This is a genomic window from Bradyrhizobium jicamae (assembly GCF_001440395.1).
In the GTDB taxonomy this organism is placed as follows: domain Bacteria; phylum Pseudomonadota; class Alphaproteobacteria; order Rhizobiales; family Xanthobacteraceae; genus Bradyrhizobium; species Bradyrhizobium jicamae.
The window spans coordinates 3,495-118,837 of record NZ_LLXZ01000141.1 but is presented as its reverse complement, the minus strand read 5'-3'; the positions used below and the strand labels follow the sequence as shown (position 1 = coordinate 118,837).

Sequence of the window (115,343 nt, the reverse complement as noted above, 5' to 3'; positions counted from 1 at the left end):
CCCTGGCCAGATGGTCGCCTTCGTTCCAGCTGGCGACGCTGCCATCCCACAGCACCCGGCTGATGGCGCGCGTGAACGGCAGCGAGCGCCCGTCGGCTTGCGCGGCAGCGCCGAGCCGGGTCAGGCGATGGATGTAGGGCTGGTGCTCGGCGACATCGAGCGTCGTCATGTCCTGCACGATCGGGTCCGGCCGCGGAAAGCGGAACGGGATGTTTTCGCGTTGGGCGACGCGGCTGCTGTCGAGCACTACATAGCGCGCAAACTGCGGATTGGCGCGCTTGAAGAAGCCGGGAATGCGCACCGCGATCGGATAGACCGGGCGCAGATTGACCGTCACGTCGTAGTCGGCGGCCATCTGCATGGTTTTTGGCAGCGCCAGATAGCTGTAGGGACTGCGAAAGGAAAAGAAGAGATCGACCGATAATGTCATTGAGTGTACCGCGGCTCGCATAGACGATCCGAGCAAATCACTGATATTGCGACACGTCTATCGTGTCGGAAAAGGATATGCCGGCTTTCAGGCCGCAACCTGGCGCAGCAGGGTCGGCACGATCAGCCGATGAAACGGCATGATGATCGCGAGATAGGTCCGGCCGAGCCAGTTGTGCGTCTTGACCAGCGTCGTGGCGGTGACCTGCCTCGTGCCGCCGGGCGCCGTAACGTCCACCACGACGCGGAAATCGAGATGGCGGTCGTTGAAGCCGGCGATCACGCGGTCGGACGTTTCGCTCACGATCGGAAAGATACCGATCATGTCCCGCGGCGCGCTTGGAGTGGCGCCCGACGTTTTCAGCCCGAGCGGCGCCACCAGGAAGTTTCGCAACGACAGCAGTGCCTCGGCCCATCCCGGCTGCCGCGCCATCATCAGCTCGGCCGCGCGGCGGGCGTCGAGATTACGATCGTCGATTTCAATCTGGAACGCGTCGGCGAATTGCGCGCCGGCCAGCAGCGCATCGGTATCGACGGCAGGGGTGACTTCGCGGACAGTCATGGAGGCAGCAGTCTGCTCGCCAGCAGCCGGAATCGCAAGACGAGCAGAACGGCGAAGACGAAGGTACCGATCGACAATCCGACCCAGACGCCACTGGCGCCAAGTGACGTCCAGAACCCGAGCGCGCAGGCGGAAGTAAAGCCGATCAGCCAGTAGCTGAAGATGGCGAACAGGAGTGGCACGCGCGTGTCGTTCATTCCGCGCAGCGCGCCGGCGGCGATGGTCTGGATACCATCAGCGACAAAGAAGGTGGAGCCGATCAGAAGCAGCGTTGCCGTCAACGTCGCGGTCGCGTCGACGGCTTCGCCGAGGAACAGCTCGGCAATCTGGAACCGTCCAAGGATCACGGCGAAAGTCATCGTGGCCATGAACGCAGCGCCGAGCAATATCGCCACATAGCCTGCGCGCCTGACGGCGTCGCGGTCGCGGCGCCCGACCGCATGGCCGACCCGGACGGTCGCTGCCATGCTGATTCCGAACGGCACCATGAACAGGATGGCTGCAATCTGCAGTGCAATCTGGTGCGCCGCGAGCGCCGTGGTGCTGATCAGGCCCATCAGCAGGCCGGCTGCGCCGAACAGTCCGTATTCCAGCAGAAACGCCATCGAAATCGGCGCGCCGACAATCACGAGCTTCGCCATCAACGGCCAGTCGATGCGCCAGATGTTGCCGAGCACGTGATATTTCCGGAACGGTCGACGCAGCGCGGTGAAGCACAGCCCGGCGAGAAACGTGCCGAGATTGACCATGCTGGTCGCAAGGCCCGCGCCGAACAGCCCGAGTTCGGGCAGGCCCCATTTCCCATACAGCAGCAGATAGACCAGCAATGCATTCGCCGGGATCGCGGCCAGCGTGATCCATAGCACCGGCTCGGGCCGGTTCACCGCGCTCATGAAGCCGCGGATCGCGATGAACCACAGCGCCGGCAGGATGCCCCAGGCAAGGCCGAATAGGTATTGCTGCGCGAGCGCGGCGGCCGTCGGCGCCTGGCCGAGTGCGATCAGGATCGCCTCGCCGCGGAATGGCAGCGCCATCAGTGGCAGTGCGATCAACAGCGCCGCCCACAAGCCGACGCGCAGCGCCCGCCGCACCATGCGCGGATCGCGCGCGCCAAAAGCCTGTGCCGCCAGCGGCGCCACGGCCGACACCAGGCCCATGCCGAAAGTGAAGGTGACGAAGAACACTGTGTGGGCGAGGGCTGCCGCAGCCACGGTTTCGCTGCCGAACCGGCCAATGAACGCCAAATCGGTCGTCATCATCGCGATCTGTCCGAGCTGCGTCAGCGCCAGCGGCACCGCGAGCTTCAGCGTCTCGGCGAGTTCGATCGCGAGATGGCGGCCGGGCACGGCCGCAGAGGCAGGCGGCGCAACAGAGGCGCGTTCGATTTTGTCGAGCGAGGTCATTGCAACAGATTAGTACCGGCGAAGGTCGAAAAGGTGACGCCGGCGGCCGCGGCCTAATGGCCGTCGCGTGCCGGCACCCGGGTGATTCTCGCGCCCAGCGCGTTGAGCCGTTCCTCGATGCGCTCATAGCCGCGCTCGATCTGATCGGCGTTGTTGATGGTTGAAGTACCCTCGGCCGCGACGGCCGCCAGCAGCATGGCCATGCCGGCGCGGATATCGGGCGATGTCATCAGCGCGCCGCGCAGCCGGCTCGGGCCGGCGACGATGGCGCGATGCGGATCGCACAGCACGATACGGGCGCCCATCGAGATCAGCTTGTCAACGAAGAACATCCGCGACTCGAACATCTTCTCGAACATCAGGATCACGCCGTCGCACTGCGTGGCGGTCACGATCGCAATCGACATCAGGTCGGCCGGGAAGGCCGGCCAGGGCTGGTCCTCGAGTTTCGGCACATGTCCGCCGAAATCGTCGTGGATCTTCATGGTCTGGCCTGACGGCACCACGAGATCGTCGCCCTCGACGCCGCAGACGATGCCGAGCCGCTCAAAGCCCATCCGGATTGAACGCAGATGCTCGACGCCGGCCTTCGCGATGCGCAGCGGCGAGCGCGTCACTGCAGCAAGCCCGATCAGCGAGCCGACCTCGATATGGTCGGGCTGGATCGAATAGCTGGCGCCGCCGAGCGTTGCCGGCCCGTGCACGATGATGGTGTTGGTGCCGATGCCCTCGATCCTGGCGCCGAGCGCGACCAGGAAATGCGCGAGGTCCTGCACATGCGGTTCGGAGGCCGCGTTGCGCAGATATGTGGTGCCGTGGGCGGCGACGGCTGCGACCAGCGCGTTCTCGGTCGCGGTGACGCTGGGCTCGTCGAGGAAGACGTCGGCGCCCTTCAGCCTGACAGCGCGGAACTCCAGCCGGTGCGTCGCGGTGACGGTGGCGCCCAACTGCTCGAAGGCGAGGAAATGCGTGTCGAGACGGCGGCGGCCGATGACGTCGCCGCCGGGCGGCGGCAGCGCCACCTCGCCGCAGCGCGCCAATAGCGGGCCGGCCAGCAGGATCGAGGCGCGGATGCGCGCGCACAGCTCGGGATCGAGGTCTGCGGCCCGAACCTCCCTGGCGTGGATCGCCAGCGTATTGCGCGACTTCCATTCGGCCGAGGCCCCAACCGAGCGGATCAGTTCGACCAGCGTCTCGGTGTCGCGGATGCGCGGCACGTTATCCAGCATCACCGGATGCTCGGTGAGCAGGGCGGCCGCGATGATCGGCAGCGCCGAATTCTTGTTGCCGGACGGCTCGATCGTGCCCGAAAGCCGGTGGCCGCCTTCAACGATGTACTGGATGGGCGGCACGGGCGCTGTCCCCGACATGATTTCCAGGCTCCATTACGTAAAATTCTGCAGTAAAATCAACGGCTGGTGCAGGCGCTATAGCAGATAACACCGACACAAGTAACGCGTTCATTGACTCTGCGGGGGGATGTTCCAACGAAGAACCCTGACTTACCAGAATTCGCCCGAGCGCGCAGCGGTTGCAGGTGAAATGCCGATCATCCGCATCTTCTCGCGACGGCCGTCAAGCCGCAGGACGCCCAAAAGGCAGGTAGTCCCGGCCGAGTTGTCTGTGGAGCTGCAGCCAGATCGGAAGCTGCCGCGCCATCTGTCGATCGCCCTCGATCGACAATGTTTTTTCACTGACCTCATGCCAATGCACGTGCCCGAGATAAAGCCGGACAAGGATAGCGACATCGCCGCGAACGGTCAGGTCGACGGCATATCCCGGATCCTTGAAGCAGATGTCAGCGCCCGTCCGCTCGAGAACCAGCCAAATCACGCGCAATGCCGTTCGGCTTCTGGGAACGCCGGAGAATTCGAAGCGGATCACCACGCGATGTTCCGGCAACGCACTGACGTCCACGCGCTTGCGCATCCGCCACATCAGCAGGCCAGGATTCAGATCGTCGGCGGTGAGGCGATCGCGGGCGTGCGCCAGGCCCCAGCGCGACAGGTCGCGCAACACATCGTGAAATGCTTCGCCTGACGGCGTCAGCCGGTATTCATAGGTCGAGCCGTCAGGTTGAATTCTTTTTGTGACGATTCCGTCTTGTTCCAGATGCCGCAGGCGCTCGGCCAGAAGCGTCCGCGACATCAGCGGCACGCCGCGATGAATGTCATTGAAGCTGTGCGCGCCCAACATCAATTCGCGCAGCACAAGCGGCGTCCAGCGTGTGGCGAAAATTTCGGACGCCTTTGCTATCGGACAGAACTCGCCGTAGCCACTTTTCATGGCAGGGATTCAAACACGTTCGGGTAGCCCGAACCAGTCCAGATTTTGGACTTGTCGCCATCAGGCATTCGGCAAACGATGCTGTCCTTTCTCGCTCGAAACCCCGCCGCATAGCGGTTACTTGTGGAGAGAGCCATGGGCCAGCGCAGCGATGCAGGTCTTTCGCGCCGGGAAGCCCTGGCCGCGATCGGCGGTGCGGCAATTGCCGCGGTCGCAACCTCAGGCATTTCGAATGCCCAGTCGCAGGAGGGTCGCAAGATGATCTATGTCCTGATCCATCCAGCCTGGTTCGGCGGCTGGTGCTGGAAAAAAGTAACGCCGCTGCTGCGTGCGCGAGGGCACGAGGTGTTCGCTCCGACGCTGACCGGACTAGGCGAACGTGCGCATTTGGCGAGGCCGGAAGTCGGGCTTGAAATGCATGTCCGCGACATCGTCAATGTCATCGAGTACGAGGGCCTGCGCAACGTCATCCTCGTCGGCAACAGTTCGGGCGGCATGGTGATGACAGGCGTCGCCGATCACATGCCCGAACGGATCGCGCATCTGGTCTTTCTCGATGCTTTCGTGCCCTCTGACGGCCAGAGCATGCTGGACGTGATCGCGCCTGATCGCCGGCCGGCTCTGGAAGCACTGGTGCAGAAAGAGGGCGACGGCTGGCTCCTGCCGCGTTTCGCGCCGCCGCCATGGAAGCAACTTGTCACCGAGACGTGGCAAGTGACCGAAGACGCGGATATCGACTGGATGCTACCCCGGCTTCGCCCGACACCGTTCGGCCATTTCAAGGAGCCGGTGAAACGCAGGAATCCCGCCGCCGAGAAATTGCCGCGCACCTATATCCGCACCCAGTGGTCGCATCCGGGCCTCGATCGCTACGCGCGGGCCGCGAGCGAGACGGCGGGATGGCAATCACGCCAAATCGCGAGCTCGCACCTGCCGTACATTACGCATCCAAATGAGCTGGCGAGCCTGCTGCTGGAAGTGGCGGGCTAAGCAGGACAGTCGCCCGCTGCCTCACACGTCGACATTGGCGCTGAGCGAATTGTCCTGGATGAATTCGCGGCGTGGCTCGACCACGTCACCCATCAGCTTGGTGAAGATATCGTCGGCCTCGTCGACCTCCTTGACCTTCACCTGCAGCAGCGAGCGCTCATTGGTGTCGAGCGTGGTTTCCCAGAGCTGGTCGGGATTCATCTCGCCGAGGCCTTTGTAGCGTTGCAGCGCCACGCCCTTGCGGCCGGCGTCGGTCACCGCCTCGAACAGGCTGACCGGCCCGTGAATGGTGGTTTCGGCATCCTTGCGGCGCAGCAGGCCGGGGTTCGGATAGGCTTCCTGCAGTTTCGCGGCGTAGTCGTCGAGCTTGCGTGCATCCGCCGAGCCGAGCAGGGCGTCGTCGATGATGGCGACGTCCTTGACGCCCCGGATGGTGCGCTCGAAGAAGAATCCTTCGCCCTCGGCGAAACGACCGACCCAGCCGCGCTCGACTTCGTCAGCCAGCTTGTCCATACGCTTGGCAATGTATTCGGCCGCGGCATTGGCGGTCGCGATGTCGGCGGTGATCCGCGGGTTGAGAACGCCCGCAATCGCGGCCTGCTCGACCACCTTGCGGTTATAGCGGCTGTGCAGGTTGTTCAGGATGCCGCGGATGACGCGCGCGTCCTCCACCAGCGACAGCAGGTCGCGGCCCGCGCGCTCCGAGCCCGATGCCGGTTTGAAGACGCAGTCGTCAAGCCCGGTCGAGATCAGGTAATCCTCCAGCGCGCGCTCGTCCTTCAGGTACTGCTCGGACTTGCCGCGCGTCACCTTGTAGAGCGGCGGCTGCGCGATATAGAGGTGGCCGCGGTCGATCAGTTCGCGCATCTGCCGGTAGAAGAAGGTCAACAGCAGCGTGCGGATATGGGCGCCGTCGACGTCGGCGTCCGTCATCACGATGATCTTGTGGTAGCGCAGCTTGTCGGCCGAGAAATCGTCGCTGATGCCGGTGCCGAGCGCGGTGATCAGCGTGCCGATCTGCTCGCTGGACAGCATCTTGTCGGTGCGGACGCGCTCGACGTTCAGGATCTTGCCGCGCAGCGGCAGCACCGCCTGGAATTCGCGGTTGCGGCCCTGCTTGGCGCTGCCGCCTGCCGAGTCACCCTCGACGATGAACAGTTCCGACTTGGCCGGGTCTTTCTCCTGGCAATCGGCGAGCTTGCCGGGCAGCGAGGAGACGCTGAGTGGACTCTTGCGCGTCAGTTCGCGCGCCTTGCGGGCGGCTTCGCGCGCGGCGGCGGCCTGGATCACCTTGCCGACGATGACTTTCGCTTCGCTCGGATGTTCCTCGAACCACGCTGCCAGCGCCTCGTTGAGGACGTTCTCGACGACGGGGCGCACTTCCGAGGACACCAGCTTGTCCTTGGTCTGCGACGAAAACTTCGGGTCCGGCACCTTCACCGACAGCACGGCGGTAAGGCCCTCGCGGCAATCATCGCCGGTGAGCGCGATCTTCTCCTTCTTCGCATTGGCCTCGGCATAGCCGTTGACCTGGCGCGTCAGCGCGCCACGGAAGCCGGCGAGATGGGTGCCGCCGTCGCGCTGCGGGATGTTGTTGGTGAAGCACAGCACGTTCTCGTGGTAGCTGTCGTTCCACCACAGCGCCGCCTCGACGCCGATGCCGTTGGCTTCCGACCGCACCATGATCGGAACCGGCACGATCGCCTTCTTGTTGCGGTCGAGATATTTGACGAACTCCTCGACGCCGCCGGCATATTGCATCTCCTCGCGCTTCTCGACGGCGTGACGCATGTCGGAGAGGATGATGTGGACACCGGAATTGAGGAAGGCGAGCTCGCGCAGCCTGTGTTCCAGGGTCGCGAAATCATACTCGATGTTCTTGAAGGTCTCGGTCGAGGCGAGGAAGGTGACCTCGGTGCCGCGCTTGCCCTGCGCTTCGCCGACTACCTTCAGCGGCGCCACCGAGTCGCCATGGGCGAACTCGACGAAATGTTCCTTGTCGTCGCGCCAGACCCTGAGCTTCAGCGAGCTCGACAGCGCGTTGACGACGGAGACGCCGACGCCGTGCAGGCCGCCGGAAACCTTGTAGGAGTTCTGGTCGAACTTACCGCCGGCGTGGAGCTGGGTCATGATGACCTCGGCGGCGGAGATGCCTTCACCCTTGTGGATGTCGACGGGAATGCCGCGGCCGTCATCGCGCACGGTGACCGAATTATCCGCATTGAGAACGACGTCGACGCGCGTGGCGTGGCCCGCAAGCGCCTCGTCGATCGCGTTGTCGACGACCTCGTAGACCATGTGGTGCAGGCCGGAACCGTCATCGGTGTCGCCGATATACATGCCCGGCCGCTTGCGAACGGCGTCGAGGCCCTTCAACACCCGGATCGATTCCGCGCCGTATTCGACCGGAATTGGATGCTCAGTGTCGGCAGGGGTCTGCCGGGCAGGTTCTGTCATGTGAGGCCTTCGAGGGTGTCCCGAATCAGCTGCGCAATATGAGGCGCTGATTGCTCTATTTGTGCCATGAAAGAGGCATTGCGCCTAGCGCAATCTCTCTATCTTCAAGTCTTTGAATAAATGGTGGTTTTTTACACTTTTTCAAGGTCTTCAAGGGCCGATTCTGAGGGCCTCGAAAAGCGCGATTCGAAGGCCGATTTTGCTCCCTCGATCGCCTGTTTTTTGCGGGCCGTCGCGGGGAAAAATGGTAGTCCGTCGCGGACCTGCTAGAGAGGACGGCACGACCGCTTATGGGCGTCGTCCACCGTTGGTCGCGATCTCGGGTTCGTCTGCATTGTCCTTGCCCTCGCCAAAATATCGGCCGGATGTCGATGGCCTACGGGCCGTCGCGGTGATGCTGGTCCTGAATTTCCACGCTTTCCCGGATGCTGCGCCGGGCGGCTTCGTCGGCGTCGATGTGTTTTTCGTGATCTCGGGCTTTCTGATCACCGGCATCATCGCGCGCGAACTGGAACTCGGCCGCTTCAGCCTGATCGAGTTCTACAACCGGCGGATCCGGCGGATATTTCCGGCGCTGATCGTGGTGCTCTGCGCGACATTGGTGCTGGGCTGGCTCTGGATGTTGCCGTCAGCCTTCGCACAGCTCGGCAGCGACACGTTCGCCAGCGCGGCGTTTTTGGCCAATATCGCGCTGCTGCTGCAGTCCGGCTATTTCGACGTCGAATCCGCCAAAAAGCCGCTTCTGCATCTGTGGTCGCTCGGCATCGAGGAACAGTTTTATCTGTTCTGGCCGCTGCTCCTGGTGATCGCCGTGCGGCTGCGAATGAGCATTCTTGCGGGGATTGCGCTGCTCGGCATCGCGTCTTTCGCGCTCAACGTGATGCTGATCGATTCGAATCCGGTTGCGGCTTTCTATTTGCCGTTTACCCGGATGTTCGAATTGCTCGCCGGCGCGGCGCTGGCTTGCGGCTGGAACAAGGTCGGCCACGGCGTCAAAGCGAGCGATTGGCGCGCGTGGACCGGCGTGGCGCTGATCGCGGCGAGCGTCGTCATGCTCGACAGCCACCGCGCCTTTCCCGGCTGGTGGGCGGCACTGCCGGTCGCCGGCAGCGCGCTGCTTCTGTCTGCGCCGGCCGCGTGGGTGAATCGCGCCGTGCTGGCGAGCCGGCCCTTGGTGTGGATCGGGCTGATCAGCTACCCGCTCTATCTCTGGCACTGGCCGCTGTTGGTATTCGGCGGGATCATCAAATTCGCGCCGCTGACGCTGCCGGAGCGCGAATTGATATTGCTCGCGAGCGTGGTGTTGGCCTGGGCGACGTACCGGTTTGTCGAAACGCCGATCCGCTTCGGCGTCCCGAGCCGGCGCAAGATGTTCGGCCTCGGGGCCGGCATGGCCATGATCGCGGTCGCCGGCTTTGCCGTCGTCTGGGGGCGCGGCTTCGACTATCGGCTGCCGCCGGAAATCCGCGCCATGGCCAATGTGACGACGGAGAGCTCCAAGTGGCGGTTCCATGAATGCATGCTCGATCTCAGCCGAGAAACGACGTTTCCCGATAGCTGCGTCGAGCGTGATCGCCGTCCGCTGGTTCTGGTGTGGGGCGATTCGACCGCCGGCGCTCTGCTGCCCGGCCTGCGCAAGGCGCAGGAGGCGCGAAACTTCGGCATTGCGCAGCTTACCTCCAGTTCCTGCATTCCGGCGCTGAACGCCGACATCCCGGGCAACCCCAATTGCCGCGCGATGAACGACAAGGTGTTTTCGCTCGTGCGTCAGATCGAACCCGACATCGTGGTGCTGCACGGGACTTGGGAAAAGCATCTCGACAATGTCGCTGAGACGGTGGTCGCGCTGAAGAAGACGAATGCCCGCGTCATTATTCTCGGCGGAGTGCCGATGTGGCGGCGCGGGCTTCCGTCCGAGGTGCTCAGATATTTCATGCTCCATCGCACGCTGATCCCGGAGCGTTCGCCCAGCGCATCGCCGCCCACCGCCTATGATGCCGTCATGCGCGCCAGGCTCGAGCCGCTCGGCGCGGAATTCATCTCGGCGTCGGACGTCTTCTGCAATGCGCAGGGATGCCTGACGCGCATTGGCGATGCGGCGGGGGACATTACCGTGATCGATCAGGTGCACCTGACCGAAATGGCGTCGGTGTTTTTGATCGAATCGATCATCGACCGTTTGCTCGGCAGCGGAGCGTCCGCAAGCAGGCCGAGATAGCCCGCGCTCAGTACATCTGCAACGGCAGCACGTCGCCGCCGGGGCCGATCATCACGCCCCAGGTATCGCCGGCGCCGATTTCGATCTGGTTGTTGCGCGCCGGCCCGCCCGCGATTTTCAGCGCATACTGGTATTTGCCTGGCGGCAGATCGATCATCGGCGGCCTGGCCGATTGCGGACCGCCGGCGCCGGCCGCGACCTTGATCGTCTGTTTGTTGATCGAAATTGTTGCGTCGCTCTTGCCGATATTGCCGAACATCAGCTTCGACTGACCCGGCTTCGGCACGATGTCGGCTTTCGAGGCGGCGGCCGGATATTTCTGTGCGAGGTTGACGGTGGTTTCGCCGTTCCTGCGGCCGAGCTTCAGCGTTGCCGGCCCGTCGGAAGAGGTGAACGCCAGTTGAGCCCGGTCGGGCTTCACGACGGCGCCTTCCGTCTCCTGCCAGCCGCGCTTGCCGAGTTCGCTGCGGTAGAAAGCGAGCACGGTGTTGAGCTCAGCGGGGATGCTGGCTTCCAGCTCCTTGCGGAACGGCGCATCGCTGCCGGGCATCTTTCCGGTGCCGATCGAGGTCATGGTACGTTGCTTCGGCACCGGCAGCGCCGAATCCGGGTCTGGCTCGAGCGTGTCGACCGTCTTGCTGGACGATTCGCTCGATGCTTTCCCACGTTCGGATACCGCGTTTGCCACCACCAGCGCCGATCCATCGGCGCTGACGCGGACCTTGGGGCCCATCTGCATTGCAGTGAGCGACAGCGCCTTGCGGCCCTTGGAAAATTCCATCACGGCCATATTGGGCTGGTTGATGACCGAGGGCCTCTCCCTCCAGCCCTGCGACTGCAGCGAGCTGCGGTAAAAAGCCGCGACCGCCTTCACGCTGGAAGCGGAATTGAACTCAAGCCTGCCGTCGGCGCCGTCGAATTTTACGTCTTCCGCGTTCTCCGGCAACGGCACCGGGGTCGCATTGTCGGCGAGTGCGCGGAGCGGTGCATCCGAAAGATTGGTAGCTTGGGCAACGCGCCGCGCCGCGTCGGCGGCGATCACCTGCTTGGCCAGGGCGGCCGCGTCGTTCATGAATCTTGCATCCGCTTCCTTCTTCGCCCTGGCGCGCGCGGCCAGCGCCGCTTCCGTCATCTGCGTGACGAGCGTGACAACCGTCAGATCGTATTTGCGCCCGAGCGTCAGCGTTGCGGTCTGTTCGGCAGAGGAGAAGTTCAGCGTGACGTTGTCTGGCGTGACGACCGCGCCCTTGGTCTCTTCGGTCCAGTTGCGGCTGGCGAGTTCGCGGCGATAGAAGGCAAGCGTTGCGGGAAGTTCGGCGATGACCGCGACCTCGACCTGGCGGCGGACCGAATCCGAGCCGCCCAAACTTTTCGCAGTCTTGGTCGGCTTCGGCCGGGGCAAGCCGGCCATTTCTGAGTCGGCTTCCAGCGTCTCAGGCAGCGCGAAGAGCGCGACCCGGATTTCCACGCCGGTCTGGCCATCGCTGCGGCGCTGCAGGGTCAGCATGACCGGCCGCTGCCGGTAGAACCCGTCGCCGTCGGCGTGCGCGTAGTAGGTTCGGACGCCGTTCTCGACTGTTTCGTTGAACCCCGCGTTCGGCCATCGCGCGGCCACGTCAGCGGCGGTGAGTTGTTTCCAGCCGATCGCGGCCATCTCCTTGCGGAAGAAATCCAGCGTCGCATCGAAGGGGGCAGGCGCGATGCAGCCGAGATAGGGCCGGTGCTGATCAAACACGATGCCGGTCGCCTGAGGTGGGAACGGCACGTTCGAGGTGATCCGGTCGGAATTGTAGTTCACTACCGATTGATCGGGACGGCCAAGCCCCTGGGTGAAATGGATGCTGAGCCCTTGCTGGGCCTTTTTGAAGGTCAGGGTGGTGCTCTTCTCGTCCAGGGGCCGCAAAAACTGCACCCAGCCGTCGGCGGCGATCAACTTTTTGGTGGCCTCCGTCGTGATCGCGACAATGCTGCCAACGCCATAGCTCAGGCTGTGAGACTGGGTACGAGAGGTATCTTCCACGGCGCCTTCCAGGCGCGGCAGCGTGCGGACGTCGACGATGCCGCTGTCGGCTCTGGCCGCGAGCGGCATACTGGCGCCGATCAGGACGATGAGCGGCAACAGGTGCTTTCGGGCCGGGACGATCCCGCGCTTGGTTCTCGGCATTCTTCGTCTCCGGTATCGATTGCCGCGCCTTTTTCGGCCGCGCGGCCACGCGGGCTCCGGCGTCCTAACGCCGCTTCCGAAAACTAGTCGGGCGAGTACGGGATTTGGTTCAAGCGAGGCGGTTCGCAGGCCTCAGGCGCGGCGGCTCACCTGGCCGGATTCAACGTCGAAAATCTCACCGGTCGGGCCGACATCGATGAACGCCGCAGGATCGGCGCCGGTCATCCAGACCTGCGCGCCGAGCTTTGCAAGTTCGTCGAACAGCGCCTTGCGTCGGTTGGGATCGAGATGGGCGACGACTTCGTCGAGCAGCAACAGCGGGACGATGCCGGTCATCTCGGCAACCAGCGTGGCATGCGCCAGCACCAGTCCGATCAGCAGCGCCTTCTGTTCGCCGGTGGAGGCGTCGCGCGCCGGCATGTTTTTCGGCGCGTAGACCACCTGCAGGTCGGTGAGGTGAGGGCCATCAAGCGTGCGGCCGGCCGCGGCGTCGCGGGCGCGGCTGGCGCGCAGGATCTCGCGGTAACGATCTTCCACTGATGTCGCGGATTCGTTGACCAGCGCGTTTTCCATCCAGCCGTCGAGCATGATCTGCGCCGACGGGAAGGCGGAGGCTTGCCCACGTTCGCGCAGCATCGCCGCCAGTCGCGTCACGGTCTGGCCGCGCGTGGCGGCGACTGCGACCGCAAGCTCGGCGGTTTCGCGCTCGATCGCGTCGCACCAATGGTCGTCATAGTTGCGCACTTCGAGCAGGCGGTTGCGCGAGCGCAGCGACCGGTCCAGCGCGGAAACGCGGCTGGAATGCTCGCTGTCGATCGCCAGCACCAGCCGGTCGAAGAAGCGCCGCCGCTCCGAAGCCGCGCCGAGAAACAGCCCGTCCATCGCCGGCGTCAGCCAGACCATGCGTAAGTGATCGCCGAACGCGGTCGCTGAACTTACGGGCTCACGGTCGATCCGGCAGCGCCGGCTCGTGGAGGTGGCTTCTGCAGCCGGCGCATCGATGCCGGTGCCGAGCGTGGCAAGCCCGAGCGCGCCCTCGACCTCGGCGGAGACTGCCCAGGAGCCATTGCCCTGGTTGTCGGCGACATCCTCCAGCGTCGCGCGCCGCAGGCCGCGTCCGGGCGAGAGAAACGAGATCGCCTCCAGACAATTGGTCTTGCCGGCGCCATTCGGCCCCACCAGCACCACCACATCGCCACGCGTCTGCACGCTTCCCGCGCGGTAGTTGCGGAAATGCGTGAGCGACAGGCGGTTGATGCGAGAGGGGGTCATGCTGAATTGACGTCGGCCTTTCTTCCCCTCTCCCCTTGTGGGAGAGGGTGGCGCCTCACATAGTGAGGCGACGGGTGAGGGGTTCTTACCGCTCGGCAAGCTTTACGAAAATGTCCTCCAGTATGGCAGAGCGTCGTTGCAACACGTCGTTGTTCCAGTAGCGCGCCATTCGAAATCCTTCGGCGATCAAGACCGCTTCCCTCGCTTCGTCGCGTGTCGATGATGCGTGCTGACTTCCATCGATTTCAATGATCAGCCGCTTCTCGAAGCAGACAAAATCGAGAATAAAGTTTCGGAACGGAACTTGGCGGCGAAATTTGAAACGCGCGAGGCGCCGGTCGCGAAGCAGTCGCCACATGGCCAATTCCGCATCGGTGGGCTCGTGACGCATCTTCTTGGCGAAGCCGCGGATGCGTTTGGCGACTGGCCTATGGTATGGTGTCTGCGGCGCGAACCCCTCACCCGTCGTCGAACTTCGTTCGGCGCCACCCTCTCCCACAAGGGGAGAGGGAAGGCTGGTGCGCGACTCGCCCGAAGTGCTCACACCCGCATCGGCATCAGCACATACAGCGCGCCCTTGTTTTCCTTGTCCTGCACCAGCGTCGGCGAGCCGGGGTCGGCGAGGCGCAGCACGGCGACTTCGCCTTCGATCTGGGCGGCGATGTCGAGCAGATAGCGCGAGTTGAAGCCGATATCGAGCGCGTCGGAGGCGTATTCGACTTCGAGTTCTTCGGTGGCGCTGCCGGAATCCGGGTTGGTCACCGACAGCACCAGCTTGCCGGCGGACAGCGCCAGCTTCACCGCGCGCCCGCGCTCGCTGGAAATGGTCGAGACGCGGTCGACCGCGGCCTCGAAATCCTTTTTGTCGACGATCAGTTCCTTGTCGTTGTTCTGCGGAATGACGCGGCCGTAATCCGGGAAGGTTCCGTCGATCAGCTTCGAGGTCAGCACCACATTCCCGAGTGTGAAGCGGATCTTGCCCTGCGACAGTTCGATTTTGATCTCGGCTTCGTTGTCGTCGATCAGCCGTTGTACTTCGCCGACCGTCTTCCTCGGCACGATCACGCCGGGCATGCCGGTGGCGCCGGACGGCAGTCCCAGATCGATCTGCGCCAGGCGATGTCCGTCGGTCGCCACCCCACGCAGGGTTGCGGCCTTGGCGCTGCCGGCGGTGTGCAGGTAGATGCCGTTGAGATAATAGCGGGTCTCTTCGGTCGAGATCGCAAACTGCGTGCGGTCGATCAGCCGCTTGACGTCGGAAGCCGCAAGCGAAAACGAATGCGTCATGTCGCCGGCGGCGAGATCCGGGAAGTCGCTTTCGGGCAGCGTCTGCAGCGTGAAGCGCGAGCGGCCGGCGCGGATCGCCATCACCGAGCGGTCGCCGTCGGCTTCCAGCACGATCTGCGAGCCGTCCGGCAGTTTGCGGACGATGTCGTAGAACATATGGGCCGGCACGGTGGTGGAGCCGCCGGTCGCGGTTTCCGCCGCCAGCGTCTCGGTCACCTCGAGGTCGAGGTCGGTCGCTTTCAGCGACAGCCTGGCGTTTTCGGCGCGGACCAGCACGTTGCCGAGGATCGGGATGGTATTTCGGCGCTCAACCACGCGATGGACGTGACCCAGCGATTTCAGCAGTTGCGCGCGTTCGACGGTGACCTTCATTGCTATACCCGCCAGAGATGGAAAAGCCGGGCGGCCCGTCAAGGCAGCGCCGCGGCATTGGAAACCCGAAAAGCCGGATCAGGATCGGATTTGATCAAACCCCCGGGGGGACCGCAAGGTGGCGCGGATGGGCCGCCGGTGCAAGGGAGACAGGGCCGCGTTCCCCACTTTTGCCGCAGAAAATGGCAGCAGAAAAAAATTCTCCCGCCCCTGAAATTAGGGCGGGAGAGGCTGGGAGGAGCCAGATCCAGCTCCGGCCGACTATTCCTGCAATTGCCGTTTCAGTGACTCTACCTCTTCGGACAGCGCATTATCCCGGGCTACCAGTGCCTCGATCTTGCGCACGGCGTGCAGCACCGTGGTGTGGTCGCGCCCGCCAAACCGGCGGCCGATCTCGGGCAATGAGCGCAGCGTCAGCGTCTTCGCCAGATACATCGCGACCTGGCGCGGGCGGACGACGTTCGCGGTCCGGCGGGACGACAGCAGGTCCGAACGGCTGACATTGTATTGCCGCGCGACCACCCGCTGGATGTCCTCGATCTTGATCCGCTTCGGTTCCTGCGGACGGATCAGGTCCCGCACCTCGCGCTCGGCCATTTCCAGCGTCACCGGCTGGTTGTTGAGCTTGGAGTGGGCGAGCAGACGGTTGATGGCGCCTTCGAGGTCGCGGCCATTATGGGTGATGGTGCGCGCCAGATAATCCAGCACCGTTTCCGGCACGTCGAAGCTGGCGTGATGCGCGCGGGCCGCGGCCACGCGCGATTTGAGGATTCCGAGCCGCAGCTCTTCGCCGAGCGAACCCATCTCCACGACGAGGCCACCGGCCAGCCGCGAGCGCACGCGGTCGTCGAGGCTTTCCAGATCCGACGGCGGACGATCGGCGGCGATCACCACCTGACGTCCGGCATCGATCAGCGCGTTCAGCGTGTGGCAGAACTCGGCCTGGGTCGACTTGCCCTGCAGGAACTGCAAATCGTCGATCACGAGCACGTCGATGCCGCGCAGCGCTTCCTTGAAGGCCAGCGCCGTCTGCGTCTTCAGCGCGGCGACGAAGCCGTACATGAATTTCTCGGCGGTGAGATAGAGCACCTTGCGCTCGCTGCCCGAATTGCCGGCCCACGTCACCGCCTGCAACAGATGGGTTTTGCCGAGGCCGACGCCGGCGTGAATGTAGAGCGGGTTGAACATCACGGGATCGCCGCGACGTCCTTCGGCGACCTGACGCGCGGCGGCATGCGCCAGCGTGTTGGAGCGGCCGATCACAAAACTTGCAAAGGTCAGCCGCGGATCGAGCGGCGAGCCGCCGAGCGCATCATGGCTGGCGGATACCGGCGCGGTCGCGGTCGCGCGCAATTCGGGCGCGTGCCGGCCATTGGTCTGCTCGGTGCGACGTTGATCAGCAGGCGCGGTTGCTTCCTTGGCGGGTGCGGCAGATCGCATCGCCGAGCGCACGGTGAGATCGATCCGGTGCACTTCCGGCATCTCTGCCTGCCAGCAGGTCAGGACACGGTCGGCGTAATGCGCCTGGATCCAGCTCTTGAGAAACCGGGTCGGCACCGACAGATGCACGGCTTCGTCCTGCACGCTTTCGAGATCCATGCGCGCAAACCAGCTCGTATAGACGTCCTCGCCCACGCTCGTCCGCAACCGCCCCTTCACGCGCGACCAGCGATCCTGTTCCATATTTGTCATTGCCTGAGAACTTTTCTGAATGAGTAAAAGTATTTTGCGAAATCGTCTGGCAGCTGCCTTGCTGGTTTCCCGCCAGACGTGACCTCGACGTGGCGCTTCAGTCACCTCCAGACACAGATCGGGCGTGCGGCGGAATCGCCGTTAGCTCAGATCAAGGACTGGGAGGGAGTGAGAGGCTGCCGCGAGGTCAGCGCGTACTCGACGGTCTACCCGGAGCTCGCGTGGGGCGGCTAAATACGTCGTTCAGGGATTCTGCAGCATTCAGGGATTCTGAAGCGGTCTCGATGGAAATGGCTGTGTCGAATGTCGCGTTGATTCCGTAAAGCATAGTACCTCCCCCTCTCGCCGCGAGAACGCGCGGCGAGCAATCAGATCACCAGTGTTTTCAAAGCCAGTCTGCTGCTACCGAACATCCGCTTGTTCGTTGCTGCGCCGCCGCGTACCTCAGTCTGTCGTCTTCAACACGTTCGCAAGCTCCGCGTTCCCCATCGCTGCATCATCGGTAAGCATCTCATTCCCCTTGTCCGGAGCGCGCTTGCAACGTGAGCGCCACGCCGGGAAATTTAGACACAGAACAACCGTCCTCATATTGCTATGAGTTACCAACTCAGCTTCGCTTGGAAAGCGTCGCTAACGCGCACACCGCCGCCGATTTGCACGTCCGCTCTTGGGTCTCATACCGCGCTGGTCAGGAGAGCCTTGAACGTCGCGAACGAGTTACAAATACACCAAGCGCGATTTCTGACAATCCGTGATTCGTCTCTGTTGCCGGACTCATTCGTGGTGTTGCAACGCTGCAATTGCGAAACTCCACACCAAGTTTTTGAATCAGCGCAGAGAATCCGGCGGCGCGGCCGCGCGTGACAGTTTTCGCTGCACTCGCAAAATTTTTTAAGAAACCGTTACAATCGTGGTTACCGCGACCGCTTTTCAAAACGCTTGTCCTCGCTATGTGGATAAGTGATTAGCGAGACGAAGTTTTTCGGAATTGTTTTTGAAGGGTAACCCCTCGAGGTGGAAGAAGCCGTCGTCAGATTTGACGGTCGTTGTGATCGCGCCTTTCGCAACTGCGCACGACAACGCCGGTGCAATAAGCTCCACCTCGTAAAATTACGGGTGCGAGAAATGTGACACGTAAGCCGGTGCCCAGCAATGAGACAAATCGAATTGTCACGGTCGGTCCCGTGCGTGTCTTTTTATGTGTGCCCAAAATTCAACAGATGCATGCGCGCGGCGAAATGGATTCTTCGTTTCGTGCGTACGGACCAAAAAAGAAAAAGCCCGGCGAAGCCGGGCTTTGACGAATACAGATTTCTGTCGGTTCACTTCGCGAGCTTGGCGATCGCGTGCGTCAGGCGCGACACCTTCCGGCTCGCATTGTTCTTGTGAATGATGTTGCGCTGCGCCGCCTGCATCAGTTCCGGTTCCGCGCGCTTCATCGCTTCCAGGGCTGCATTGCGATCGCCGCTCTTGATCGCTTCCTCGACGGTGCGGACTGCGCCGCGCATCTGGGTGCGGCGCGATTTGTTGACGATGGTGCGGCGGGCAATCTTGCGGGTCGCCTTCTTGGCGGAAGTGGTATTGGCCATGTTCTCAACTATCCTTCGGCTGTCATCGCTCGGGTGGTCGGCCCTTGAGCGCGCCGGCCGTTCAAATTGCGTGGACGCTGGTTGTGTTTTCCAGGGTGTTCTGACGTAGCCGTTCTTGAGGATGCCATGGACGGAAGCCAAAATGCTCCCGAAGGCGGCGCTGCTCAAAGAACAGCGGCGGCGGGATTGCGCCCGCCGCCATTGGGGGTCTTATAGAGGGCGAGTTCTGCACCGTCAACGCTTTCCGGCTGCCTTGGGGGGCTGGAAAACGGGGTGCAAAGGGCACGTAAGATGCTGAAGAGGTTGAATTTCCGGGGTACCCCCGGTATTGGCAGACGGCCTTTTTCAGGGCAACAGATATAAGGTGATGCATGATCCGCGGTTTTTTCCGGCTTATTGGCCTCCTGCTGCTGGCCGGCGGATTCATCTTCATGGTCTATGACGGCGCCCGTTACGTCGCCGACCAGACCCTGCGGTTCACCCGGTTTGGTCAGTTCTGGAACGATGTTCATCAGTCCAGCCAGCTTGCGTTCCGGACCTGGCTGGAGGGTATCTCGCCCTGGCTCTGGAACAGCGTCATCAGGGTCCTGCTGGATCAGCCGGTTTTTGCCGTGCTCGGCGTGGTCGGGATTCTGCTCATGATCCTGTTCCGGCCTCGCAAGCCGCTGATCGGCTATTCGCGGGACTGACCCCGCCCTCGGGGGCGTGTAACAGGGCTGCGGCGTCAGGCGTAAAGACATATATAGAGGACCAACCGGCCGATGCGCATTGTCGCGCCCGCCGATGTCCCGCCTGGAGGTATTCCATGTTGTTCATGCGCAAGACCACCGCGTTGCCGAGCGCAGCCGAAGCGTTGCCGGGCCGTGCCGCCCCGATACCGACTGCGACCACGCACTTCGTCAACGGCCGCAAGCTGCAGCCGCCCTATCCCGCCGGGCTCGAGCAGGCGGTGTTTGGTCTCGGTTGTTTCTGGGGCGCAGAGCGCACGTTCTGGGAACTCGGTGACGGCATCCATGCCACCGCTGTCGGCTACGCCGGCGGGCATACGCCCAATCCGACCTATGAAGAGGTTTGCTCGGGCCGCACCGGCCATACCGAAGTGGTGTTGGTCGTGTTCGATCCGAAGAAGGTCTCCTATGAGCAGCTCCTGAAGACGTTCTGGGAAAGTCACAACCCGACGCAGGGCATGCGCCAGGGCAATGATGTCGGCACCCAGTATCGTTCGGCGATCTACACGTTTGGCGATGCGCAGCGCCAGGCCGCCGACGCGTCGAAGGCGATGTATCAGAAGGCGCTGGCCGCCAAAGGGCTCGGCGCCATCACCACCGAGATCGCGCCGTCGGGCGAATTCTATTTCGCCGAGGACTATCATCAGCAATATCTCGCCAAGAATCCGGCGGGCTATTGCGGGTTGGGCGGCACCGGCGTGTCGTGCCCGATCGGCGTCGGCGTGACTGCCTGACCGGTTGCCTTCTTTGCTCTCTCCGCAAGCGCGGGGAGAGCGAGGTTCCTTTGCGCTACCTCCGATCGCAAAAAACCCTTTGTTAACCATACCCGGTGCAAGACTAGAGCTGTCTCGCTTTGAGGAATGGCTCCGGTGCGGGTTGTACGCGCGTTTCGAATACCGATCACTGCGATCATCACGGCGCTCGCTCTGTCGGGCTGCATGAGCACGACCGGGCCGGTTGCCGTCGCGCCGCAAGGTGATCTCGATTCCGTGGCTTATGGTTCGCCTGGCAGCCCGCCACCGCCGCAGGCAGTCGTGGCCGATTCCGGCGGCGGCGCCGTCGCCGCGCTTCGCACCGCTTTCGCCTCCGCGCCACGCGCAGCGCCGCCGCCCATCGTGATGGCTGCACCTGTCGCCTATGTCGAACCCGCGTCGGCGCGACACGACGCGGCCTATCATCTCGATGCCGGCGACAAGCTGCGCGTCGTCGTCTACGGCCAGGAAGGTCTCACCAACACCTATTCCGTCAGCGCGGGCGGTTCGATCACGATGCCGCTGATCGGTTCGGTGCCGGCGCGCGGCCGCACCACGGCGGGGCTGGCGGCTGCGATCGCCGCAAAGCTGCGTGCCGGCTTCATCAGGGAGCCGTCGGTCGCCGTCGAGATCGAAGCCTATCGTCCCTTCTTCATTCTCGGCGAGGTCGCAGCACCCGGCCAATATCCGTACGTCCCCAACATGACGGTCGAGAGCGCGGTGGCGATCGCCGGCGGTTTCTCGCCGCGCGCCCGCCGCGACAGCGTCACGGTCACGCACACCGATGCATCAGGTACGTCGCGCTTGGTCGTTCCGCCCGGCAGCCCGATCAGCCCGGGCGACACTGTGCTCGTCAGCGAGCGCTGGTTCTAGCGCGCAAAGCTCTTATCATCGTATCGTCACTTTGACGCCGCACCTTCCTCAGCATTCGTGTCAGGCAAATGCCTCGCATTTGACCAGGAAAATTCATCATTCATTCCGTGCCGACGTGGACGCTGCCGTTCCGCGTCACGTCGCGGCGTCAATCTGAATGGAACCGGTCTAACTTGCGGTGGCAGACGTGCGATTCCGCACGTGTCTGTTGGGCCCTGCAGCGGTGCGGATGCGATGAATTGGCGCTATGCGCTGAATACGTTCGAAACCATGTTCCATCTTGCGCTGCAGCGATGTAGAAACCCGTCGTTCAACGAGGCGCGCCGGTTTGTCGGTCGAGTGCCTGCAATCCGGAGTATGACCATGAACTATCACTTGCCGGTCAGCGTGGTGCGCGCGGCGACTGCGGCTGCATTGCTAGCTTCCATCGCCGTGACGGCCTTGTGCACCTCCTCGCATCAGGCTGTGGCGGCGGATGCCTATCCGAGCCGGCGCATCACCTTCGTCGTGCCCTATCCTGCGGGCGGTGCGACCGACGTGCTGGCCCGCTTGCTGGCCAATAAACTGCAGGAGGCGTGGAAGCAGACCGTCGTCGTCGAGAACAAGTCCGGCGGCGGCGGCGTGGTCGGCAATGATTTCGTCGCCAAGGCGCAGCCGGACGGCTACACCGTGCTGGTCGGCATTACGCAGATCATTCAGGCGCCGAGCCTCATGGGGAAGTTGCCCTATGATGTGTTCAAGGATCTCGCGCCGGTCACCCAGGCCGGGCTATCGACCATCGTTCTGGTGGTTCCCGAGCAGCAGCCGATCAAGTCCGTCAAGGAACTGGTCGATTATGCCAAGGCTAACCCCGGCAAGCCTTACGGCACCTTCGGCAACGCCACGACGTCGCATCTCTATGGCGAACTCCTCAAGAAGGTCGCCAATATCGACATGGTCCACGTGCCCTATCGCGGCTCGGCTCCTCTCACGAACGACTTGCTCGCCAACACGGTTACCTCGGCGTTCCAGGACCTGACCACGGCGAGCGCGCAAATCAAGGCGGGCAAGCTCAGGGCGCTGGCGGTCGGCGGCGAGAACCGCAGGAAGGCGTTGCCCGACGTGCCGACGATGGGCGAACTCGGTTACCCCGGTTTTGAAATTGAAGGCTGGCTCGGCGTGTTCGTGCCCGCCGCAACGCCCAAGGAGATCGTGAAGAAGCTTTCGGACGAGCTCGCCCGCATCATCGCCTCGCCCGAGGGCGTCGCCGGGCTCGAGACGCTCAGCCTCGTGCCGGTCGGTGGATCGGCGGAAACGTTCGAGAAGGTGTTGCGCCGCGACTACGAGAAATGGGCCGATGTCGTGAAGGCAACCGGCGTCAAGGGCGACTGAGTTAGCGCAGAATCCCCTATGCCGTCGTTCCGGGGCGCGTCGAAGACGCGAACCCGGAACCTCGAGATTCCGGGTTCGTGCTTGCGCACGCCCCGGAATGACGGGCGAAGAAGTCCGCGCCCCTATTTCTTCAAATGCTTCTCAAAAAACGCCAGGCTGCGCGGCCACGCAATGTCGGCACTGGCCTTGTCATAGCTTGCTCGTTCATCGCAGTGAAAGCCGTGCTGCGCGCCGGGATAGATGTGGACTTCGACCTCCGGCCGCTTGGCCTTGATGGTCTCGACATCCGTCAGCGGAATGCCGGCATCCTTTTCACCGAAATGCAGCTGTGTCGGCACGGTGGGCTTGTCATCCGCGAAGCGGACCACGGCGCCGCCGTAATAGCCGACCGCTGCCGACAGGCCGGATAGCTTGGTCGCCGCCGCATAAGCGATGCTGCCGCCGAGGCAGAAGCCGATGATGCCGATCGGTCCGACATCCTTCACCGCATCGATCGCGGCCTGGGTATCGCGCAGCATCGCGGCCCAATCCGGATTGGCGACGAACTTCCGCGCATTGGTCACTTCGTCGGGCGAATAGCCGCTGGTGAAGTCAGGTTCGATGCGATCGAAGATCGACGGCGCAATCGCGACATAGCCTTCGGCCGCGAGCCGATCGCAGACCGAGCGGATGTGGTGATTGACGCCAAAGATCTCCTGGATCACGACGATGGCCGCTTTCGGCGCGCCTGCGGGATCGGCGCGATAGCCGCCCAGTTTGAAACCGTCCGAAGCCGTCAGTTTGATATCTTGTCCCACGGGTCGTCCCTTTTTGTTTGGGTTGTTTGAGTTGCACGAAGCGGTTGCGAGGACCTGTTCGCGGGGCGGCTACTGCCACATCCAGTTGTGACCCCAGTCGCCCTTCCAGCCGGCCAGCCGTCCCTTGCGGAATTGCAGGAACAGCCGGTCCTTCTTGTAGAACAATCCGCTGCCGCCGATGTTGCGGAAGGCGAGGAAGATTTCATCGCCCGGACGGCCCCTGACGTAATTGAGCGGGACGCCGAGCGCGCGCGCCGCTTCCCCTGCGTCCATGCCGAATGCCAACGGCGTGTTGTTCGACAGCGTTTCGGTGAAGGGCGGCGGGTAGGGGCCGCCGACCGGCGGCAAATGCTGCGCGGCAGCCTGCGTGATGCTACCTGCGATCAGGGCGAGGGCGAGAGCTGTCGTCTTCATGAAGCGGCTTTCTGTCCTGCCTTGGCATCGAGGCTGTCGAGGAACGGCAGCACGGCATCGATGAAGGCTTGCGGCTGGTCGATGTTGACGGCGTGGCCGGCGGCCGGGATCACCACCTTCTGCGCGCCGGGAATCTTGGCCGCCATGTAGTCGGAGGCGGCGAGGAACGGCGTATCGTCGGCGCCGACCACGATCAGCGACGGCACCTTGATATCGGGCAGGGATTCGATCACGCGGGCATCGCGCTGGGTCAGCATGCCGCGGGCGGCGCGTGCAAGGCCTGACGCATCGCGATGGGTGACGCTGGAGCGCTCGCGGCTCGCCGATTTCAACACCGCCAGCCCCTCGCGCTCGAAGCGGTCGCCGGTGTCATGCGCGCGCTTGTTCCAGACCTCGCGGGCCTCGTCCTTCTTGAAGCCGGGGCCAGTGTCGATGATCAAAAGCGCGCGGACGCGATCCGGATGGGCGCGGTAGAACGCCAGCGACATGTAGCCGCCGAGCGAGAGCCCGCCGACGATCGCCTCGGCGGCGCCGACCGCATCGAGCAGCGCCGCCATGTCGGCGACCGTCAGCGCTTCGCTATACGCCGCGGTATCCTCAGGGTAACCGGACTGACCGTGACCGCGCATATCCCACAACACGAGCTTGTAATGCTTCGACAAGGCCTCGATCTGGCCCTGCCACATCCCACTCGTCGAGGAGTAACCGTGAGTCAGCAACAGCGGTGGGCCGGAGCCGTGGACCTCGTAGTAGATACTGACTCCGTCGCGATCGATTGTCGGCATCGTCGATTTCCCAAAGCAAATTCTGCGAAATTTTCGGGCGGGGCCGTCACCGCCAGCCGCATCCTAGCGCGATCCCTTCGGGAATAGGAAATGCGGAAACGGAAGATGCGCCTGCCGCCCCGCGCGTGATTGACAAGCCCACGACAAAGCCTTGCCGCAGCGCACAAGTGGGCAGCTTCAAAGCCTTACTTTCTTCGAACGATTCCAAATTGGATTGCCTTCGGGAAAGTTCGGTATCATTCTTCGCGCCGACTGGCATCGACCCGGTGGATGCCGGCCAATACCCAAACGTGAGAATGCCGCCGTAAGCGGCTGCCAACACCGGAAGGGGAGACGAGATGCCAAATCTCACGATCAATGGACGGAATATGTCCGTCGAGGCGGCCGGCGATACGCCGTTGCTCTGGGTCATCCGCGAGCAATTGCAGATGACCGGCACGAAGTTCGGCTGCGGCGCAGGTCTCTGCGGCGCCTGCACGGTTCACGTCAACGGCGAAGCCGTCCGCTCCTGCCAGACGCTGGTCAGCGAAGCCGTCGGCAAGAAGATCACCACCATCGAAGGTCTGTCCGCCAGGGGCGATCATCCCCTCCAGAAGGCCTGGATCGCCGAGCAGGTCCCGCAATGTGGCTACTGCCAGTCCGGACAAATCATGCAAGCGGCGGCGCTGCTGTCGAAAAATTCCAATCCGACCAAGGATGAAGTGGTCGCGCATATGGACGGCAACCTGTGCCGTTGCATGACTTATTCGCGCATTCAAAAGGCGATCATGCGCGCCGCATCCGAAATGCGTACCGCCTCCAACGCCGGCACCGAGCGGAGGGCCACATGAATACGCATGTAAAAGTCACCGGCAGCGCGCCTGCCGATCTCAGCCGCCGTTCGTTCCTGGTCGGCTCGGCCGCCACGGGCCTCGTGCTCGGCTATGCCGCCGTCCCCGGGGTCGATCAGGCGCTCGCTGCGCCCTCCAGCTTCGAACCCTCGGTCTGGTACTCGATCGCGCCCGACGGCATCGTCACCGTCACCTGCGGCAAGGCCGACATGGGCCAGCACATCGCGTCCACCATGGCGCAGATCGTTTCCGAAGAACTCGGTTCGAACTGGAAGGACATGCGGGTGCAACTCGCATCCAACGATCCGAAGTTCAATGATCCCGTGCTCGGTGCGCAGATCACCGGCGGTAGCTGGAGCACGATGATGAACTTCGATGCGATGAGCCGCGCGGGCGCCGCCGGCCGTATCGCGTTGACGGAAGCAGCAAGCAGTATCATGGGCGTGCCGGCCGGCGAGCTGGTGGTGCGTAACTCCGCCGTCGTGCACACCAAGTCGAAGAAGCAGATGAGTTTTGCCGACATCGTCAAGAGCGGCAAGATCACCAAGACCTTCACGCCGGATGAGCTGAAGGCGATCAAGCTCAAGACGCCCGACCAGTACACCATGATCGGCGTCTCGGTGCCGCAACTCGATATCCCGCCGAAGATCAACGGCACGGCCAAATACGGCATCGACGTCATGTTGCCGGGCATGGCCTATGGCAAGGTCGTCACCCCGCCGGTGCGTTTCGGCGCCACGGTGAAATCGGTCGACGACAGTGCAGCCAAGAAGGTGCCGGGCTTCATCAAGGCCGTCACGCTCGACGACAAGACCGGCAGCACGTCCGGCTGGGTGGTGGCGGTCGCCAATACCTATGCCAACGCCCGCAAGGCGGCGGATGCGCTGAAGATCACCTACGACAATGGCCCGAATGCCAAGCTGTCGAGCCAGTCGTTGATCGACGAGGCCAAGCGGCTGCAGGCGCTCGACGATTCCGGGCAGTTCTTCGTCAAGGACGGCGATACGGCGGCGGCCTTCGGGACGGCGGCGAAGGTGATGGAGGCTGAGTACACCACCAGCATCAACATCCACGCGCCGCTGGAGCCGATGAACGCGACCGCCGAGTTCAAGGGCGACATCCTGCACATCTATTCCGGCAACCAGTTCGCGACACGCTCCGGCGCGATCGCGGCGGGAGCGGCCGGGATCGATCCCAAGTTTGTCGTGATGCACCAGATGTGGCTGGGCGGCGGCTTCGGCCGGCGGCTCGATGCCGACATGATGGTGCCTGCGGTGCAGGCGGCGAAAGCCGTCGGCAAGCCGGTCAAGGTGATCTACAGCCGCGAAAACGACATGACCATGGACTATTCGCGTCCGCTGACCTTCCAGAAGGTCAAGGCGGGTCTCGATGGCGATGGCAAGCTGATCGCGCTCAATCACGACGTGGTCAGTGCATGGCCGACCGCGCGGTGGGGAATCCCCGATTTCCTGACGCCTTCGGTCGACAAGAAGGGACCGCTGGACTCGTTCACGGTGAACGGTGCGGACTTCTTCTATTCCGTGCCCAATCACAGTGTGCGTGCGATCAAGAACGAGATGGCGCATACGGCCACCCCGTCCGGGCAGTTGCGCTCGGTGGCGCCGGGCTGGACCTTCTGGGCTGTCGAAAGCATGATCGACGAACTCGCGCATGCGGTCGGCCAGGATCCCGCGCAGTACCGCATCGCGATGCTGGACGGCAAAGGCAAGAACGACGGCGGCGCGCAACGCCTGCGCAACACCCTGCTGGCGGCGATGGGTATGGCCGGCTACGGCACCACCAAGCTGCCGAAGGGCGAGGGCATGGGGATCGCCTGCGTCTCGTCGCAGGAGCGCGCGACCGCAAGCTGGACCGCCTGCGTGGCCCATGTTGCGGTGTCGCCGTCCGGTGAGGTCAAGGTCAAGAAACTGACCGTCGCAACCGACGTCGGCATGCAGGTGCATCCCGACAATATCCGCGCCCAGGTCGAGGGCGCGGCGTTGTGGGGCCTTTCGCTCGCCATGTATGAGAAGGCGACGCTGAAGGACGGCGGTATCGAGCAGACCAATTTCGATACCTACACGCCGCTGCGGATGAGCCAGACGCCGGAAGTGGCCGTCAATGTCATCGCCAATGGCGACAAGCCGACCGGCGTCGGCGAGCCGGCGGTCACGGTCGTCGCGCCCGCGCTCGGCAACGCCATCTTCAACGCCTGCGGCGCGCGCATCCGCTCGCTGCCGATCACGGCTGAAGCGGTGAAGGCGAGCATGAAGGCGTAACGGGCGGAAAAGTTATCGAACGAGATGATCCGCCGGGGGCCATGCTCCCGGCGGGTTCATGTTTGGCGGTCGTCGTCAGGTCCCCGCGAAGTGTCTCTGAATCATGCGCTTTTCACAGGATGCCCGTGATGGGTGCGGCGCATCGCGAACGGGATCGCTAAAATTTTAGCGTTTGCGGTACCCCTCTTTCACGATGCCTCTTAAGCCCCGGAGAACTCCTTATCCGCTAGCCTCGGTTGCAAGTCATCACCGCTAGGGGTCTGGGGTTTTATGACAACCGCCACCAACAAGACTTCGACCAAGCGCCGGCTGTTGCTGGCATCGGATCGGAGCGATCAAAGCAGCGAACTCGCGAGCATTCTGCGATCCGTCGGCCAGGTCGACACCATCGCGACATCGGATATTCCCGACGCGCCGGAGCGCGATCTGGCGGGAATCGTGGTCGACATCAATCTACGCTCTGCGGAGAGTGTGCAGCTGGTGCGCAACAAGCTGCGCGCCGAGGCCTATCGCGAGATGCCGCGGCTGTTCGTGCTGGCGGATGCGCTCCACCATGGATCGATGCAGGCCTGGGCCCTCGGCGCCACCGATACGATCGCGCGGCCGTTCGACGCGCAAGGCATCCTGCAGCGCATCCGCGCCGCGTTTCCGGACAGCGACGGATTTGACGAAACCGATCGCGGCAAGGCCCTGAACCGGGGCGTCGAGGCCGCGCATGCCGTGATGGTCAAGATCTTCGAGAAGCTGCCATCAGGCGTTCCCCTGAAATTCACTGACATCGTCGAGGCCGAGAACAAGATTCTCAAGGCGATCAAGCACTCGTCCCTGCGCGAATGGTTGACGACGGTCGGCTGCCATCATGCCGGCAGCTACCGCCATTGCCTCTTTGTCACCGGCTTTGCGGTGGCCTATGCGCAGCATCTCGGCATGCGCGAGGACGACCAGCGCCGTCTGGCACGCGCCGCCCTGCTGCACGACGTCGGCAAGGCGTTCATTCCGGTGGCGATCCTGGACAAGCCGAGCCCGCTGACGCTGGAAGAAATGGAAGAGATGCGCCAGCACCCGCGCCGCGGCTATGATGCGCTGTTCGAGCAAGGCGGCTTTCCGCCGGAAATGCTCGATGTGGTGCTGCATCACCACGAATTCCTCGACGGCACCGGCTATCCCAACGGCCTCAGCGGCAAGCAGATCAGCGACATCGTGCGGCTGACCACGATCGTGGACATCTACGCTGCTCTGGTCGAGAAGCGCGCCTATCGCCTGCAGTTCACCCACGCCCGCGCGTTCGGCATGATGGAAGAAATGGGCGACAAGCTCGACCAGCATCTGCTGCACGCCTTCCGCCCGGTGGCGTTCGGGTATTATTGAGCCTCGCCACCTCCGCCGTCATTGCGAGCGAAGCGAAGCAATCCATGTCGCCACAAGCTGAGGCATGGATTGCTTCGTCGCTTCGCTCCCTTGCGCAAACGCTTCGCGTTTGTCGCAGGCAATGACGGGGAGAGAGCAGCCGCTCAACGCAAGCATGTGACTTTTCAGCCCGCTAGTTATCGGCGATCATCGGCACGCCGATGACCAACGATCGCTGGCAGGGAAATCCATGGACACGACAGCGACCCCAACCGACCGCGACATTCCCGCCGACATCGCCGCCACGCTGGTCGATCCGGCCGCCTATACCGACCATCGGATCCATGACAGCTACCGCTGGCTGCGCGCCAATAACCCGCTCGGCATCGCGCGGCCCGAGGGGTTCGACCCGTTCTGGGTCGTGACGAAGCACGCGCATATCCAGGCCATCAGCCGCCAGAACGAGCTGTTCCACAATGCCGACCGGCCGACGACGCTGACGAACCGGGCGGTGGAAGAGCGCGTCCGCAAGATCACCGGCGGGCCCAACCTGGTTCGATCGCTGGTGCAGATGGATGCCCCCGATCATCCGAAGTACCGCGCGCTGACGCAGGGTTGGTTCATGCCCGCCAATCTCGGCAAGTTCGAGGGACGCGTGCGCGAGATCGCACGCGCGAACGTGCAGCGCATGCTCGACAAGGGCGGTGCCTGCGATTTCGTCGAAGACGTGGCCCTCGGCTATCCTCTGCATGTCATCATGGAAATTCTCGGCGTTCCCGAAAAGGACGAACCGCGCATGCTCAGGCTGACGCAGGAGCTGTTCGGCCCGCAGGATCCCGATACGGCGCGGATGAAGGAGAAGCTGACGGCGGAGCAGTTCTCCGGGATGATGCAGGCGGTGGTCGCCGATTTCGGCGCCTATTTCCGTGGCATCACCGAGGACCGCCGCAGCAACCCGCGCGAGGATCTCGCCACCGTCATTGCGAATGCGAAGATCGGCGGCGACTACATGCCGGACCATGACGCCACCAGCTACTACATGATTGTCGCGACCGCCGGCCACGACACCACCTCATCCTCCACCGCCGGCGCGATCTGGGCACTGGCTGAGGATCCCACGCAATTCGAAAGGGTGAAGGCCAATCCCGAACTGATCCCAGGGCTGGTCGATGAAGCCATCCGCTGGATGACGCCGGTCAAGCATTTCATGCGCTCGGCGACGGCGGACACCGAGCTCGGCGGCCGCAAGATTGCAAAGGGCGATTGGCTGATGCTGTGCTACGCCTCCGGCAATCGCGACGAGGACGTGTTCGAGGAACCGTATCGGTTCCGCTGCGACCGCAAGCTAAACCGCCACGTCGCGTTCGGATACGGCGCGCATCTCTGCCTCGGGCAGTATCTGGCGAAGCTGGAGATGCGGATTCTGTTCGAGGAGCTGCTGCCGCGGCTGAAATCGATCGCGCTGGATGGCGAGGTCAAGATGACGCAGGCCTATTTTGTAAACGGCCCGAAGAAACTGCCGATCCGGTTCGAGGTGAATTGAACAGGACAGCGTAGGGTGGGCAAAGGAGCGTCAGCGACGTGCCCACCATTTCTTGCACCGTTGTCGATGAATGGTGGGCACGCTGCGCTTTGCCCACCCTACGCTCTAACGTTCCGCAAACGGGGGTGCCGCATACACCACCTTGCCGCCGACCATCGTCAGCACCGATTTGATCTTGCCAATCTCGTTCATCGGCGCGGTCAGATAATCCGCCGACAGCACCGCAAGGTCGGCGAATTTGCCAGCCTCCAGCGTGCCGCGCTTGTCGTCGTCGTTCGCCATGAACGCCGAATTGCGGGTGTACATCTCAAGCGCCTGGCGGCGGCTCGGGGCTTCTTCATCGCCGCGGGTCTTGGTGCCGCCGATGGTGGTGCCGTCGAGATACCATTGCAGCGAGACGAACGGGTTGTAGGACGACACCCGGTGTGCGTCGGTGCCGGCGCCGACCACGAGTCCGAGCTTCATCGCGGTTGCGATCCTCGGCATCAGCTTGGCCTGTTCGGCACCAACCTCCTTCTGCAGCCGCTCGCCGCCGAAATAGAGCCCGTCCTGCACGCCCCAGATCAAGCCCAGCGATTTCATCCGTTTCAGGCTGTCTTCCGAGGCGTTGTAGAGGTGCAGCACGGTCCAGCGCAGATCGCGCACCGGGTAATCCTTGTTGATGTCCTCGACGACATCGAGCAGGTCGCGGACGGTGCGGTCCGGATTCCAGTGCAATTGAATCGTGTAACCCTTAGACGCCGCCCAGCGCAGGAATTCCGCTAGCTTTGCCTTGCCGTCCGGCGTGATGTCGCCGTCGGTCCAGTCGGCCCAAATGATGATTTCGCCGGGGCCGTTGAAGTGCAGCATGGAATCACCGAATCCCGGGGGCAGCAACTGTGTCAGGTTCTGCACATCGGCGAGCTCGCTGCCCGGCTTCGGCGAGCAGAGGTGATAGGCGACGCGTACCGTGAGCTGCTTGTCTCGCCACAGCTTGAACACGGCCTGGTAACTCGCGGGATACATGCTGACCCCGCCGCCGTCGACAATGCCGGTTATGCCGAGGCTGTTCATCTCGCGGAAGAATTTCTTGGAGCCGTCGACCTGCTGCTCCAGGGTCGGCTTTGGCAGCTTGTCGAATAATTTGCCGAGTGCATTGCCGCCGGCTTCGATGACGCCGGTCGGCTTGTTGTCGCTATCGCGCATGAGCTTGCCGCCGGGCGTGACGTCATTGTCATCGCGGATGTTCAGCGCCTCCATCGCTTTCGGCGTCAGCAGCAGCCAGTCGTAGAGATGCTGGATATAGACCGGATTGTCGGGTGCAATGGCTGCGACCTCGCCGGGCGTCGGCCGTCGCTTCTCGGCAAACTGCGCTTCGGTCCAGCCGCCCGCGACGACGATCCACGAGCCGGACTTTTGCGCCTTTGCCGCTTCACGGATTTTCTCCAACGCATCTTTCAAGGTCGGTACGCCGATCCAGTTCACTTCGGTGCCGAACGTCAACGCCGCGCGGATGCCGTGGATGTGGCCGTCGGTCAGCCCGGGGATCACGGCACGGCCGCCGAGATCGACCAGGCTTGCCTTGTCGCCGGCAAGCCTTTTCATCGCAGCCGAGGTGCCGGTGGCGAGTATCTTGCCGTCTCCGATCGCGAGCGCTTCCTGCTGCGAAAAGTCATTATCAACGGTTAGGATCTTGCCGTTGAACAGGATGGTATCGGCGGTCTGCGCCGACGCGATGGTCGCGGACGATGCGGCAATGATAGTTGCCGCGAGACAGCGAGTAAATTTAGCAGAACGTGACCTTAGCATCATGCTCCCCTATAACTCTCGATATTGTTCTTGGACCGCCGCCACGTCATTGCCTGCGACAAACGCGAAGCGTTTGCGCAAGGGAGCGATAGCGACGAAGCAATCCATCTATCCGTTACGCCGAGCCATGGATTGCTTCGCTTCGCTCGCAATGACGGAGCAAGCCTCACCCTTGCGTCTTCACTCCAACATCTTCCGCAACTCCGCCTTCGCCACTTTCTCCAGCGTTGAGCGCGGCATGTCGTCGACGAAATGTATTTCTCGCGGCACCTTGAAGTCCGCCAGCGACCTGCGGCACGCAGCCATCACCATATCATGCAGATCGGCCGGTGCGCCCTTGACGCCGGCATGCGGAATGATGAACACGACCGGCACCTCGTCCAGCATCGGATGTTTCTTCGCCACCACGGCGGCCTCACGCACGCCGGGCACGACAGCGATCACCTGCTCGATCTCGGACGCCGCGACATTCTCGCCGCCGACCTTCAGCATGTCCTTGGTGCGGTCGCCGAATTTGATGAAGCCGTCCTCCAGCAGCGTGACGCGGTCCCCGGTGATGAAGTAGCCGTGCTCGTCAAAACTTTCGCGCGTGGCCTTTTCGTTGTGGAGATATTCCGAAAACAGCGACAGGCCGGGAATGCCCTTGATCAGGAGGTTGCCGGTGCCGCCGACACCCGTCGGCGTCCCGTCATCCTCGACGATGCGGATCTGATATTCCGGCGCGGCGCGACCGATCGACATCGGAATGTTGGGCTGGTCGACCTCTCCGACGATGCCGTGGGTGATAGTCTCGGTCATGCCCCACCAGCCGATCGTCTTGACGCCGAAGGCGGCGAATGGCGGTGGCTCGGATACCGCGGTGCCCCAGAGCCGGAACTTGTGGCTCTTCGGAATCTCGTGCTCCAGCAGTGCCTTCATGCAGAAGGGGATGGTCGAGGTCCAGGTGCAGTCGTATTCGAGTGCGACGCTCCAGAAACGACTGGCGGAGAAGCGGGGTTGAATCACGCAGGAAGCGCCGACCCACAGCGTTGCCAGCATCGAATAGGCGAGCGCGTTGGTGTGGAACAGCGGCAGATAGGTCTGGTGCACGTCGCCGGCATGCAGATCCTCATGCGCGGCGTTGATCTTGGCGCCCCACAATGCGTTGGCATGCGTCCACAGCACCGCCTTCGGGCGTGACGTGGTGCCGGACGTATACTGAACGCTGCACGACGCGAGCGGATCGGTTGCGCGGCGAGGCCGGTCGGCGCTGTCGGCGAACAGGGATTCAAAACTGTCGCCGCGCGGGGCGCCTTGCGCAGGCCGGCTGCCGGCATCGTGCGAGATCACGGCGATCCAGCGCAGGCCGCGGCAATGGGCCGAGATCAGTTCGGCGTAGGCTGGCTGGGTGATGGCGGCAACCGCGCCGCAATGGCCGGCAAAGTATTCCATTTCCGCCGCCGCCGAGCGGGTGTTGGTGGTGACGGCGATCGCGCCGAGTTCGACGCAGGCAAACCAGGCCAGCATGGCCTCGATGCAATTGTCGAGATGGATCAGAACGTATTCGCCGGGCTTCACGCCACGTTTGACGAGGCCCGCGGCAAGCGCGCCGACGCGCTCGTGGAATTCCCCGTAGGACCATTTCCGCGCCGGACCCTCGAGCGGCGCCCAGATCAGGAAGGGATGGTTGCGTCGGCTTTCGGCGCGCATCCGCAACAGCCACGGCACATCGAGCCCTGCGAATGGTCCGACAATACCCGGCGCTGGCTGTGAAGCTGGCATGATTCCTCCCGTGCGGCCTTGCGGCGGCTTTTTGGTTCTTGCTTGGGAGTATTTCTGCCATTGGACGGCGCGATGGGCAAATCGGGAGTTTGCTCTCGGCATCCACGTCCTTGCTGCTCGAGGCCGGTGAGGCGATTGACACACAATTGCAGCGACGGCTGTCCTTGCCAAACTCGGTCAGCCCCCTGATTCATATCAGAGTGACAGACGGTCGGTTTTCACGGTCAATGCAAGCTATTGTTGTGAGAGTCGCAAGGCGTTCGTCAGTGCGGAAAGCGCGGCTGGCTGATGCTGACGACTGGGGTAGTACATGAAGAAGCCGGGAATGGGTGGCGTCCAGTCCTCCAGCACTCGAACAAGGCGGCGCTTCGCGAGATGCTCTGCGACCTGTTCTTCATAGGCCAGGCCGAGGCCGGCTCCGGCAAGTGCCGCCTGAATGACCAGGTTGGTATCATCGATTATAAGTGGGCCATTTACGCCGATCGTGACTGCCCTTCGTCCCTGCTCGAACTCCCACCGATACGGACCACCCGGAAGTCGCAAGCCTATGCATCGATGATCATGGAGATCCTTGGGCTTCCGAGGCATTTTTCGTGCTGCAAAATAGCCGGGTGAGCCGACCACCGCCAAACGTAGCTCCGGCGTGACTCGCACCGCGATCATGTCCTTTTGAATGTACTCGCCGAGTTGAATACCGGCATCGAACTCGCCGGCAACAAGATCTACCGGACCAGTGACCGTAACAACATCAAGAACGATATCGGGGTAGGCCTCGGCGAAGGCGGTGAGCTTCGGCAACAGCACCATCACCGCGGCCGACCGAGACATTACAATTCGAAGGCGCCCAGCAGGTCGATGCCGAACGCTTCGGGCTTTGTCGATCGCGCGCGTAATTTGCTCAAGCGCCGGGGACAACTCTTTCAAAAGTTCTGCTCCCGCAGCGGTTGGCGCCACACTCTTGGTGGTTCGAGCAAGAAGCTGCAGTTCGAGCCGTATCTCAAGCCCGCGGATCGTGTGGCTCAGGGCAGACTGAGACACACCAATCTTCGCTGCAGCCCGCGTAAAGCTTCGTTCAGTAGCGACGATTGCGAACGCAGCGAGTTCATTCAGTTCGCTTCTCATGACTTATGAATATCGCTCATAACTCTATGTTATGCAACACGTCTAGTTTCATAAGTTGCTTTGGCCTAGCGTTGACCAACGGGAACTTGAGCAGGGCCTATGAACTGTTCGGGGCAGCTGGTTCCGGCGATCCTGGTCTGAAGAATGCGCCTCAAAATTTTTGGAGAGCACAATGTTAGAAGTAGATCGACGAGGATTCTTGGGTCGATCCGTCAGCGCCTCTCTTGGAGCTGCGCTCATCGGCGCTACCGGTTTGGTGCTTGGAGACCAAACGGTCAGCCATGCGCAATCTCCTGCCGGTCCGAATAACAACCTCATGGATAGCAAGCTTATGGACGCCGATGCTCGTGCCTTACGCTCTCTGGCTCATACATACCTCGACAGCGCCTATGAGATGGATGCGGACAAGTTTGCATCCATATTTCATCCCTCGAGCTCCGTAACCAAGGTCGGCGACGACGGCAATGTGAGCGTGACGCCGATTGCGATGTGGCTAGCAGCCGTCCGCAACCTGAAAGCTCCGAAACAGCAGGGCCTGGAGCGGAACGATCAGATCCTGTCGATAGATGTTGAAGGAGAGCTCGCTCTTGTGAAGTTGAAACTGCAGATACCGCCACGCCACTTCACCGACATGTTGTCGTGCTTGAAGGTCAACGGCACCTGGAAAATTGCTCAGAAAGTGATGACGTCGAAAACCTGACGGCTTCGCGACATTAACAGCAGCTCTCGCGCCTGGCAGGTGTCCGTGGAATTTCTGTCACAAAGCGCCAATGCGTTCGGGTGCGCCTCGGGCGCCTGGAACATTTGGTCACTCTCCGACGGGTATGTGGACCTGCCTGCCGAAACCCTCAGATATCCGAACGACAAGTCAGATCGGCAATCGTCGCGGCGAGAGGATTTGCTGGTTCGATTGTCGGTCAACTGCTTTCTGTTCGATCGCTCCAACCAAGACTGCGTTTTGATCGATTGTGGAGCGGGGGGAAGTTGGGATCCGTCCATGGGGCACCTCGGAAAGGCAATGGCGGAAGCAGGCATCGATTCGTCTTCCGTCACTGTGGTCGCCCTCACTCACGCTCATGGCGACCACATCAACGGTCTCTTGATGCCCGACGGCCAACGCGCCTTCAAGAACCTGTGCAAGATCGTGATAGGAGAAGATGCCGTTCAGGAATTCCTGGCCGAGCCAAAATTAGCCGAGTTTCGCTCTCTCCTTGCTCCGATAAACGGAGGAGATCGGTTGGCCGATCATTTGCTGTCGGTGGCAATACCTGGGCATGCGCCCGGGCATATGGGATACCTCCTAAGCACGAACGAGGACGATATCTTGTTCTGTGGCGACCTGATCCACGTTCCCGCCGCACAGTTCGCGCGCCCCGAACTTACGTGGGCTTATGACGAGGACGAACTGCTGGCGAGGACTAGCCGGCGCGAGTTGCTCCAGGAAGCAGCGCGTGCACGTACCGGGCTAGCCGGCGCTCACCTCGGTCGTCCAGGGATCGGCAGAATAGTCGAGGAAGGCCGCGGATACGCTTTTGTTCCGGCCGGGTAGTATTTACATAGCCTGGCGTCGGCCATGGCGACGAGGGCGGCGTGTTATTTCACCGCGCCTTCATACGACGAAATCTCGATCAGGCTTCCATCCGGGTCCCGGCAATAGACCGAGCGCAGCGTGCCGCGAGCGCCTTGCTTTGCCACCGGGCCTTCTTCGATCGCGACCCCGTTGGCTTTCAGGTGTGCCACGACTTCATCCGGCGTGCTTGATGTCAGGAAGCACAGATCGTCGCTCCCTGCGGTTTCGTGATCGGCGGTGAACCATTCGACCTTGTCGGCATCGCGCGGCCGCACATTGATCTTCTGGTTGCCGAACACCAGCGAGGTCCGCGGCGTTTTACCCGGGCCGGGATCGAACACCCTGACCTCCATGCCGAGGATCTTCCGGTACCACTCGGTGGAACGCGCCACGTCGGACACGTTAATGACGAGATGGTCGAGTGCGTTAACCCTGACGGACATGCCTTATCCTTTCGTCGCGGTCTGCGGCGCCTGTGTCGCACTGGCCGCACCTGACTTAGTTTGTTACAACGCGGGCCGCGTTCGGTTCAATAGAACAGCGCCTCAATAGAAACGGACCGGGCCCTGAACCCCGGCCTCCAAGGAGAATGCTTTATGATTTCACGTCGCACCGCGATTTGCCTGGCCGTGATCGGCCTTTCCACGGCCGCTTCGATCGGCAGCGTTTCGGCGGCGGATTATCCGACCCGGCCCGTGAAATGGGTCGTTGGATATCCCCCGGGTGGCGCGACCGACATCATCGCGCGGCTGATCGGCCAGCGGCTTTCCGAACGGCTCGGCCAGCAATTCGTGATCGAGAACAAGCCGGGCGCGGGCAACAACATCGCGACCGAATCCGTCATCAATGCGGAACCGGACGGCTACACGGTGCTGCTGGTGAACCCCGCGAACTACATCAATGCCACGCTCTACGCGAACCTGAAATTCAATGTCGTTCGCGACATCGCGCCGGTCGCGGCATTCAATCGCGTGCCGAACGTGATGACGGTCAACAAGGACGTGCCGGCGAAAACGGTCGCCGAGTTCATCGCCTATGTGAAGGCCAATCCGGGCAAGGTGAACCTGGCTTCGTCGGGCAACGGCACGTCGGTGCATCTGTCGGGCGAAATGTTCATGGCGATGTCGGGCGCCAAGATGCAGCACGTGCCTTATCGCGGCGCTGCGCCTGCCATCACTGATCTGCTCGGTGGCCAGGTCCAGGTGATCTTCGACAACATGCCCTCCATCCTTCAGCACGTGCGCGCCGGCTCGGTGCGGGCGCTGGCCGTGACCAGCGCGGCGAAGTCGTCGCTGCTGCCTGATGTGCCGGTTCTCGCCGATACGATCCCGGGCTATGAGGCGAGCGCGCTGTTCGGCATGGGCGCGCCGAAGAACACGCCGAAGGACGTCATCGCCAAGCTGAACAAGGAGATCAACGAGATCCTCGCCGAACCCGCGATCAAGGCCAAGCTGGTCGATCTCGGTGGCGAACCGCTGATCGGCCCGCCGGAAGCGTTCGGGAAAATGATCGCGGCCGAGACCGAGAAGTGGAAGAAAGTGATCGAGGAAGCCAAGGTAGAAAAGGTGCAGTGATCTAGGTCACGGAACAATGGCAAGGCCGCGGTGTTTTATGGAAAAGACGACGCGGCTTTGCGTCACGTGGAGGAGATCGAAAATGCGCAATGCACTGTTAGCAATCCTGGCGCTGTCGGCTGCGACAGTCGCCACCGTGGCGGGCAGCTCGCCCGCCGCGGCGTATGATTACCCCTATTGCCTCCAGGGCCGGGGCATCGGCATTCCCGGTGACTGCTCGTACGCTACCTATGGCCAGTGCATGGCATCGGCCTCGGGCCGCGCGCTCTACTGCAACATCAATCCGCGCGTAGCCTTCGGACAGCAGCGGCGGATGCGGGTTTATCGGGATTATTGATCGCCATTCACTTCCGCAACATGGCCGGACCATCCAGCTCAAGAAGCCCGGGTGATCCGGCCATTTGCGCATCTCGTTACCGCCTCCCGACTTCGTGATGCACACGCCGGCTTGACGGCGTTTCGTTTGCGTCTATACTAAACCATATGGTTAAGTATCAGGAAGACGTTTTGGACCGCACCTTTGCCGCGCTGTCCGATCCGACCCGCCGCGCGCTCCTGGCGCGGCTCGGCGACCGCGAAGGCCTGTCCGTCAGCGAACTGGCGCAGCCGTTTTCGATGTCGCTGCCCGCGATCATGAAGCATCTCGATGTGCTGTCGGATGCCGGCCTGATCACGCGCGAGAAGACCGGCCGCACGGTTGCGTGCCGGTTGACTGCCCAGCCGATGGAGCAGGCGATGGAGTGGCTCAATCGCTACCAGCGCTTCTGGTCCGATGCTCTCGATCGCCTTGCCGCTTTTGTGGAGGAAGACCCATGGCCACCCAGTCCAGCCTTGCCAAGCAAGGCGCCATCCGCGATGCCGAACTCGCCGCGCGGCCCAGCCTCACACTCACGCGCCGGCTCAGCGCGGCGCCCGAAAAAGTCTACGCCGCGTGGGTCGACCCGCAAAAGCTAGTGCAATGGTTCGGGCCGGCCTCGGTAGAGGAGGGCTCGGTGAAGGCCGACATCGACCTGCGCGTCGGCGGTCGCTACCGCATCAGCTTCAACGCCAACGGCGATTACAACGAGGTCGGCGGCGTCTATCGCGAGGTCGTGCCGAACCAACGGCTGGTGTTCAGCTGGGCGTGGCATTCGACGCCGGAGCGTGAATCGCTGGTGACAATTTCGATCAAGCCGGAAGGCAGCGGCACGCTGCTCGTCTTCAATCACGCGCAGTTCGTCGATGAGAAAGCGCGCGACAGTCACGAGCGCGGGTGGACGGAACTTCTTGCCAGGCTCGAAACGCATCTTGCTTAAGGAGAGCCACCCATGCAGCCGCATAGCGTTGTCTCTCGCGAGGAGTGGATCGCCGCCCGCAAGGCCCATCTCGCGCATGAGAGGGAATACACCAAAGCGCACGAGCGCCTGAACGAGGAGCGCCGTGCGCTGCCCTGGGTCAGGGTTGAGAAGAACTATCTGTTCGACGGCCCCGACGGCAAGGTGTCGCTCGGCGATCTCTTCAAGGGACGAAGTCAGCTCGTGGTGCAGCACCTGATGTTCGCGCCCGACTGGAACGAGGCCTGCAAGAGCTGCTCGTTCTGGGCCGACGGGTTCGAGCGCATGATCCCGCATCTGGCCGCCCGCGACACCACGATGGTTGCGATCTCGCGTGCGCCGCTGCCAAAGCTCGCCGCATTCAAGCAGCGAATGGGCTGGACCTTCGACTGGCTGTCATCCGGCGGCAACGACTTCAATTACGACTACGGTGTTTCGTTCACGCCGGAGCAGATCGCGGCGGGCGGCAACTACAATTATGGAACTACGGCGTTTGGCAGCGACGAAGCGCCCGGGATCAGCGTGTTCTATCGCGATGAGGCAGGGATCTTCCACACCTATTCCTGCTTCGCGCGCGGCCTCGACATGATGAACGCCGCCTATCACTATCTCGACCTGACGCCGCTCGGGCGTCACGAGGAAGGCCTGCCATATCCGATGGACTGGGTGCGGCTACGTGACCAATACCAGCCCGCGCCAGTTCAGGCATCTTGTTGCCGTAGCTAGTCGTCAACAACCCCTCAGTCGTCATTCCGGGATGGTGCGCAAGCACCAGACCCGGAATCTCGAGATTCCGGGTTCGATGCTGCGCATCGCCCCGGAATGACGTCGTATCGACCAGAAATACCGGAGAGTAATGCAATGCCCTATGTCGATGGCTTCATCGTCGCCGTGCCGAAGAAAAATCTCGAGGCTTACACCCGCCTGTCGAAGAAGTGCGGCAAGATCTGGCGCGAATACGGCGCGCTGGATTACCGCGAATGGGTCGCCGATGATGTCAAGGTCGGCAAGCTCACGTCGTTTCCGCGCAGCGTCAAGCTCAAGCCGGGCGAAACCGTCGTGTTCGCCTGGATCACCTACAAGTCGCGCGCGCAGCGCGACAAGATCAACGCCAAGGTGATGAAGGACCCGCGGCTCGGCGAGATGATGGATCCTAAATCAAAGCCGCCGTTCGACGGCAAGCGGATGATCTATGGCGGCTTCGAAAGCCTGGTGAAGGTTTAGTGCGTCGAGACGGCCGGCGATCTTCCGCGCGGTAGATTTGCTGGCCTCGTTTCGCAGTTCCGTTTCGTAGTCTCGCACTAGCCGGGATGCGACAAGCGCCTGGGCCCGGCGATCATCGTCGGCCATCGAGTGAAACCCGGCGGTGCTGACGACGTGCTCGCTGTCGGCTGGTTTCGCGTGTCCTAAAGAATGATGATCGTCATTCCTTTTAGCGGGACAGCATCCGTATTTGCACGGAAGCTGCGCAAAGACAGGGTTTACCCGCGATTAATGGGCCAAAGCTATCGTTGCCGCCGTCAAGGACCCGCCCATGCGACCGACAGGTGCTGCGAGCTGAAACTCGACAACTGCCGGTGATGAAGGAAACAGAATGTTCTCCCGCACCAGGATGCCATCCGCGGCCACAGCCCTGCTTGGCCTCGCTCTTTTCTCCACGCCCGCATCATCAGCGGAAGTGGTGCTGCGCTTCGGCTCGATCAACACCGAAAACACGGCAGCCTATGATCAGGTCCTGCTGCCGTTTGCAAAGGCCGTCGAGGAGGAATCCGGCGGGCGCATTGAAGTGGCGCTGAAGCCGCTTGGTGGTTACGGCAAGCCGGCCGAACTGTTCACGATGGTCGAGAAGGGCACGATCGAGATGGCGGCGACCGTGCAGGGATATCATCCCGGCCGCTTTCCGCAGTCGTCGGTGATGGAGCTGCCCTTCATGTTCGATAATTCGATCTCGGGCACCTCCGCGATGATGTCGCTGTACAAGGAAGGCCTGCTCGACAAGGATTATGCGTCGGTGAAGGTGCTGGGCCTCTACGTGCTGCCGCCTTATCCGATCTTCACGACCGGCAAGAAGATCCAGTCGGTGAAGGATTTTCGCGGCCTGCGCATGCGCACGCCGAGCACCACCGTCGGCGTCGCGCTGGCCAAGCTCGGCGCGGTCCCGCTCGGCATTCCCCTCAACATGATCGGCGACACCATTGCGAGCGGCTATGTCGATGCCATCGCCTATGGCTGGGACTCCACGACCACGACCAAGGGCGCGGCCGGGAAGTTTCTGGCCGACCAGTTGAAGGTCGTAATCGACGCGCGGCTGGCCGCGCCGGCGCTGATGATCGTCATGAACCGCGCCACGTGGGAATCGATGCCGGCCGATCTGAAGAAGATCATCGAAAAACACTCCTCCGACATCGCGATGGGCAGCGCGCGCATTCGCGAGGCGCAGGAAGCCGTCACCAAGAAGAAGCTGCAGAGCGATCCGCGGTTCACGGCGCTGGCCTTCAGCGACGAGCAGCGCGCGGAGCTGCAGCGGGTCACCGCGCCGGCTGTGGTCGAGTGGAAGGCCAACATGGCGAAGCTCGGCATTGACGGCGAGCGGCTCTACACGCGCGCCCGGGAATTGATTCAGCAATACAAGGTCGCCACGAAATAGAGCGTGATCCGGATCGGCGAGGCCGCGTTGGCGTAAAGGTTATCACCGGTTTTCCGGGAAAAGATCCTGCTCAGAATAATGAGCGTTCGCGCACTCAGGAATTGAGGAAACAGACCGTGACATCAGCTCGCAAACTCGGAATCCGGGCCAAGCTTTTCTTCGCTTTCGCCGCGGTCTCGGGAACTACCGTGATCGCCGGCGCCGCCGCCTGGCTGATGTTCTCGCAGGTTCGCGATCTCTTCCATGGTGTCGCCGGGCGCAACATTCCGGAGATTGTCGAAACGCTGGGATTGCAGACGGACACGCAGGCGCTGGCCGGTTCCGCACCGACATTGCTGGCGGCCAAATCGCAGGCGCAGCGGCAGCAGGAGATGGCCGCGCTGAAGGCGCGCCAGGATGGCATCGCCAAGCGGCTCGACGAGATCGCGCGCACCCAATCCGATCGTGACGCGATCGATCGGCTGAAGAAGCTGATTGCGGCAATGAACACCAAGCTCGCCGCGCTCGACGGCGCGGTCGACGATCGCCTCAAGCTCAGCGCCCGTGGCGAAGAGATCGTGAAGGCAGCCCAGAACACGCAGACCAAGCTCAACGATGTGCTGCTGCCGGCCGGCGAAAAAGCCCAGGCCGACATCACCATGGTGTCGATGACGCTTGGCGGCGACGCCAACCAGACCATGATGACGCTGCTGAAGCTGGTCTCGACGCAGGTGCCGGTGTCACAGGGCTTTGCCGACCTGGTCGGCTTCGTCAATCTGGCGTCGAGCCTGCTCGATCGCGCCGCGGTCGCGCCGAATGCCGATAGCGTCACGGCGCTGGAGAAGAATTTCAAGGCGATGTCGGCCAAGGTCGAGGAGAAGCTCGATATCGTCAACACCCTGCAGCCGACCGAAGGTCTGGCCAAGGCGGGCGAAGCCTGGCTGAAGCTCGGCTCGGGCGAGACGATCTTCGAGGCGCGCCGCAAGGAACTCGCCGCCAGCCAGCTCGGCCAGAAGCTCCTGGACGAGACGCGTGGCTTGACCGGTGACCTTGCAAAGGAAGTCGCCGCGCAGGTCAAGGCCGTTACCAACAAGACCAAGGAAGCCACCGACCGTTCCGACGAGGCCATCGGTTTCGGTACCTCCGTGATGCTGATGATCGCAGCGATCAGCGTCGCCGGCGCGGCCCTGTTCGTCTGGTTCTATATCGGCCGCAATCTGGTGGCGCGTCTGGTTGGCCTGGAGAAGACCATGACGCGGCTCGCGGGCGGCGACCTCGCCGCCGAAGTCGACACCAGGCGTGGTGGCGACGAGATCGGCCAGATGGCGGAAGCGCTGTCGGTGTTCCGCGAAGGCATCGTCCAGGCCAATGCCGCTGCGGCCGAAAAGGCCGCCGAACAGGATGCCAAGCAGCGTCAGGCGGCGTTGATCGACCAGTTGACGCGCGAGTTCAATGACGGCGCGACCAGCGCGCTGGCCGCGGTGTCGAGCGCCGCCTCGCGCATGAAGGGGTCGGCGGAGAAGATGTCGCAGGTCGCGGCGCAGGCCAAGGAACAGACCGGCGCCGTCGCATCGGCTTCCGAGCAGGCTGCCGCCAACGTCCAGACGGTGGCGTCAGCGACCGAAGAGCTTTCGAGCTCGATCAGCGAGATTTCCCGGCAGGTAGGCGAATCCACGCGGATCGCGGCCCAGGCGGTGGAGCAGGTGGCGAAGAGCGAAGTTACGGTCACCGAGCTTGCCAATGCGGCGAACCGCATCGGCGAAGTGGTCGGCCTGATCAACACGATTGCGGCGCAGACCAACCTGCTGGCGCTGAACGCGACCATCGAGGCCGCGCGCGCGGGCGAGGCCGGCAAGGGCTTTGCCGTCGTCGCCTCCGAGGTCAAGAGCCTTGCCACGCAAACGGCGCGCGCTACGGAAGGCATCACCGCGCAGGTCTCCGCCATTCAGGGCTCGACCCAGGAAGCGGTCGATACCATCAAGGGCATCGGCCAGATCATCGACAAGATGTCGGAGATCGCCACGACCGTCGCTGCCGCGGTCGAGGAGCAGGGGGCGGCGACAGCGGAGATCGCCCGCAACATCCAGCAGGCCGCCTCCGGCACGCAGAATGTCTCAAACAACATCGTCGGCGTCTCGAATGCGGCCAACCAGACCGGCGAGACGGCATCCGACGTTCTGGAATCCTCCGACGGCCTCGCGGCAGAATCGGAAGCGCTCAGCAACGAGGTCGGCCGCTTCCTCGCCCGCATCAAGGCCGCGTAAGCAGCAAGCGCGTTGCGGCAGGCCGGGTTGACACCGGCCGCGCCGCAGCCAGACTGTCGCGCATGCGCATTACCCTGATCCACGCCCTGAAACATTCGATCGTCCCGATCGAAACCTCCTTCGCCAGGCTTTGGCCGGAGGCGCGCCTGATGAATCTGCTGGACGACAGCCTGTCGGCCGATCTGGCGCGTGACGGCGGGCTCACCGACGCCATGACCGAGCGTTTTCTTAGGCTTGGACGCTACGCGGCCGGCACCGGGTCGGATGCGATCCTGTTCACCTGTTCGGCGTTCGGCCCTTGCATCGAGGCGGTCGCGCGTGCCCATGCCCCGGTGCCGGTGCTCAAGCCGAACGAGGCGATGATCGAGCAGGCGGTCGCACGGGGTAGGAAGATCGGCTTGCTGTCGACATTTCCGCCGACACTGGTCTCGATGCCGCCGGAATTTCCGTCCTCGATCGAACTAGTGCCGAAACTGGCCGACGGCGCAATGGCCGCGCTCGATCGCGGTGACCGCGCCACCCATGACCGCCTCGTCGTGGAAGCATCAAGGGACTTGCGCGACTGCGACCTGATCGCGCTCGCCCAATACAGTCTGGCCCCGGCGGCGGAACAGGTCGCCGAGGTAACCGGACGGCCCGTGCTGACGACACCCGACAGCGCGGTGCTGGTTCCAGGGCGTTGAGGGGAGCGCGATGACGGTGCGGTTCAGTCGGCGCGATACGTTGTTGCGAACGGCAGCCGTCGCGGCGGCAGGCCTGATCCCCGGCGGAGCCGTTCCCGGCCTTGCAGCTCCGCTCCGCATGTTGCCCCGTACCGGGGAAATCGACGCCATTTTGCAGGCTCGGGTCGATGCGGCAGACGTGCCAGGCGTTGTCGCCATGGCCGCGACGGAACGCTCGGTGATCTACCAGGGCGCATTCGGCGCAAGAAGCATGGGCACGGCTGTCAGGATGTCGGCCGATACGGTCTTCAGTATCGCGTCGATGACCAAATTGCTGACATCGGTCGCAGCGATGCAGCTCGTCGAACAGGACAAGCTCAAACTGGACGAACCGGCGGCGAGAATTGATCCGACGCTTGGGTCACCCCAGGTTCTCGATGGTTTCGATACGCAGGGGGCGCCGCAACTGCGCGCCGCTCGAAAGCCTATCACGCTGCGCAATCTGCTGACGCACACATCCGGCTTTAGCTATCAGCTTTGGGACGCGAATGTTGTTCGCTACAACAGGGCAGCCCGCAACGATCCGGCGCTACCCCGCACGTCACTGATTTCAGATCCGGGCGCCAAATGGGCCTATGGCGGCAGTCTCGACCGGGTCGGCCGGCTCGTTGAAATCGTCAGTGGGCAAAGTCTGGACCGCTATTTCCGCGATCACATTCTAGGTCCGCTCAGGATGAACGACACTGCTTTCTCGCTCACCGAGAAGCAGCGCACACGCCAGGCAAGTCTGCATTTGCGCAAGATGAATGGTACGCTTGTGCCGCAGCCTTTGGTGAGACGAACCGACCCGAAAACGGTTTCTGGTGGCGGCGGCATCTATTCCACCGCGCCGGATTATCTGACTTTGCTCCAGGCGCTGTTGAATGGCGGGGCACTTGCCGGGAAGAGCATCTTGCGGCCGCAGACGGTTGCACTCATGTCCACCAATCAGATCGGCGACCTCGACGCCGGAATTCTCAAGACGACAAATCCGGCATTGTCCGACAACGTCGATTTTTTCCCGGGAGTCCGGCTGCGGTGGGGGCTTGGCGATATGATCAACATCGATCCCGTGCCTGATGGCCGCAGCGGGGGCAGCCTGACATGGGCCGGGCTTTACAATACCTACTATTGGATCGACCCGGCGTCGCGTATCGCGGGGGTGATCATGATGCAGATACTGCCGTTCGCCGACCAGCGCGCGCTCAATGCCTATCGTCTATTCGAGCGCGGTATTTACCGCGCCCATAGGGCCGCCTGAGCCCGAGCGGTCGATTCAGGCCTCTTGCTTCTTTGCAGCCTTTTTCGCTGGCTTCTTCGCAGCCGCCGCCGCTTCCTCGGCCGCATTCCGGATGGCCCGCGCATAGCTGTCGGCGGTGATTGCCGCCGAGTTTTGCAGCCGCTTGGCCGCGGCCGTGCCGAGCTCCATCGTGCTCCTGGCGATCAGCCGGAATTGGTCCCGCGTCTCCTTGTCCTTGGCCTTGGCCGCGCGGGCCATGATCTGGTCGCGCCGCTTCTTGACGGCGGCCATCAGGTTCTTGTTCTGCGCCTTTGCGAATTGCCGGATAAGAACGTCGAGATCGGCTTCAGCCATTATGGGTCACTCTTAACCGCACCATGTCATTCCGCGCGGGTGCGGGGGGTCATTGGCGCATTACGTTTGAAGGATGCGCGCCATTGTGTCGCCGCGCCGCCGTCATTTCAAGCGCCGATTCTCGCAATCGGACGCGGAAGGCCGTCCGCGCAACCCGATAACAATCGATTAACGTTGTATTGGTACGAGTGCTCAACCAGCAGGAAGGAAGCGGCATGCGTAACCTTAGCGTCTATCAGCGTTTTGCGATGATCATTGCGGCGCTGACGATCGTGCTGGTTGGCGTCTCCGCCCTGCAGATCCTGGTGTTGCGCGATGCGGTGCTGGACGAGCGGCGCACCACCGTCCGCAATCTGGTCGAAGGCGCGACCAAGATCCTGGCCCACTATGACGGCGAGTCCAAAGCCGGCCGGATCAGTCCGGACCAGGCGCGCCAGGCGGCGTTTGCCGCGATCAGCGCCATGCGCTGGGGCGAATATTCCGATTATATCGGCGTCTACGGCACGGGAAGCTCCGATGCCGGCGTCACCTACGTGCATGCCAATCCCAAATACATCAACGTCAACCGCTGGGAGTTCAAGGACAAGAGCGGCAAGCTCCTGATCCAGGACATCGTGCGGACGGCGCGTGCCGGCGGCGGCTTTGTCGAATACCTGGCGCCCCGGTCGGCCGGCGGCGCCGAACTCCGCAAGGTCTCCTATGTCGGTTCTTTTGGCGCAGGCGACAAGCTGCTCGCGCTGCAGGCGGGCGCCTATGTCGACGATATCGACGCCGTGGTCTTCAGCCGGATGATGTGGGCCGGAATCGCAGGTCTCGCTGGCCTCGCCATCGCGGCGTTCGTCGCGTTCTGGCTTGGCCGCGGGCTGGTCGTTCCGCTCAACAAGACCTGCGCGGCCATGGATGAACTGGCCAAGGGCAACCTCACGGCCGAGGTTCCGTTCGTCGATCGGACCAACGAAATCGGCCGGATTGCGCGCAGCCTTCAGGTCTTCAAGGATCATCTGGTCGAGACGACGCGGCTCCGCACCGAGCAGGAAGCGATGAAGTCGCGTTCGGCCGAGGAACGGCAGGCGGTTCTGTCCCGCATCGCCGACGATTTCGAGCGCAGCATCGGCGGCGTGATCCGGGGCACCAGCACCGCTGCGGACGAACTGCAGAATTCCGCTTCATCGATGTCAACGATCGCGGTGGGGACGACGGGTCAGAGCGCGAAGGTCGCGGCCGCCGCGGAGCAGACGGCGTCGAACGTCCAGACCGTCGCGGCGTCGGCGGAAGAGCTGTCGTCGTCGATCCAAGAGATCGCGCGGCAGGTCACCCAGTCTTCGTCCATTGCTCAGAATGCGGTCGGGCAGGCGAACCGGACCGAAGCCATGGTTGGCCGCCTGGTCGAGGCCTCGCAAAAGATCGGCGAGGTGATGGCGCTGATCCAGACCATCGCAGGGCAGACGAACTTGCTGGCGTTGAACGCGACCATCGAGGCCGCCCGCGCGGGCGAAGCCGGCAGGGGTTTTGCCGTGGTGGCCAACGAGGTCAAGGCGCTGTCGTCACAGACCGCCAAGGCTACCGACGAAATCACCAGCCAGATTCAGGAAATTCGCGATGCCACCGGCTCGACGGTCAACGCGATCCGCGAAATCGGCACCACGATCGGCCAGATGAATGAAATCACCGGCTCGATTGCCGCCGCCGTCGAAGAGCAGGGCGCTGCGACCAACGAGATTGCCCGCAGCGTGCAGCAGGCGGCGCAGGGCGCCCAGGAGGTGATGCAAAACATCACCGGCGTGCGCGAAGCCTCGAGCAAGGTCGACGCCGCCGCCACCCTGGTCCTGAATGCGGCCGCGCAACTGACCTCGCAGTCCGAACAGCTCGAGACCGAAACCGGAAAATTCCTCGGCAACATCCGCGCGGCCTAAGGGCGCGAATGGACTTTCTCGTCATGCCCGGCCATGACGGGCAACGGCAGCCAGCAAACCACAGGCCTCAATTCAGCCGCGCGCCGATCCCCGTAAGCACGCGGAAATCCGGCTTGGACTGAACGCCGTTGTGCTGGTTGATGACCGGCACACCGACGGAGACGAAACCCGAGAAGCGATCGACGCCGACGCGTACGCCTGGAGAAAGATAGACGGTGGTGCCGCCCGAATTGGGATCGGGAACGCCGGCGATGCGCTGCTTGTCGTGCCACTCGCCATTGAGCTCCAGCACGAGATCGAGCGTGTAGGGCGTCTTCTTCATGTCGCTGTGATCGTGATTGGCGTGATAGAGGCAGTGCTCCTGCAGCTGGTTGCGCGGCTGCATGCAGTACTCGTGCAGCTCGATCTCTTTCGCCGAGCCGGTGGCGCCGACCAGGCGATACGACACCGCGCCGCCGAACAGAAAGCGGTCGCCGAGATTGGTATTCTGCGTGCCGTTGGTGATCAGGTAATAAAGGCCGCTCACGTCGAACGACCAGCGGCCCGCGCGCTTGGTAAAGGCGGCGCCGATCAGTCCGTCCCATGAGCCCGAGCCCGGCTGAAACTCGGCCTGGAAGAGCTGGCCGAAGGCGTCGCGCTGGCTGGTGCTGCCGGTCGGCGCCTTGAAGCCGAACAGCACGGCGGCCGATGTCCCGGTCTGCGCGTTGCTGTGGAAACGATACTGCCCGAGCATGGTGACGTCGCCGAAGCCTGCCGAGTTGCCACGCCGGTTGACGCCGTCGGGACTCATCAGGCTGCTCATGTCATTCGCATTCATGATGCCCATATGGCCGCCGCTCAGCATGTCTTCGCCGACCTCGCGGATATCCGAGCGGCGCACGCCGGAGGCGCGAACGGCGACCGTCAGATCGTTGGTGACGCCGTAGGCGACCGAAAGCGAGGCGCTGTCGAGCGAGCGGAGCGAATGCGCGTGCGTGCCCCTGTTTGCCGCGGCGATCAGATCGGCATCGCTGAGCTGACCGAGCCGAATAAACTCGTAGCGGATGGATGCGGCGAACATTCCTTCGGCAAGCGTGTCGGCCGAGATGGTGTTGATGGGGCCGCCGCTACCGGTGTTGCCGCCGCCGCCGGGGTGATGCGCTTCCGCGGGCGCAACGAGAAACAACATCATGGATGAAAAGATGCCGGCCGCGGGCCGCCTAAGATACGCAGACACATACGCCCCCTTACACTTACTGTGCTGCGATTAGCCATCGCAATCGGGCGCCAGATTGACTGGATCGTGCGAGAAGCGCGGCTTGCTCGCGACGGAAGCGAAGCGGAAAAACGAAGACGTTATCGCGGGCGCGGCATCCGTGTGGCTGTCGCGTGTTAGGCAAATGGCGAAAGCGGCGTTACCCGCTCGCCGGTTGTGCGTCCTGAATTTTCGCGTCGCGTGTAGCGGTAGCCGCAATCACGTCCGGCGGCAGCCGCAATCACGGCGAGCACCAGCCGTAATCGCGTCTGAATGTTTCTCTACACGTCGCTCCGTCCAGCGCGTATCGGAGTAGGACATTATGACAACCGTCGTCAGAGACATCTTTGTGTTTGTCACCGCGGCCATTTTCATCGCCGCAACTTTGCTCATCGCAGGCGTCGCCGGCGCGCACGAATTCAAGGTCGGCGCAATCGACATCGGCCATCCCTGGTCGCGCCCGACGCCGAAGGATGCCAACATCGCGGGCGGCTATCTCACCATCACCAACAAGGGAAAGACGGCGGACCGCCTGATCGGCGGCACCTCGCCGGTGGCGAGCTCGATCGAGGTGCACGAGATGGTCGATGTCGACGGCATGGCGAAGACGCGCCCGGTCGCCAACGGCATCGAGATCAAGCCCGGCAAGACCGTGGAGTTGAAGCCCGGCGCCTACCGCATCCTGCTGATGGGACTGAAGGAGCCGTTCCAGGTCGGCCAGAAGGTGAAGGGCACGCTGGTGTTCGAGAAAGCCGGGCCCGTCGAGATCATCTACAACATCGAGGAAAATGCCGGAGCTGCCGTCAGTGGCGTCAATGGTGTCTCGCACAAGCACCATTAACGTGTCCGCGCCGCCTCGCGCCGAACCAGTGAGCAACTGAGACGGGGCTTGAAACAACGCGCCGCCGCTGAAAGCGACGGCCGATCTTCGAACCGTCATTCTTCATGGGGGATACTGATCCGTGTCCAGCTCAAGCCAAATGTCGCTCGCTAATTCGGGCACGGCGCGACCGTCGTTGCAAGCAAGGTCAGTTGCCTTGCGGTCCGTTGCCACGGTCTTGTCCGCATCGCTTCTCGGCATTGGACTGGCTTACTGTGCTTGCACTTTGTTGATCCCCGCCGTCGCGCACGAGGCAAACAGTGCTTCGCTTGTTTCGGCCGATGGTCGTTCGCAGGATGTCATCTGCTCCAGCGGCAGTCCTTCGATCTCGGCGCAGGCGGCTCGCGCGGAGGAGTAAAATTCCGGGAGGTCGCTCGGTGTCCGCTCGCTGCTCGTCCGCCGTCAACAGTTCCGAAACCACGCGCGCGCTCTCCCGTCCGCGCTAACCAATCGAAAATCGTTCTGCCGCAAGTTCGTCTCAGGGAAAAGGAATGGGGAGATCCTGATATGAACGGCCTGGCCATCATGGAAAACGTTCGCCGATACCGCACGATCGCATCGCTGTGCCGTCAAACCGCGGCGTACCGGCCACTGCACAGCTGTTCCCTGCTGGCGCAGGCCAGCGAGTGGGAACATCGCGCCGTCGCCGAACTGGAAGCTTACTATGAGGCTTTCTGTCACGTGGCAACCGGCCACGCGACGGCCCACTCCGCCAGCTACGCCGTCAACTGACGGCGGGCGCTCCGGAAACGGATGCGTCCTGGGTTAACGAAATTTCGGCCGGCGTGGGTGAGTTCTGTCTACCTTCGCCGCTCCGGATGGTAACGATCGATCAACCAATCGACCGCGATACCATCGAAATTCGACCGCCGCGCACTTGAGGCCCACCCCCAGGCTGCAGCATCGGCTCGCGGACGCGATCCGCCCGACTCTCAAATCTCTGGCGAAATAAATGCAGGTGCTGTCGGCAGGGACACGGCGCGTTGGCGCCGCCGCACGGCCGGATTGCATGTGGACGCCTGGCCTCGCCGGCAAGGAAATTTCAGTTGGGCGCTGTCGCACATGGAGACAATCCAGTGGAAAGCCAAACTTGACCATAAGGCAATTGCCGTCACGGAACTATGCGATCTGTATCTCAACCACTATTCTTCCGGCGGGGTCACCATCCCTTCGGGTTACTGCAGATCGGGCACAATGTCGGACCACGGCGTTGCGGTTTTCCCGATAGGTGCGACCTGATTCACTCGCAAAAAGCCTCGTTCCGAGGAGAAGAAAATTGAACCATCCCACTCTGCTTCGCTTCCCGGCTCGCCTGCTGGGTCTGACCGCACTCGCATTCATGGCGGCATCGAGCCCGGCGCACGCGCATGTGAAATGGTTTGCCCCCTATATCGTCGGCGCACCGCCACAGCCGATTGCGGCCACGCTGACCAATCTCTGGTTCTGGACCGGCATCGCGCTGGTGCTGGTGTTTTTCCTCGTGACAAGAGCGATTGAGAAGTCGAGTGCGGGTGAAACGATTCTAAGCGGCATGGACCGGATCACCGACCCGCTCTGGAACTGCCTCGACAACTTCGTGCGCGTGGTCATCGCCGCCTTCTTCGTGGCGATCTTCGCGGTCGGTGGCGTCTACCTGACGCCCGATCTGAAGACGCCCGCCGAATGGGTGTCGTGGACGCAGCTCCTGATCGCCGGGCTGATCTTCTCTCGCAAGACGCAGCCGCTTGCGGCTCTCGGCATCATCGGCCTGTGGCTGCTGGCGCTGCGCGACTACGATGTCTTCCACCTGCTTGACTATCTTGCGCTCGGCGTCGGCGTCGCCGCCTATCTGGTGCTGGAGGCATCGTCCAATCCGGAATGGCGCAAGCATCGCTTCGAGGCGCTGCGCTGGGGCGTGGCCATCGCGCTGATGTGGTCGAGCCTCGAAAAGTTCGCCTATCCCGACTGGTTCTACCCGCTCGTGGAGGAAAAGCCCTTCCTGACTTTCGGCATGCCGCGCGATGTCTTCATTCCGATGGCCGGCGTCGCCGAATTCACGATGGGATTCGGCCTGATCTGGACGCCGCTGGTCCGCCGACTGTCGGCCATCGCGCTCTTCGTCATCTTCAACGCAGCCGTCTATCCGTTCGGCCGCACCGACCTGATCGGCCACGCGCTCATCATGGCGATCATCGTCGCCATCGCCGCCGATCATACAAGGGAGGTGCATTTCCTGCCTGCCGTCAAGCGCAGGCTGGCTGGTGTCCCGGCAGGACTTGCGGCCGCGCTTGTGATCTTCGTAACGGGGTATTGGGGACTGCACATCGCGATTTACGGCATCGAAGGAAACACGGGGACGGCGTCCGGCGAACGGCTGACGCACACGCCGAACCCCGAGCATCCGCACGGCATGCACGGCGCCACCGCAACAGCGGCATCAGCGGCGACGGCCGAGGCGGCCTATCGCGCAGCGATGGACCGTATGCACGGCCCGATGATGCAGGGCATCGCTAATGTCGATCCCGACCAGGCCTTTGTGCTCGGCATGATCCCTCACCATCAAGGCGCGGTCGACATGGCCGAGATCGTCCTGAAATTCGGCAAGGATGCCCGCAACCAGCACCTTGCTCGCGAGATCATCGACGCCCAGAAACGAGAGATCGGCGAGATGCGCGAATGGCTCAAGCAGAAGAACATCCCGCAACCCTAGAGGACCGGCGACGAACACGAGGCGGCCGTCCAAGGCGACCGGATACGCCTTCGATGTAACCGGCCCGTCCAATCCGGATGCTGGCGGCTGGGCTATTGGATCCGTCAAGTCGAAGCGGTGAACGTCATATACATTTGAAATTACTTGTGATTTTTCCATCCTTTGGTTTGGCGGCGGTCGACGCCGACTTCGGCCTCACGCTCACCCGTAGGGAATTTCATCACGCCTCACGACAGCGTGCGCCTTTCGCTCTGCGATCGTAGTATTGTCGGCGGCAGCCGACGGCGGCTCGACACCGGGGATTTCGGTACGCACTCGATCGCGGCGTTCGAGGAGACGTACTCAGGGATCAAGTTGGTGATCGCAGCTGCGGTCGGACGGCGCGGCAATGGAGGTCATTATGGCTTGGCGTGACGACAAGGCCCGGGCAACTCTCATCCGCGATGCCGCAGGTAACGTTCAGCCGGGCAAAAGCCCCCGGGCCTTTGCCGAGCCGTTGTTCGGCTACACCAATACCGAGGACCTCGCCAATTACGACGCCGCCTCGCTTGCGCTCCTGGCGGAGCAAGCCTGGGAACACGTGCAGCGGCGCACGGCCGGCAGCGCCGATATCCGCATCGTCAACCCGGTGATGCCGGACGGGCGCGAGATTTCCGTGCTCGAAATTCTCAATGACAACATGCCTTTCCTGTTCGATTCCACCATGGCGGAGCTCACCGAGCAGGGCGTCGAAGTCACCCTCGTCGCTCACCCGATCATCGCCGTGGAGCGCGATGACCAGGGCAAGCTGCTGCGCTTCTACGGCGAAGCCCTGCCCGAGGGCGCCAAGGGCACGCGCGAAAGCCTGATTCATCTCCACATCACCCGCCTGGACGCCGATGCCGATCGCCAGAAGCTGATCGACGGCCTCATCAGGACATTGAGCGACGTCCGCGCCTGCGTCACCGACTGGCGCGCCATGCGTGACCGCGTCGAGGAAACGATCAAGACTTTCTCTTCCAATCCTCCGCCGCTGCCGATCGACGAACTCGCCGAAGCCAACCAGTTCCTGCAATGGCTCTGCGCGGACAATTTCACCTTCCTCGGCGTGCGCGAATATCGCTTCTCGCCCGACAGCGATGCGCCCAACGACATGACAACCGGTGAAGGCCTCGGCATCCTGCGCGATCCCGACGTGAAGGTCCTGCGCCGCGGCAGCGAAATGGTGGTGATGACGCCGGAAATTCGCGATTTCATGCGCGAGCCGACCCTGCTGATCGTCATCAAGGCCAATGTCTCCAGCCGCGTCCATCGCCGCATCCGGATGGATTATATAGGCATCAAGCTCTATTCGCCCGACGGCCGGCTCGAGGGTGAACTGCGAGTCGTCGGCCTGTTCACCTCGGGCGCCTATACCCGCTCGGTGCGACAGATCCCTTATGTCCGCCACAAGGTTTCAGGGGTGCTCCAGCGCGCGGGCTTCGACCCGAGCGGCCATTCCGGCAAAGCGCTCATGCATATCCTCGAGGACTATCCGCGTGACGAACTGTTCCAGATCGACGTCGACACGCTCAACAATTTCGTCATAGAGGTTCTGATCCTCTACGAGCGGCCCCGCGTCCGGGCGCTGGCGCGGGTGGACAAGTTCGATCGCTTCGTCTCCGTCCTTACCTTCATTCCGCGCGAGAAATACGACACCGACGTCCGCACGCGTGTCGGCGCCTTCCTGGCACAGGCCTACAAGGGGACCTTGTCCGCCTCGTACGTATCATTCCCTGAAGGGGCGCTTGCGCGTGTCCACTACATCATCGGCCGCTATGAAGGCAAAACTCCCGTTGTCGAGCGCGCCACGCTCGAAGCCGGGATCAGCGCCATTGCCGCGACCTGGGCCGACAGGCTGAAGGCTGCGCTCACTGCGTCGACCGATGGCATGCGGGCGCGCATGCTCACCAACCGATACGCCCAGGCCTTTAGCGGCGGCTATACCGAGGTTTTCGGCGCTGAGCAGGCGATCGCCGATATCGCGACCGTCGAAAAGCTCACGCCTGCCCGACCGGTGACAATTTCGGTTTACCGCGTCGAGGGCGAGAACGATCCCAGGCGCTTCGGCCTGAAGGTGTTCTCGGACGCCGCACCGCTATCGCTGTCCTACCGCGTTCCGGTGATCGAAAATCATGGCCTGCGCGTGGTCAACGAACGCACCTATCAGATCGTGCCCGGTACCAGGCCGGCGCCGGTTTGGCTGCACGACATGACGATCGAAACCAGCGACGGGCAGCCCATCGAGATCACCCCGGAATTCAGCCATCGCCTGGAAGCCTCGATCATGGCTGTCGTCGCCGATCGCGCCGAATCGGACGGGTACAATGCCCTGATCCTGCGCACGGCACTCGGTTGGCGGGAAGTCTCGGCGATCCGGGCGCTGTCGCGCTACCTGCACCAGATCCGGGCTCCGTTCACCCAGGACTATATGTGGGAGACCTCGCGCAAGAACGCTGCGATCACGGCCACCCTCGTCGCGCTGTTCCAGACCCGCCTCGACCCACGCCTCGCCTTGACGGATGCCGAGCGCGCGGCGCGCGAGACGGCTCTGCTTGCCGAGATCGAGGAGCAGCTCAAATCCGTCGCCTCGCTCGATGAAGACCGCATCCTGCGGCGCTTCACCAATCTGGTGCAGGCAACCATCCGCACCAACCTGTGGCAGATCGGCGAGAATGGACATCCGCGTCCAGTGATCTCCTTCAAGTTCGACGCGCGCCGGATCGACGACCTGCCGGCCCCGCGACCGCTCTACGAGATCTTCGTCTATTCACCTCGTGTCGAAGGCATTCACCTGCGCTTCGGCAAGGTGGCGCGCGGCGGCTTGCGCTGGTCCGACCGGCCGCAGGATTTCCGCACCGAGATCCTGGGTCTCGTGAAGGCGCAGCAGGTCAAGAATGCCGTGATCGTGCCGGTCGGCGCCAAGGGCGGCTTCGTGCCCAAGCGCCTGCCGCCGCCTTCCAATCGCGAAGCCTGGCTCGCGGAAGGCACCGAAGCCTATCGCATCTTCATTCGTTCGCTGCTCGAACTCACCGACAATCTCGACGGCGACATCGTGGTGCCGCCCGAATCCATCGTGCGCCACGACGGCGACGATCCTTACCTCGTCGTCGCCGCCGACAAGGGCACCGCCACCTTCTCCGACGTCGCCAACGCGATCTCGGTCGAGAAGAACCATTGGCTCGGCGATGCCTTCGCTTCCGGCGGCAGCCAGGGCTACGACCACAAGAAGATGGGGATCACGGCGCGCGGCGCCTGGGAGGCGGTCAAGCGCCATTTCCGCGAGCTCGGCACCGACATTCAGACCATGCCGTTCACCGCGGTCGGCGTCGGCGACATGTCCGGCGACGTTTTCGGCAATGGCATGCTGCTCTCGCCGGCGACAAAGCTTGTGGCGGCGTTCGATCATCGCGACATCTTCATCGATCCCGCGCCCGATCCCTCCGCAAGCTTCGCCGAACGCAAGCGCCTGTTCGACCTGCCGCGATCGAGCTGGCAGGACTACAACAAGTCGCTGATCTCGGAAGGCGGCGGCGTGTTCTCGCGCCAGCTCAAGGCGATCCCGCTCGCTCCGGAAGTGCGCACCCTGCTCGATCTCGATAAGCCGCAAGCCACGCCTTTCGAGGTGATGACGGCGATCCTGAAGGCGCGCGCGGATCTCCTGTGGTTTGGCGGAATCGGCACCTATGTCCGCTCCTCCGGGGAAAGCGACGATCAGGCCGGCGACCGCGCCAACGATGCGATCCGCATCACGGGCGGCGACGTGCGCGCCCGGGTGATCGGCGAAGGGGCCAATCTCGGCGTCACCCAACGCGGCCGCATTGAAGCGGCGCAGAAGGGCGTCAAGCTCAACACCGATGCCATCGACAATTCCGCCGGCGTGAACACGTCCGACGTCGAGGTCAACATCAAGATCGCGCTGGCGCGCCTCGAGCGCGAGGGGCGGCTCAGCCCCACTGAGCGCAACAGCCTGCTTGCCGTGATGACCGACGAGGTCGGCGTGCTGGTGCTGCGTAACAATTATCTGCAGACGCTGGCGCTCTCGCTGGCCGAACGCAAGGGCGTGGCCGAGACCGGCTTCCTCACCCGCCTGATGCAGTCGCTGGAGCAGCGCGGCCTGCTCAGTCGCGCGGTGGAGTTCCTGCCCGACGACGCAGCGCTCACCGAGCGCACACGGCGCGGCCAGTCGCTGACGCGGCCCGAGCTTGCCGTGTTGCTCGCCTACGCCAAGCTGACCCTTTACGATGACCTGCTCGCCACCAGCGTGCCCGATGATCCCTATCTTGCCCGCGAACTATCCCAGTATTTCCCGCGCGAGGTGCAGGACAAATTTCCGACAGCGGTCGAATTCCATCGCCTGCGGCGGGAGATCATCGCGACTTGCCTCGCCAATGCGGTGATCAACCGCGGCGGCCCGGCCTCTGTGGTGCGCCTGATCGACGAGACGGACGCCGATATCCCGACCATCGTCATGGCCTACGTGGCGGTCGACGAATGCTTCGGACTGAAGTGGCTCAATGATGCGATCGATGCACTCGATACCCACATCGACGGGCAGTTGCAGCTATCGCTCTACGCTTCTGTGCAGGACTTGCTGCTCTCCCGCATGGCCTGGTACGTGCGCAATGTCGATTTCAAGGACGGGTTGGAGGCCGTCGTCGTGCGCTTCGGGCCTGCTATCCGCGAAATCGTTGCCGGGCTCGATGCCACCCTGCCACCGGACTTGCGGGCCGCGCGCGACAAGCGCCGGCAGGAACTCACCGACGCCGGCGTCCCGTCCGGCCTTGCCGGCGAGCTTGCCGATCTCGACGCGCTGGTTTCGGCACCCGATATCGTGACGGTTGCGGAGCGCACCACGCGCGCGATCGGCGATGCGGCGGCGACCTTCTTCGCCGCCAAGGCCAACTTCCGTCTCGACCGCATTATCGCCGCCGCGCGCAGCATGCCGGCAAACGATTATTTCGAACGTATGGCGATCGATCGCGCCGTTGAGCAGATCGCCGGCGCCGAAAGAAGATTGGCCGCGGACATGCTGGCAACCGGACAATCCGGCCAACAGGCCGTCGAGACCTGGCTCGCGGCTCACCCCGAAGCGACGCGCATCCGCCGCTCGGTCGAGGAGATTGCTGCCAGCGGCCTGACGCTCGCCAAGCTGACGGTCGCGGCGAACCTGCTGGGGGATTTGGTCAAAGCCTGAGGGCGCGCGAGGCAGCGATGTGAAACTCTGTCAGCCGGCGAACGGAGGAATCCAATGATCCATGCTACCTGCCATACCGCCGATAATGTCCGCTGCATCGAGTTCGATGCCACACCCTGGTTCAGCGAGGCCGACGCGCCAAGCATTATCGATTTGGCCCGGCGAGGATGGGCCAGCACGGCTATTGCCGATTCGCTCGAGCGCCGACGAGGATACGAGCCCCTGCATGACCTCGTTGAATATGCGACGAAGCGGCTGAAACCGGAATCCCTGGAGGACCCAACCTGGGAAACCTTCGAATGCGTCGTCGACGGACCCGAGGCCGTGGCCTGGCTTGAGAAAAACCGGCCCGAAATTGTAGCAAGGATTTCGTAAGCCATGCGCGCAAACCCGCCTTGTTCCGGTCAAAGAAGCGGGGAACTATCCCAACAAGAAAGACCACATAACAAACCGCGGAGGATCGTCCATGAACCGCCTGCGCTTCGGTATCTTTCTTGCGCCCTTTCACAAACCCGGCATCAACCCGACGCTAGCGCTGCGAGGCGATCTCGAGCTGATCCAGTGGCTGGACCACTGCGGCTATGACGAGGCCTGGCTCGGCGAGCATCATTCGGCTGGAACCGAGCTATCGGCCTCACCCGAAATCATGATCGCCGCGGCCGCCGAGCGAACCCGTCACATCAAGCTCGGCACCGGCGTCGTCAGCGTGTCCTATCACAATCCGCTGTGGGTGGCTGAACGCATCGTGCTGCTCGACCATCTGACTCAAGGGCGTGTCATGCTCGGTCTCGGCCCGGGCTCGCTGCCGACCGACGGCATCATGATCGGCTTGCAGCAGAGTCAGACCCGCGGGCTGCTGGAAGACGGCATGGGCATCATCACGAAGCTCCTCACCAGCGACGAGCCGGTCACGTTCAAGAACGATCGCTGGGATTTGCGCGACGCGCGGCTGCATCTGCGCCCCTACTCCAATCCGCTGTTCGACGTGGCGGTCGCGGCGGTCGCCTCTCCGACCGGCGCGAAGCTCGCCGGCCGGCATGGTGCCGGCATGCTCTCGGTCGGGGCCACCACCGCCGCCGGCTTCGACGCGCTGGCGCTGCACTGGGACGTGCTGACGACAGAAGCGAAGGCGCACGGCAAGACCGCGGACCGCAGCAAGTGGCGGCTCGTCGGTTTGTGCCATATCGCAGAAACCAAGGAGCAGGCATATCGCGACGTCGAGTACGGCATCGAGCACTGGTTCCGCTACTTCCAGCAGGTTGCAGCATTTCCGCAAATGGCTGTGGTCGGCAACTCGGTCAGCGAGATGATCGAGTTCATCAACGGCTCCGGACTCGGCGCCATCGGCACGGCAGACGCCTGCGCCGCGCAGATCGAGCGGCTGTGGCAGCAGTCGAATGGCGGGTTCGGCGCCTATCTCCTGCTCGCGCACAACTGGGCAAATCGGGCGGCGACGCAGCGCTCATACGAGCTGATCGCGCGCGAGGTGATGCCGCAATTCCAGGGCCACGCCCAAGCAACTCTCGATGCCGCGCGCCGCGCCAAGGATGTGCGTGAGAATCTTGCGGCGGCACAGGCCCAGGCCGTGGAGGACGCGAGAGCGCGCTACGGCGCGGAGGTCGCCAAGCGAGGCGGCTGAGGTTCGCGCATCGTCGACTGAAGAGCCAGCGACCGCCTGCGATTTTTCGCTGCGCTTGCAAATAGCTTTCGGCTGGCCACATCAACAGGAGCGCAGGTTCACCGGTCTCGCCATGGCTGATACGGCAGATACCGCGAATGTCATTGTCCGGCCGCCGATCGCATGGGCGCTCGCAGTGCTTGCCGGGTTCGCGCTCAACTGGCTCATGCCCTTGCCGTTCTTGCCGGCCGCGCTACCCGCGGGCTGGTTCGGCGCGATGGTGTTTGTCGTTGCGTTGGCGCTGCTCGCATGGGCGGTCGCGACCATGACCCGGGCCGGCTCGAACGTGCCCACCAACCTGCCGAGCACGACCATCGTGGACACTGGCCCCTACCGCTTCACGCGCAATCCCATCTATCTCGGCATGGTGCTGGGGCTCATCGGCCTGGCCATTGCCTTCGACAGCCTCTGGCTGTTGATGACGCTGGTGCCCTTCGCGCTCGTCATCCGCTACGGCGTGATCGCCCGCGAGGAAGCCTATCTCGAGCGCAAGTTCGGCGACGTCTATCGCCGCTACTGCGCGCAGGTCCGGCGCTGGCTGTAGGACTTGCGCTGGAAAGATCCGCGGGCGCGCGCGTAAGTCAGTTTCCGCGCGCGAGCAGGAGTCGCAGTGCGAAAGTCCCCATCAATCCGGCGAACAGCCAGTCGAAGATCCGCATTGCGCGCGGCGAGCGCCGCATCGCGTCGGTGAAGCGGTCGGCCATCATGATCATCGCCGCGCAGATCGGGATCGAGAATGCGATGGAGTAGAGGCCGAGGAACATGAGCTTGCTGCCGGCATGCGGATCGCTCACCGACACGAATTGCGGCAGGAAGGTCAGGAAGAACATCACGACTTTCGGATTGAGCAGGTTGATGCCGACGCCCATCAGGAATACTTGCGATATCGGCGCCTTGCGACCGTCGCCTTTCTTCAAGGTAAGCGCCGAGCCGTGCCGGATCGCCTGGATGCCGAGCCACACGAGGTAGAAAGCGCCGGCGATCTTGATGACGGTGAAAGCGGTCGCGGACGCCACCAGCAAAGCCGACAGACCGAACGCCGCCAGCATCGAATGCACCACGACCCCGAGGCACGCGCCCAGCATGGCCGCCATGCCGCGCGCCCGGCCGGCGGTGAGAGTTTGCCCAAGGAAGAAGGTCATGTCCGGTCCCGGCGTGAGAACCAGCAGCAGACAGGCCACGGTGAAGGCGGCCAGGATTTCGGGGGCGGGCAGGAAGGTCATGGCGCAGCGTGCTCCGGCATATGGTGACTTAACGATGAAATCCATGCGTCCGTTTACGACGGCGGATCCGTCGGAACCGTCTTTTCGAAGCACTCTTTCCTCGAGACCTCCTCAACCCAGGTCGAAAGAAGCGGCCGTGTCGCACGCCAGTCGACGGCGTCCCCGTACCTGAAGTCGATGTAACCTATGCCCGATACCAAAGCGAGATGCGCGATATTCAGGTGTGATGAATCGAAGGCACGGGGGTTCGCTTCAAACCAGCTTAGCGCGCTAAGTATCTTGTCCCATTGATCGTCGATCCAGACCTGCCACCTCTTCTCTTCAGGTCTGACTGAAGTCTCATAACGTATGGAAATGGCAGCTTCGCATATGCCCTGCGCCAGCGCATGCTGCGCCAATACCTCCCACCGTTTGTCCGGATCGCGCGGGAACAGACGAGCGCCCTTCGCGAGATGATCAAGAAACTCGCAGATTACGGTGGAATCGAAAAGCGTGCGGCGCTCGTTCACGACTAACGCAGGTACTTTCCTCAGGGGATTGTGAGATCGCGCGAAGTCGATATTTGGCTGACCGGGAACGACCTGGACGTAAACAAGATCGATTGATTCTTCCAAGCCGAGCTCGATTGCAGCCGCACGAGCCTTCCGCGCAAACGGAGATTGAGGTGCGTACATCAGCTTCATGAGACCTTCCTCTTATTGCATGTTCCAGCCCGACAGCGAGTCTCGGCCCTGAGCCGGTCGTTGGTGCCTTCCCGGCAACCATCTGCGGCAGCTATCTCACCCGCAGAAGGTATCAGTATGGACGGTTTGACACGACCTGGACGGCTCTCGAAGAGGCTATTGGAGCATTGGAATCGGGGGGCGCTGCCCAATTGCGCGTCTTGGCCACTTGCTGGGAGGGGACATGGCCGACAGCTGTGGTCTGCTATCGGGCAACCGATTTGCCGCGCATGAACGAGCGCAATGCTTCCCACAAAAGTAGCCCATCGGACTTGTTGCCATCCTCGAATTGCCGCGGAATAAGATTCCATGCCGCCAGCCCGAGATGGGCGAATGCGATGGCCCAAAGCATCCTGTCAGTCCAATGTGGCTCGCCTGACAGGCAGAACGCGAGGCTCGAAATCCCGACGATGAGGTTGACGACTATTCCCCCGGCGGCAAGGACCGCCTTTGTCAGCGGGCCGCCGTAATATTCGTCATGCTCGACATGGCCGCCGAATGGGACGGCGTGGACGGAGAACGTGATCGCGCCAATTCGCCTTCCGAAGAGTCGCCGACCCTCCCCGATCACAACACCCACAATTGCGACACCGACAATTCGACCAAAAACAAGGTGGCCAAGCTCATGCAGCACGACGGCAGAAAACACAGCCAACGCCATCCGGGTCGTCAGAGTTGACGTGAGGCCCTTGGCGACCAATTCCCAGTTCATGAATGTTTCTCAAAAGCTGCCTCCGGGCGACCGGACGCCTCTCGCGGCGACGGAAAATAGCCGGCTGGGATGTTGTCGCGGGCAAGTGATCGTCGGGTTCGAACCGAGCAAGCAATAAAAAGGACTTTGGAGAGCTCGGTGTCGGCTCAGCCAGCCTGCTGGATTGTGAGATGATGAGACTGTGCTGCTGATTTGCCCGACGTGTCGAGCATCGGCTCAAGTGCCGGTTCCGGTGGCTGCCGGCTACTTTGCATGGGGTTGTTTTCGATTATTCAGGCCGGAGCCGCGGCGACCCGGCGTGACCCTGCCTGAAGGCGCATCGGCTGACGAGACTCTCGCCGCAACAAAGTTGGCGCACCCGACACGATTCGAACGTGTGACCTTTGCCTTCGGAGGGCAACGCTCTATCCAGCTGAGCTACGGGTGCGTTGGGGCTTCCTTTAGCCGATTGGCCGGGCAGGGGCAACGCCCCATGCCGGGGTTGGTGAGACGAAGGTGGCGGCCGATAACCACGTTCTCGACGCAAAATTCCGATCCGTTCCCATGAATTGGTGCTAGTCTTGGCGCGTTGAACCATGGATGGGGACGTCCGATGTATAAGAAGGTTCTTCTCGCCTATGACGGTTCGGTCGAGGGGCGGCGTGCGTTGCGGGAGGGCGCAAAGCTCGCACAACTCTGCCGTTCCGAGGTCTTTTTGCTCGCCGTCGTCGAGGTTTCCTCGATCATGACGCCCGAGGCCGGGCTCACGATCCCGATCGAACTGCAGACCGAGGATTACAAGGCCATCCTGAACGAGGGCACCGAGCGGCTGAAGGCGTTGGGATTTAACCCGACCGCGCGGCTCGAGGTCGGCGATGCCGGGCAGAAAATCGCCGAGGTGGCCGAGGAAATCGGCGCGCATCTCGTCGTCGTCGGCCACCGCCCGCAGGGCGCGCTGGCGCGCTGGTTCGGCTCGATCGGCAGCTATCTGGTCAAGCGCCTGCGCTGCAGCGTGCTGGTGGCCCAGACCGAGATCAGCGACGCCGAGTTCGAGCGGCTGAAGCCGGCGGAAACGGCGGCCTAGGGATAGACATAGGCTAGTTCGTGGGAACGATGATCTTGCCGATTGGCCACAGCGCGATTCCGGCAAGCTTCAGGTGTGCCCAGGCAAAGGGAATGCCGATGATGGTCACGGCCAGCAGCACCGCCGTGATCACATGCCCGAGCGCGAGCCACCATCCCGCCAGCACCAGCCAGATGATGTTGCCGATCACCCCGAGCGGCCCGGTGCCGATATCCTCCTGCCCGGTATAGGCGTCGCGCGAGACCGCGGTGAAACCGAACGGGAACAGCGTGTAGGCCGCGATGTTGAACGCGGCCCGCGCCCAGGGAATCCCGATGATCGTGATCGCCATGATGATAGCGGCAACCAGCCAGCCAAACGCCATCCATGCGCCGCCGAGAACGATCCAGATGATGTTGAGAAGCAACGAGACTGGAGACATGGCTGAGAACTTATCTTGCCGTGAACGCGATTGGAATCGAAAACCGCCCCGCAAGGGAACCCGATTGCCCCAGCCTCATCAGCCGCTAAACTCATCTGCCTAACGACCGAGCAACAAGGATCGACAGGGAGAAACGTTCATGCGTCCGCTCGAATTCGGCTGGTACCTGCCCACGCATGGCGACACCACCGCCTATGGCCTGATGGACGCGCAGATTCCGGGCTCGCCCGAACTATGCGACCGCGTGGTGCAGGCGGCGGAGAAGGCCGGCTTCGAATATCTCCTGATCCCGGTCGGCTCGGTGTGCTGGGAGGCATGGATCACAGGCGCGTTCATGGCGGCGCGCTCGTCGTCGATCAAGCCGCTGATCGCGGCGCGGCCGGGCTACATCAATCCCGTGCTGCTGGCCAAGATGATCTCGACCTTCGATCAGATGTCGGGCGGGCGCATCTGCATCAACCTGATCGCCGGTCAGAACGAGAGCGAGGTCGAAGGAGAGGGCGTGCGCTACCCGAAGGAAGCGCGCTATGAGTTGATGGAGGAGGAAGTCTCGATCCTCAAGGCGCTGTGGACCACGCGCGGGCCGGTAAACTTCGAGGGGAAGTTTCACAAATTATCCGGCGCCCATATCCGGCCGCGACCGCACCAGCAGCCGTTTCCGAAATTCTATCTTGGCGGCGGCTCGCGCCAGGCTTGGGAACTGTCGGCCAGACATTCCGACGTCCATCTGTTCTGGGGCGACCTGCCGGAAAAGATCGCCTCGAACATCGCGGAGATCAGGGAAATGGCGCGCGCGCATGGCCGCGAAGACGATATCGGCTTCGGCATGCGGCTGCAGGTGATCTGCCGTGAGAACGAGGCCGATGCCTGGGAGGCTGCCGACCAGCTGGTGCGGCACGCCACCGAACGGCAGAAGCAGGAAATGAAGACGCTTTACAACAAATCGGAAGCGAACCTGCGCGTGCAGCAGCTCGCCCGCGAGCACGGCGATCTCCTGCTGCCGCATCTGTGGACCGGCATCACAAAAGTCCGTCCCGGCGCCGGCATCGCCGTCGTCGGCAATCCCGTCCAGTGCGCCGAGACGCTGCAGCAATTCATCGATGTCGGCTGCCACTCGTTCTGCCTGTCCGGATATCTGCATGACGAGGAGGCCGAGCGCTTTGGCCGGCTGATCCGTCCCATTGTCGCCGAGAACAATCGCGGCCGGTGGGCGGCGTAGAGTCAGGGGTCGCGGCGGTCATGCTGCAGTGCATTCGTAAGGCCGCCTGACGCGGGACTGCCGCGGCGGCGCGCCAGCTTGCAAGCCTTTATATCACTCGCGGTGGTTTGTGCCCGGCGCTAAAGTCGGGGCGTTTCAACCGGGTACCGCCAAATGAGTGGATCGAGTTCGGTACTTGCGTGGAGCTCCGCGCTGGAGGAGTTCGCGCTGTTTCGAACGCTCAGTGCCGAACAGCGGCTGAAGGCTCTCGGCGCCATGGTCCGCCAGGATCTGGTGCGGGGACAGATGCTGGTCGCGCAAGGCGGGCCGTCGGATTCGCTTTTCCTGGTGCTGCACGGCGCGCTCGCGGTGCGCAAGACCGGCTATCTCGACCCGATCGCGGAACTTCGGGCCGGCGAACTGGTCGGCGAGATCGGCTTCTTCGCCGACGTCCCGCGCACCGCGGATGTGATCGCGATCCGCGACACCAGCGTGCTGGCGCTGACGCGGCCGGCCTATCAGAAGCTCGTCGAGGAAGCCCCCGCCATCGTCGAGGCGCTGCTCGCGGCGCTGGCGCGGCGGTTCGCCAGGGAGACCGCGCGCATCGCGCCATTCCGTACCTCGCCGAAGGCGCGAACGGTGGCGCTGATTGGCGGTGGATTGGAGCCGCTGCCGGGCGCTTTCGAGCGCCGGATGCGCGAGGGGCTCGCCACGATCGATGCCGAAATTGTCGATGCCGACCGTCTGCAGGCGATGTTCCCGGGACGCGCGCTCGATGCGCATGAAGTGACCGAGTGGCTCAACAAGCTTGAACACACCGCGCCGCTGGTGGTCTATCTCGGCGGCCACGAGGCATCGCCATGGGCGCGCAAGGCGATCCGGCAGGCCGACATGGTCGTGTTAGCCTGCCGCGGCGATGCGCCGGCAGCCGCACTGACTGACATCGAGGCCTTTGCCTGCGAGGTTCATTCCATCTCCGCGCGGCGCCTCGTGCGCGTTCATGACCGGCGAAGTGGCGAGGTCTCCCGCACCGCGGCCTGGCTTTCCCGGCTGCCGTCCTTCATGCATCACCACGTCGCCCTCGAAGATCAGGTCGATATCGACAGCCTGGTTCGCTTTCTGTGCGGGCGCGCGATCGGTTTCGTCGCCGCCGGCGGCGGCAGTTTTGGCACGGCGCATGTCGGGATCTACAAGGCGTTTCGCGAACGCGGCGTGATGTTCGACATCTTTGTCGGCACCAGCGTCGGCTCCGCCATGGTGGCGGGATTTGCCAAAAATCTCGAAGCCGAGCATCTCGAGCGCGGAACGCACGAGATTTTCGTCAAAAGCAGAAGTTTCCGGCGGCCGACCTGGCCGCGCTACGCGCTGCTGGATCACAAGGCCTTCGATCGGGCACTGGCCCATCAGTACGGTCCCGACTGCCGGATCGAGGATTGCTGGCGGCCGTTCGCTGCCGTCGCCACCAATCTTTCAACGCACAATCTCGAACTGATCCGCTCGGGGCCGGTCTGGCAGGCGGTGCGGGCATCGAGTGCGATCCCCGGACTGCTGCCGCCGTTCTATACGGCGGAGGGGGCGATGCTGGTCGATGGATGCCTGATCGACAACGTACCCTTGGCCTCGATGCATCAGCTCAAGAGCGGTCCCAATCTGGTCGTGCATTTCGGCGAGCCGGCGGCGGAAATGTTCGACGTCGACTATGCATCGCTGCCGGGGCGGCTGGAGCTGATCGCCGCCATGCTGACGCCGTTCCGCAAGAAGCTCCTGCCCACGGCCCCGAGCGCGGTGAACGTGCTGTGGCGGAGCCTCGTTGCGCATCAGCGCTACGATACGCTGCCAGTCGGGCCGTTCGATACGGTGATGCGGCCGCCGTGTCCGGAGGGGATCGATGTCACGGATTTCGATCGCCACACGGAAATCTTCGAATCGTCCTACCTCTGGGCCAGGGAGGCCATTGCGGCTCTGGAGGCGGGAGGCAGTTCGGCGATCGCGGCGATACTCGATACCGGCGCGCTGGAACGGCGTCAGGCGACGGCCGTTGAGGCTTCCAATCGCGCGCCGAGCAATCGCCTCGCTTCGGCCGCGGGCTTGGGTGCGCTGAACAGGTAACCCTGCATCTGGGTGCAGCCGAGCTGGCGCAGTATCTCGCGCTGCTGCTCGGTCTCGACGCCTTCTGCCGTCGTGGTCATGTTGCGGGCAGCTGCAATATTCACCACTGCCTGCACGATTGCTGCCGAACCGTCGACCTCGATATCGCTGACGAAGCAGCGATCGATCTTGATCTTGTCGAACGGGAACCGCTTCAGGTAGCTGAGCGAAGAGAAGCCGGTGCCGAAATCGTCGAGCGCGATGCGGACGCCGATGGCGCGAAGCTGATGCAGGATGGCGAGCGCGGTCTCGTCGTCATGGATCAGCACCGCCTCGGTGATTTCGATCTCGAGCCGGTCAGGCGCCAGGCCGGAGGCGGCCAGCGCGCCGGTGATCCGCAGTGCCAGCGTCGGCGACTTCAACTGGATCGGCGACACGTTGACGGCGATCCTGACCCGGGACGGCCAGCCGGCAGCCTCGGTACAGGCGGTCTGCAGCACCCAGTCGCCGAGCTCGTTGATCAGCCCGGTATCCTCGGCGACCGGAATGAATTCCGCCGGCGAGACCATGCCGCGCTCGGGATGGCGCCAGCGCAACAGCGCCTCGCAGCCCGTCACCTCGTTGCTCCCGAGATCGAGCAGCGGCTGGTAATAGATTTCGAAGCCGCCGTCGGCCAGTGCCTGCCGCAGATCCTGCTCCATGGTGAGCCGCGCCTTGGCGCGGGCATCCATTGCGGGCTCGAAGAAGCGGTGGATGCGACGCCCCTCGGCCTTGGCTGCGTACATCGCGAGGTCGGCGTGCTTGATCAACTGGTCCAGTTCGGTGCCGTCTTCCGGCGCGAGCGCAATGCCGATGCTGGCGTCGGTGGAAAGCTGATGGCCGAGGCATTGATAGGGCTGGCGTATCGCCTCGTAGACGATCGCCACGAATTCCTCGACATCGGCGCGGCCGCGGATCGCTGTCTGGATGACGGCAAACTCGTCGCCGCCCAGGCGGGCAATCAGATCGCCGGGCTTGATGCAATCCTTGAGGCAGGCCGCGACCGCCTTCAAAAGCTCGTCGCCGACATGGTGCCCGAGCGAGTCGTTGATGCCCTTGAATTCGTCGATGTCGATATAGAGCAGGGCGAATGGTCTGCCGCCGGCGGCGTTGCTCAGCTCGCGCTCGATCTGCTCTCGGAACAGCACCCGGTTCGGAAGATCGGTCAGCGCGTCGTAATGCGCCAGATGCGCGATCTTCTCGTTGGCGAGCCTTCGTTCGGTGACGTCGTCGACGACGTTGATGATGTAGCGCGCCTGACCCGCGGAATTGCGGATTCCGAGCCGTCTCGACGTGATGTAGCGCGGGCCCAGCCCTTGCGTTTCCCAGACATGCTCGTCCTTGAAGAGGCCGTCGGGGGATTGCAGCGTTTCCTCTTCGTCGGATGCGATGATTTCGGCGGCGGCGTGTGGAAAGAGATCTTCGGCCGTCTTGCCGATGATGAGGTCGCGCGAAACGCCGAACTGCGCCTCCGCCACGCGGTTGACCAGCAAATAGCGCCGGTCATGCACGTCCTTCACGGTGATCTGCGAGGGGATGTGGTCGATGATCTGGCTCAGGAACGCGTAGTTGCGGTCGCGCTCCTGTTCGAGATTGCGCCGCTCGGTGATGTCTTCCATGGTGGCGACCCAGCCGCCGCCCGCCAGGGGCTTGCTAACCCCCATGAACGAGCGCCCGTCAGGGCCCTGCATGATGCTGTGATCGACCTGGCCGCGTGCGATGTTGCGCATCACGGTCGAGCAGAATTCGTCGACGTCGCCGGCGAACGATCCGCTGTCCTTGCGGTGCCGCATCAGGTCGCGGAAATGGCAGCCCGGCTTCACGATCTCGGTCGACAAATTGTACATGTCGATGTAGCGACGGTTGAAAGTGACGACGCGCGCCGAGGCGTCGAAGGTGACGAGGCCCTGGATCATGTTGTTCAGGGCGGTGTCGAGCCGGCCGCGTTCCGCCTCCAGCCGCTCGTGCGCCTCGCGGCTCTGTCGGGAGATCTGCCGGATGATCAGGAACAGGGTCAGGGCGATCACCGCCGCCGACAGCGTGGCCGCGATGACCAGAAAACGGGTCTGCTCGCGCCAGTCGGCAAGTGCCGTGGAAACCGTGTTGGTCGCGACCACCACGCCTGAGTAGTACGAGAGCGGCGCCGCGGATCCCAGCCTGTCCGTCTGGTCGATGGGACTTTGTACACGCAGCGTTTGCTGGCCGCCCCTGTCCCGGACGAGCTGCAGCAGCGGCGCCTTCGCGAAATTCTGTCCAATCTGTTCGTCGACCCGCGGATAGCGCGCCAGCAGGGTGCCGTCGGCATGAAATATCGAGATGGCAGCGCCAGTGCCGAGGGCGACGGAAGCGAAGAATCTTTCGTAATTCGCGGGGTTGATTCGCCGCGTCATCACGCCAAGGAAAGTGCCGTCCTCGCCGCGCAGGCGATGCGCGATGACCGAGTTCAGGTTGCCGGTGAGATAGCTGCGAACCGACTCGGTGAGAATGGACGGCGATCGCGGATCGAATTTGAAGCTCTTGAAATAGCCGCGCTCGGAAATGTTAAGCGTCGGTGCCGGCAGCGGCCGCGACCAGTTGATCATGTCGCCATTGGAATCGAAGATCGAGATGTCGCCGAGATACGACAGGACGCCCGCCTTGGATCGCATGATCTCGTGCGCTGCGGCGCTCGCGATGCGTTGCCGGAATTCCTTCTCCGAGGCGATGCCGGAAATCTGCAGCCGGGTGATCACGTCGTCAGCCAGCGTGTCGGAATCCTCGAATTGCTGGTCGAAATGGCGGGCGAGCAGGCGAACGGTGTTCTCCAGTTCGCGTTCGCTGTTGACAAGCGCACGCTCGCGGAATTCACCGGCCATCATGACGGTGCCGACGAAAATCGCCGCGACCAGCATCCCGCCGCAAAGCGTCAGCCACAGCACCGGGCCCCGGATGGTCGCGGCAAGGTGCCGCCCGGTCGCCGCGGTTCTGGCCTTCATGCCATGCAGGTGGTGCAACAGCTCGCGCATTTCTCCCGTCCCCCGGGAACGTACATACGATGCGCGGATGTCATAAGCCGTTAGGAAATCCGGTTACTTAAGGCTTAATGCGGCTCTTGCAGCGGCGAATTGCCCTTGATGGGTCACGCGCTGACGCTCGCGATTGGCCAAATACCGGATCTCTCTTCAAGCGCGGTCGTGACGGCGGCGCTTGAAGGGGTTCGGATCAGCGGCGATAGGTGCCGGTGCGGGCATAGCTAGCGCGGGTTTCCGGGGCGGGGCGGCTGACCAGACCGGCGCGCGCCTCGCTGGCGCGCGGGGTCGCCAACTTGAGATCTTCCAGGAAGATCGGCTTCGAGAAGTAGTAGCCTTGCGCGTAGCGGATCTTGGTTGCGGCCTGCAGATAGGCCAATTCCTCGAAGCTTTCGAGCCCTTCGGCGATCACGGTCATGCCGAGCGCTTCGCTCAAGGATTCGATCGCCCGCAGGATGCCCTGGCTGCGCGGCCGCTTATGGATGTCGGTGATGAAGGAGCGGTCGATCTTGATCTCATCGGCAGTGATGTCGGCCAGCGCCGACAGCGACGAATAGCCGATGCCGAAATCGTCGATCGAGATCCTGACGCCTAGCTTGCGGAACAGCGGCAGGATTTCGTCGTGGAAATGCGTCTTGGTGACGAAGGCGTCTTCCGTCACCTCGATCATGAAGCGCTTGGGAAATCCGGTGGCTTCGATCGCCTGGGCGAACGGCCCCATGAATTCGGGGTTACCGGCCTGCTTGGCCGCGACGTTCATGCTGATCGTGGTGTCGGAGCCGAAGGTCTCGTTGATCAGGTCGATCGACTTGACGATCTCCGCCAGCACCAGGTGGGTCAGTTCGTCGATCAGGCCGAGTTCGGTGGCAAGATTGATGAACGTGCTGGGAGCCTGAATCACCCCCTCGTCGTCGCGCAGGCGCACCAGCGCCTCGACGCCCTGGATCTCCTGGGTCCGGATGTCGACCTTGGGCTGGAACGCGCAGCAAAAGCGCTTCTCCAGGATCGCCACTCGCAGCGCCTGCTCGACCTTCATCCGCGCCAGCGCCTCGCGCTCCATGCTGGCATCGAAGAACGCCGCGGCGCCCTTGCTGCCGTTCTTGACGCGGTACATCGCGATATCGGCGTTCTGACGCAACTCCTCATAGCTGCGTCCGTGGTCGGGATAGAGGCTGACGCCGATCGAGGTCGAGGCGAAGATTTCGGACTGGTCGATGAAGAACGGCGCCTTCAGCCGCTGCAGGATGAAGCGAATGAACTCGGCGACCTCGTCCTCGCTCTCGATCGGATTGAGCAGCAGCACGAACTCGTCGCCGCTGATTCGCGACAGGATGTCGGAATCGCGCAGGTCGAGACCCACCCGCTTGGCCATCTCCGCCAGCAGCGCGTCGCCGACCGAATGCCCGTAGTAATCGTTGATGTGCTTGAAATTGTCGACGTCGAGGAAGGCCAATGCGAAGCGGCCCTGTCCGCTGTCGTACTTCAACAGGCTGTTGACGCGATGCTCGATCACGCGCCGCGTCGGCAACCCGGTCAACTCGTCGTAATAGGCGGAGCGGAACAGATGCTCCTCGAACGCCTTCTGTTCGGAGATGTCGGTGGAGCTCGAGATCAGCAAATTGCGCTCGGCGATCCGGACCGGCCGGTGCGAGGTCAGCAAGACCTGTTTGGCCTGGCCACCGGCAACGGATTCTTCCAGCACGGCCGCGCGGCCGGCACGCAGCAATTCGAGGCAGGTTTCGCGGCGATCGTTCAGTTGCGAGGCCTCCGGCGCGGTGGCAGCCCTCTGCAGCGTTGCCGCCGCGGCGTCGTTCATCAGCACGAACTCGCCGTTCTCGTCCTGAACCGTCACGCCGTTCGGAAGCAGCCTGAAGACATCCCTCAGGATGCTCAGTTCGGATTCGAATGAACTTTCATTGTCGGCCTGCGTCGCTGCGGCCTGAAAATTGTTTTTGTTGGGACTATGCATGCCAAGGAACTTGGCAAAGTCCATTGTAGTATTGGTTAAGCGGACTTCCGAAAAGCTGCAACAACCCTAGAAGTCGGCGATTTCCGAACGGCATCCGCTCGATCGTCATTAACAGAGTGTCAATGCCAAGCGAGAATGTCGCTTGCAAGGTGAATATCGATTCACCGCGTTTCGAGTGCGCGACGGGCATCCAGCATCGGCAAGGATGTCTCAAGATGAGAAAAAGGCGCTATCGCGTCTAGCTCGCGGGAAGCCGGCACTGCATCGTGCAATGCACGCCGGTCTTCAGGAAGCTGATCTCGGTCTTGCCGTCGAAGGCGCGAAGCGCCGATTGCAACAGTTTGGTGCCGAAGCCCGCCGGGCCGACCTTTTCGACCACGGGACCTTCAGTCTCGTCCCAGGTGACGTTGAGGCGCCCCTCCGACACCGACCACGACACCTGCAGCAGCCCGCGGGCCGAAGAAAACGCGCCGTACTTGCCCGCATTGGTCGCCAGTTCGTGAAAGATCAGCGCCAGGCTGACCGCCAGCTTGGCCGGCAGGAACAGCGAGTCGCCGTTCAGATTGAATCGGACATGGCCATAGGGCCCGAGTTCCGAGCGCAGCATGTCCTTGATGTCGCAACCGCTGCCGTCCAGCCGCGCAATCAGATCGTCGGTCGCCGACAGCGCGCGCAGGCGACGATCGATGCTGCCCCAGATCTGCGGCTGGTCCTGCAGGACCTGATGCAGCACGGCGTGGATCGTCGACGTCTTGTTCTTGAGCCGGTGCTGCAATTCCTCGACGAGAAGCTTGCGATATTCCTCTTCCCGTATCAGGCGTTTGGAATCTTCCCGCTGTTGCGCCACGATCGTCCGGTAATGCTCGACGCCCCAGATGGCAACACCGCAGACGGCCCAGAACATCAGTAGCAACGCCAGCCGCGCCGAATCGGCCGTGGCGCTGCTGAAATTGACGGTGACGCCGAGCACGCCCCCCGCGATCGCCGTGGCGATCCCGAACCGGGCGCCGCCGACTGCGGCCGCCAGGAACACCGCAGGGAAATAGGGTGTGAAGAATACGTCGGGACGAATCTGGGCGACGCCCCACCGGGCGATCGTCGACAGAGCGAGGCAGCCGGCCGCGAAGGCCGTGCTGAAAAGCAGCGAGGGCTGGGAGATGCCCTGCCAGCCGCGTCTGAATTCGTCGATCAATTTCTTCATCGGAATGGTCACTTCACGTGATCAGCGAATCCAAAATATGGCCATTCCTACCGAAATTCGAGGATTTCAGGGCCGTCCACGTCACAAACCAACCCGATGGCCGGGGAACGCGATGGAACAAGCTCGCTTGCCTTGCCCGCAAGAGGCGGGAATATTGGAGTCGACCAATATCGGGGGAACAGCATGGGACGGCTGGACGGCAAGGTTGCGGTGATCACGGGTGCGACAAGCGGCATCGGACTGCGCACCGCGGAGATCTTCGTCGCCGAGGGCGCGAAAATCGTCATCGCCGGCCGCCGCGCGCCGGAAGGCGAGGCGCTGGCCAGGAAGCTCGGCGCTGCTTGCATCTTCCGCCAGACCGACGTCACGGTCGAAGCGCAGGTGCAGGCGCTGATCGGTGTTTCGGTGGAAAAATTCGGCCGCATCGATTGCCTGTTCAACAATGCCGGCGGTCCGGCGCAGACCGGCGGCATCGAAGGCCTCGAGGTCGAGCGGTTCGATGCGGCGATGGCGACGCTGATCCGCAGCGTGATGCTCGGCATGAAGCATGCGGCGCCTTACATGCGCAAGCAGGGCTCCGGCAGCATCATCAACAATGGCAGCATCGCCGGCACGCTGGCCGGGTATTCATCGTCGATGGTCTATAGCGCGGCCAAGGCCGCCGTCATCCACCTCACCAAATGCGTGGCGATGGAACTCGGCGAATCCAACATTCGCGTCAATTCGATTTCGCCCGGCGCGATCGCGACCGGCATTTTCGGCAAAGCGCTGGGCCTGTCGGTGGAAGCCGCCGAAAAGACCCCGGCCGTGATGCGCGAGGTCTACAAGTCGGCGCAGCCGATCCCGCGCGCCGGCCTGCCGGATGACATCGCGCATGCGGCGGTGTTTCTGGCCAGTGACGAATCCTCCTTCGTCAACGGGCATGATCTTGTGGTCGACGGCGCCATGATCGGCGGCCGCAACTGGAGCCAGCAGCAGCAGGGCTACGTCATGCTGAAGAAGGCATTCGACCAGGGCGCGGGGTAGGAGCCACACCGTCATTGCGAGCGAAGCGAAGCAATCCAGTCTTTCTTTGCGCGTTAGGATGGATTGCTTCGCTTCGCTCGCAATGACGGCAGAAATCGCAAGGGAGACGCAAATGTCTGCAACATTCCAGCAATCACCATCCGAAGGCCGTCCGTTCTATCTCGCTGTCATCGCCGGCCTCGCCTGCGCCTTCGTCATCGGCAAGACGCTGCCCTCGACCATGGACGCGGTGTCGGCGATCATCGAACCGCTCTGCGCCAACAGCGTGACCGGTTCGCAGGATGTCGTCGAGCCGATCAGCTCGCATGCGCTGCCGAACGTGGCTGGCAAGCGCGTCACCATCGTGCGCGTGTTCTACGGCCCCGGCGGCTTTACGCCGCCCCACCAGCATTCCGGCTCCGTCACCGCCTATATCACCAAGGGCGAGATCCGCTCGCAATTGGCCGGCGGTCCGGTCGAGACATTCGGGGTCGGCCAGTCGTTCTTCGAGCCGCCCGGCGCAACCCATCTGGTCTCGGCCAATGCCAGCATGACCGAACCTGCGGAATTGATCGCGGTGTTCGTGGCCGACGAGGGCGCGCAACTCACGACGCTGGTGAAGTAGGGGCAAATCGTAGAGTGGGCAAAGCGAAGCGTGCCCACCATTCACATTGGTGGTGTTGAGAGATGGTGGGCACGGCGCGATGCGCCTTTGCCCACCCTACGCGTCGAATCTAAACCGCCTTCACCATCACTCGTAGCCCATCCCGCGGCTTCGGGATCGGCCACATCTGCCAGTCCGCCTTGTAGCCGGGCTCCAGCGACACTTCCAGATTCTGCAGGAAATGCCGTGCGAAGCATTTCGCCTGCATATAGGCGAAGTGCAGGCCGAGGCACATATGCGCGCCGCCGCCGAACGGCACCCAGGCGAAGCGGTTGCGGGTGCGCTGCGCCTCGTCGGAGAAACGCATCGGATCGAACTTGTCCGGCTCCGACCAGATCTCCGGCATATGGTGCGTGAACAGCGGGTTGGCGCCGACCAGCGTGCCGGCGGGGATGTCGTATCCCCTGAACGAAAAGTCGCGCACCGCGCGGCGCGGCATCGACGGCACCGGCGGCTTCAGCCGCAGCGCTTCCTTGAAGGCCATTTCCGACAGCGGCATCTTTTCGAGATTGTCGAGGCTGGAGGGGTCGTTGGCCTCGATGCCGAGGCCTTTGACTTCCTCGCGCAACCGCTGCTGCCATTCGGGGTGGGCGGCAAGCTCGCCGACAAAGGAGGTCAGCGACGATGTCAGCGTGTCATGCGCCGCCATCATCAGAAAACTCATGTGGTCGATGATGTCCTGGGTCGACAGCAGAGCGCCGTTCTCATGCGTCGCCTGGCATAGCTGCGAGAACAGGTCATCGCCGCCGCCACGCGCGCGGCGGATCGGAATCTGCTCGGCGAAGTAGGCAACGATCCGCTTGCGGCCGGCCACGCCGCGGCCCATTTGCGTGAACGGCAGCGGCCGCCGGATCGGCGCCACGGCTGCCGCCACCATGTCGACGAAGGCGCGGGTGATCTCGTCGACCTCAGGCCCGATCTCGGCGCCGAGGAACGACGTCGCCGCCAGATCGAGCGTGAGCTGCTTCATCGCCGGATACACCAGCATCTCGCCCGGCTTCGCCTTCCACTGCTTGACCCGCGCGGCAATGCCGCGGTCGAGATCGACGAGATAGGACTTCATCGGCCCCGACTTGAACGCGACTGACAGCGCGCGGCGGTGCAGCCGGTGCTCTTCAAAGTCCAGCAGCATCAGCCCGCGCGGAAACAGCAGGCCGAGGATCGGTCCCCAGCCATGGGTGGACGAGAACAGGCGCGCCTGGTCGAACAGCACGAGCTCGTTGGCGTCGGGCCCGAGCATCGTCACGCTGGTCTCGCCGAACAGATGGGTGCGGTAGATCAGACCGTATTTGGCTGCCGATTTCTCAATCTGTCCTTTGGGGTCGGCCAGCACCGCCAGCGTGTTGCCGATAAACGGCCAGCCCTCGTTACCGGGAATGTGCCGCAACGCCTTGGGATTCGGCGGCACCGGAATATTGACTGATGAAGCCACATTCTGCATCGACATGGCAATTGCTCCGGACGATCTGCGAAAATCGCAAATATTATCCACCGTGTCGGTGGCTTTGTCGCGGCTTTAAATATCGGCCGGGCAACCGCGCCTGGCTGCCCCCGGGCATAACCCCTTGTTTAGCCGCGGCAAAGCGTGCGTTCGGCCGGCGCCATGCCCCCGATGTTCCAGATCGCGTCACAAAGCCGCGAGCGTGTGCTAGGGTTCGCCAAAATCAAATGGTCAGGGGGGTAGAAATGCCGCGGATGTTTGGATTGCTGGTGCTGGTGCTGGTGCTGGTGCTGGTGCTGGCGCTGGTGGCGCTGGGTGGAAATTCTCTGGCGCAGGCCCAGACCAAACCCTTGGTCAAAACGCTGGGTCCGGATTTTCCCAAGACCGAAATCTTCATCGGCAACAGCTTCTTCTATTACAACAACAGCATGCACAGCCACGTGCTGGCGATGCAGCGGGCCGCCGACGCCGCCAACAAGCAGGCCTATCGCGCCACCTCGGTCACGATCAGCGGTTCCGGCATCGACTGGCATGATGTCGAAAGCTATTTCCGCCCCAAGGCGATCGGCTCCTATTCCTTCGACGAGAACAACAACGTCGTCTTCAACAAGCTCGATAAATTGTTCGATGTCGCGATCATGATGGATTGCAGCCAGTGCCCGATCCACCCCAACCTCAAGTCGGTATTCACCGAGTTTGCCAAAAAGAACAGCGAGATCGTGCGCGCCAAGGGCGCCAAACCGGTGTTCTTCATGTCCTGGGCCTATGCTGACAAGCCCGAAATGACGGCGCAGCTCGCCGAGGCCTATACGGTCGCGGGCAATGCGAACGCCGCGCTGGTGATCCCGGCCGGCCTTGCCTTTGCGAAAGCGCTCGACAAGCAGCCCGAGATCGGTCTGTACGCCGCCGACAAGCGCCATCCGAGCCTGGCCGGCACTTATCTCGCCGCCAGCGTGGTGTTTGCAGCGCTCACCGGACGCTCGCCGGTCGGCAACGCTCATCTCGCCGGCCTCGACGGAAAAACCGTGGCGTTCCTGCAGAACGTCGCGTGGGACACCGTACAGGAATATTACGGGAAGTAGCCGCGCTTCTGGCCTACGAATAGGGCCGGGCTGCCAGCTCCGTCATTGCGAGCGCAGCGAAGCAATCCATCTCTCCGCGTGGGGATAGATGGATTGCTTCGTCGCTTCGCTCCTCGCAATGACGCGGAGAGATCGCGTCGTACCTGACGAGGCCGTCACGCCTTGCGCTTGGCCGCTTCCTTCTGCAGATCCGGTGCGTTGATGGTCGGGATCGCCACCCGGCCCGGGCCGGTGTGCTGCAAGGCGGCCGCCGCCTTTTCGTTCTCCATGATCTTGGCCATCACGGCCTGGCCTGCGCGCTCGAACACCGCGCGGTTTTCGATCAGGAATTTCTGCGACTCGCGCAGCCCCTTCACGTAACCGTTGATCTCCGGGATCACGTAGCGCGCGACCATGTCCCAGCTTCGGCGGGTGTTTTCCGGATTGGCCCAGTCGTGCACGAAGCCGATGATGGCGCCGACGCCGCCCGAGACCTGCATCAGGTTCTTGATGGTTTTGACCAGATCATCCGGCGTGCCGATGGTGGAGGCGGCATTTTCGCCACCGGCGGTTTTCTCGAGCGCGTCCTCCGGTGAGGTAAACGGCTCCAGCCCCGGCCGCTGCAGGGTGCGGACGTTATATTCATTGTGCCAGCGCATCAGGCCGGCGCCGGCCTCGCGCTGCGCCTGCTCGCGGGTCTCGGCGATGTGCCAGCTCAGGAGCACGCGCCAGTCGGAACGGCTCACCGTGGTGCCGGCCTTCTTGGCGGCATCCTCGGCAAAGCCCCATTGCGTCGGTAGCGCCATCAGGCCCTGCGTCGACATCGAGCCGAGCGAGATGATGCCGATGCCGTATTTGCCGGCGAGCGTCATGCCCGACGGCGAAATCTGCGACGCCACCACGAACGGCATGTCCTCCTGCAGCGGCAGCAATTGCAGCGCGGCGTCCTGCATCGTGAACCAGTCGCTCTTGGCGGTGACGCGCTCGCCCTTGAACAGGCGGCGGATGATCGCAATCGCCTCGTCCTGGCGGTCGCGCTGCGTCATCGGATCGATGCCGAGCGTGTGCGCGTCGGAGGCAAGCGCGCCCGGCCCCGAGCCAAAGATAGCGCGGCCGCCGGTCATCCAGTCGAGCTGCACCATGCGCTGCGCGACATTGTAGGGGTGGTGATAGGGCAGCGAGACCACGCCGGTGCCGAGCTTGATGCGCTTGGTCCGCTCGCCGGCTGCCGCCAGAAACATTTCCGGCGAAGCGATCATTTCCCAGCCCGAGGAATGGTGCTCGCCGCACCAGAACTCGTCATAGCCGAGCGCGTCGATCTGTTCGACAAAGTCGAGGTCGCGGCGGAACTGGAGCAGCGGATTCTCGCCGATCGGATGATGCGGGGCGAGAAAGGCTCCAAATTTCAGGCGTGCCATGGGGTTTGCTCTCCGAAATTATTGTTCTTTGGATTTGCTCGGCAGCAAACCTACGGGGTGGGCAAGGGCAAGGCAATGCTGCAAGCCTGCGGCCAGCGCATGGTGGTCGCGCAGCCCCGGCTGACATGCCGTCGCCCGGAATTCCCGTTCCTGATGTTCTATTGAACAGGTGGAGTGCGAGGATCAATTAGCGTTAGACGCGGACGCTCCACGTCTCCTTTGTCGTCGACAGCGTGATCAGCGTTTCGGTGCGCTCCACGCCGTCCACCGACTTGATCGTCTCCGTGAGAAAGCGTTCCAGATCGCGCGTGGTGCCGACGCGCACCTTCAGGAGATAATTCCAGGCGCCGGTGATGTGATGGCACTCCAGCACGTCGGGCGATGCCTTCACCCGTTCCAGGAATATCGCTTCGACCTTCGGATTGCTCCAGCTCACCATGATGAAGGCAAGCAGATCGAGCCCGACCGCCTCCGGTGCGATCCGGGCGTGAAAACCGGAAATCATGCCGGATCGAACCAGCCGCTTGATGCGGTCGTTGATGGTGGAAACGGCGACGCCGATCTTTTCGCTGAGCGCCGCGAGCGGTTGGCGGTCGTCCTCCTGCAGCAGCATCAGCAGTTGGCGGTCGGTGTCGTCGAGTTTTGCCATCGGCCCTCGCCAGGAATTTCGGAAATCTTGCGGAATTAGACCGGCCGTCGAGCAGCTGCAAAGGCATTCAGCGACTTTTACGGCCTTGTTCTCGAATAATGTCCGGAATGTATCGGTAAAACCACAATCGAAACGGGGGAGTCCAAAAATTCCGAAAGCGCGGAGGACTCTCCTGCAAATCCAGTGGATGCGCGGCCTGCAGCCGCTTACGGCACATTCGGCCTCCGCACCACAACCGGCGATGCTGCTTGGTCGCAGGCCGCGGGAGCTGCGTTCACGAACGCGGGAGATCACCTACCTCCGGGGTAATCGCTGAGATGACCGCCGCCTGAGATCATCCGGCGCACAGATTTCCGGACAAGGCCCCGTTCTCATGCATCAGATCGTCTCAACTCCCGTCGATACTTCGCGCCGCTGGTTGGTGCTCGCGACCGTAGTCGCGGCGCAATTCATGTTCGGGGTCGATGCCTTCATCGTTAACGTGGCGATCCCGACCATTGCGGCCGAGCTGCACGCCAGCGCGGCGCAGATCGAGGCGGTCATCGCGATCTATCTGATCGCCTATGCCACGCTTGTCATTACCGGCGGAAGGCTCGGCGACATCCATGGCACGCGCAACGTGTTCATAGCGGGCGTGGCGGGCTTCACCGTCACCTCGCTGTGGTGCGGGCTCGCGCAATCCGGACCCGAATTGATCGCGGCGCGGCTGGCGCAGGGCGCGACGGCGGCATTGATGGTGCCGCAAGTGCTCGCCACGATTCACTTGCTGTTTGCGGATGCCTCGCGCGCCCGCGCGTTCGGCATTTACGGCATCGTGCTGGGACTGGCCGGCGCGGCCGGCTTTCTGCTCGGCGGGCTCCTGGTGACGCTTGATCTGGCTGGCGTCGGCTGGCGTGCGGTGTTTTTCGTCAACGTGCCCTTTGGCGCCGTCATCATCGCAGCCGCCTTCAAGGTCATGCCGACAGTGCCGCGCCGAGCCGGCACGCGGCTCGACATATCAGGCGCCATCGTGCTGTTTCTTGGGCTGCTGTGTCTGATCGGCCCGCTGCTATCAGGCCATGATTTGCAGTGGTCGCCCACGGTCTGGCTCGTGATGGCGATCGGCATCGCCATCATCGCCGGCTTCCTGCGGCTGGAGCGCGCGGTCGCCCGCCGCGGCGGTATGCCGCTGATCGATCTGGCGCTGCTGTCGGATGCCGCGTTCATGCGCGGGCTGGCCGCCGTGTTCTTTTTCTTCTTCGCCAACCTCTCGTTCTACCTCGTCATGACGATCTACATGCAGAAGGGGTTGCATATACCGCCGCTGCAGGCGGGGCTGGTCTTCCTGCCGCTGGCGCTGACATTCGTGATCGCTTCGCGGCATGGTGGAATACGCGCCAAACATCGCGGCACGCTGGTATTGATCGAGGGCTGCGCGGTGCAGGTCGCGGGGCTTGCGGCCCTGGTGGCTGCGGTCGAATGGATCGAGGCGCCGTCGGCGGTCATGCTTGCGCTGGTATTGACGATTTTCGGTTACGGTCAGGGTCTTGTGATGGCGCCGCTATCGAGCGCGGTGCTGTCGAGCGTCAAGCCGGCCAGCGCCGGTGCGGGCTCGGGCATGTACGGCACGACGGCGCAAATTGCCAACGCCGCCGGCGTGGCTGCGATCGGAGCGGTATTCTTCGCGATCGAATCAGCGCATTCGGCGCAACTGGCGTTGCTCACGGCGGTCGCGCTGTTTGGTGCGTCGATTCTCGCCTGCGCCGCATTCCTGACATGGATGCGTTCGATCACGGCGTGACAAATTAACGTCAACTGCCAAAATTTGATTGTGGGGAATGACAGTGCACGGCCTTTTTATTTTGCAGTGCAGCAACTATGTGTTTTGGATCGCGTGATCTAAATCTAAGAACAATCGCCCCAGGAGCTCTTGTTGTCCCTCGCCAAGAACGTCGAATTCTTGCGCCATTTCCCGAAGCTGAACGGGTTCAATGGCCTGGGAATCTATGGCCGAAGCGCATCGCCCGGGGCCCAAAGTCCGCTGGTCGAAATCACCGGATTCGGCACCAATCCTGGCGCGCTCAAGATGTTTGCCTATGTGCCGGAGCAATTGTTGCCTGCGCGCGCCCTTGTCGTCGTGCTGCACGGCTGCGGCCAGACCGCGACCGGTTACGATTTCGGCACCGGCTGGTCGACGCTCGCCAAACGCTACGGCTTTGCGTTGCTGATGCCCGAGCAGCAGGCGGCCAACAACGCCAACACCTGTTTCAACTGGTTCAATCCGGGCGACATCGCGCGCGGCCGCGGTGAGGCCGGTTCGATCCGGCAGATGGTCGCGCGCATGGTCGCCGATCACAAACTCGATTCGCGCCGCATCTACGTGACCGGTCTTTCCGCCGGCGGCGCGATGACGTCGGTGATGCTGGCGACCTATCCGGAAGTATTCGCGGGCGGCGCCATCATCGCCGGCCTGCCGTTCGGCATCGCCAGCAATGTCCGGGAAGCGCTCGGCGGCATGATGCAGTCGACGTCACGCCCTGCGGACAAGCTTGGCGATCTCGTGCGCAAGGCCTCCAAGCACAAAGGACCGTGGCCGAAAGTGTCGGTGTGGCACGGCACCGCCGACCGCACGGTGAACCCGGGCAACGCCAACGAGATCATCAAGCAGTGGCTCGACGTCCACGGACTGCCGGCGGCGCCGATGTCAATCGGCGATGTCGACGGTCATCCGCGCGAAGTCTGGTGGAATGCCGACGGCGAGACCGTCGTCGAATCCTACACCATATCAGACATGGCCCACGGCACGCCGCTGGGGCTCTCCGGCAATGACGAGCGTTACGGCGCGGAGGGCGCGTTCCTGATCGAGGCGGGGATTTCCTCGTCCTATCACATCGCCAATTTCTTCGGCCTGACCGAGCGCGTCAGCCCGGTCAGCGAAGTGGCCAAGCCGGAACAGGCGCCGAAGGTCGTTGCATCGGCTGCCACGGAATCCCTGCAGTCGTCCGATCTGGCCGCGCGACTCTGGTCGAGGAACCACAGACCGGTGCGCCAGCCCAAGCCCGCACCGCGCGAGCCGAAGCGCCGCGGCATCGATGTCAGCGGCGTCATCACCCGCGCGCTGACAGCCGCGGGATTGATGAAGTAGCCGGGCACCACTCCGTCAGATCGTTAATTCAGCTCACATCTCGCCGGTGAGGAACGGATTGGTCAGCCGCTCCTGGCCGATGCTGGAGCCGGCGCCATGGCCGCAGATGAAGCCGACATCGTCGCCGAGCGGCAGCAGCTTCTCCTTGATGGAATTGATCAGCGTGGCGTGGCTGCCGCCGGGCAGGTCGGTGCGCCCGACCGAGCCGTTGAACAGGACGTCGCCGACATGGGCGAAGCGCAATTCCTTGTTGAAGAACACCACGCTGCCCGGTGAGTGGCCGGGGCAGTGCAGGATGTCGAAGGTGAGGTCGCCGATCGAGACCTGATCGCCTTCGTCGAGCCAGTGGTCGGGCCCGAAATTGCGCACGCCGGTCATGCCAAAGCGTTCGCCGCTCGAGACCACGTTGTCGAGCAGGAATTTGTCGGCGATGTGCGGGCCTTCGATCTTCACCTGCAGCGCGTCGCGCAGTTCAGCGGCCCCGCCGACATGGTCGATATGGCCGTGCGTCAGCCAGATCTTCTCGACGGTGACACCGGTCTGCTTGATCGCTCCCATGATCTTGGGGACGTCCCCGCCGGGATCGATCACCACGGCCTTCTTGGAGGGCTCGTGCCAGATGATGGTGCAGTTCTGCTCGAACAGCGTCACCGGCACGATCATCGCGCCGGCCTTCGCCTGGTTTTCGGCCTGGGTATCGGTTTTGTTGTCCATGAGGGCACCATATTCATCCCGGGAAGGTGGTCAACACGGCTTTGTAATCATCGTGTTACCGGCGTGTGATGCACACAGCTCCGTGATAGGTTGCGTGCGGTTTGACAGTTTGGCTTGCGGTGCTGGATAGGGCCTCCGCCGGCCAGTTCCGGGGGGTCATCGTGGTTACGACAGTCGGGACTTCCATCAGCCAGGCTTCTGCGTCGCCGCTGGTCGCGCCCCGTATCACTGCCCGCGCCTTCTTCGTCAGCGAGCGCCTGAATATGTCGGGCCTCGAGCGCGGCGACGTGCTTGCCACGATACCGCTCGCGTTTCGTGTCAATGCGAATGGTATCGCGATTCTGTTCCGCTATGGCGTGGTGGTTCTGATCGGGCTGAATGCGCTGGAAGAGGAGGAGTTCCTTCGCGGCCTGGAACATCGCATGACGGGCAAGCTCGCGCGGCGTGACGAGGAGATCGCCATCATCGAGCTGGCCCCGGAAAAGGAAGACCAGATCCCACCCGGCGGTCCGATATGTCTGCAGAGCCTTTCGCCCGACCGGCTGATCCTGATCGGCGAGGCGCTGGCGAAGAGCGTGGTTCTGGCCCGGCACGAACGCGAGGTTGCCAGTGTATTTGACACGACCGAACCGTTCGCGCGGGAACTGGCGCGGAGTGGGCGCATGCGCGGCAGCCGTCGCTCGATCCTGCAAAATATCGGCAACGCGCTGCTGGTGCGGCACCGGGTGTCGGGGCCGGTCGAAGTGGGAGAGAAGCCTGACGTGCTCTGGGACAAGCCGCATCTGGAACGGCTGTATGCCCGGCTGGAGGACGAGTACGAACTCAAGGAGCGTGCGGAATCGCTGAACGGCAAGCTCGCCGTGATAGCCGAGAGCGCGCAGGTGTTGACCGATATCATCGACACGCGGCGCTCGCTGCGGCTCGAAGTGATTATCGTGCTGCTGATCCTGTTCGAGGTACTGGTGACGATCTATCAGCTCGCCATGGGCCGGCACAGCTGATCTTTGTCGTCCCGGCCAAGCGAAGCGCGAGCCGGGACCCATAACCACAGAAGCCTGATGTTGATGCGGGCTGGAGCCACAGCCGTCGCAACAACTTCTGTTCGTGGTTATGGGTCCCCGCTTTCGCGGGGACGACTCGTGGAGGACAGGTGCGGCTACCTCACCGCTTGATCTGCGCCTTCAGCGTATCCTCGACGACGCGGTCGAACGAGGATGTTTTCGGCGCCGCCTTCGCACGCTGGTCGGCGACGTATTTGTCACGCTTGGCCACCAGCGCTGAGAGCTTCTCGTTGAGTACCTTGCGCTGGGTCATCTGCTTGTTGACTTCATCCATGCGCTGCTCTGGCTTCATCGCGCGGAGATTGTCGGGCAGGTCTTCCTCCTTGATCGTGGAAAAGCTGCGACCGCGGGCCGTGATGTCGGCGACGAGGTCGCCGTCGCCGGTGACGGCTTCGGACGTCACCTTCGAACGCTTGTTGAGATAGCTCGCCATTTCCGAGGCCTGCGCGGGTGCTGCGGCGGCGACGTCGGACAATTGCTTGGTCTTGCCCTCGGTGCGCTTCTGCAGGTGCTTCGGGCCATAGGGGATCACGGTGCCGTTGATCTCGCGCTGCAGGATGATGATCTCCTCGTCAAACGGCGTTTCGATCAGCACCACCTCGCCGCCGTCCTGCGGGATCGGAATGAAGCGGCCGTTCCCGTTCTGGGCAATGTCGCGCCAGATCCGCGCGGTGTCCTGGGCGTTACCGGCCAGCACCGCATTGACGATGATGTCCCTCTGCTTCGCCACCGACAGCGTAACCGGATATTTGGTGTCCTGCGCGTAATCCATGTGCGGCGGCGCGTCGCCGACCAGGAACACGATCCGCCTGACATCGCTGCCGCTGGTCCATTGCAGCTTGTTGACGGCAACGTCGAGCGCCTCGTTGACGCTCTCCGGCCAGTCGCCGCCGCCGCGCGCCTTCAGTTCGAGCAGGTGGGCGTAGAGATCCTGGATGTCGGTGGTGAGGTCGATCTTCTTGGTGACGTAGTCGTCGCCGATGTCGCGATAGGCAACGAGGCCCATGCGGATGTCGGCGTCAGGATTTGAATCGACGATGGCCGTGGCAATCGACCAGATCTTGCGCTTGGCGCCTTCGATCAGGCCGCCCATCGAGCCCGTGGTATCCAGCACGAAGGCGACTTCGACGGCGGGCTTGGCGTTGGCCTGTGACAGGCCGGCGGCGAGAGGGAGGGCGGCGAGAGCGAATGCGAGCGAGCGAAGCGTGGTGCGTGACTTCATGGATCTTCTCCAGATGTTTCGTCCCCTCGGAACCCAAGTTCCACCGCCCTCGCGGGGCTGTGGCCGAAAACAAGGCGGGCCGGGGTCGAAATTGCGGCTGATGGTGCGCTGGTCCGACTGTTGGACGGTCCGAAATCGGTTATGGTTCGAGTGCCATGGAATCATCACCCGTCCGCCACATCAGCCTCGTGCCCGCGCCGGATCGCCGCCAGTCGGAGACGGCGCTCGCGATCGCACGCGGCACCGCGCGGCTGTTGCGGTCGCTGGGCTTTTCCTGCATCAGCGAACTGCCGCTGCCGTCGGGCCGACGCGCCGATCTGGTGGCGATGAATGAGAAGGGCGAGATCTGGATCGTCGAGATCAAGTCGTCGGTGGAAGATCTGCGCGCCGACCAGAAATGGCAGGACTACCGGATGCATTGCGACCGGCTGTTCTTCGCCTTCACGCAGGACCTGCCTTGCGAGATTTTTCCTGAAGGCACCGGCCTGATCATCGCCGATGCCTATGGCGCCCACCTGCATTGCGAAGCGCCGGAGCATCGGCTGCCGGCGGCGACGCGCAAATCGATGACGGTGCGGTTTGCGATGGCGGCCGCGCAACGGATCAACCGTCTGGTCGATCCGCAGGGGCATGCGGAGTTTTAGCCGGCGAAACAGGCGGGCCGGTTCAAGCTGCCTACCGTGCGGCTTGATCTTCCCAGTCCTCCCACTCGACGTCATGGACTTCGAGGTAGCTGGAAACGGCTGCGCCGACGGTGAGGAAAAAGTTACTCTCGCCAAGCTGCGTCAACAATCCGAATTTCCTCAGCTTGTCCTTCACGGGATCCTTGAGTTCGGCAAAACAAAGCTCGATTCCCTGCGCGTGCAACGCCTCGTCCAATTCAGCGAGCGTATCACCGGCAGTGACGTCCACGCTGGTGACCGGCTCCGCCGCAACGACCAGCCAGCGTACAGGCGTCGGCGACTTCGCCACCGCATCCAGCGCGCGCTCCTTGAAAAATTCGGCATTGGCGAAAAACAGGGGCGCATCCCATCGGAACAGCACCAGCCCGGGAATCTGGCGTGCATCCGGATATCTCGTGATGTCGTGATAACCTTTCACGCCGTCGGCGCGGCCCAATACGGCGGAGTGAGGACGCCACCCGTCCCATAGAAACTCGGCAATGGCGATGGCGATTGCCAGACCTATTCCCGGAATCACGCCGAGCACGGCGACGCCGACAAAGCAGACGATCGAAAGCCAGAACTCCCACCGCTGAATGCGGTAGATCCGCTTGAGATCGGTGATCTCAAACAAGCTGATCGCGGCGGAGATGACGACGGCGGCCAATGCCGCGTTGGGCAAATGCTGAAGGAGGTTTGGCGCCACCAGCAGAAGGAAGGCAATGGCGAGCGCACCAACGACGCTGGTCAATTGGGTGCGGGCGCCGGCGGCTTCGGCAACGGGCGTACGCGAACTGCTGCTGCTGATCGGAAAACCCTGAAAAAGTCCGGTTGCCAGATTGGCGGCGCCAAGCCCCACCATCTCCTGGTTGGGATCGGCCCGATCGCCCAATCGCGCGGCATATGACCGCGAGAGCACGCTGGTGTCAGCAAAGGAAACCATGGCGACGGCGCAACCGCCGATCAGCACGGGAATGACATCGGCGGGGCCGATCCAGGGAACGGCGAAGCCGGGCAGACCCTGCGCTAACGGACCCAGAACCGTCACGCCGTAACGCGCCGCAAGGTCCAGCGCAGCGACGGCGACAGTTGCCGCAACGACTGCAATCAGGACGACTGGTAGTCGCTTGTATCTCTGAAGCAGCAGGATAGCCGCCAACGTGCCGAGCCCGATCCCGGCGGCGGCCCAGTTGGTCTTTCCGTCAAAGATGGCGCGGGCGACCGCCCACAAGCTCCGCAAAGGTCCGTCGCTCTCGATCGAGAAGCCGAAGAGCTTCGGCAGTTGGCTGATCAATACGGTCAGCGCAATTCCGTTCATGTAGCCGTAGCGTATCGGCTTCGAAAGAAGCTCGGTCACAAAGCCCAGGCGCGCGATTCCAGCCAGAATGCATATCGTCCCGGAAACGATTGCCATCATGGCGGCCAAGGTTGCGGCGCGGACGGGATCGCCACCCGACAACGGAACGAGGACGCCAAGGATGATAGCTGCAAGCGCCGAGTCCGGTCCCAGGACAAGGATGCGGCTTGGGCCGAACAACGCGTAGGCAAGGAGCGGTATGATCGTCGCGTACAGACCGTAGATGCCGGGCAAGCCCGAGGCCTCCGCGTACGCAATGCCAACCGGGACCAACATGGCTGCCAGCACGAGCCCGGCAAGGACATCGTGCCTGAGCCACGCCGCTTCATATCGACGGAGGGTGTCGAGACCTGGCAGCCAGCGCATCCAATGCTTCATGGCCGGTCACTCCAAGCGCGGCCGGGCTCGCTGGCTTGGGCAGCGACTGCGATTGGCCCAGCCTGAATACAGTCGAGGCTGTCGCACGCCTCGGCAAGCGGAAAATGTGATCCGCTAAGGGGCAACCGTTACCGGTGAGGCAATCGGAGGGGAGATTGTAGCCCGGATGAGCGCAGCGACATCCGGGGCCGGTGCTAATGAAGTCCCGGATGTCGCTGCGCTCATCCGGGCTACAATATCGGGAAGTTAGCGCGGCGCGCGCTTCGCGAGAATCCGCTGCAGGGTGCGGCGGTGCATGTTGAGACGCCGCGCGGTTTCGGAGACGTTGCGGTTGCACATCTCATAGATGCGCTGGATGTGCTCCCAGCGCACGCGGTCCGCCGACATCGGGTTCGACGGCAGCTCGGATTTCTCGGTGCCGCTCGCAAGCAGCGCGGCGACCACGTCATCGGCATCGGCAGGCTTGGAGAGATAATCCACCGCGCCCATCTTCACCGCCGTGACGGCGGTTGCGATGTTGCCGTAGCCGGTCAGCACGATGGTGCGCGCGTCGGGGCGCTTGCGCTTCAGCGCCGACACCACGTCGAGTCCGTTGCCGTCGCCGAGCCGCAGGTCCACGACAGCAAAGGCCGGCGCGGCCTTGTTGATCTGCGCCAGTCCGTCGGACACGGTGTCGCAGGATGTCACCGCGAAGCCGCGGGTTTCCATCGCGCGCGACAGGCGCTCCAGAAACGGCTTGTCATCCTCGACGATCAACAGCGAGCGGTCGGAGAGATCGTTCAGTTCGGCGATGGCGTTCAAGGCAGGGTTTCCCGGTTGCGGATCCAGAGCACAATATAAAGCATATGGCGCGGCCATTTTGCACTGCCAAGGGCCCCAAAGGTCGCGCGGCCCGATTTCCCCTAATCCCTAACGGAATTCTAATTCTCTGATCCGGCGGCGGATTCCGTACTTTCCGCGGCCTCGAAGCGGGCGCGCGGCCATGCGATCTGCACCACGGCGCCGTGATCGGGAAAGGTCCGGTTGGAGAAGGAAACCTTGGCGCCGGTGCGTTCCAGCAGCGTTCGGGCGATGAAAATGCCAAGACCGAGGCCGGCGCGTTCGCGATGGGCCTCATCGGCGCTACGGCGCCTGGACAAATAGGGTTCCCCGATCCGTTTCAGCATATCGGGCGCGATGCCCGGTCCGTCGTCGGAAATGACGATTTCGACCGTATCGGCGTTCCACCAGGCATTAACCTCAACCGTCGTCCGGGCGAAATCGACGGCATTCTCCAGGATGTTGCCGACGCCGTAGAGGATCGCCGGGTTTCGGGCGCCGACCGGCTCGCGCGTGGCTGCGACAGCAAGCCGCACCTTGATCGCGACGCCGAAATCCCGGTGCGGCGCCACCGCTTCCTCGATCAGCGTCGATATCGGCATCAGGTCGAACGGCGCCCCCGACGAGGAGAGCTGGGTGATCTTGGCGAGGATGTCGCGGCAGCGTTGCGCCTGCTCGCGCAGGGTCTTGAGGTCGGATGCGAGCTGGCCATTGCCCTCGATGGTCTTTTCCAGCTCCCGCGAAATCAGAAAGATCGTCGACAAGGGTGTGCCGAGTTCATGCGCGGCGGCAGCGGCAAGGCCGTCGAGCTGGGTCAGATGCTGCTCACGCGTCAGCACCAGTTCGGTCGCGGCCAGCGCATCGGAAAGCTTTCGTGCCTCCTCGGCCGCCTGGAAGGCATAGAGCGAGGTGACGCCGATCGCGAGAACGATCGAAAGCCAGACGCCGAACAGGTAGATCGGCGGCAGCACCAGCGGGTCGTCGCTGTCCCAGGGTAGCGGCAAATGGAAGAACACCAGCGCCGAGGCACAGGCGACCGCGAGCAGGCCGAGCCCGATCGTCAGCCGGATCGGCAGCACCGTCGCCGAGATCAGAACCGGCGCGAGGAACAGGAATGAAAACGGATTCTGCAAGCCTCCCGTCAGGAACAAGAGCGCAGCCAGTTCGACGATATTGAGCGCAAGCAGCGCCGCCGCATGGAGCGGTTCCAGCCGCTGCATCGGATTGAAGGCCACCTGCAGCGCGAGATTGAGCAGCGCCGAGACACCGACGACGGCGACGCAGGCAATGACGGGAAAGTCGAATTCCAGCCCATGCGCCACGATGAAGATCGCGGTGAGCTGGCCGAGCGCCGCCAGCCAGCGCAGCCGGAGAATCGTATCAAGGCGGACATAGCGGTGCGGAAGGCGGAAGTCGGAGGCTACAACGTCGGACATGTCAGGAGTTTAGCCGTCGGAGGGCACGATCACAAACTCACGCGTGACTAATACTCCCTCCGTCATGGCCGGGCATAGCCGTCCGAAGGGACGGCGTCGCTACCGCTCGCCTATGGCCCGGCCATCCACGTCTTTCTTGCGGCGGCATCGAGAAGACGTGGATGCCCGGGACAAGCCCGGGCATGACGACCTTATATGACGAGCTTCACTTGCGCTCACCCCCGCAATGGCTCAATGAACGTCCCCGAAATGGTCGATAGCGAGACAGTGCCAGCGCCATCGCCCGCGGCCGGGCCGCAAGGTCCTGCCGCGATCGAGGTTGCGCATCTCATAAAGCTCTACAAGACCACCCGCGCGGTGGATGACATCTCGTTCCGGATCGCGCGCGGCAGCGTCACCGGGCTGCTCGGCGGCAACGGCGCCGGCAAGACCACGACGATCGCGATGATCATGGGGCTGGTGCTGCCGACCTCGGGCCGCGTCCAGGTGCTGGGACACGCGATGCCCGAGCAAAGCGCCGAGGTGCTCGGCCGGATGAATTTCGAGAGCCCCTATGTCGACATGCCGATGCGGCTCACGGTGCGGCAGAACCTCACCATCTTCGGCCGGCTCTATGCGGTGAAGAATCTCGCCGAGCGCATCGAGCGATTGGCATCCGATCTCGATCTGAAGGATTTCCTCGATCGCGCCAACGGAAAACTGTCGGCCGGACAGAAGACCCGCGTCGCGCTGGCGAAGGCGCTGATCAATCAGCCGGAGTTGCTGCTGCTCGACGAGCCGACCGCCTCGCTCGATCCTGATACCGCCGACTGGGTGCGGCAGCATTTGCAGAACTATCGCAAAACCCATGACGCCACGATCCTGCTGGCGTCGCACAACATGCTGGAAGTGGAGCGGCTGTGCGACCGCGTCATCATCATGAAGCGCGGTCGCATCGAGGATGACGACAGCCCAGACCAGATCATGGCGCGCTACAACCGCACCACGCTGGAAGACGTATTCCTCGACGTCGCGCGTGGCCGGGTTGCGGAGGGGACGTCATCGTGAGCGAGATCACAGTCCATCGCGCCATTTCCTGGCACCGTATCCAGGCGATGGTGCTGCGCTATTGGTATCTGCTGATGTCGTCCTGGCCGCGGCTCCTGGAGCTGATCTATTGGCCGGCGCTGCAGATCATCACCTGGGGTTTTCTGCAGAACTACATCGCGCAGAACGACAATTTCTTTGCCCGGGCCGGCGGCACGCTGATCGGCGCGGTGATCCTGTGGGATATCCTGTTTCGCGGCCAGCTCGGCTTTTCGATCTCGTTTCTGGAAGAGATGTGGGCGCGCAACCTCGGCAACCTGATGATGAGCCCGTTGAAGCCGATCGAGTTTCTGATCTCGCTGATGATCATGAGCCTGATCCGGCTTGCGATCGGCGTCATCCCGATGACGCTGCTGGCGCTGTTCTTCTTCGATTTCAATTTCTTCGCGATCGGGCTGCCGCTGATCGCGTTCTTCTGCAATTTGATCTTCACGAGCTGGGCGATCGGGATTTTTGTGTCGGGCCTGGTGCTGCGCAACGGGCTAGGGGCCGAGAGTATCGTCTGGACGCTGATGTTCGGCCTGATGCCGCTCGCCTGCGTCTATTACCCGGTCTCGGTGCTGCCCGGCTGGCTGCAATGGATCGCCTGGACGCTGCCGCCGACCTATGTGTTCGAGGGCATGCGCGCACTTCTCATTAACCAAACTTTCAGGAGCGATCTGATGGTCTGGTCGCTGGCCATCAACGTAATGTTGTTGATTGCCTCCTTTGCGATCTTCCTTGCGCTTTTACGCAGCGCCAAACGGGTGGGATCGCTGCTCGGGGGTGGCGAATAAGTCACTATTTCCGTGAATTCATGAGGGTTTTGGCTTTTTGCCCCCGTAGATCTACCGGCCGCCGCATTGACGCTTAATTACGCATTCGGCAGTATGCTGCGTCGCAAAACAGGGATCATGGTAAATGCCGATTGGTGAGTTTGGCGGCGCACCGCCGCTGGTGGCCGAAGGCAGTCCGGCGTTCACGACGCCGATGTACTGGATGTACGAAATGGGCCACGCGTCGCTCAATCCGGCACGTGCGGTGACCGACGCCACCAAGATCCTGTTTCAAAACCCGCTTAATCCCTGGTCGCATACCGAAATCGGCAAATCGATCGCCGCCGCCTGCGAATTGTTCGAGCGCACCACCCGCCGTTACGGCAAGCCCGAATGGGGGCTCGACTTCACCGAGGTCAACGGCGTCCGCACGCCGGTCGAGGTCCGCTCGATCTGGGAAAAACCGTTCTGCCGCCTGCTGCATTTCGATCGCAAGCTGACGCGCCCGCTGCGCAACCCGCAGCCGCGCGTGCTGATCGTGGCGCCGATGTCCGGCCATTACGCGACGCTGTTGCGCGGCACGGTCGAGGCGTTCCTGCCGACGCATGAAGTCTACATCACCGATTGGACGGATGCGCGCATGGTTCCTCTCACCGCGGGCCGCTTCGATCTCGACGACTATGTCGACTACGTCATCGAGATGCTGCACGTGCTCGGCGGCAACATGCATGTGATCGCGGTGTGCCAGCCCTCGGTGCCGGTGGTGGCGGCGGTTTCCGTGATGGAAGCCGCGCGCGATCCGTTCGTGCCGCTGTCGATGACCCTGATGGGCGGCCCGATCGATACCCGCCGCAATCCGACCGCGGTGAACAACCTTGCCGAAGAGCGCGGCATCGAATGGTTCCGCAACCACGTCATCACCAAGGTGCCGTTCCCGCATCCCGGCGTGATGCGCGACGTCTATCCGGGCTTTTTGCAGTTGTCCGGCTTCATCACCATGAATCTCGACCGCCACACCGACGCGCACAAGGCGCTGTTCAATAATCTGGTGAAGGGCGACGGCGACATGGTCGACAAGCACCGGGAGTTCTACGACGAGTACCTCGCGGTGATGGATCTCACGGCGGAGTATTACCTGCAGACGGTCGATGTCGTGTTCGTCAAGCATGCGCTGCCCAAGGGCAAGATGATCCATCGCGGCAAGCCGGTCGATCCGTCGAAGATCCACCGCGTGGCGCTGATGACGGTGGAAGGCGAGAAAGACGACATCTCGGGCCTCGGTCAGACCGAAGCGACGCACGCGCTGTGCCCCCACATTCCCGATCATCGCCGCGTGCACTACGTGCAAAAGGGCGTCGGGCACTACGGTGTGTTCAACGGATCGCGTTTCCGTTCCGAAATCGTGCCGCGCATCTCCGATTTCATGATGTCGGCGGCGAATACCCACGCGACAGCGGCTACGACCAAGCCAACACTGGTCCGCGCAGCCGAATAATGTGCCGGCGGCATCGCTTCCGGCCCGCCGATAAGTTGCTGAATAGATTCAAACATTCCAGATTCCGGTCGAATCAAGGGGTGAGTTCAGACTCACTCTTTGGGGGCCTTTTGGACCCCCCTTAGACTCCCGGTTCCATCCAAAAAATCCGGTTCCAGGCCCATCCTGTAGAGGTTTTTTGGGCCACAGCCCCTGTATATTGGGCAAATGATTTGTTTTTGCGCCGAGCGATTTAGATGAGATTCCCTTGGCAGCGGATATGGCAGAATCCGGGCGAACTCCTGCTCCCCGGACTCCAAGATATGGCTACTCGCGCCCTCCTTTATCGGCGTCCCGCCGAACCCGCGACCCTTTTGGTCAAACACGGCTCGCAATTCTTTGCGATTCGGCTGCGCCGGCATCGCCGGGCGCGGCGTTACACCTTGCGCATCCATCCGACGGATCGCGAAGCGATCCTGACCATGCCGCCGCGCGGCACATTGGTTGAAGCGCGCGACTTCGCGCAGATTCACGGCGGCTGGATCGCCGCTCGTCTCGGCCGATTGCCGAAGGCGGCGCCGTTTCAATCCGGCACGATCGTACCGTTGCGCGGCGTTCCGCATCGCCTAGTGCATCGCGCCGGCGAGCGCGGCACGGTGTGGACCGAAACCCGCGATAGCGGCGAGAAGATTCTGTGCGTCGCCGGCGGCTCCGAGCACATGGACCGGCGTGTCCATGACTTTCTCAAGCGCGAGGCGCGCAAGGACCTGAACAAGGCATCGCTCGCCTATGCAGCGGAACTCGGCGTCAGGGTCAGGCGAGTGTCGATCCGCGATCAGTCGAGCCGCTGGGGTTCGTGCACCTCGGCCGGTTCATTGTCCTATTCCTGGCGATTGATCCTCGCGCCGCCTTACGTGCTCGACTATCTCGCCGCCCATGAGGTCGCCCATCTCGTCGAGATGAACCACTCGCCGCGGTTCTGGCGGGTGGTCGGCCGCATCTGCGACCATGTCGACCGCGCCAAGCGCTGGCTTGATACCTACGGCAACGATCTGCATCGTTACGGGGTCGAGGACTAGCGGTCATGTCGTCCCTGCGAAAGCAGGGACCCATAACCACTGTCGGTAGTTGTTGCGAAGACAACTAGCCCTATCGCTCGCTCGACCGGTAAGCTGCGGCGTCCCTGCCTTCGCAGGGACGACAGGGGACTTCCAAACAGCCCATCCACCGGCCAACCAGACATTGGGAACCCTTCCGCTTGTGTTAGCCTACGGACGTCCCTTCGGCTGAAGGACGCCGAAGCCACCACCGCTCGCGAGATCCAAATGCCTGATTTCAAGAAACGGCCTGTGATCCTGCCGCTCCTCGCATTTCTGGCCTTCGTTCTCGCGGCCGGCCCTCCCGCCGGCGCGCAAACGTTGAAGGCGGTCAAGGAGCGCGGCGCGCTCAATTGCGGCGTCAGCCAGGGACTGCTGGGTTTTTCCAGTGCGGACGACAAGAACGCGTGGACCGGCTTCGACGTCGATATTTGCCGAGCCGTGGCGGCGGCGATTTTCGGCGATCCCGCTAAGGTGACGTTCGTGCCGCTCGATGCGGTCACCCGCTTCGCGGCGCTGCAATCGAACCGGATCGACGTATTGTCGCGCAACTCGACATGGACAATGTCACGGGAAAGTTCGCTCGGCCTGATGTTCGCCGGCGTTGCCTATTACGACGGCCAGGGCTTTCTGCTGCGCCGGGATGCCGGGATCGATACCGCCCTGCAGCTTGGCGGCAAGACGGTTTGCACCCAGACCGGCACCACCAGCGAACTGAATTTGACGGACTATTTCCGGGCCAACGACATGGCACTGAAGGTTCTGTCCCTCGGCACTGCGGAGGAAAGCCTAAAGGCCTATGACGATCGCAAATGCGACGTGCTGACTAGCGACGTTTCGCAACTCTACGCCGAGCGTCTCAAGCTGTCAGCACCCGACAGCCATATCATCCTGCCGGAAGTCATTTCGAAGGAGCCGCTCGGGCCGGCGGTGCGGCAAGGCGACGATCAGTGGTTCAATCTGGTCAAGTGGACGCTTTATTCATTGATCAACGCCGAGGAACTGGGCGTCAAGTCGGCGACGATCGACGATGCGGTGAAATCTCCTAATCCCAATATAAGGCGGCTGGTCGGCACCGAAGGCGAATATGGCGAACAGTTGGGCCTGGCTAAGGACTGGGCCGCACGCGCCGTCCGCGCGGTCGGCAATTACGGAGAGATCTATGAACGGAACGTTGGAACACAGTCCAGGCTCAGCATCCCGCGCGGACTGAATGCGCTCTGGACCCAGGGCGGAATTCAATACGCGCCTCCCGTGAGGTAGATATTCAGGGGGCAGATCATGACCGTGGATTATTACTCGCTGCTGATGAAAGCGATTGCAGGCAAGGACGCGGTCGCACGTGATCAGATCTACAAGGACGCCTTTAGCCTCATCACGAGATCTCACCTCACGCGCGAGGCTGCCTCATCTCATGCCGCAGCGCTCGAAGACGCCGTCCGGCGTATCGAAGATGACATTGCCGCCGAGGAGGCGAACTCCGCAGCGGCCATCAACGAAGTGTTGTTGACAGACCGGAACTGGAAACCGCTCGTTATCGGCGCCTTCGCGGTAGCTGCAGTCATCGCCTTGTCGGCGTTGGTCTACGGCTTCGTAGCGACGAAAGGCCCCGCCATCGTCTCAGCCAGCGTGAAGACGTCATCGCCGAACGCGCAGCGCGGGCGCGAAGACGTCGTGATGGCGGACTTGAAGCCCGGCGTCGATGGCGGCTCTTCGGGGGCAGTCCTGCCGTTTGCGCTGCAGCGGCAAGTGGTATTCTACCGCACCACCGTCGTTCCGGGCTCGATCGTGGTCGATCGGGAAAACCGCTTTCTCTATCTGATCGATGCCAACAATTCCGCGCGCCGTTATGGGATCGGAGTTGCCCAGGAGTGCCTGAAGGGGGGCAGCCTATCTCGCGTCATGAACAAGCTTGAATGGCCTGACTGGCGGCCTTCGGGCGCGAACACGAAGGAAGCCGACGCGCTGCTCGCGGCGGCCGGCCGTCCCGGCAGTCCGCTGGGAGCACGCGCGCTGTTGCTGGACAAGCCGGGGCTGCTGATTCACGGCACCAACTCACCCAAGACCATCGGCCATCTGGTCGCGTCCGGATGCATACGGCTCGTGAACGACGATGTCGAGGATTTGTACCGGCGCGTTTCGGTGGAAACGCGGGTCGTCTTCGCCAGCTAGCCGCTCATCGGGAAGCGCGGGGCAACGGTGCGCTACCGCCCAAACAACCGATCCACCAGCCAGCCATCCAGTCCCGCGGCCGCCTCCGGCCGCGCATTCGGATTGGGCGGCGGCGCTGAGCTGCGTGCCGGCGCTGGCCGGTACGAACCACCCTGCGGCGCTGATGGCGGCGGGGCGGCGCTGACCTGTGACGCGGTCTGGAACAGGTTCGACATGAAGCCGCCGCGTTGCGCGTTCGGCAGAAGTGCCACCGGCACGCCTTGATGGGCGGTGCGCATGAAGCGGGTCCAGACTTCCACCGGCAAGCCGCCGCCGGTCGCCTTCTTGGTCGGCGAGTTGTCGTCATTGCCGAGCCAGACGCCGGTAACGAGGTTCGCCGTGTAGCCAATGAACCAGGCGTCGCGGAAATCCTGGCTGGTGCCGGTCTTGCCGGCAGCCATCCAGCCCGGAATCTCGGCCTTGCGTGCGGTGCCCGACAGCAGCGTTTCCTGCATCATCGTATTCATCATCGCGGCATGGCGCGGCTCGATCACCTGGCCGAGCTGGTCGGGCTGTCGTGCATATAGCAGCTTGCCTTCATTGGTCCGGATCCTGGTCACCACATACGGGGAAATGCCGAGCCCGCCATTGGCGAACGGCGCATAGGCTCCGACCAGTTCGATAACCGAGACTTCCGAGGTGCCGAGCGCGATCGAGGGGTTGGCCTCGAGCTTCGATGAAATCCCGAGCCGGTGTGCGGTCCGCACCACGTTCTTCGGGCCGACTTCGAGGCCGAGCCGTACCGCGACCGTGTTGAGTGACATCGCAAGCGCCTGCGTCAGCGTCACCGCCCCGAAATATTCGTGGGTGTAATTCTCGGGCCGCCAGCCCTTCAGATCGAGCGGCGCGTCCTGCCGGATGGTTTCCGGCGTCAGGCCACCCTCGATCGCCGTCAGATAGATGAACGGCTTGAACGCCGAGCCGGGTTGGCGCTTGGCCGTGACCGCGCGGTTATACTGGCTGTCGGCATAGTTCCGCCCGCCGACCAAGGCGCGCACCGCGCCGTCGGGGGTCATCGCCACCAGCGCGCCCTGCGTGACGTTGAACTTCACGCTCTTGGCCGCGAGTTCGTCGATGATGGCGGCTTCGGCCGTGCTCTGCAGCTTCGGATCGATCGTGGTTTCGACCACGATGCTCTGGTCGATCTGGCCGACGAGGTCGTCGAGCACTTCGCCGATCCAGTCGGCGACATAGTTGACGGTGCCGGCGCCGGCCGGCTTTACCTTGTAGGAGGGATGGCCGATCGACGCCTTGGCCTGGGCGTCGGTGATGAATTTGCCCTCCGCCATCGCCGCGAGCACGATCTGAGCACGCGCTTCCGCACCCTCGGGGTTGCGGTTCGGCGCCAGCCGCGACGGCGATTTGACGAGGCCCGCCAGCATCGCGGCTTCCGCGACGGTAACGTTCTTCGCAGACTTGCCGAAATAGCGCTGCGACGCGGCCTCGACGCCATAGGCGCCGGAGCCGAAATAGACGCGGTTGAGATAGAGCTCGAGAATTTCGTTCTTGGAGTGCTTGCGCTCGAGCCACAGCGCCAGCTCCACTTCCTGCAGCTTGCGCGCCATCGTCCGTTCCTGGGTCAGGAACAGGTTCTTCGCGAGCTGCTGCGTCAGCGTCGAGCCGCCTTGCGAGACGCCGCGGTGCATGACATTGGCCACGACCGCGCGCGCGATGCCGACGGGGTCGATGCCGTAATGCGAATAGAAGCGGCGGTCCTCGATGGCGATGAACGCCTTCGGCAGATAGGGCGGCAGGTCCTTCAGCGCGACATTGGAGCCGGGCGCTTCACCGCGCGAGGCCAGCACGCTGCCGTCGAGGCCGACGATCTGGATGGTCGGCGGGCGCTTCGGAATTTCCAGCGACTGGATCGCCGGCAGATGCGCGCCGACCCAGATCACGACGCCGATGATGGCGATCGCAGCCCACAGGCCTAGCACCGCGCCCCAATAGACCAGCCGGCCGAACCTGAAGCGGCGCTTCGAGCGCCGCTTGGCACCGCTTTTGGTCGCGCGGGCTTTGCGCTCGCGCGGCGGCTCGTCGTCGTCCTCTTCGTGCTTGCGCTTCGGCACTGGCTTTTTCGGCTTGTCGTCGTCGTCGGTGGCGTCCGGAATGCGGTCCGCGGGCGTCAGACGCAGGTCCGCGAGCGCTGCCGGAAGCCCGAACAGCGGCTCCTTGCGTCCGCCGCTCTTTTTCCGTCCCCACGCCATCCCAAACGCCGTTCACACCCGTTCTGCTTCACGCTAGCGATGGCTGTTTAAGGGTCGGTTACGGAAAGGTTAATGCGGGATTAGGAGGTGCGGCGGAGCCGTATTAGGGTCGGTGCAACCGACCATATTCTCAGGGGAAATCTCCATGGGCCATATCGATCCCACGAAGGAAGTATTCGCGCAATTTCGGGCCAGCGACCGGCCGGGTCCGATCCACATGCTCAACCTGGTCCGACTGCGTGAGCAGGCCGCCTATCCTGACGGCCGCAAGGCCACCGGTGCGGAGGCCTATGCCGCCTATGGCCGGGAAAGCGGCCCGGTGTTCGAACGGCTCGGCGGGCGGATCGTGTGGCAGGGCAGGTTCGAGCTGATGCTGATCGGGCCCGAGGCCGAGCGCTGGGATCACTGCTTCATCGCCGAATATCCAAGCGTTGCCGCGTTTGCCGAAATGATCCGCGATCCCGTCTACCGCGAGGCTGTCAAGCACCGCCAGGCCGCGGTGGAGGATTCCCGCCTGATCCGGCATGCCGTGCTCCCGGTCGGCAAGACGTTTGGCGAGATTCCGACGTAGGGCATGCCATTTTCTTATCCTCCCCTGGAGGGGTCCGAGACGAGCGAAGCTCGCTCGTGGATCGGTTCGCATGAAATGCGAACCGAGGTGGGGTGATGGTCTCTCCGCGTCTGACAGTGTTTGTGTTGAGAGACTGTCACCCCGCCCCGTCTCACATGGCGCTGCGCTCCATGCGAGCCGACCCGCCCCCTCAAGGGGCGGGTGAAGCAAAAAAAATCGGCGGCCCCGAAGGGCCGCCGATCGCTTCCACCGCCGATCGTTTCGATTGGCTCGCTAGCCTAGCCCGCGGGACCCTTGTCCTCGAGGATCGGGCCGAACATCTCCCAACGTTCGCCGTTGAACTTCATCATCTGCAACTGCTTGTTGACGCGATAATCGTCCGGCGACGTGTTGGCGGTGATGCCCGGCAGCAGGAGATCGAGCTGAACGTTCTTCAGGCTGGTCGCCTGCTTCAACACGTTCTCGCGGGTCAGATTGTCGCCGCATGCCTTGAGCACATGGATCAGCAATTGCGTGGTCATGTAGCCATAGGAGTTGAAGCTCGAATCCTTGTCGCCGTCCGGATAGTACTTCGCCATGAACTCGAAATACTTCTTCATGCCCGGATCGTCCTTCCAGGTCGGGTCGAGCGGATCCTTGCCGTAGTTGACGCTGATCACGCCCTTCGAGGCTTCGAGCCCCGCCGGCTTCATGACGGCGCCAACCGAGGTGGCGTTGATATCGAGGATGTGCACCGGCTTCCAGTTGAGCTCATAAATCTTCTTGATCGCCTGCGCCGCCTGCTTCGGCGTGGTTGCCGAGAAGAACAGGTCCGCGCCGGCGTCCTTGATCTTGAGGATCTGCGAATCGATGGTCGGGTCGGAGACTTCGTAGGAGGCTTCCGCCACGATCATCTTCGCCGCCTTGTCGCCGAGGCCGGCCTTGATGCCGTTCAAATAATCCTTCCCGAGGTCGTCGTTCTGATAGAGCACGCCGATCTTGGCGTTCGGATGTTCCTTGATGATGTACTGGCCGTAGATGCGGCCCTCGACGAAGTAGTTGGGGTTGAAGCCCATCGTCCAGGGAAAGTTCTTCGGATCGGTGAACTTCGAGGCGCCGGTCGCAGCGAACAGCTGCGGCACCTTCTTGCTGTTGAGATATTTCTGCACGGCTGCGTTCGAGGGCGTACCGAGCAGCTGGAAGGTGAGCAGCACCTCATCGCTTTCGACCAGCTTGCGCACCTGCTCGACGGCCTTCGGCGGCGAATAGGCGTCGTCATACTGAATCAGATTGATCTTGCGGCCGTTCACGCCGCCCTGGTCGTTGATCATCTTGATATAGGCGGCCTGGGTCTTGCCGATGGTGGCATAGGCGGAGGCCGGTCCCGAAAACGGATTGGTCTGGCCGATCTTGATCTCGGTGTCGCTCGCGCCGGTGTCGTATTTCTTCTGCGCGGACGCTGTGGAGACCGACAGCGCCAATGCGAGCGCCGTGCCGGTGGCCAGATGGAAAAAACCCTTCCTCATATTGCTGTATTCCTCGTGTGTTTATGATTGAGCTAATGATCTTGCCCGGGGCTTGAGCCCGGCGGATGCCATCGCTGCCACGATAGTGGCGGAAGCGATATTGCATTGCAAGACGCGTCGGTAGTCGACGAAAGGTGCAGGTTCCGCCTGCACAAAAAGAATCCAGTTCGCCGTTTGCCTCGAATTAATGCAAGAGCGAGGCCCACCGTTCGGGGTTGGCAATCTCATATTCCAGACGCGGTGCACGCCGCACCGCGTCCGGGATACAAAGAACCAGAGCCTAACCCGCCGGGCCGGCATCCTCGATGATCGGGCCAAACAGTTCCCAGCGCTCGCCGTTGAACTTCATCATCTGCATCTGCTTGTTGATGCGATAGTCGGTCGGCGAGGTGTTGGTGACCATGCCGGGCAGCGACAGGCTTCCGGAGAAGTTCTTCAGGCTGGTCGCCTGCTTCATGATGTTTTCACGCGTGAGATCGTCGCCGCATTGCTTGAGGATATGCACCAGCAGTTCCGCGGTCGAATAGCCATACGTGTTGACGGTGTTGAGCTTGTCGCCCTCCGGGTAATATTTGTCCATGAAGGCGAAATAGGCCTTGATGCCGGGATCGTCCTTCCACTGCGGATCGCCGGGATCCTTGCCGTAGTTGGTCGAGATGATGTCCTTGGAGATATCGAGGCCGGCAGGCTTCAGCGTCGCCGACACCGGGCTCGCATTGATGTCGAGGATGTGAACCGGCTTCCAGCCGAGATCGGCGGCTTTCTTGATCGCCTGCGCCGCGAATTTCGGCGTCGAGGCGTCGTAGAGCAGGTCGGCGCCCGCCGCCTTCAGCTTGACGATCTGCGAGTCGATCGTCGGGTCGGTCAGTTCGTAGGAGGCTTCCGCGACGATCATCGTCGCCGCCTTGCCGCCGAGCGCCTCCTTCAGGCCGGTGAGGTAGTCGCGGCCGAGATCGTCATTCTGATACAGGATGCCGATTTTCGCGTTGGGATGGTTCTTCAGAATGTACTGACCGTAGATGCGCCCCTCGGACTGGTAGTTGGGATTGAAGCCCATCGTCCACGGGAAGTTCTTCGGATCGGTGAACTTCGACGCGCCCGTCGCCGCCAATAGCTGCGGCACTTTCTTGGAGTTGAGATACTTCTGCACGGCTGCGTTCGACGGCGTGCCGATGATCTGGAAGGTCAGCAGCACCTCGTCGCTTTCGACGAGCTTGCGCACCTGCTCGACGGCCTTGGGCGGCGAATAGGCGTCGTCATACTGGATCAGGTTGACCTTGCGGCCATTGATGCCGCCCTGCTCGTTGATCATCCGCATATAGGCCGCCTGCGTCTTGCCGATGCCGGCATAGGCGGACGCGGGGCCCGAGAACGGAACGGTCTGGCCGATCTTGATCTCGGTGTCGGGCGCGCCGGTATCGTATTTCTTCTGCGCGACAGCCGGGGAGGCCAGCGCGAGCGCAACCGCAGTGCCTGCAATCAGATGAAGAACGCCACGTCTCATGTCGCTACTCCCTTATGTTGGCCGATGATCCTGTGCCGGTCATCCGTTCGGATCGCCTGCGTCATCGTTGCAAGGGAGTGTGGCGGAACGGTTTTGCCAATGCAAGGCAGCGAGGAGGGATGCTCACGCCAGCCAGAGCAGGACCAGGGCGAGCGCCGCAGGCGCCGCCTGCACGTAGAGAATCCGGCGGCTGACGGTCGCCGCGCCATAGGCGCCGGCCGCGATCACGCAGAGCAGGAAGAACACCTTGATCTGGAACGCGAAGGCTGGATTGGGATGAACGAGACCCCAGACGAGGCCGGCTGCGAGGAAGCCGTTATACAGACCCTGATTGGCGGCCAGCACCTTCGAATCCGTTGCCTTCTCGATGGTGTTGCGGAAGATCTTCAGGCCCAGCGGCTTGTCCCAGAGAAACATCTCCAGCACCAGAAAGAACCCATGCAGCGCGGCGACCACCGCGACCAGAGCGTTGGCGATGAAGATCATGTGCGGTCCCCCAACCGGCAGCGGAATTCGGGTGGACGCTAGCACGCTACGGGTGAAAAGTGCGGCATGCTCCGCGGATATTTTTCGCTCCGCGGATATTTTCAGGGAATGACGATGGCCGAACACTTCAATCTCGACCGCCTGCCGACGCCGATCGGGACCGCGCTGCTGGTGACCGACGCCGACGGCCTGCTCCGCGCAATGGATTGGGAAGACTATGAACCGCGCATGATGCAATTGCTGCGGCTGCATTATGGCGTGGTGCATTTGAACGATGCGCAGGCGCCACGCGACCTGCGCGTGGCCTTGACCGGCTATTTCAAGGGCGATCTCGACCGCCTCGTCGCGATTGAATGGCGCGTTGCCGGGACGCCGTTCCAGCAGAAAGTCTGGCACGCGCTGCCGAAGATCGCAGCGGGGACGACGATGAGCTACGGCGCGCTTGCCGCAAAGCTCCTGATGCCGCGCGCCGTTCGCGCGCTCGGCCACGCCAATGGTTCGAATCCGATCAGCGTGGTGCTGCCCTGTCACCGCCTGATCGGCGCCAACGGCTCGCTGGTGAAGTATGGAGGCGGGCTGGAGCGCAAGCGCTGGCTGCTCAGGCACGAGGGCGTCGAGATTTAATGCTGGAAACAGGAGCGGCTGATCGGCCGGGCGAGTTGAAATGGCGCCGGGGGTGTCAGCCGTCTCAGATCAATCGCGGTCAGGGCGAGCGTTTCGCATGTCCCGCAAGATATAGATGAACACGACCAGCAGGGGTCCCCATGCCAGCAGCGCGCCGATCAGCATCGCATTTACCGTCGCCAACATGGTTCCTCCGCGCTTATCGGCTGGAGCAGTAGTCTCTGCGGCCCGCAACTGCCGGCACCTGGTAGAGCCATTTCCAATAGGTCCGGTTACGCTCCAGTTGGCGCTTGTAGAGGTCGCGGCAACTCGTCGAGCAAAACTGCTGGAAGTACCAGCTACGCCGGACCAGTCCGAAGGGACGCTTGCATTCCGGATTTCCGCAACAATTACTCATGACGCGACCTCCGCATTTGCACGCCGGATCCAGCGAATGAAATTCTCGTGACCTTTGTCGAGACAGAAGCGTCCGCAGTAGCGTTCGCGTCCTGGATTTCGCAGAGCAATGATCTTGGGGTCCTCGCAGTCACATTCGGTGCAACGCGGTTCTGTACGCATGGCGACCTCCTTCTGAGGAATTGCCACTTGCCGAATTAAAATGTGTGATGCTGTGCGTCCTCCGTTCCTCGAAGGACGCGCGGAGTTTTGCGCCGTCGGTGGATTATCTTCAATTCGTCTAGATGTTTGGCGCGGTCATCCTTACGTATGAAGGGCTTGCACCCGGGCCTATCCGGTTGCGGACCGGCCGTTTGACGCCAGCGCGGCTTCGAGGCACTTGATCAGCGTTTCTCCATCGAACGGCTTGCTCAAGAAACAGGTTGCGCCCGCCTTCATGGCGCGGTCGCGGTCGCTTTCGACCGAGAAGGCCGTGACGAAGATGAACGGAAACCTGTACCCGGTGGCGAGTAAATGAGCCTGCAGGTCGAGCCCGCTCATGGCGGGCATTCTGATATCCGTTATCACGCATGACGTGTCATTCAGGCACGGCGATCGCAGGAATTCCTCGGCCGACGCAAATGTATTCACGACGTAGCCGAGCGACCGGACAAGATTATGGGTCGCGGCTCGAACCGATCCGTCATCGTCGATGATTGATATGATCGGGTTGGACAAGGCAATCCTTTGTGGAGACGACCAGAGGGTGTGTTTTGCTGTGCCGCCGCGTAGGGGAAGAGTGCGCTGCAAATCAGGGCGGGAAAATCATACTTAGGTTTGCGGCTGGCCGGACGGGGGGCCGATCTCGAGCAGCTCGGCCATCCTCACCAGGTCCGGCAGCGACTTCGCCCCCATTTTCCGCATGATGTGTCCGCGATGGATCTTCACCGTGATCTCGGCCAGGCCTATTTCGGCTGCAATCTGCTTGTTCATGAGCCCCGTCGTCACGAGCGCCATCACCTGCCGCTCCCGGGGAGTGAGGGTCGCGAAAAGCTCGTGCAGGTTCGAGAGAACCTTGGCCTCATCGCGGCTGTTGCGGTCGCGTTCGATTGCCGCGGTCACCGCATCCAGCATGTCCTGATCGCGGAACGGCTTGGTCAGAAAATCGACGGCCCCGGCCTTCATGGCGCGGACCGTCATAGGAATATCGCCATGACCCGTCATGAAGATGACCGGAATTTGAATGTCGGCCTTGGCGAGTTCGGCCTGAAAGTCGAGACCGCTGAGGCGGGGGAGCCTGATGTCGAGGATCAGGCAACTGGGGACATTAGGAAGCTTGCATTGCAGAAACTCGTGAGCCGAGCCGAACGCCTCGACGCGCAGCCCCACTGACCGGAAAAGACTGCTCAGCGACTCACGCACCGACGAATCGTCGTCGACGACAAAGACGATCGGGTCCTCGGCGCTTGCGAGGGAAGGCGATGTCCGGCGCCCCGTCATGGCGTACCCTCCTGATCCAGTGGCAGGGTGAAGTGGAATGTCGCGCCAGGGCCGCTATTCCCAGACGCGGACAGCCGTCCGCCGTGAGCGCCGACGATGGAGCGGCAGATCGACAGGCCCATTCCCATGCCGCCGGATTTGGTGGTGAAGAACGCGTCGAACAGCCGGTCGGCATTTTCGGCGGCGAGCCCGACGCCGCAATCCTTCACCGTTACCATGATTTGCCCGAGATCGTCCTGGCATGTCCGGATCACCAGTTCCCGCGGTCGGTCCATGACCGGCTGCATTGCCTCGATGCCGTTGACAACCAGGTTCAGTATGACCTGTTGCAGCTGGACCCGATCGGCGACGGCAAGGGGGAGAGCGGGGGAGAGTTCCAGCCGCAACGATATCCGGTGGTTCAGCAGTTCGTGCTGCACCAGGCTGATGACCTCGTTGATGACGTCGTTGATGTTGAGGACGGCTTTCTGATCGGGAGCCTTGTTCACCAGCGCGCGGACGCGCTGGATCACTTCGCCTGCCCGGTTGCCGTCCTTGATGATCGACTCCAGGGTCCCGCGCGCTTCCTTCAGATCGGGAGGTTTGCGGTCGAGCCAGCGCCGGCAAGCCGCGGCATTGGTGACGACGGCGGCGAGCGGCTGGTTCACCTCATGCGCGATCGATGCGGCAAGTTCGCCGAGAGCCGTCACGCGCGTGACATGCGCGAGGGTCGCCTGCGCTTCATGCAATTCCATCTCGGCTCGCTTGCGGGCGGTGACATCGGTCACCGCTCCGACAAATTCCACCTCGCCCGACGCACCCATTACGGCGCGTGCGGTGGCGTGGACATGTTTGACCGATCCGTCGGGCATCAGCAATCGATACCCGTGCGCGAAGTCCTTTCCGTCCCGGGACGCTCGGTCGATGGTCTGCTCCACGCGCGCGCGATCATCCGGATGAACGCGCTGAAAGATGGTGGCATGCTTGATGGAGGGGGCCTTGTCGTAGCCAAACATTCTGAATGTTTCTTCCGACCAGATGACTTCGCCGCTGGCGATGCGCCAGCCAAAGCTGCCGGTGCGGCTCAATCGCTGGGCTTCGGCCAGATACATTTCACTCTGCCGCAGCGCATTTTCAGCCTGCTTGCGTTCCGTGATGTCCTCGCACGCAATCAGCACGATCAACCGGCCGTCCAGCCGCCGCACGGCCTTGGCGTTTTCACGAACCCAGAGCGCTGAACCGTCCTTGCGAACCTTGCAGATCTCCCAATTGTGGGGTTGGCCGATGTTCTCCAGGCATACGGCGACATTGCTCTGGGCGGCGCGCTGCTCTTCGGCAGGAAAGACCCTCAGTACGGACTTTCCGAGCAATTCGCTGACGGAGTAGCCAAGCTGTGCGGCGCCGAACGTGTTGACCGACAGCACGGTCCCCGTCGCATCGACCATGAAGTACATCACCGGGTTGTGCTCGAACACCTCCTTCCATTGCGCCTCGCTGTTGCGCAGCGTCTCGGTCGCGCGCGCTTCGGCGCTCATTCGTCCCTGAAGCATGGCTTCCATCTGCCGCCGGGTGCGGCCCACCCGGCCCATCAGGATCAACGAGGCGGCAAGCGCAGCGATCAGCAGCGCGAGAGCAGCGAAATGAGGAGCGGCCATCGGGGTCGGACCGAGTAGCAGCCAGATACCGGCTACCACTCCCAACGCCAGCGCCATGCTGCCGAGCAGCCATTGCTCGGCCGAGCGCCAGGACTTTATCGTCGGCTCACGCATCATCAGCACGGACACTCGGCCATCCCCGAGCGGCGCTGCGTCGCTAGCTGTTCGCAATCATCAGCGGCGACAACGTCGCCCTCCTAACTGGCTGGATGTTACCAGCTTTTCGAATGTGCGAACGGTAAAATCGGCTGTTCGCCCGTGCCTTCCCCACCTCCGGACGCGCGATCTTCCGTCGCATGCGGCTCAGGCTGACTAAACCTCCGTATGATCCGGTCAACCGAAAAGAAAGTTTGGAATCAACCTCCGTTCAATGGCCCATTCCTTCTCGATGATTACGCTGACTGGTGAACCGGATGGCGGCTAAACGCCGGTATTGCCATGCGGGAAAAGTGTCGCGGAAAACCCATCGATCTGACGTCTTGCCGGTCGCAACCGTCGCTGTTGTCAAACCCGATCGTTCAGGGATTGCCGACTGAACTCTGGGGACTGACATGCCGAAACCACGCCTGCAGTTGATCCTTTGCTCCGATGACATCGGACCCGAAGCAAGGCGGCGGAGATCCGGCCGCAGCTTCAGACCTTCCGTGATCAACGGTGGCAAGCGGGCAATTGCCGTGCCGGCAGGGGACCCGTGGCAAGCCTGGCTCGAACTGTTCGACCTGGGTGTTCTGGTTTCCCAGACAAATTATCTCGCCTTCGTGGCGGCGAGCTTGGCGACACTCGAGTCTCAAGGCTGGGCGGAGCGAAGCGAAACCCGTCGCCACGTTCACCGGCATTGATGGGTATCGCTTCGCTCCACCCATCCTACAAGACTGTGGCCGCGTCATTGCAATGACGGAGACAGCGACTACGCCGCCGGCTTGGCGACGTTGTCCTCGCTGGATAGCAGGTGGATCAGCGCGCTCTTGATCGCGGCTTGCCGGGTCGGCGCGGTGATCTGGGCGCCGAGCAGGTCGGTGACGTAGAACACGTCGCGGGCGCGTTCGCCGAAGGTCGCGACATGGGCGGAGGCAATGTTGAGGTTGAGCTTCGAGATCGCGGTGGTGAGCTGATACAGCAGGCCCGGTCGGTCGAGGCCGGAGACCTCGATCACGGTGTAGCGGTCCGACCATTGGTTGTTGATGGTGACCTCGGGCTCGACCACGAAGGCGCGCACCTTGCCGCGATTGGCGGCCTTGCGCGCCACCACCTCGGGCAGCCGCAATTTGCCTTCGAGCACGTGCTCGATCATTTCGCCGATGCGGGTTGCGCGCCGTCCCTCGTCCTCGTCGCGGTCGTATTCTCTCGATATCGCGATGGTGTCGAGCGCGCGGCCGTCGGTCGTCGTGTAGATCTGCGCGTCGACGATGTTGGCGCCGGCGGAGGCGCAGGCGCCTGCGATGATCGACAACAGCCACGGATGGTCGGTTGCGAGGATCGTCAGTTCGGTGACGCCGCGCGCCTCGTCGAAGCCGACATTGATCGCGAGCTGATGCCCGGCCTGTTCGCTGGCGCGGATGAAGCGCGCCTGGCGGATTTTTCGCGGCAAATCGACCTTGAGCCAGTAGGCCGGGTAATGCCGGGCGATATAGGCGTTGAGTTCCGCTTCCGGCCACTCGGTGAACGCGGCGCGGAATTCCGACTGCGCCACGGCGATGCGCTGCGCGCGGTTCACTTCCGAGAAGCCACCGGTCAGCACCGGCTCGGTTTCGTAATACAGCGTGCGCAGGAGCTGAGCCTTCCAGCCGTTCCACACGCCGGGGCCGACGCCCCTGATGTCGGCGGTGGTCAGGATGGTCAGCAGCTTCATCTGCTCGACGGATTGCACGACCGCTGCAAAATTCTCGATCGTCTTGCGGTCGGAGAGGTCGCGCGACTGCGCCACCGTCGACATCGTCAGGTGTTCTTCGATCAGCCAGGCCACGAGCTCGGTGTCGGCGGCGGAAAAGCCGAGCCGCGGGCACAAGCGCCGCGCCACCCTGGCGCCCGCGATCGAATGATCCTCCGGGCGTCCCTTGGCGACGTCGTGCAACAGCGTCGCGATATAGATCACCGCGCGATGCTCGGGCTGAATCTTGCGGAACAGGTCGCTTGCGACCGTGAACTCGTCGTTGCCGCCGCGCTCGATTTCCTGGAGAAAGCCGATGCAGCGGAGCAGATGCTCGTCCACCGTATAATGGTGGTACATGTTGAATTGCATCATCGACACGATCTTGCCGAAGGCGCGGATGAAGTGACCGAGCACACCGGTCTCGTTCATCCGCCGCAGCACCGTCTCGGCATCGTTCGAGGTCAGGATCTCCATGAAGAGACGGTTGGCTTCCGGGCTCTCCCGAAGCTGGGTGTTCACCAGTTTCAGCGAGCGCGTCACCGTGCGCATCGCGTCGGGGTGGAAGGCGAGATTGTTCTTCTGCGCCAGATGGAAGATCCGGATCAAATTGACCGGGTCGTGCTTGAAGACGTCGGGCGCGGCGAGGTTGATGCGGTTGTTGTCGATGATGAAGTCGTCGCTGTCGGGCACCCGCCGCCGCTTGGTGCCCGGCCGCAGCCGCGCCACCATGCGGCTCAGGACCGGCGCGGGCTTGGCCTGCTCGTCTTCCAGCTTGGCGCACAGGATCGCGGTGAGGTCGCCGACGTCCTTGGCGACCAGGAAGTAGTGCCTCATGAAGCGTTCGACATCCTGCATGCCGGGATGGGATGTGTAGCCTAGCCTCACCGCGATCTCGCGCTGCATGTCGAACGACAGCCGCTCCTCGGCGCGCCCCGAGACGAAATGCAGATTGCAGCGCACCGACCACAGGAAATCGGCGCAGCGGCGGAAGGTGCGGTACTCCTGTGCGTCGAACACGCCGCGTTCGACCAGCTCGTCGGTCTCGCGCACGCGATAGACGTATTTGGCGATCCAGAACAGGGTGTGCAGGTCGCGCAGGCCTCCCTTGCCGTCCTTGACGTTGGGCTCGACCAGATAGCGCGACTGCCCGGCGCGGCGATGGCGTTCTTCGCGCTCGGCGAGTTTGGCGGTGACGAATTCGGAAGCCGTGCCCTGCACGACGTCCTTGTCGAACCGCGCGACCAGTTCGTCATAGAGCGGCTGGTCGCCGGTCAGAAAGCGCGTCTCCAGGATCGCGGTGCGGATCGTCATGTCGCCGCGCGCCTGGCGGATACATTCGTCGACCGAGCGCGTGGCGTGGCCGACCTTCAATCCCATGTCCCACAGGCAATACAGAATGGCTTCCGCGACCTGCTCGCCCCAGGCGGTCTGCTTGTAGGGCAGGATGAACAACAGATCGATGTCGGATTCCGGCGCCATCAGGCCGCGGCCGTAACCGCCGGTGGCGACCACAGCCATGCGCTCGGCGCCGGACGGCACATGCGAGCGATAGAGATGCCGCGTGGCAGCCGAGTAGAGGATGCGGATGATTTCGTCCTGCATGAAGCACAGCCGCTCGGCGCAGCGGCGGCCATGGCGGTCCTTCAGCAGCACGGCCTGCGCGGTGGCACGCGCCGCGATCATCTCGGCCTTCAGGAGTTGCGCCAGCGCCGAGCGAAACACGTCCTCGCGGCCGGCGTGTTTCTCGGCGAGGGCATCGACCGCCGCGGTGACCCGCGCGGTATCGAAACGGTCATCCGCCCCGGGGCGGTCTTCAGTCACGACGCTGTCCATCATCTATCCCGATATCGGACGGCGCAGAGCCTGTCACGGATGTTTGTAAGGCGAGGGCAATTCTATGCTGGATTCCGAGCCGCTTGGGCAAAGCTATGCTTGCGCCGTCGCATTGACGGTATGTATTTTCTCGTTGCGTCGCAATCTAACTTATTGAAGATAAATGATGTTTTTCAGTGCCTCAGGGGAGAGCGACCATGCTCAGGATTTCACGGCGCGCAGTGGCTACGGTCATCGCGCTATCGACCTTGCTGCCCGGCGCGGCCTTTGCCGCCGACCAGCTCAAGGAGATTCGCATCGACTGGGCGACCTACAATCCGGTGTCGATGATCCTCAAGCAGAAGGGATTGCTGGAGAAGGAGTTCGCCAAGGACGGCATCAGCATCGTCTGGGTGCAGTCGGCCGGTTCCAACAAGGCGCTCGAATTCCTCAACGCCGGCTCGATCGATTTCGGCTCGACCGCGGGCTCCGCGGCGCTGGTCGCCAAGATCAACGGCAACCCGATCAAGTCGATCTACGTCTATTCGCGCCCCGAATGGACGGCGCTGGTGACGGGGAAGGATTCCAAGATCGCCAGCGTTGCCGACCTCAAGGGTAAGCGTGTCGCGGTGACGCGCGGCACCGATCCGCACATCTTCCTGGTGCGCGCGCTGCTCGGCGCGGGGCTGACGGAAAAGGACATTACCCCGGTGCTGCTGCAGCACGCCGACGGCAAGACCGCGCTGATCCGCGGCGACGTCGATGCCTGGGCCGGTCTCGACCCGATGATGGCGCAGGCCGAAGTCGAGGAGGGCGCCAAACTGTTCTTCCGCAAGGCCGACGCCAATACCTGGGGCATCCTCAATGTGCGCGAGCAGTTCCTGAAGGACCATCCCGACACCGTCCGCCGCGTGCTCGCCGTGTACGAGGAGGCGCGCAAATATGCGCTGGCCAATTACGACGACCTGAAGAAGACCTTCATCGGCGTGACCAAGCTGCCGGAGGCGGTCGTCGACAAGCAGCTCAAGGAGCGCACCGAACTGACCCACAGCCGGATTGGCACCCCGCAGCGTGAGTCCATCCTCGCCGCGGGCCTCGCTTTGCAGGAGGCCGGCGTCGTCGACGCCAAGGTCGACGTGAAGGCAACGCTGGACGCGCTGATCGACGACCAGGTCCCGCTGCCGACGAATTGATCCTTTGCTTACCCGCCCCTTGAGGGGGCGGGTCGGCTCGCATGAGCGCAGCGAAATGCGAGACGGGGCGGGGTGACAGTCTCTCCACCCGGGCGCTGCTGGACGTGGAGAGACCGTCACCCCACCTCGGTTCGCATTTCATGCGAACCGATCCTCCCCCTCCAGGGGAGGATGTTGCATTCCTCTGCGAGACGCGTTCTTGCTATGACTATGTCTGCTGAACTCCACGTGACCCGCGAACGCGCTGACGCGATCGCCGCACCGCCAGCCTCCGCTCGCCTGCGCCGTTACGCGCGTCCGGCGCTCGGCCTGCTGCTGCCCCTCGGCCTCGCGCTGTTCTGGGAGCTCTGGGTCTGGCTTGGCTATTCCAACGGCCGCCTCGTGCCGCCGCCGACGAAGATCTTCGCCACCGTCATGGAACTGGCGAAGAGCGGCGAGCTGACGCGCCATATCACGGCGACCGTGTCGCGCGTTGCCGCGGGCTTCGGCCTCGGCGTCGTCGCTGGAACCGTCCTCGGCGCCATATCCGGCTACTGGGGCCTGGCGCGGCAGTTGCTCGATCCGACCGTGCAGGCGCTCCGCGCGATTCCCTCGATCGCCTGGGTGCCGCTGTTCATCCTGTGGCTCGGCATTTTCGAGACCTCCAAGATCGCGCTGATCGCGGTCGGCGTGTTCTTCCCGGTCTATCTCGGCGTGATGGGTGCGATTCTCGCCGTCGATCGCAAGATCGTCGAGGTCGGCCGCATCTTCCGCCTCTCGGGCCCGGCGATGATCCGCCGCATCCTGTTGCCCGCAGTGCTGCCCGCCTATGTCGTCGCGCTGCGCGTCGGCCTTGGTTTGGGCTGGATGTTCGTCGTCGCCGCCGAATTCATGGGCGCCTCCGAAGGGCTCGGCTATCTCCTGATCGACGGTCAGCAGCTCGGCAAGCCGGCGCAGATCGTGGCGGCGATCGTGATCTTTGCGATCCTCGGCAAGACCACCGACTGGCTGATCGAAGTTGCCACCGCGCCGCTATTGCGCTGGCAGGATGCGTTCGGCCGCCAAAGTGGAGCCGCCTGATGCTCGCGCTCGACCGGGTCGGCAAAACCTATCCCAACGGCGTCCACGCGCTGGAGCGCTTCTCCGCCAGGATCAAGCCCGGCGAGATCGTCGCCATCATCGGCGGCTCCGGCTGCGGAAAATCAACGCTGCTGCGCGCCATCGCCGGCCTCGACCGCGCCAGTACGGGCACGGTGACGCTCGACGACGCCGCGATCACGGCGCCGCATGCAAAAATCGGAATCATCTTTCAGGAGCCGCGACTGCTGCCCTGGCTCAGCGTCGCCGACAATATCGGCTTCGGCTTGTCGGATCTGCCGGCCGATATCAGGCGCGAGAAGGTGGATCGCGCGCTGACGCGGGTCGGCCTTGCCGACAAGGCCAAGGCCTGGCCGCGCGAACTCTCCGGCGGGCAGGCGCAGCGGGTGGCGATTGCGCGTGCGCTGGTGCCGCAGCCGGAAGTGCTGCTGCTGGATGAGCCGTTCTCCGCGCTCGACGCCTTCACGCGGCGCGACCTGCAGGACCATCTGCTCGACCTCTGGAAGGACACGCGGCCGACGCTGATCCTGGTGACGCATGACGTCGACGAGGCCGTGGTGCTGGCGGATCGCGTGCTGGTGATGCGGCCGCGGCCGGGCCGGCTGTTCGAGGTGATCAATGTCAATCTGGCGCGGCCGCGCGACCGCGCCTCGCCCCTGTTCGAGAACTTCAAGCGCCATGTGCTGACCGCACTCGATCGCTCGCTCGACCGCAACATCCCCGACGCTGATCCAAAATCGATGGCCGGCGAAGCGATGTGGTGGTGACATCGGCGCAGTTTCGCACTAAATCCGGCAGGCCAACGAAAATCCGGGAGAACAAGATGGATGCCGCCGAACTCCGCGCGATGCAGGCCCCGATCAAGGAACGCTACAAGTCCGATCCCTCCGCCGCCGTCATTACCCTGAAAGCCAAAGGCTCGATCGACAATGAAGGCATCGCCTGCAAGGTCGAGACCGGCCGCGCGCTGGCGGTCGCCGGGCTCCATCCCGCCACCGGCGGCTCTGGCCTTGAGCTGTGCTCCGGCGACATGCTGCTGGAAGCGCTGGTGGCTTGCGCCGGCGTCACGCTGAAATCGGTTGCCACTGCCGTCGAAGTGCCGCTCAAGACCGGCATCGTCATCGCCGAAGGTGACCTCGATTTTCGCGGCACGCTCGGCGTCGACAAGGAAGCCCCCGTCGGGTTCGAAGAAATCCGCCTGCGCTTCGAAGTCGGAACCGACGCGCCGCAGGACAAGCTCGATCTGCTGCTGAAGCTGACGGAGCGTTATTGCGTGGTCTATCAGACCATCAAGAACGGCCCCAAAATTTCGGTATCGATGAAGCGGGTGTGAGGCGCGGCTTCT

97 protein-coding genes, 1 tRNA gene and 1 pseudogene (1 of these 99 only partly in view) are annotated in these 115,343 nt (G+C 62.9%); 53 read left to right on the top strand and 46 right to left on the bottom strand.

The genetic code is table 11. From position 1 onward, the window contains the following. The 5 genes from CQ12_RS23465 to CQ12_RS23445 all read right to left on the bottom strand — a co-directional run. Positions 1-430, bottom strand: the 5' portion of a protein-coding gene (locus CQ12_RS23465) for a 2-hydroxychromene-2-carboxylate isomerase (protein ID WP_057837660.1). It extends 221 nt beyond the left edge of the window; 430 of the gene's 651 nt are visible here — the first part of the coding sequence; the start codon lies at positions 428-430; its stop codon lies beyond the left edge, outside the window. Between the two features lie 87 nt (positions 431-517). Beyond that, positions 518-991 carry a DUF2867 domain-containing protein gene (locus tag CQ12_RS23460; protein ID WP_057837659.1) on the bottom strand — a complete coding sequence of 158 codons (474 nt, stop codon included), beginning with the start codon at positions 989-991 and terminating at the stop codon, positions 518-520. Continuing rightward, the gene (locus CQ12_RS23455) at positions 988-2,394 is read right to left on the bottom strand and encodes an MATE family efflux transporter (RefSeq protein WP_057837658.1); all 1,407 of its coding nucleotides are present in this window, start codon (positions 2,392-2,394) and stop codon (positions 988-990) included. Before CQ12_RS23455 ends, CQ12_RS23460 begins: the two co-directional genes overlap by 4 nt. A 53-nt stretch (positions 2,395-2,447) precedes the next feature. Further along, entirely contained in the window at positions 2,448-3,746 is a 1,299-nt protein-coding gene (gene murA / locus CQ12_RS23450) for a UDP-N-acetylglucosamine 1-carboxyvinyltransferase (protein ID WP_057837682.1), read from the bottom strand. A 223-nt stretch (positions 3,747-3,969) separates the two neighbouring features. Further along, positions 3,970-4,680, bottom strand: a complete 711-nt coding sequence (locus tag CQ12_RS23445) for a winged helix-turn-helix transcriptional regulator (protein ID WP_057837657.1) — start codon at positions 4,678-4,680, stop codon at positions 3,970-3,972. Between the two features lie 135 nt (positions 4,681-4,815). Between CQ12_RS23445 and CQ12_RS23440 the strand changes: the two genes are divergently transcribed. Further along, a complete protein-coding gene (locus tag CQ12_RS23440; RefSeq protein WP_057837656.1) occupies positions 4,816-5,670 on the top strand; it encodes an alpha/beta hydrolase in 855 nt (284 codons plus the stop codon). 21 nt (positions 5,671-5,691) lie between these two features. On the opposite strand, the gene gyrB is transcribed toward CQ12_RS23440, so the two are convergent. Then, complete coding sequence (gene gyrB / locus CQ12_RS23435; RefSeq protein ID WP_057837655.1) at positions 5,692-8,127, bottom strand: DNA topoisomerase (ATP-hydrolyzing) subunit B; 2,436 nt, start codon at positions 8,125-8,127, stop codon at positions 5,692-5,694. Positions 8,128-8,467: 340 nt separating this feature from the next. On the opposite strand from gyrB, the gene CQ12_RS23430 reads away from it, so the two are divergent. Then, the gene (locus CQ12_RS23430) at positions 8,468-10,345 is read left to right on the top strand and encodes an acyltransferase family protein (protein WP_198164235.1); all 1,878 of its coding nucleotides are present in this window, start codon (positions 8,468-8,470) and stop codon (positions 10,343-10,345) included. Between the two features lie 7 nt (positions 10,346-10,352). Here CQ12_RS23430 and CQ12_RS23425 read toward each other — a convergent pair whose 3' ends face one another. The 6 genes from CQ12_RS23425 to rpsT form a co-directional block, all read right to left on the bottom strand. After that, positions 10,353-12,509 (bottom strand): hypothetical protein, encoded by a 2,157-nt coding sequence (locus tag CQ12_RS23425; RefSeq protein WP_057837653.1) that lies wholly within the window; start codon positions 12,507-12,509, stop codon positions 10,353-10,355. Positions 12,510-12,641: 132 nt separating this feature from the next. Continuing rightward, complete coding sequence (gene recF / locus CQ12_RS23420; RefSeq protein ID WP_057837652.1) at positions 12,642-13,781, bottom strand: DNA replication/repair protein RecF; 1,140 nt, start codon at positions 13,779-13,781, stop codon at positions 12,642-12,644. An 85-nt stretch (positions 13,782-13,866) separates the two neighbouring features. Further along, a complete protein-coding gene (locus CQ12_RS23415) occupies positions 13,867-14,172 on the bottom strand; it encodes an endonuclease domain-containing protein (RefSeq protein WP_057837651.1) in 306 nt (101 codons plus the stop codon). 149 nt (positions 14,173-14,321) lie between these two features. After that, positions 14,322-15,440: a DNA polymerase III subunit beta gene (gene dnaN / locus CQ12_RS23410; protein WP_057837650.1), complete on the bottom strand. Its 1,119-nt coding sequence runs from the start codon at positions 15,438-15,440 to the stop codon at positions 14,322-14,324. Positions 15,441-15,701: 261 nt separating this feature from the next. Beyond that, positions 15,702-17,132 (bottom strand): chromosomal replication initiator protein DnaA, encoded by a 1,431-nt coding sequence (dnaA, locus tag CQ12_RS23405; RefSeq protein WP_057837649.1) that lies wholly within the window; start codon positions 17,130-17,132, stop codon positions 15,702-15,704. Positions 17,133-18,454: 1,322 nt separating this feature from the next. Continuing rightward, positions 18,455-18,721, bottom strand: coding sequence for a 30S ribosomal protein S20 (gene rpsT, locus CQ12_RS23400; RefSeq protein WP_028347803.1), 267 nt, complete (start codon positions 18,719-18,721; stop codon positions 18,455-18,457). 371 nt (positions 18,722-19,092) lie between these two features. Between rpsT and CQ12_RS23395 the strand changes: the two genes are divergently transcribed. The 4 genes from CQ12_RS23395 to CQ12_RS23380 all read left to right on the top strand — a co-directional run bounded on the left by CQ12_RS23395 (position 19,093) and on the right by CQ12_RS23380 (position 22,445). Further along, positions 19,093-19,410, top strand: a complete 318-nt coding sequence (locus CQ12_RS23395) for a hypothetical protein (RefSeq protein WP_057837648.1) — start codon at positions 19,093-19,095, stop codon at positions 19,408-19,410. 116 nt (positions 19,411-19,526) lie between these two features. After that, complete coding sequence (gene msrA / locus CQ12_RS23390) at positions 19,527-20,183, top strand: peptide-methionine (S)-S-oxide reductase MsrA (protein WP_057837647.1); 657 nt, start codon at positions 19,527-19,529, stop codon at positions 20,181-20,183. A 135-nt stretch (positions 20,184-20,318) separates the two neighbouring features. Continuing rightward, on the top strand, positions 20,319-21,074 hold the full coding sequence (locus CQ12_RS23385; protein WP_430642254.1) for a polysaccharide biosynthesis/export family protein: 756 nt from the start codon (positions 20,319-20,321) through the stop codon (positions 21,072-21,074). Between the two features lie 363 nt (positions 21,075-21,437). Then, entirely contained in the window at positions 21,438-22,445 is a 1,008-nt protein-coding gene (locus CQ12_RS23380; protein ID WP_063799797.1) for a Bug family tripartite tricarboxylate transporter substrate binding protein, read from the top strand. A 122-nt stretch (positions 22,446-22,567) separates the two neighbouring features. On the opposite strand, the gene CQ12_RS23375 is transcribed toward CQ12_RS23380, so the two are convergent. The 3 genes from CQ12_RS23375 to CQ12_RS23365 all read right to left on the bottom strand — a co-directional run bounded on the left by CQ12_RS23375 (position 22,568) and on the right by CQ12_RS23365 (position 24,441). Next, positions 22,568-23,242: a dienelactone hydrolase family protein gene (locus tag CQ12_RS23375; protein WP_057837645.1), complete on the bottom strand. Its 675-nt coding sequence runs from the start codon at positions 23,240-23,242 to the stop codon at positions 22,568-22,570. Positions 23,243-23,311: 69 nt separating this feature from the next. Next, positions 23,312-23,656, bottom strand: coding sequence for a hypothetical protein (locus CQ12_RS23370; protein ID WP_057837644.1), 345 nt, complete (start codon positions 23,654-23,656; stop codon positions 23,312-23,314). Then, positions 23,653-24,441, bottom strand: coding sequence for an alpha/beta fold hydrolase (locus tag CQ12_RS23365; protein ID WP_057837643.1), 789 nt, complete (start codon positions 24,439-24,441; stop codon positions 23,653-23,655). The genes CQ12_RS23370 and CQ12_RS23365 overlap by 4 nt, the downstream gene beginning before the upstream one ends. A 338-nt stretch (positions 24,442-24,779) precedes the next feature. On the opposite strand from CQ12_RS23365, the gene CQ12_RS23360 reads away from it, so the two are divergent. From CQ12_RS23360 to CQ12_RS23345, 4 genes are all read left to right on the top strand, one after another. Further along, a complete protein-coding gene (locus CQ12_RS23360) occupies positions 24,780-25,271 on the top strand; it encodes a (2Fe-2S)-binding protein (RefSeq protein WP_057837642.1) in 492 nt (163 codons plus the stop codon). Beyond that, the gene (locus CQ12_RS23355; protein WP_057837641.1) at positions 25,268-27,550 is read left to right on the top strand and encodes a xanthine dehydrogenase family protein molybdopterin-binding subunit; all 2,283 of its coding nucleotides are present in this window, start codon (positions 25,268-25,270) and stop codon (positions 27,548-27,550) included. Before CQ12_RS23360 ends, CQ12_RS23355 begins: the two co-directional genes overlap by 4 nt. Before the next feature lie 270 nt (positions 27,551-27,820). Beyond that, positions 27,821-28,918, top strand: coding sequence for an HD-GYP domain-containing protein (locus CQ12_RS23350; RefSeq protein ID WP_057837640.1), 1,098 nt, complete (start codon positions 27,821-27,823; stop codon positions 28,916-28,918). A 229-nt stretch (positions 28,919-29,147) separates the two neighbouring features. Further along, entirely contained in the window at positions 29,148-30,440 is a 1,293-nt protein-coding gene (locus CQ12_RS23345) for a cytochrome P450 (protein WP_057837639.1), read from the top strand. A gap of 105 nt (positions 30,441-30,545) precedes the next feature. Here CQ12_RS23345 and CQ12_RS23340 read toward each other — a convergent pair whose 3' ends face one another. The 3 genes from CQ12_RS23340 to CQ12_RS23330 all read right to left on the bottom strand — a co-directional run bounded on the left by CQ12_RS23340 (position 30,546) and on the right by CQ12_RS23330 (position 35,111). Then, positions 30,546-32,228, bottom strand: coding sequence for an amidohydrolase (locus CQ12_RS23340; RefSeq protein WP_057837680.1), 1,683 nt, complete (start codon positions 32,226-32,228; stop codon positions 30,546-30,548). Between the two features lie 180 nt (positions 32,229-32,408). Beyond that, positions 32,409-33,989, bottom strand: a complete 1,581-nt coding sequence (locus CQ12_RS23335; protein ID WP_057837638.1) for an AMP-binding protein — start codon at positions 33,987-33,989, stop codon at positions 32,409-32,411. Between the two features lie 234 nt (positions 33,990-34,223). Then, positions 34,224-35,111, bottom strand: coding sequence for a LysR family transcriptional regulator (locus CQ12_RS23330; protein WP_057837637.1), 888 nt, complete (start codon positions 35,109-35,111; stop codon positions 34,224-34,226). A 172-nt stretch (positions 35,112-35,283) separates the two neighbouring features. Between CQ12_RS23330 and CQ12_RS23325 the strand changes: the two genes are divergently transcribed. Beyond that, the gene (locus CQ12_RS23325) at positions 35,284-35,811 is read left to right on the top strand and encodes a nuclear transport factor 2 family protein (protein ID WP_245310097.1); all 528 of its coding nucleotides are present in this window, start codon (positions 35,284-35,286) and stop codon (positions 35,809-35,811) included. Between the two features lie 45 nt (positions 35,812-35,856). Continuing rightward, positions 35,857-36,660, top strand: a complete 804-nt coding sequence (locus tag CQ12_RS23320) for an MBL fold metallo-hydrolase (RefSeq protein ID WP_063799796.1) — start codon at positions 35,857-35,859, stop codon at positions 36,658-36,660. 44 nt (positions 36,661-36,704) lie between these two features. Here CQ12_RS23320 and CQ12_RS23315 read toward each other — a convergent pair whose 3' ends face one another. After that, positions 36,705-37,124 (bottom strand): VOC family protein, encoded by a 420-nt coding sequence (locus tag CQ12_RS23315; protein WP_057837635.1) that lies wholly within the window; start codon positions 37,122-37,124, stop codon positions 36,705-36,707. Between the two features lie 153 nt (positions 37,125-37,277). On the opposite strand from CQ12_RS23315, the gene CQ12_RS23310 reads away from it, so the two are divergent. The 10 genes from CQ12_RS23310 to CQ12_RS23265 all read left to right on the top strand — a co-directional run bounded on the left by CQ12_RS23310 (position 37,278) and on the right by CQ12_RS23265 (position 46,420). After that, on the top strand, positions 37,278-38,255 hold the full coding sequence (locus CQ12_RS23310; protein ID WP_057837634.1) for a Bug family tripartite tricarboxylate transporter substrate binding protein: 978 nt from the start codon (positions 37,278-37,280) through the stop codon (positions 38,253-38,255). Positions 38,256-38,337: 82 nt separating this feature from the next. Further along, a complete protein-coding gene (locus CQ12_RS23305; protein WP_057837633.1) occupies positions 38,338-38,592 on the top strand; it encodes a DUF3551 domain-containing protein in 255 nt (84 codons plus the stop codon). Between the two features lie 170 nt (positions 38,593-38,762). Continuing rightward, positions 38,763-39,209 carry an ArsR/SmtB family transcription factor gene (locus tag CQ12_RS23300; protein ID WP_245310096.1) on the top strand — a complete coding sequence of 149 codons (447 nt, stop codon included), beginning with the start codon at positions 38,763-38,765 and terminating at the stop codon, positions 39,207-39,209. Further along, the gene (locus CQ12_RS23295) at positions 39,209-39,550 is read left to right on the top strand and encodes an SRPBCC family protein (RefSeq protein ID WP_057837631.1); all 342 of its coding nucleotides are present in this window, start codon (positions 39,209-39,211) and stop codon (positions 39,548-39,550) included. Before CQ12_RS23300 ends, CQ12_RS23295 begins: the two co-directional genes overlap by 1 nt. Before the next feature lie 12 nt (positions 39,551-39,562). Then, positions 39,563-40,294: a DUF899 domain-containing protein gene (locus tag CQ12_RS23290; RefSeq protein ID WP_057837630.1), complete on the top strand. Its 732-nt coding sequence runs from the start codon at positions 39,563-39,565 to the stop codon at positions 40,292-40,294. 135 nt (positions 40,295-40,429) lie between these two features. After that, positions 40,430-40,792, top strand: a complete 363-nt coding sequence (locus tag CQ12_RS23285) for a DUF1428 domain-containing protein (protein WP_057837629.1) — start codon at positions 40,430-40,432, stop codon at positions 40,790-40,792. 370 nt (positions 40,793-41,162) lie between these two features. Continuing rightward, complete coding sequence (dctP, locus tag CQ12_RS23280; RefSeq protein WP_083519437.1) at positions 41,163-42,215, top strand: TRAP transporter substrate-binding protein DctP; 1,053 nt, start codon at positions 41,163-41,165, stop codon at positions 42,213-42,215. Positions 42,216-42,331: 116 nt separating this feature from the next. Next, positions 42,332-44,458, top strand: a complete 2,127-nt coding sequence (locus tag CQ12_RS23275) for a methyl-accepting chemotaxis protein (protein ID WP_057837627.1) — start codon at positions 42,332-42,334, stop codon at positions 44,456-44,458. Between the two features lie 62 nt (positions 44,459-44,520). After that, entirely contained in the window at positions 44,521-45,141 is a 621-nt protein-coding gene (locus CQ12_RS23270) for an aspartate/glutamate racemase family protein (protein WP_057837626.1), read from the top strand. A gap of 10 nt (positions 45,142-45,151) precedes the next feature. Then, complete coding sequence (locus CQ12_RS23265) at positions 45,152-46,420, top strand: serine hydrolase domain-containing protein (protein ID WP_063799794.1); 1,269 nt, start codon at positions 45,152-45,154, stop codon at positions 46,418-46,420. 15 nt (positions 46,421-46,435) lie between these two features. Here the strand turns inward: CQ12_RS23265 and CQ12_RS23260 are convergent, their stop codons facing one another. Further along, positions 46,436-46,753 (bottom strand): hypothetical protein, encoded by a 318-nt coding sequence (locus tag CQ12_RS23260; RefSeq protein ID WP_057837625.1) that lies wholly within the window; start codon positions 46,751-46,753, stop codon positions 46,436-46,438. A 215-nt stretch (positions 46,754-46,968) separates the two neighbouring features. Here CQ12_RS23260 and CQ12_RS23255 point away from each other — a divergent pair, with 215 nt between their 5' ends. After that, on the top strand, positions 46,969-48,666 hold the full coding sequence (locus CQ12_RS23255) for a methyl-accepting chemotaxis protein (protein WP_057837678.1): 1,698 nt from the start codon (positions 46,969-46,971) through the stop codon (positions 48,664-48,666). A gap of 67 nt (positions 48,667-48,733) precedes the next feature. On the opposite strand, the gene CQ12_RS23250 is transcribed toward CQ12_RS23255, so the two are convergent. Beyond that, on the bottom strand, positions 48,734-49,837 hold the full coding sequence (locus tag CQ12_RS23250; RefSeq protein WP_057837624.1) for a transporter: 1,104 nt from the start codon (positions 49,835-49,837) through the stop codon (positions 48,734-48,736). A 385-nt stretch (positions 49,838-50,222) separates the two neighbouring features. Between CQ12_RS23250 and CQ12_RS23245 the strand changes: the two genes are divergently transcribed. From CQ12_RS23245 to CQ12_RS23215, 7 genes are all read left to right on the top strand, one after another. After that, entirely contained in the window at positions 50,223-50,741 is a 519-nt protein-coding gene (locus CQ12_RS23245) for a copper chaperone PCu(A)C (RefSeq protein WP_057837623.1), read from the top strand. A gap of 546 nt (positions 50,742-51,287) precedes the next feature. Continuing rightward, positions 51,288-51,512: a hypothetical protein gene (locus CQ12_RS23240; protein WP_057837622.1), complete on the top strand. Its 225-nt coding sequence runs from the start codon at positions 51,288-51,290 to the stop codon at positions 51,510-51,512. A 544-nt stretch (positions 51,513-52,056) separates the two neighbouring features. Next, entirely contained in the window at positions 52,057-53,469 is a 1,413-nt protein-coding gene (gene copM / locus CQ12_RS23235; protein ID WP_245310095.1) for a CopM family metallochaperone, read from the top strand. 388 nt (positions 53,470-53,857) lie between these two features. Next, complete coding sequence (locus CQ12_RS23230; RefSeq protein ID WP_057837620.1) at positions 53,858-58,684, top strand: NAD-glutamate dehydrogenase; 4,827 nt, start codon at positions 53,858-53,860, stop codon at positions 58,682-58,684. 54 nt (positions 58,685-58,738) lie between these two features. Further along, the gene (locus CQ12_RS23225; protein ID WP_057837619.1) at positions 58,739-59,059 is read left to right on the top strand and encodes a hypothetical protein; all 321 of its coding nucleotides are present in this window, start codon (positions 58,739-58,741) and stop codon (positions 59,057-59,059) included. A gap of 91 nt (positions 59,060-59,150) precedes the next feature. Continuing rightward, the gene (locus tag CQ12_RS23220) at positions 59,151-60,323 is read left to right on the top strand and encodes an LLM class flavin-dependent oxidoreductase (protein WP_057837618.1); all 1,173 of its coding nucleotides are present in this window, start codon (positions 59,151-59,153) and stop codon (positions 60,321-60,323) included. Between the two features lie 112 nt (positions 60,324-60,435). Next, positions 60,436-60,906 (top strand): methyltransferase family protein, encoded by a 471-nt coding sequence (locus CQ12_RS23215; protein ID WP_057837617.1) that lies wholly within the window; start codon positions 60,436-60,438, stop codon positions 60,904-60,906. Between the two features lie 37 nt (positions 60,907-60,943). On the opposite strand, the gene CQ12_RS23210 is transcribed toward CQ12_RS23215, so the two are convergent. The 4 genes from CQ12_RS23210 to CQ12_RS23195 form a co-directional block, all read right to left on the bottom strand. Further along, entirely contained in the window at positions 60,944-61,585 is a 642-nt protein-coding gene (locus CQ12_RS23210) for a LysE family translocator (RefSeq protein ID WP_057837616.1), read from the bottom strand. A gap of 53 nt (positions 61,586-61,638) precedes the next feature. Beyond that, entirely contained in the window at positions 61,639-62,268 is a 630-nt protein-coding gene (locus tag CQ12_RS23205; protein ID WP_057837615.1) for a glutathione S-transferase family protein, read from the bottom strand. Positions 62,269-62,512: 244 nt separating this feature from the next. Beyond that, positions 62,513-63,007 (bottom strand): site-2 protease family protein, encoded by a 495-nt coding sequence (locus tag CQ12_RS23200; protein WP_198164234.1) that lies wholly within the window; start codon positions 63,005-63,007, stop codon positions 62,513-62,515. Positions 63,008-63,369: 362 nt separating this feature from the next. Further along, positions 63,370-63,446 (bottom strand) — tRNA-Arg (locus CQ12_RS23195). A 165-nt stretch (positions 63,447-63,611) separates the two neighbouring features. Between CQ12_RS23195 and CQ12_RS23190 the strand changes: the two genes are divergently transcribed. Next, positions 63,612-64,082: a universal stress protein gene (locus CQ12_RS23190; protein ID WP_057837613.1), complete on the top strand. Its 471-nt coding sequence runs from the start codon at positions 63,612-63,614 to the stop codon at positions 64,080-64,082. Between the two features lie 13 nt (positions 64,083-64,095). Here CQ12_RS23190 and CQ12_RS23185 read toward each other — a convergent pair whose 3' ends face one another. Beyond that, entirely contained in the window at positions 64,096-64,503 is a 408-nt protein-coding gene (locus tag CQ12_RS23185) for a YccF domain-containing protein (RefSeq protein ID WP_057837612.1), read from the bottom strand. Positions 64,504-64,642: 139 nt separating this feature from the next. On the opposite strand from CQ12_RS23185, the gene CQ12_RS23180 reads away from it, so the two are divergent. Together CQ12_RS23180 and CQ12_RS23175 are read left to right on the top strand one after the other, a co-directional pair. Further along, positions 64,643-65,722, top strand: a complete 1,080-nt coding sequence (locus tag CQ12_RS23180) for an LLM class flavin-dependent oxidoreductase (protein ID WP_057837611.1) — start codon at positions 64,643-64,645, stop codon at positions 65,720-65,722. Between the two features lie 153 nt (positions 65,723-65,875). Continuing rightward, positions 65,876-67,810, top strand: coding sequence for a patatin-like phospholipase family protein (locus tag CQ12_RS23175; protein ID WP_057837610.1), 1,935 nt, complete (start codon positions 65,876-65,878; stop codon positions 67,808-67,810). Here CQ12_RS23175 and CQ12_RS23170 read toward each other — a convergent pair. From CQ12_RS23170 to CQ12_RS23160, 3 genes are all read right to left on the bottom strand, one after another. Next, positions 67,726-70,833 (bottom strand): bifunctional diguanylate cyclase/phosphodiesterase, encoded by a 3,108-nt coding sequence (locus tag CQ12_RS23170; protein ID WP_057837609.1) that lies wholly within the window; start codon positions 70,831-70,833, stop codon positions 67,726-67,728. The genes CQ12_RS23175 and CQ12_RS23170 overlap by 85 nt on opposite strands. A gap of 196 nt (positions 70,834-71,029) precedes the next feature. Beyond that, positions 71,030-72,805, bottom strand: coding sequence for a putative bifunctional diguanylate cyclase/phosphodiesterase (locus CQ12_RS23165; protein WP_057837677.1), 1,776 nt, complete (start codon positions 72,803-72,805; stop codon positions 71,030-71,032). 238 nt (positions 72,806-73,043) lie between these two features. Continuing rightward, a complete protein-coding gene (locus CQ12_RS23160; RefSeq protein ID WP_057837608.1) occupies positions 73,044-74,006 on the bottom strand; it encodes a sensor histidine kinase in 963 nt (320 codons plus the stop codon). A gap of 183 nt (positions 74,007-74,189) precedes the next feature. On the opposite strand from CQ12_RS23160, the gene CQ12_RS23155 reads away from it, so the two are divergent. Both CQ12_RS23155 and CQ12_RS23150 read left to right on the top strand, forming a co-directional pair. Beyond that, positions 74,190-75,032 carry an SDR family NAD(P)-dependent oxidoreductase gene (locus tag CQ12_RS23155; protein ID WP_057837607.1) on the top strand — a complete coding sequence of 281 codons (843 nt, stop codon included), beginning with the start codon at positions 74,190-74,192 and terminating at the stop codon, positions 75,030-75,032. Between the two features lie 112 nt (positions 75,033-75,144). Further along, complete coding sequence (locus tag CQ12_RS23150; RefSeq protein WP_057837676.1) at positions 75,145-75,636, top strand: cupin domain-containing protein; 492 nt, start codon at positions 75,145-75,147, stop codon at positions 75,634-75,636. Positions 75,637-75,745: 109 nt separating this feature from the next. Here the strand turns inward: CQ12_RS23150 and CQ12_RS23145 are convergent, their stop codons facing one another. Then, positions 75,746-77,122, bottom strand: a complete 1,377-nt coding sequence (locus CQ12_RS23145) for a cytochrome P450 (RefSeq protein ID WP_057837606.1) — start codon at positions 77,120-77,122, stop codon at positions 75,746-75,748. 239 nt (positions 77,123-77,361) lie between these two features. Between CQ12_RS23145 and CQ12_RS23140 the strand changes: the two genes are divergently transcribed. Next, positions 77,362-78,198: an SGNH/GDSL hydrolase family protein gene (locus tag CQ12_RS23140; protein ID WP_057837605.1), complete on the top strand. Its 837-nt coding sequence runs from the start codon at positions 77,362-77,364 to the stop codon at positions 78,196-78,198. A gap of 155 nt (positions 78,199-78,353) precedes the next feature. Here CQ12_RS23140 and CQ12_RS23135 read toward each other — a convergent pair whose 3' ends face one another. Beyond that, complete coding sequence (locus CQ12_RS23135) at positions 78,354-79,595, bottom strand: LLM class flavin-dependent oxidoreductase (protein ID WP_057837604.1); 1,242 nt, start codon at positions 79,593-79,595, stop codon at positions 78,354-78,356. Between the two features lie 193 nt (positions 79,596-79,788). Next, entirely contained in the window at positions 79,789-80,244 is a 456-nt protein-coding gene (locus CQ12_RS23130; RefSeq protein WP_057837603.1) for an Lrp/AsnC family transcriptional regulator, read from the bottom strand. 373 nt (positions 80,245-80,617) lie between these two features. Here CQ12_RS23130 and CQ12_RS23125 point away from each other — a divergent pair, with 373 nt between their 5' ends. Continuing rightward, positions 80,618-82,024, top strand: a complete 1,407-nt coding sequence (locus CQ12_RS23125) for an MFS transporter (protein ID WP_057837602.1) — start codon at positions 80,618-80,620, stop codon at positions 82,022-82,024. A gap of 132 nt (positions 82,025-82,156) precedes the next feature. Further along, positions 82,157-83,368, top strand: a complete 1,212-nt coding sequence (locus CQ12_RS23120; protein ID WP_057837601.1) for an extracellular catalytic domain type 1 short-chain-length polyhydroxyalkanoate depolymerase — start codon at positions 82,157-82,159, stop codon at positions 83,366-83,368. Between the two features lie 33 nt (positions 83,369-83,401). Here CQ12_RS23120 and CQ12_RS23115 read toward each other — a convergent pair whose 3' ends face one another. Further along, a complete protein-coding gene (locus CQ12_RS23115; protein ID WP_057837600.1) occupies positions 83,402-84,082 on the bottom strand; it encodes an MBL fold metallo-hydrolase in 681 nt (226 codons plus the stop codon). Positions 84,083-84,345: 263 nt separating this feature from the next. On the opposite strand from CQ12_RS23115, the gene CQ12_RS23110 reads away from it, so the two are divergent. Then, a complete protein-coding gene (locus CQ12_RS23110) occupies positions 84,346-85,083 on the top strand; it encodes an RMD1 family protein (protein WP_430642256.1) in 738 nt (245 codons plus the stop codon). 160 nt (positions 85,084-85,243) lie between these two features. Here the strand turns inward: CQ12_RS23110 and CQ12_RS23105 are convergent, their stop codons facing one another. Next, a complete protein-coding gene (locus CQ12_RS23105; protein WP_057837599.1) occupies positions 85,244-86,365 on the bottom strand; it encodes a vWA domain-containing protein in 1,122 nt (373 codons plus the stop codon). Positions 86,366-86,520: 155 nt separating this feature from the next. Here CQ12_RS23105 and CQ12_RS23100 point away from each other — a divergent pair, with 155 nt between their 5' ends. Next, positions 86,521-87,009 (top strand): MmcB family DNA repair protein, encoded by a 489-nt coding sequence (locus CQ12_RS23100; RefSeq protein WP_057837598.1) that lies wholly within the window; start codon positions 86,521-86,523, stop codon positions 87,007-87,009. 31 nt (positions 87,010-87,040) lie between these two features. Here CQ12_RS23100 and CQ12_RS23095 read toward each other — a convergent pair whose 3' ends face one another. The 3 genes from CQ12_RS23095 to CQ12_RS23085 form a co-directional block, all read right to left on the bottom strand. After that, on the bottom strand, positions 87,041-88,762 hold the full coding sequence (locus CQ12_RS23095) for a SulP family inorganic anion transporter (RefSeq protein WP_057837597.1): 1,722 nt from the start codon (positions 88,760-88,762) through the stop codon (positions 87,041-87,043). A gap of 246 nt (positions 88,763-89,008) precedes the next feature. Continuing rightward, on the bottom strand, positions 89,009-89,563 hold the full coding sequence (locus CQ12_RS23090; RefSeq protein WP_057837596.1) for an ActR/PrrA/RegA family redox response regulator transcription factor: 555 nt from the start codon (positions 89,561-89,563) through the stop codon (positions 89,009-89,011). A 119-nt stretch (positions 89,564-89,682) separates the two neighbouring features. Beyond that, on the bottom strand, positions 89,683-91,017 hold the full coding sequence (locus tag CQ12_RS23085) for an ActS/PrrB/RegB family redox-sensitive histidine kinase (RefSeq protein ID WP_057837595.1): 1,335 nt from the start codon (positions 91,015-91,017) through the stop codon (positions 89,683-89,685). Between the two features lie 249 nt (positions 91,018-91,266). Here CQ12_RS23085 and CQ12_RS23080 point away from each other — a divergent pair, with 249 nt between their 5' ends. The 6 genes and pseudogenes from CQ12_RS23080 to CQ12_RS23055 all read left to right on the top strand — a co-directional run bounded on the left by CQ12_RS23080 (position 91,267) and on the right by CQ12_RS23055 (position 97,601). Continuing rightward, entirely contained in the window at positions 91,267-92,064 is a 798-nt protein-coding gene (locus tag CQ12_RS23080) for an ABC transporter ATP-binding protein (protein WP_057837674.1), read from the top strand. Positions 92,065-92,111: 47 nt separating this feature from the next. Beyond that, positions 92,112-92,879, top strand: a complete 768-nt coding sequence (locus tag CQ12_RS23075; RefSeq protein WP_430642255.1) for an ABC transporter permease — start codon at positions 92,112-92,114, stop codon at positions 92,877-92,879. 124 nt (positions 92,880-93,003) lie between these two features. Next, complete coding sequence (locus CQ12_RS23070; RefSeq protein WP_057837593.1) at positions 93,004-94,353, top strand: polyhydroxyalkanoate depolymerase; 1,350 nt, start codon at positions 93,004-93,006, stop codon at positions 94,351-94,353. A 207-nt stretch (positions 94,354-94,560) separates the two neighbouring features. Continuing rightward, positions 94,561-95,411 (top strand): annotated as a pseudogene (locus CQ12_RS23065) (M48 family metallopeptidase). A 246-nt stretch (positions 95,412-95,657) separates the two neighbouring features. Beyond that, positions 95,658-96,692, top strand: coding sequence for an amino acid ABC transporter substrate-binding protein (locus tag CQ12_RS23060; protein ID WP_057837591.1), 1,035 nt, complete (start codon positions 95,658-95,660; stop codon positions 96,690-96,692). Positions 96,693-96,710: 18 nt separating this feature from the next. Then, entirely contained in the window at positions 96,711-97,601 is an 891-nt protein-coding gene (locus CQ12_RS23055; protein ID WP_057837590.1) for a L,D-transpeptidase, read from the top strand. A gap of 32 nt (positions 97,602-97,633) precedes the next feature. On the opposite strand, the gene CQ12_RS23050 is transcribed toward CQ12_RS23055, so the two are convergent. Beyond that, complete coding sequence (locus tag CQ12_RS23050; RefSeq protein ID WP_057837589.1) at positions 97,634-99,847, bottom strand: transglycosylase domain-containing protein; 2,214 nt, start codon at positions 99,845-99,847, stop codon at positions 97,634-97,636. A gap of 145 nt (positions 99,848-99,992) precedes the next feature. On the opposite strand from CQ12_RS23050, the gene CQ12_RS23045 reads away from it, so the two are divergent. Then, positions 99,993-100,418, top strand: coding sequence for a DUF1330 domain-containing protein (locus tag CQ12_RS23045; protein WP_057837588.1), 426 nt, complete (start codon positions 99,993-99,995; stop codon positions 100,416-100,418). A 278-nt stretch (positions 100,419-100,696) separates the two neighbouring features. Here the strand turns inward: CQ12_RS23045 and CQ12_RS23040 are convergent, their stop codons facing one another. The 3 genes from CQ12_RS23040 to CQ12_RS23030 all read right to left on the bottom strand — a co-directional run bounded on the left by CQ12_RS23040 (position 100,697) and on the right by CQ12_RS23030 (position 103,913). Continuing rightward, on the bottom strand, positions 100,697-101,923 hold the full coding sequence (locus CQ12_RS23040; protein ID WP_057837587.1) for an ABC transporter substrate-binding protein: 1,227 nt from the start codon (positions 101,921-101,923) through the stop codon (positions 100,697-100,699). Positions 101,924-102,203: 280 nt separating this feature from the next. After that, positions 102,204-103,427, bottom strand: a complete 1,224-nt coding sequence (locus tag CQ12_RS23035; protein ID WP_057837586.1) for an ABC transporter substrate-binding protein — start codon at positions 103,425-103,427, stop codon at positions 102,204-102,206. Positions 103,428-103,550: 123 nt separating this feature from the next. Then, positions 103,551-103,913, bottom strand: a complete 363-nt coding sequence (locus tag CQ12_RS23030) for a DUF1304 domain-containing protein (RefSeq protein WP_157088415.1) — start codon at positions 103,911-103,913, stop codon at positions 103,551-103,553. 108 nt (positions 103,914-104,021) lie between these two features. On the opposite strand from CQ12_RS23030, the gene CQ12_RS23025 reads away from it, so the two are divergent. Then, complete coding sequence (locus CQ12_RS23025; RefSeq protein ID WP_057837585.1) at positions 104,022-104,537, top strand: methylated-DNA--[protein]-cysteine S-methyltransferase; 516 nt, start codon at positions 104,022-104,024, stop codon at positions 104,535-104,537. A gap of 199 nt (positions 104,538-104,736) precedes the next feature. Here CQ12_RS23025 and CQ12_RS44085 read toward each other — a convergent pair whose 3' ends face one another. From CQ12_RS44085 to CQ12_RS23010, 4 genes are all read right to left on the bottom strand, one after another. Then, positions 104,737-104,934 carry a hypothetical protein gene (locus CQ12_RS44085; RefSeq protein ID WP_157088413.1) on the bottom strand — a complete coding sequence of 66 codons (198 nt, stop codon included), beginning with the start codon at positions 104,932-104,934 and terminating at the stop codon, positions 104,737-104,739. 329 nt (positions 104,935-105,263) lie between these two features. Next, the gene (locus CQ12_RS23020) at positions 105,264-105,638 is read right to left on the bottom strand and encodes a response regulator transcription factor (RefSeq protein WP_057837672.1); all 375 of its coding nucleotides are present in this window, start codon (positions 105,636-105,638) and stop codon (positions 105,264-105,266) included. A 105-nt stretch (positions 105,639-105,743) separates the two neighbouring features. Then, positions 105,744-106,412, bottom strand: coding sequence for a response regulator transcription factor (locus CQ12_RS23015; RefSeq protein WP_057837584.1), 669 nt, complete (start codon positions 106,410-106,412; stop codon positions 105,744-105,746). Then, positions 106,409-108,175 carry a PAS domain-containing sensor histidine kinase gene (locus tag CQ12_RS23010; RefSeq protein WP_245310094.1) on the bottom strand — a complete coding sequence of 589 codons (1,767 nt, stop codon included), beginning with the start codon at positions 108,173-108,175 and terminating at the stop codon, positions 106,409-106,411. Before CQ12_RS23010 ends, CQ12_RS23015 begins: the two co-directional genes overlap by 4 nt. A 422-nt stretch (positions 108,176-108,597) precedes the next feature. Here CQ12_RS23010 and CQ12_RS23005 point away from each other — a divergent pair, with 422 nt between their 5' ends. After that, positions 108,598-108,885 carry a hypothetical protein gene (locus CQ12_RS23005; protein ID WP_057837583.1) on the top strand — a complete coding sequence of 96 codons (288 nt, stop codon included), beginning with the start codon at positions 108,598-108,600 and terminating at the stop codon, positions 108,883-108,885. A gap of 68 nt (positions 108,886-108,953) precedes the next feature. On the opposite strand, the gene CQ12_RS23000 is transcribed toward CQ12_RS23005, so the two are convergent. After that, positions 108,954-111,749, bottom strand: a complete 2,796-nt coding sequence (locus tag CQ12_RS23000) for a [protein-PII] uridylyltransferase (RefSeq protein WP_057837671.1) — start codon at positions 111,747-111,749, stop codon at positions 108,954-108,956. A gap of 197 nt (positions 111,750-111,946) precedes the next feature. Here CQ12_RS23000 and CQ12_RS22995 point away from each other — a divergent pair, with 197 nt between their 5' ends. The 4 genes from CQ12_RS22995 (at position 111,947) to CQ12_RS22980 (ending at position 115,331) form a co-directional block, all read left to right on the top strand. Beyond that, entirely contained in the window at positions 111,947-112,921 is a 975-nt protein-coding gene (locus CQ12_RS22995; protein ID WP_057837582.1) for an aliphatic sulfonate ABC transporter substrate-binding protein, read from the top strand. 204 nt (positions 112,922-113,125) lie between these two features. Further along, entirely contained in the window at positions 113,126-113,980 is an 855-nt protein-coding gene (locus tag CQ12_RS22990; RefSeq protein ID WP_083519436.1) for an ABC transporter permease, read from the top strand. Further along, positions 113,980-114,765 (top strand): ABC transporter ATP-binding protein, encoded by a 786-nt coding sequence (locus CQ12_RS22985; RefSeq protein ID WP_057837580.1) that lies wholly within the window; start codon positions 113,980-113,982, stop codon positions 114,763-114,765. The genes CQ12_RS22990 and CQ12_RS22985 overlap by 1 nt, the downstream gene beginning before the upstream one ends. A gap of 56 nt (positions 114,766-114,821) precedes the next feature. Next, positions 114,822-115,331, top strand: a complete 510-nt coding sequence (locus tag CQ12_RS22980) for an OsmC family protein (protein ID WP_057837579.1) — start codon at positions 114,822-114,824, stop codon at positions 115,329-115,331. Positions 115,332-115,343: the final 12 nt, after the last annotated feature.

Bases quoted from the DNA above. Each gene is read 5' to 3' on its own strand.
- CQ12_RS23085 (WP_057837595.1), bottom strand. From the start codon at position 91,017: ATGTCCGACGTTGTAGCCTCCGACTTCCGCCTTCCGCACCGCTATGTC.
- dctP (WP_083519437.1), top strand. From the start codon at position 41,163: ATGTTCTCCCGCACCAGGATGCCATCCGCGGCCACAGCCCTGCTTGGC.
- CQ12_RS23325 (WP_245310097.1), top strand. From the start codon at position 35,284: ATGTTAGAAGTAGATCGACGAGGATTCTTGGGTCGATCCGTCAGCGCC.
- CQ12_RS23460 (WP_057837659.1), bottom strand. From the start codon at position 991: ATGACTGTCCGCGAAGTCACCCCTGCCGTCGATACCGATGCGCTGCTG.
- CQ12_RS23350 (WP_057837640.1), top strand. From the start codon at position 27,821: ATGACAACCGCCACCAACAAGACTTCGACCAAGCGCCGGCTGTTGCTG.
- recF (WP_057837652.1), bottom strand. From the start codon at position 13,781: ATGACCCCCTCTCGCATCAACCGCCTGTCGCTCACGCATTTCCGCAAC.
- CQ12_RS23050 (WP_057837589.1), bottom strand. From the start codon at position 99,847: ATGGCGTGGGGACGGAAAAAGAGCGGCGGACGCAAGGAGCCGCTGTTC.
- CQ12_RS23290 (WP_057837630.1), top strand. From the start codon at position 39,563: ATGCAGCCGCATAGCGTTGTCTCTCGCGAGGAGTGGATCGCCGCCCGC.
- CQ12_RS23380 (WP_063799797.1), top strand. From the start codon at position 21,438: ATGAACTATCACTTGCCGGTCAGCGTGGTGCGCGCGGCGACTGCGGCT.
- CQ12_RS22990 (WP_083519436.1), top strand. From the start codon at position 113,126: ATGACTATGTCTGCTGAACTCCACGTGACCCGCGAACGCGCTGACGCG.
- CQ12_RS23160 (WP_057837608.1), bottom strand. From the start codon at position 74,006: ATGAAGAAATTGATCGACGAATTCAGACGCGGCTGGCAGGGCATCTCC.
- CQ12_RS23045 (WP_057837588.1), top strand. From the start codon at position 99,993: ATGGGCCATATCGATCCCACGAAGGAAGTATTCGCGCAATTTCGGGCC.
- gyrB (WP_057837655.1), bottom strand. From the start codon at position 8,127: ATGACAGAACCTGCCCGGCAGACCCCTGCCGACACTGAGCATCCAATT.
- CQ12_RS23130 (WP_057837603.1), bottom strand. From the start codon at position 80,244: ATGGCAAAACTCGACGACACCGACCGCCAACTGCTGATGCTGCTGCAG.
- CQ12_RS23330 (WP_057837637.1), bottom strand. From the start codon at position 35,111: ATGAGAAGCGAACTGAATGAACTCGCTGCGTTCGCAATCGTCGCTACT.
- CQ12_RS23395 (WP_057837648.1), top strand. From the start codon at position 19,093: ATGATCCGCGGTTTTTTCCGGCTTATTGGCCTCCTGCTGCTGGCCGGC.
- CQ12_RS23340 (WP_057837680.1), bottom strand. From the start codon at position 32,228: ATGCTAAGGTCACGTTCTGCTAAATTTACTCGCTGTCTCGCGGCAACT.
- CQ12_RS23205 (WP_057837615.1), bottom strand. From the start codon at position 62,268: ATGAAGCTGATGTACGCACCTCAATCTCCGTTTGCGCGGAAGGCTCGT.
- CQ12_RS23070 (WP_057837593.1), top strand. From the start codon at position 93,004: ATGCCGATTGGTGAGTTTGGCGGCGCACCGCCGCTGGTGGCCGAAGGC.
- msrA (WP_057837647.1), top strand. From the start codon at position 19,527: ATGTTGTTCATGCGCAAGACCACCGCGTTGCCGAGCGCAGCCGAAGCG.
- CQ12_RS23440 (WP_057837656.1), top strand. From the start codon at position 4,816: ATGGGCCAGCGCAGCGATGCAGGTCTTTCGCGCCGGGAAGCCCTGGCC.
- CQ12_RS23055 (WP_057837590.1), top strand. From the start codon at position 96,711: ATGACCGTGGATTATTACTCGCTGCTGATGAAAGCGATTGCAGGCAAG.
- CQ12_RS23000 (WP_057837671.1), bottom strand. From the start codon at position 111,749: ATGGACAGCGTCGTGACTGAAGACCGCCCCGGGGCGGATGACCGTTTC.
- CQ12_RS23285 (WP_057837629.1), top strand. From the start codon at position 40,430: ATGCCCTATGTCGATGGCTTCATCGTCGCCGTGCCGAAGAAAAATCTC.
- CQ12_RS23075 (WP_430642255.1), top strand. From the start codon at position 92,112: ATGGTGCTGCGCTATTGGTATCTGCTGATGTCGTCCTGGCCGCGGCTC.
- CQ12_RS23230 (WP_057837620.1), top strand. From the start codon at position 53,858: ATGGAGGTCATTATGGCTTGGCGTGACGACAAGGCCCGGGCAACTCTC.
- CQ12_RS23105 (WP_057837599.1), bottom strand. From the start codon at position 86,365: ATGAAGTCACGCACCACGCTTCGCTCGCTCGCATTCGCTCTCGCCGCC.
- CQ12_RS23180 (WP_057837611.1), top strand. From the start codon at position 64,643: ATGCGTCCGCTCGAATTCGGCTGGTACCTGCCCACGCATGGCGACACC.
- CQ12_RS23245 (WP_057837623.1), top strand. From the start codon at position 50,223: ATGACAACCGTCGTCAGAGACATCTTTGTGTTTGTCACCGCGGCCATT.
- CQ12_RS23365 (WP_057837643.1), bottom strand. From the start codon at position 24,441: ATGCCGACAATCGATCGCGACGGAGTCAGTATCTACTACGAGGTCCAC.
- dnaA (WP_057837649.1), bottom strand. From the start codon at position 17,132: ATGACAAATATGGAACAGGATCGCTGGTCGCGCGTGAAGGGGCGGTTG.
- CQ12_RS23355 (WP_057837641.1), top strand. From the start codon at position 25,268: ATGAATACGCATGTAAAAGTCACCGGCAGCGCGCCTGCCGATCTCAGC.
- CQ12_RS23080 (WP_057837674.1), top strand. From the start codon at position 91,267: ATGGTCGATAGCGAGACAGTGCCAGCGCCATCGCCCGCGGCCGGGCCG.
- CQ12_RS23240 (WP_057837622.1), top strand. From the start codon at position 51,288: ATGAACGGCCTGGCCATCATGGAAAACGTTCGCCGATACCGCACGATC.
- CQ12_RS23215 (WP_057837617.1), top strand. From the start codon at position 60,436: ATGGCTGATACGGCAGATACCGCGAATGTCATTGTCCGGCCGCCGATC.
- CQ12_RS23415 (WP_057837651.1), bottom strand. From the start codon at position 14,172: ATGCGTCACGAGCCCACCGATGCGGAATTGGCCATGTGGCGACTGCTT.
- CQ12_RS23425 (WP_057837653.1), bottom strand. From the start codon at position 12,509: ATGCCGAGAACCAAGCGCGGGATCGTCCCGGCCCGAAAGCACCTGTTG.
- CQ12_RS23035 (WP_057837586.1), bottom strand. From the start codon at position 103,427: ATGAGACGTGGCGTTCTTCATCTGATTGCAGGCACTGCGGTTGCGCTC.
- CQ12_RS23305 (WP_057837633.1), top strand. From the start codon at position 38,338: ATGCGCAATGCACTGTTAGCAATCCTGGCGCTGTCGGCTGCGACAGTC.
- CQ12_RS23060 (WP_057837591.1), top strand. From the start codon at position 95,658: ATGCCTGATTTCAAGAAACGGCCTGTGATCCTGCCGCTCCTCGCATTT.
- CQ12_RS23140 (WP_057837605.1), top strand. From the start codon at position 77,362: ATGCCGCGGATGTTTGGATTGCTGGTGCTGGTGCTGGTGCTGGTGCTG.
- CQ12_RS23335 (WP_057837638.1), bottom strand. From the start codon at position 33,989: ATGCCAGCTTCACAGCCAGCGCCGGGTATTGTCGGACCATTCGCAGGG.
- CQ12_RS23110 (WP_430642256.1), top strand. From the start codon at position 84,346: ATGTCGGGCCTCGAGCGCGGCGACGTGCTTGCCACGATACCGCTCGCG.
- CQ12_RS23155 (WP_057837607.1), top strand. From the start codon at position 74,190: ATGGGACGGCTGGACGGCAAGGTTGCGGTGATCACGGGTGCGACAAGC.
- CQ12_RS23170 (WP_057837609.1), bottom strand. From the start codon at position 70,833: ATGCGCGAGCTGTTGCACCACCTGCATGGCATGAAGGCCAGAACCGCG.
- CQ12_RS23025 (WP_057837585.1), top strand. From the start codon at position 104,022: ATGACGATGGCCGAACACTTCAATCTCGACCGCCTGCCGACGCCGATC.
- CQ12_RS23015 (WP_057837584.1), bottom strand. From the start codon at position 106,412: ATGACGGGGCGCCGGACATCGCCTTCCCTCGCAAGCGCCGAGGACCCG.
- CQ12_RS23455 (WP_057837658.1), bottom strand. From the start codon at position 2,394: ATGACCTCGCTCGACAAAATCGAACGCGCCTCTGTTGCGCCGCCTGCC.
- CQ12_RS23260 (WP_057837625.1), bottom strand. From the start codon at position 46,753: ATGGCTGAAGCCGATCTCGACGTTCTTATCCGGCAATTCGCAAAGGCG.
- CQ12_RS23115 (WP_057837600.1), bottom strand. From the start codon at position 84,082: ATGGACAACAAAACCGATACCCAGGCCGAAAACCAGGCGAAGGCCGGC.
- CQ12_RS23345 (WP_057837639.1), top strand. From the start codon at position 29,148: ATGGACACGACAGCGACCCCAACCGACCGCGACATTCCCGCCGACATC.
- CQ12_RS23310 (WP_057837634.1), top strand. From the start codon at position 37,278: ATGATTTCACGTCGCACCGCGATTTGCCTGGCCGTGATCGGCCTTTCC.
- CQ12_RS23005 (WP_057837583.1), top strand. From the start codon at position 108,598: ATGCCGAAACCACGCCTGCAGTTGATCCTTTGCTCCGATGACATCGGA.
- CQ12_RS23135 (WP_057837604.1), bottom strand. From the start codon at position 79,595: ATGGCACGCCTGAAATTTGGAGCCTTTCTCGCCCCGCATCATCCGATC.
- dnaN (WP_057837650.1), bottom strand. From the start codon at position 15,440: ATGAAGGTCACCGTCGAACGCGCGCAACTGCTGAAATCGCTGGGTCAC.
- CQ12_RS23165 (WP_057837677.1), bottom strand. From the start codon at position 72,805: ATGCATAGTCCCAACAAAAACAATTTTCAGGCCGCAGCGACGCAGGCC.
- CQ12_RS23445 (WP_057837657.1), bottom strand. From the start codon at position 4,680: ATGAAAAGTGGCTACGGCGAGTTCTGTCCGATAGCAAAGGCGTCCGAA.
- CQ12_RS23100 (WP_057837598.1), top strand. From the start codon at position 86,521: ATGGAATCATCACCCGTCCGCCACATCAGCCTCGTGCCCGCGCCGGAT.
- CQ12_RS23370 (WP_057837644.1), bottom strand. From the start codon at position 23,656: ATGAAGACGACAGCTCTCGCCCTCGCCCTGATCGCAGGTAGCATCACG.
- CQ12_RS23265 (WP_063799794.1), top strand. From the start codon at position 45,152: ATGACGGTGCGGTTCAGTCGGCGCGATACGTTGTTGCGAACGGCAGCC.
- CQ12_RS23190 (WP_057837613.1), top strand. From the start codon at position 63,612: ATGTATAAGAAGGTTCTTCTCGCCTATGACGGTTCGGTCGAGGGGCGG.
- CQ12_RS23175 (WP_057837610.1), top strand. From the start codon at position 65,876: ATGAGTGGATCGAGTTCGGTACTTGCGTGGAGCTCCGCGCTGGAGGAG.
- CQ12_RS23250 (WP_057837624.1), bottom strand. From the start codon at position 49,837: ATGATGTTGTTTCTCGTTGCGCCCGCGGAAGCGCATCACCCCGGCGGC.
- CQ12_RS22980 (WP_057837579.1), top strand. From the start codon at position 114,822: ATGGATGCCGCCGAACTCCGCGCGATGCAGGCCCCGATCAAGGAACGC.
- CQ12_RS44085 (WP_157088413.1), bottom strand. From the start codon at position 104,934: ATGAGTAATTGTTGCGGAAATCCGGAATGCAAGCGTCCCTTCGGACTG.
- CQ12_RS23095 (WP_057837597.1), bottom strand. From the start codon at position 88,762: ATGAAGCATTGGATGCGCTGGCTGCCAGGTCTCGACACCCTCCGTCGA.
- CQ12_RS23030 (WP_157088415.1), bottom strand. From the start codon at position 103,913: ATGATCTTCATCGCCAACGCTCTGGTCGCGGTGGTCGCCGCGCTGCAT.
- CQ12_RS23315 (WP_057837635.1), bottom strand. From the start codon at position 37,124: ATGTCCGTCAGGGTTAACGCACTCGACCATCTCGTCATTAACGTGTCC.
- CQ12_RS23210 (WP_057837616.1), bottom strand. From the start codon at position 61,585: ATGACCTTCCTGCCCGCCCCCGAAATCCTGGCCGCCTTCACCGTGGCC.
- CQ12_RS23125 (WP_057837602.1), top strand. From the start codon at position 80,618: ATGCATCAGATCGTCTCAACTCCCGTCGATACTTCGCGCCGCTGGTTG.
- CQ12_RS22985 (WP_057837580.1), top strand. From the start codon at position 113,980: ATGCTCGCGCTCGACCGGGTCGGCAAAACCTATCCCAACGGCGTCCAC.
- rpsT (WP_028347803.1), bottom strand. From the start codon at position 18,721: ATGGCCAATACCACTTCCGCCAAGAAGGCGACCCGCAAGATTGCCCGC.
- CQ12_RS23150 (WP_057837676.1), top strand. From the start codon at position 75,145: ATGTCTGCAACATTCCAGCAATCACCATCCGAAGGCCGTCCGTTCTAT.
- CQ12_RS23255 (WP_057837678.1), top strand. From the start codon at position 46,969: ATGCGTAACCTTAGCGTCTATCAGCGTTTTGCGATGATCATTGCGGCG.
- CQ12_RS23225 (WP_057837619.1), top strand. From the start codon at position 58,739: ATGATCCATGCTACCTGCCATACCGCCGATAATGTCCGCTGCATCGAG.
- CQ12_RS22995 (WP_057837582.1), top strand. From the start codon at position 111,947: ATGCTCAGGATTTCACGGCGCGCAGTGGCTACGGTCATCGCGCTATCG.
- CQ12_RS23185 (WP_057837612.1), bottom strand. From the start codon at position 64,503: ATGTCTCCAGTCTCGTTGCTTCTCAACATCATCTGGATCGTTCTCGGC.
- CQ12_RS23270 (WP_057837626.1), top strand. From the start codon at position 44,521: ATGCGCATTACCCTGATCCACGCCCTGAAACATTCGATCGTCCCGATC.
- CQ12_RS23040 (WP_057837587.1), bottom strand. From the start codon at position 101,923: ATGAGGAAGGGTTTTTTCCATCTGGCCACCGGCACGGCGCTCGCATTG.
- CQ12_RS23220 (WP_057837618.1), top strand. From the start codon at position 59,151: ATGAACCGCCTGCGCTTCGGTATCTTTCTTGCGCCCTTTCACAAACCC.
- CQ12_RS23360 (WP_057837642.1), top strand. From the start codon at position 24,780: ATGCCAAATCTCACGATCAATGGACGGAATATGTCCGTCGAGGCGGCC.
- CQ12_RS23145 (WP_057837606.1), bottom strand. From the start codon at position 77,122: ATGTCGATGCAGAATGTGGCTTCATCAGTCAATATTCCGGTGCCGCCG.